The 114095-nt window shown below is 35.9% G+C and carries 112 protein-coding genes, 9 tRNA genes and 3 pseudogenes (2 of these 124 cut by a window edge); 56 read left to right on the forward strand and 68 right to left on the reverse strand.

Annotated features, from left to right (window positions below; translation table 11 throughout):
• On the reverse strand, positions 1 to 347 hold the 5' portion of the coding sequence (locus tag CINF_RS01805; protein ID WP_179975530.1) for a type II secretion system protein. The gene continues 154 nt to the left of window position 1, outside the view; 347 of the gene's 501 nt are visible here — the first part of the coding sequence; the start codon lies at positions 345 to 347; its stop codon lies off the left edge, out of view.
• A 2470-nt stretch (positions 348 to 2817) separates the two neighbouring features.
• On the opposite strand from CINF_RS01805, the gene prpB reads away from it, so the two are divergent.
• The 7 genes and pseudogenes from prpB (at position 2818) to CINF_RS01840 (ending at position 10033) form a co-directional block, all read left to right on the forward strand.
• Positions 2818 to 3687, forward strand: coding sequence for a methylisocitrate lyase (gene prpB, locus CINF_RS01810; protein ID WP_179975531.1), 870 nt, complete (start codon positions 2818 to 2820; stop codon positions 3685 to 3687).
• 11 nt (positions 3688 to 3698) lie between these two features.
• Positions 3699 to 4829 carry a citrate/2-methylcitrate synthase gene (locus tag CINF_RS01815; protein ID WP_178697057.1) on the forward strand — a complete coding sequence of 377 codons (1131 nt, stop codon included), beginning with the start codon at positions 3699 to 3701 and terminating at the stop codon, positions 4827 to 4829.
• 46 nt (positions 4830 to 4875) lie between these two features.
• A complete protein-coding gene (gene prpD, locus CINF_RS01820) occupies positions 4876 to 6330 on the forward strand; it encodes a 2-methylcitrate dehydratase (protein ID WP_179975532.1) in 1455 nt (484 codons plus the stop codon).
• A gap of 264 nt (positions 6331 to 6594) precedes the next feature.
• Positions 6595 to 7788 (forward strand): N-acetyl sugar amidotransferase, encoded by a 1194-nt coding sequence (locus tag CINF_RS01825; protein WP_179975533.1) that lies wholly within the window; start codon positions 6595 to 6597, stop codon positions 7786 to 7788.
• 83 nt (positions 7789 to 7871) lie between these two features.
• Positions 7872 to 8750 carry a zinc transporter ZupT gene (zupT, locus tag CINF_RS01830; protein WP_179975534.1) on the forward strand — a complete coding sequence of 293 codons (879 nt, stop codon included), beginning with the start codon at positions 7872 to 7874 and terminating at the stop codon, positions 8748 to 8750.
• 140 nt (positions 8751 to 8890) lie between these two features.
• A pseudogene (locus tag CINF_RS01835) lies at positions 8891 to 9785 on the forward strand (SLAC1 anion channel family protein).
• A 56-nt stretch (positions 9786 to 9841) separates the two neighbouring features.
• On the forward strand, positions 9842 to 10033 hold the full coding sequence (locus CINF_RS01840; protein WP_240156143.1) for a YgaP family membrane protein: 192 nt from the start codon (positions 9842 to 9844) through the stop codon (positions 10031 to 10033).
• 40 nt (positions 10034 to 10073) lie between these two features.
• Here CINF_RS01840 and CINF_RS01845 read toward each other — a convergent pair whose 3' ends face one another.
• Genes CINF_RS01845 through CINF_RS01870 form a run of 6 tightly spaced genes read right to left on the reverse strand, consistent with a single transcriptional unit; the run spans position 10074 to position 13752 of the window.
• On the reverse strand, positions 10074 to 10379 hold the full coding sequence (locus CINF_RS01845) for a hypothetical protein (protein WP_178697227.1): 306 nt from the start codon (positions 10377 to 10379) through the stop codon (positions 10074 to 10076).
• A 10-nt stretch (positions 10380 to 10389) separates the two neighbouring features.
• Complete coding sequence (locus CINF_RS01850) at positions 10390 to 10563, reverse strand: hypothetical protein (RefSeq protein WP_178697228.1); 174 nt, start codon at positions 10561 to 10563, stop codon at positions 10390 to 10392.
• A complete protein-coding gene (gene rsmG, locus CINF_RS01855) occupies positions 10557 to 11117 on the reverse strand; it encodes a 16S rRNA (guanine(527)-N(7))-methyltransferase RsmG (protein WP_179975535.1) in 561 nt (186 codons plus the stop codon). Before rsmG ends, CINF_RS01850 begins: the two co-directional genes overlap by 7 nt.
• Positions 11118 to 11124: 7 nt before the next feature.
• On the reverse strand, positions 11125 to 11715 hold the full coding sequence (gene ribA / locus CINF_RS01860) for a GTP cyclohydrolase II (RefSeq protein ID WP_178697250.1): 591 nt from the start codon (positions 11713 to 11715) through the stop codon (positions 11125 to 11127).
• A gap of 26 nt (positions 11716 to 11741) precedes the next feature.
• Positions 11742 to 12770: an alanine racemase gene (locus tag CINF_RS01865; protein WP_179975536.1), complete on the reverse strand. Its 1029-nt coding sequence runs from the start codon at positions 12768 to 12770 to the stop codon at positions 11742 to 11744.
• A gap of 28 nt (positions 12771 to 12798) precedes the next feature.
• Positions 12799 to 13752 (reverse strand): L,D-transpeptidase family protein, encoded by a 954-nt coding sequence (locus CINF_RS01870; protein WP_240156144.1) that lies wholly within the window; start codon positions 13750 to 13752, stop codon positions 12799 to 12801.
• Between the two features lie 126 nt (positions 13753 to 13878).
• Here CINF_RS01870 and CINF_RS01875 point away from each other — a divergent pair, with 126 nt between their 5' ends.
• A complete protein-coding gene (locus CINF_RS01875) occupies positions 13879 to 14325 on the forward strand; it encodes a copper chaperone PCu(A)C (RefSeq protein ID WP_178697232.1) in 447 nt (148 codons plus the stop codon).
• 15 nt (positions 14326 to 14340) lie between these two features.
• Positions 14341 to 16230, forward strand: a complete 1890-nt coding sequence (locus tag CINF_RS01880) for a hypothetical protein (RefSeq protein ID WP_179975538.1) — start codon at positions 14341 to 14343, stop codon at positions 16228 to 16230.
• A 45-nt stretch (positions 16231 to 16275) separates the two neighbouring features.
• Here CINF_RS01880 and CINF_RS01885 read toward each other — a convergent pair whose 3' ends face one another.
• The 4 genes from CINF_RS01885 to CINF_RS01900 form a co-directional block, all read right to left on the reverse strand.
• Positions 16276 to 17058, reverse strand: coding sequence for a phosphatidylserine decarboxylase (locus CINF_RS01885; protein WP_179975539.1), 783 nt, complete (start codon positions 17056 to 17058; stop codon positions 16276 to 16278).
• Positions 17059 to 17192: 134 nt separating this feature from the next.
• Positions 17193 to 19853, reverse strand: a complete 2661-nt coding sequence (gene infB, locus CINF_RS01890) for a translation initiation factor IF-2 (protein WP_179975540.1) — start codon at positions 19851 to 19853, stop codon at positions 17193 to 17195.
• A complete protein-coding gene (locus CINF_RS01895) occupies positions 19846 to 20085 on the reverse strand; it encodes a YlxR family protein (RefSeq protein ID WP_178697236.1) in 240 nt (79 codons plus the stop codon). Before CINF_RS01895 ends, infB begins: the two co-directional genes overlap by 8 nt.
• Before the next feature lie 97 nt (positions 20086 to 20182).
• A complete protein-coding gene (locus tag CINF_RS01900; RefSeq protein WP_179975541.1) occupies positions 20183 to 20806 on the reverse strand; it encodes a hypothetical protein in 624 nt (207 codons plus the stop codon).
• 208 nt (positions 20807 to 21014) lie between these two features.
• On the opposite strand from CINF_RS01900, the gene CINF_RS01905 reads away from it, so the two are divergent.
• The 3 genes from CINF_RS01905 to CINF_RS01915 are packed head-to-tail and all read left to right on the forward strand — an operon-like array spanning position 21015 to position 23719.
• Entirely contained in the window at positions 21015 to 21524 is a 510-nt protein-coding gene (locus CINF_RS01905) for a Rieske 2Fe-2S domain-containing protein (protein WP_179975542.1), read from the forward strand.
• A 9-nt stretch (positions 21525 to 21533) separates the two neighbouring features.
• Positions 21534 to 22805 (forward strand): cytochrome b, encoded by a 1272-nt coding sequence (locus CINF_RS01910; protein WP_178697239.1) that lies wholly within the window; start codon positions 21534 to 21536, stop codon positions 22803 to 22805.
• On the forward strand, positions 22802 to 23719 hold the full coding sequence (locus CINF_RS01915) for a c-type cytochrome (protein WP_179975543.1): 918 nt from the start codon (positions 22802 to 22804) through the stop codon (positions 23717 to 23719). The genes CINF_RS01910 and CINF_RS01915 overlap by 4 nt, the downstream gene beginning before the upstream one ends.
• A 146-nt stretch (positions 23720 to 23865) precedes the next feature.
• Here CINF_RS01915 and thiS read toward each other — a convergent pair whose 3' ends face one another.
• Positions 23866 to 24063, reverse strand: a complete 198-nt coding sequence (gene thiS, locus CINF_RS01920) for a sulfur carrier protein ThiS (protein WP_178697241.1) — start codon at positions 24061 to 24063, stop codon at positions 23866 to 23868.
• Between the two features lie 71 nt (positions 24064 to 24134).
• On the opposite strand from thiS, the gene dut reads away from it, so the two are divergent.
• From dut to CINF_RS01950, 6 genes are all read left to right on the forward strand, one after another.
• Positions 24135 to 24833 (forward strand): dUTPase, encoded by a 699-nt coding sequence (gene dut / locus CINF_RS01925; RefSeq protein ID WP_179975544.1) that lies wholly within the window; start codon positions 24135 to 24137, stop codon positions 24831 to 24833.
• Complete coding sequence (locus tag CINF_RS01930) at positions 24833 to 25627, forward strand: EI24 domain-containing protein (protein WP_179975545.1); 795 nt, start codon at positions 24833 to 24835, stop codon at positions 25625 to 25627. Before dut ends, CINF_RS01930 begins: the two co-directional genes overlap by 1 nt.
• Positions 25624 to 27432 (forward strand): Na/Pi cotransporter family protein, encoded by a 1809-nt coding sequence (locus tag CINF_RS01935; protein WP_179975546.1) that lies wholly within the window; start codon positions 25624 to 25626, stop codon positions 27430 to 27432. Before CINF_RS01930 ends, CINF_RS01935 begins: the two co-directional genes overlap by 4 nt.
• 85 nt (positions 27433 to 27517) lie before the next feature.
• The gene (locus CINF_RS01940; protein WP_179975547.1) at positions 27518 to 29011 is read left to right on the forward strand and encodes an MBOAT family O-acyltransferase; all 1494 of its coding nucleotides are present in this window, start codon (positions 27518 to 27520) and stop codon (positions 29009 to 29011) included.
• Positions 29012 to 29018: 7 nt separating this feature from the next.
• Entirely contained in the window at positions 29019 to 30047 is a 1029-nt protein-coding gene (locus tag CINF_RS01945) for a hypothetical protein (RefSeq protein WP_179975548.1), read from the forward strand.
• The gene (locus tag CINF_RS01950) at positions 30044 to 30589 is read left to right on the forward strand and encodes a hypothetical protein (protein ID WP_179975549.1); all 546 of its coding nucleotides are present in this window, start codon (positions 30044 to 30046) and stop codon (positions 30587 to 30589) included. The genes CINF_RS01945 and CINF_RS01950 overlap by 4 nt, the downstream gene beginning before the upstream one ends.
• A 161-nt stretch (positions 30590 to 30750) precedes the next feature.
• On the opposite strand, the gene rlmN is transcribed toward CINF_RS01950, so the two are convergent.
• From rlmN to CINF_RS01975, 5 genes are read right to left on the reverse strand one after another with little or no spacing between them, the layout of a single operon-like run.
• Complete coding sequence (gene rlmN / locus CINF_RS01955; protein ID WP_179975550.1) at positions 30751 to 31827, reverse strand: dual-specificity RNA methyltransferase RlmN; 1077 nt, start codon at positions 31825 to 31827, stop codon at positions 30751 to 30753.
• On the reverse strand, positions 31805 to 32350 hold the full coding sequence (locus tag CINF_RS01960) for a nucleoside phosphorylase-I family protein (protein WP_179975551.1): 546 nt from the start codon (positions 32348 to 32350) through the stop codon (positions 31805 to 31807). Before CINF_RS01960 ends, rlmN begins: the two co-directional genes overlap by 23 nt.
• Entirely contained in the window at positions 32347 to 33102 is a 756-nt protein-coding gene (gene hisF, locus CINF_RS01965) for an imidazole glycerol phosphate synthase subunit HisF (protein ID WP_179975552.1), read from the reverse strand. The genes CINF_RS01960 and hisF overlap by 4 nt, the downstream gene beginning before the upstream one ends.
• Before the next feature lie 43 nt (positions 33103 to 33145).
• Complete coding sequence (locus tag CINF_RS01970) at positions 33146 to 33313, reverse strand: hypothetical protein (protein WP_179975553.1); 168 nt, start codon at positions 33311 to 33313, stop codon at positions 33146 to 33148.
• Positions 33310 to 33927 carry a carbonic anhydrase gene (locus tag CINF_RS01975; RefSeq protein ID WP_179975554.1) on the reverse strand — a complete coding sequence of 206 codons (618 nt, stop codon included), beginning with the start codon at positions 33925 to 33927 and terminating at the stop codon, positions 33310 to 33312. The genes CINF_RS01970 and CINF_RS01975 overlap by 4 nt, the downstream gene beginning before the upstream one ends.
• A 143-nt stretch (positions 33928 to 34070) precedes the next feature.
• Between CINF_RS01975 and CINF_RS01980 the strand changes: the two genes are divergently transcribed.
• The 5 genes from CINF_RS01980 (at position 34071) to hemJ (ending at position 38318) form a co-directional block, all read left to right on the forward strand.
• On the forward strand, positions 34071 to 34235 hold the full coding sequence (locus tag CINF_RS01980) for a hypothetical protein (protein ID WP_178696559.1): 165 nt from the start codon (positions 34071 to 34073) through the stop codon (positions 34233 to 34235).
• Positions 34236 to 34425: 190 nt separating this feature from the next.
• Positions 34426 to 36087, forward strand: a complete 1662-nt coding sequence (locus CINF_RS01985) for an SLC13 family permease (protein WP_179975555.1) — start codon at positions 34426 to 34428, stop codon at positions 36085 to 36087.
• 153 nt (positions 36088 to 36240) lie between these two features.
• A complete protein-coding gene (locus tag CINF_RS01990; RefSeq protein WP_179975556.1) occupies positions 36241 to 37374 on the forward strand; it encodes a PilZ domain-containing protein in 1134 nt (377 codons plus the stop codon).
• Positions 37375 to 37383: 9 nt separating this feature from the next.
• Positions 37384 to 37821, forward strand: coding sequence for a signal peptidase II (lspA, locus tag CINF_RS01995; protein WP_178696556.1), 438 nt, complete (start codon positions 37384 to 37386; stop codon positions 37819 to 37821).
• A gap of 50 nt (positions 37822 to 37871) precedes the next feature.
• Positions 37872 to 38318 carry a protoporphyrinogen oxidase HemJ gene (hemJ, locus tag CINF_RS02000; protein ID WP_179975557.1) on the forward strand — a complete coding sequence of 149 codons (447 nt, stop codon included), beginning with the start codon at positions 37872 to 37874 and terminating at the stop codon, positions 38316 to 38318.
• Between the two features lie 54 nt (positions 38319 to 38372).
• Here hemJ and CINF_RS02005 read toward each other — a convergent pair whose 3' ends face one another.
• Positions 38373 to 39539 (reverse strand): tetrahydrodipicolinate N-succinyltransferase N-terminal domain-containing protein, encoded by a 1167-nt coding sequence (locus CINF_RS02005; RefSeq protein WP_179975558.1) that lies wholly within the window; start codon positions 39537 to 39539, stop codon positions 38373 to 38375.
• Positions 39540 to 39646: 107 nt separating this feature from the next.
• Here CINF_RS02005 and CINF_RS02010 point away from each other — a divergent pair, with 107 nt between their 5' ends.
• The 8 genes from CINF_RS02010 (at position 39647) to CINF_RS02045 (ending at position 43322) form a co-directional block, all read left to right on the forward strand.
• Positions 39647 to 40387, forward strand: a complete 741-nt coding sequence (locus CINF_RS02010; protein ID WP_179975559.1) for a sulfite exporter TauE/SafE family protein — start codon at positions 39647 to 39649, stop codon at positions 40385 to 40387.
• Positions 40388 to 40472: 85 nt separating this feature from the next.
• Positions 40473 to 41888 (forward strand): NAD(P)H-hydrate dehydratase, encoded by a 1416-nt coding sequence (locus CINF_RS02015; protein ID WP_179975560.1) that lies wholly within the window; start codon positions 40473 to 40475, stop codon positions 41886 to 41888.
• Complete coding sequence (gene purN / locus CINF_RS02020) at positions 41885 to 42457, forward strand: phosphoribosylglycinamide formyltransferase (RefSeq protein ID WP_179975561.1); 573 nt, start codon at positions 41885 to 41887, stop codon at positions 42455 to 42457. Before CINF_RS02015 ends, purN begins: the two co-directional genes overlap by 4 nt.
• A 421-nt stretch (positions 42458 to 42878) precedes the next feature.
• A tRNA-Pro gene (locus tag CINF_RS02025) sits at positions 42879 to 42956 on the forward strand.
• Positions 42957 to 42958: 2 nt separating this feature from the next.
• A tRNA-His gene (locus tag CINF_RS02030) sits at positions 42959 to 43035 on the forward strand.
• Positions 43036 to 43041: 6 nt separating this feature from the next.
• A tRNA-Arg gene (locus CINF_RS02035) sits at positions 43042 to 43118 on the forward strand.
• 33 nt (positions 43119 to 43151) lie between these two features.
• Positions 43152 to 43228 (forward strand) — tRNA-Arg (locus CINF_RS02040).
• A 9-nt stretch (positions 43229 to 43237) separates the two neighbouring features.
• Positions 43238 to 43322: transfer RNA gene (locus tag CINF_RS02045), tRNA-Leu, on the forward strand.
• Between the two features lie 362 nt (positions 43323 to 43684).
• On the opposite strand, the gene CINF_RS02050 is transcribed toward CINF_RS02045, so the two are convergent.
• From CINF_RS02050 to CINF_RS02115, 14 genes and pseudogenes are all read right to left on the reverse strand, one after another.
• Positions 43685 to 45076: an anaerobic C4-dicarboxylate transporter gene (locus CINF_RS02050; RefSeq protein WP_179975562.1), complete on the reverse strand. Its 1392-nt coding sequence runs from the start codon at positions 45074 to 45076 to the stop codon at positions 43685 to 43687.
• A gap of 138 nt (positions 45077 to 45214) precedes the next feature.
• The gene (locus tag CINF_RS02055) at positions 45215 to 45640 is read right to left on the reverse strand and encodes a type II secretion system protein (protein WP_179975563.1); all 426 of its coding nucleotides are present in this window, start codon (positions 45638 to 45640) and stop codon (positions 45215 to 45217) included.
• A 529-nt stretch (positions 45641 to 46169) separates the two neighbouring features.
• Positions 46170 to 46634, reverse strand: a complete 465-nt coding sequence (locus CINF_RS02060; RefSeq protein ID WP_420808762.1) for a type II secretion system protein — start codon at positions 46632 to 46634, stop codon at positions 46170 to 46172.
• 198 nt (positions 46635 to 46832) lie between these two features.
• Positions 46833 to 47153, reverse strand: coding sequence for a hypothetical protein (locus tag CINF_RS02065; protein ID WP_179975564.1), 321 nt, complete (start codon positions 47151 to 47153; stop codon positions 46833 to 46835).
• Between the two features lie 525 nt (positions 47154 to 47678).
• Positions 47679 to 50132, reverse strand: coding sequence for a tetratricopeptide repeat protein (locus CINF_RS02070; RefSeq protein ID WP_179975565.1), 2454 nt, complete (start codon positions 50130 to 50132; stop codon positions 47679 to 47681).
• 46 nt (positions 50133 to 50178) lie between these two features.
• Positions 50179 to 51327: a glutamine-hydrolyzing carbamoyl-phosphate synthase small subunit gene (gene carA, locus CINF_RS02075; protein WP_179975566.1), complete on the reverse strand. Its 1149-nt coding sequence runs from the start codon at positions 51325 to 51327 to the stop codon at positions 50179 to 50181.
• A 51-nt stretch (positions 51328 to 51378) separates the two neighbouring features.
• Positions 51379 to 51930: a DUF507 family protein gene (locus CINF_RS02080; protein WP_179975567.1), complete on the reverse strand. Its 552-nt coding sequence runs from the start codon at positions 51928 to 51930 to the stop codon at positions 51379 to 51381.
• A gap of 149 nt (positions 51931 to 52079) precedes the next feature.
• Positions 52080 to 53939, reverse strand: a complete 1860-nt coding sequence (flgK, locus tag CINF_RS02085) for a flagellar hook-associated protein FlgK (protein WP_179975568.1) — start codon at positions 53937 to 53939, stop codon at positions 52080 to 52082.
• Between the two features lie 10 nt (positions 53940 to 53949).
• On the reverse strand, positions 53950 to 54396 hold the full coding sequence (locus CINF_RS02090; RefSeq protein WP_178696571.1) for a flagellar export chaperone FlgN: 447 nt from the start codon (positions 54394 to 54396) through the stop codon (positions 53950 to 53952).
• A 62-nt stretch (positions 54397 to 54458) separates the two neighbouring features.
• Positions 54459 to 54659, reverse strand: a complete 201-nt coding sequence (locus CINF_RS09050; protein WP_178696572.1) for a flagellar biosynthesis anti-sigma factor FlgM — start codon at positions 54657 to 54659, stop codon at positions 54459 to 54461.
• Between the two features lie 45 nt (positions 54660 to 54704).
• A pseudogene (locus CINF_RS02100) lies at positions 54705 to 54914 on the reverse strand (rod-binding protein); the annotation flags it as partial.
• Between the two features lie 287 nt (positions 54915 to 55201).
• Complete coding sequence (locus tag CINF_RS02105; RefSeq protein ID WP_179975569.1) at positions 55202 to 56251, reverse strand: flagellar basal body P-ring protein FlgI; 1050 nt, start codon at positions 56249 to 56251, stop codon at positions 55202 to 55204.
• A gap of 144 nt (positions 56252 to 56395) precedes the next feature.
• Positions 56396 to 56860, reverse strand: coding sequence for a hypothetical protein (locus CINF_RS02110; RefSeq protein ID WP_179975570.1), 465 nt, complete (start codon positions 56858 to 56860; stop codon positions 56396 to 56398).
• 3 nt (positions 56861 to 56863) lie between these two features.
• Complete coding sequence (locus CINF_RS02115) at positions 56864 to 57520, reverse strand: uroporphyrinogen-III synthase (RefSeq protein ID WP_179975571.1); 657 nt, start codon at positions 57518 to 57520, stop codon at positions 56864 to 56866.
• Positions 57521 to 57607: 87 nt separating this feature from the next.
• Here CINF_RS02115 and CINF_RS02120 point away from each other — a divergent pair, with 87 nt between their 5' ends.
• Both CINF_RS02120 and CINF_RS02125 read left to right on the forward strand, forming a co-directional pair.
• On the forward strand, positions 57608 to 58303 hold the full coding sequence (locus CINF_RS02120) for an SIMPL domain-containing protein (protein ID WP_179975572.1): 696 nt from the start codon (positions 57608 to 57610) through the stop codon (positions 58301 to 58303).
• Positions 58300 to 59436: a putative transporter gene (locus CINF_RS02125; RefSeq protein ID WP_179975573.1), complete on the forward strand. Its 1137-nt coding sequence runs from the start codon at positions 58300 to 58302 to the stop codon at positions 59434 to 59436. The genes CINF_RS02120 and CINF_RS02125 overlap by 4 nt, the downstream gene beginning before the upstream one ends.
• A gap of 502 nt (positions 59437 to 59938) precedes the next feature.
• Here the strand turns inward: CINF_RS02125 and CINF_RS02130 are convergent.
• From CINF_RS02130 to nrfD, 4 genes and pseudogenes are all read right to left on the reverse strand, one after another.
• A complete protein-coding gene (locus CINF_RS02130; protein WP_179975574.1) occupies positions 59939 to 60928 on the reverse strand; it encodes an ABC transporter ATP-binding protein in 990 nt (329 codons plus the stop codon).
• Positions 60929 to 62506 (reverse strand): ABC transporter permease, encoded by a 1578-nt coding sequence (locus CINF_RS02135; protein ID WP_179975575.1) that lies wholly within the window; start codon positions 62504 to 62506, stop codon positions 60929 to 60931.
• A gap of 41 nt (positions 62507 to 62547) precedes the next feature.
• A complete protein-coding gene (locus CINF_RS02140) occupies positions 62548 to 63558 on the reverse strand; it encodes a Fe(3+) ABC transporter substrate-binding protein (protein ID WP_179975576.1) in 1011 nt (336 codons plus the stop codon).
• A gap of 157 nt (positions 63559 to 63715) precedes the next feature.
• Positions 63716 to 64105: pseudogene (gene nrfD, locus CINF_RS02145) on the reverse strand (NrfD/PsrC family molybdoenzyme membrane anchor subunit); the annotation flags it as partial.
• Positions 64106 to 64185: 80 nt separating this feature from the next.
• Between nrfD and CINF_RS02150 the strand changes: the two are divergent.
• Positions 64186 to 64347: a hypothetical protein gene (locus CINF_RS02150; protein ID WP_179975577.1), complete on the forward strand. Its 162-nt coding sequence runs from the start codon at positions 64186 to 64188 to the stop codon at positions 64345 to 64347.
• A 55-nt stretch (positions 64348 to 64402) separates the two neighbouring features.
• Here the strand turns inward: CINF_RS02150 and pseH are convergent, their stop codons facing one another.
• The gene (pseH, locus tag CINF_RS02155; RefSeq protein ID WP_179975578.1) at positions 64403 to 64858 is read right to left on the reverse strand and encodes a UDP-4-amino-4,6-dideoxy-N-acetyl-beta-L-altrosamine N-acetyltransferase; all 456 of its coding nucleotides are present in this window, start codon (positions 64856 to 64858) and stop codon (positions 64403 to 64405) included.
• A gap of 21 nt (positions 64859 to 64879) precedes the next feature.
• Positions 64880 to 65875 (reverse strand): UDP-N-acetylglucosamine 4,6-dehydratase (inverting), encoded by a 996-nt coding sequence (gene pseB / locus CINF_RS02160; protein ID WP_179975579.1) that lies wholly within the window; start codon positions 65873 to 65875, stop codon positions 64880 to 64882.
• A gap of 108 nt (positions 65876 to 65983) precedes the next feature.
• Between pseB and CINF_RS02165 the strand changes: the two genes are divergently transcribed.
• The 6 genes from CINF_RS02165 to CINF_RS02190 all read left to right on the forward strand — a co-directional run bounded on the left by CINF_RS02165 (position 65984) and on the right by CINF_RS02190 (position 69891).
• Positions 65984 to 66280 (forward strand): hypothetical protein, encoded by a 297-nt coding sequence (locus CINF_RS02165; protein WP_179975580.1) that lies wholly within the window; start codon positions 65984 to 65986, stop codon positions 66278 to 66280.
• The gene (locus CINF_RS02170; RefSeq protein WP_179975581.1) at positions 66270 to 66878 is read left to right on the forward strand and encodes an RsmD family RNA methyltransferase; all 609 of its coding nucleotides are present in this window, start codon (positions 66270 to 66272) and stop codon (positions 66876 to 66878) included. The genes CINF_RS02165 and CINF_RS02170 overlap by 11 nt, the downstream gene beginning before the upstream one ends.
• A 61-nt stretch (positions 66879 to 66939) precedes the next feature.
• The gene (locus tag CINF_RS02175; protein WP_179975582.1) at positions 66940 to 67338 is read left to right on the forward strand and encodes a flagellar protein FlaG; all 399 of its coding nucleotides are present in this window, start codon (positions 66940 to 66942) and stop codon (positions 67336 to 67338) included.
• 16 nt (positions 67339 to 67354) lie between these two features.
• Positions 67355 to 69238: a flagellar filament capping protein FliD gene (gene fliD / locus CINF_RS02180; protein WP_179975583.1), complete on the forward strand. Its 1884-nt coding sequence runs from the start codon at positions 67355 to 67357 to the stop codon at positions 69236 to 69238.
• Between the two features lie 12 nt (positions 69239 to 69250).
• The gene (gene fliS / locus CINF_RS02185) at positions 69251 to 69652 is read left to right on the forward strand and encodes a flagellar export chaperone FliS (RefSeq protein WP_178696588.1); all 402 of its coding nucleotides are present in this window, start codon (positions 69251 to 69253) and stop codon (positions 69650 to 69652) included.
• Between the two features lie 23 nt (positions 69653 to 69675).
• Positions 69676 to 69891, forward strand: a complete 216-nt coding sequence (locus tag CINF_RS02190; protein WP_178696589.1) for a hypothetical protein — start codon at positions 69676 to 69678, stop codon at positions 69889 to 69891.
• A 159-nt stretch (positions 69892 to 70050) separates the two neighbouring features.
• Here the strand turns inward: CINF_RS02190 and CINF_RS02195 are convergent.
• The 4 genes from CINF_RS02195 to CINF_RS02210 all read right to left on the reverse strand — a co-directional run bounded on the left by CINF_RS02195 (position 70051) and on the right by CINF_RS02210 (position 70458).
• Positions 70051 to 70127, reverse strand: a tRNA-Glu gene (locus CINF_RS02195).
• A 47-nt stretch (positions 70128 to 70174) separates the two neighbouring features.
• Positions 70175 to 70251 (reverse strand) — tRNA-Asp (locus CINF_RS02200).
• A gap of 6 nt (positions 70252 to 70257) precedes the next feature.
• Positions 70258 to 70333 (reverse strand) — tRNA-Val (locus CINF_RS02205).
• A 49-nt stretch (positions 70334 to 70382) separates the two neighbouring features.
• A tRNA-Lys gene (locus CINF_RS02210) sits at positions 70383 to 70458 on the reverse strand.
• 87 nt (positions 70459 to 70545) lie between these two features.
• Between CINF_RS02210 and CINF_RS02215 the strand changes: the two genes are divergently transcribed.
• Entirely contained in the window at positions 70546 to 71856 is a 1311-nt protein-coding gene (locus CINF_RS02215; protein WP_179975584.1) for a M20/M25/M40 family metallo-hydrolase, read from the forward strand.
• Positions 71857 to 72227: 371 nt separating this feature from the next.
• Here CINF_RS02215 and selA read toward each other — a convergent pair whose 3' ends face one another.
• Positions 72228 to 73568, reverse strand: a complete 1341-nt coding sequence (gene selA / locus CINF_RS02220) for an L-seryl-tRNA(Sec) selenium transferase (protein WP_179975585.1) — start codon at positions 73566 to 73568, stop codon at positions 72228 to 72230.
• A gap of 99 nt (positions 73569 to 73667) precedes the next feature.
• On the opposite strand from selA, the gene CINF_RS02225 reads away from it, so the two are divergent.
• A complete protein-coding gene (locus CINF_RS02225; protein WP_179975586.1) occupies positions 73668 to 75446 on the forward strand; it encodes a 4Fe-4S binding protein in 1779 nt (592 codons plus the stop codon).
• A gap of 8 nt (positions 75447 to 75454) precedes the next feature.
• Here the strand turns inward: CINF_RS02225 and CINF_RS02230 are convergent, their stop codons facing one another.
• The 7 genes from CINF_RS02230 to CINF_RS02260 form a co-directional block, all read right to left on the reverse strand.
• Entirely contained in the window at positions 75455 to 76042 is a 588-nt protein-coding gene (locus tag CINF_RS02230) for a manganese efflux pump MntP (protein WP_179975587.1), read from the reverse strand.
• 19 nt (positions 76043 to 76061) lie between these two features.
• Positions 76062 to 77909, reverse strand: a complete 1848-nt coding sequence (selB, locus tag CINF_RS02235; RefSeq protein WP_179975588.1) for a selenocysteine-specific translation elongation factor — start codon at positions 77907 to 77909, stop codon at positions 76062 to 76064.
• Between the two features lie 16 nt (positions 77910 to 77925).
• Entirely contained in the window at positions 77926 to 78819 is an 894-nt protein-coding gene (locus CINF_RS02240) for a 1-aminocyclopropane-1-carboxylate deaminase (RefSeq protein ID WP_179975589.1), read from the reverse strand.
• The gene (locus CINF_RS02245; protein ID WP_178696596.1) at positions 78803 to 79681 is read right to left on the reverse strand and encodes an OmpA family protein; all 879 of its coding nucleotides are present in this window, start codon (positions 79679 to 79681) and stop codon (positions 78803 to 78805) included. Before CINF_RS02245 ends, CINF_RS02240 begins: the two co-directional genes overlap by 17 nt.
• 14 nt (positions 79682 to 79695) lie before the next feature.
• Positions 79696 to 80778 (reverse strand): MotA/TolQ/ExbB proton channel family protein, encoded by a 1083-nt coding sequence (locus CINF_RS02250; protein ID WP_178696597.1) that lies wholly within the window; start codon positions 80776 to 80778, stop codon positions 79696 to 79698.
• A 167-nt stretch (positions 80779 to 80945) separates the two neighbouring features.
• A complete protein-coding gene (fbaA, locus tag CINF_RS02255) occupies positions 80946 to 82028 on the reverse strand; it encodes a class II fructose-bisphosphate aldolase (RefSeq protein WP_178696598.1) in 1083 nt (360 codons plus the stop codon).
• Positions 82028 to 82822 carry a peptidylprolyl isomerase gene (locus CINF_RS02260; RefSeq protein ID WP_179975590.1) on the reverse strand — a complete coding sequence of 265 codons (795 nt, stop codon included), beginning with the start codon at positions 82820 to 82822 and terminating at the stop codon, positions 82028 to 82030. The genes fbaA and CINF_RS02260 overlap by 1 nt, the downstream gene beginning before the upstream one ends.
• Before the next feature lie 99 nt (positions 82823 to 82921).
• On the opposite strand from CINF_RS02260, the gene CINF_RS02265 reads away from it, so the two are divergent.
• From CINF_RS02265 to CINF_RS02285, 5 genes are read left to right on the forward strand one after another with little or no spacing between them, the layout of a single operon-like run.
• On the forward strand, positions 82922 to 84043 hold the full coding sequence (locus tag CINF_RS02265) for a Y-family DNA polymerase (protein ID WP_179975591.1): 1122 nt from the start codon (positions 82922 to 82924) through the stop codon (positions 84041 to 84043).
• A gap of 8 nt (positions 84044 to 84051) precedes the next feature.
• Positions 84052 to 84675, forward strand: coding sequence for an endonuclease III (nth, locus tag CINF_RS02270; protein WP_179975592.1), 624 nt, complete (start codon positions 84052 to 84054; stop codon positions 84673 to 84675).
• Positions 84676 to 84708: 33 nt separating this feature from the next.
• The gene (gene kdsA, locus CINF_RS02275; protein ID WP_179975593.1) at positions 84709 to 85518 is read left to right on the forward strand and encodes a 3-deoxy-8-phosphooctulonate synthase; all 810 of its coding nucleotides are present in this window, start codon (positions 84709 to 84711) and stop codon (positions 85516 to 85518) included.
• Positions 85519 to 85526: 8 nt separating this feature from the next.
• Positions 85527 to 85865 (forward strand): DMT family transporter, encoded by a 339-nt coding sequence (locus tag CINF_RS02280; RefSeq protein WP_179975594.1) that lies wholly within the window; start codon positions 85527 to 85529, stop codon positions 85863 to 85865.
• Complete coding sequence (locus CINF_RS02285; protein WP_179975595.1) at positions 85862 to 86185, forward strand: DMT family transporter; 324 nt, start codon at positions 85862 to 85864, stop codon at positions 86183 to 86185. The genes CINF_RS02280 and CINF_RS02285 overlap by 4 nt, the downstream gene beginning before the upstream one ends.
• A gap of 59 nt (positions 86186 to 86244) precedes the next feature.
• On the opposite strand, the gene CINF_RS02290 is transcribed toward CINF_RS02285, so the two are convergent.
• A complete protein-coding gene (locus tag CINF_RS02290; RefSeq protein WP_179975596.1) occupies positions 86245 to 87201 on the reverse strand; it encodes a tetratricopeptide repeat protein in 957 nt (318 codons plus the stop codon).
• Between the two features lie 58 nt (positions 87202 to 87259).
• Positions 87260 to 87748 (reverse strand): tetratricopeptide repeat protein, encoded by a 489-nt coding sequence (locus tag CINF_RS02295; RefSeq protein WP_179975597.1) that lies wholly within the window; start codon positions 87746 to 87748, stop codon positions 87260 to 87262.
• A gap of 235 nt (positions 87749 to 87983) precedes the next feature.
• On the opposite strand from CINF_RS02295, the gene CINF_RS02300 reads away from it, so the two are divergent.
• Together CINF_RS02300 and truA are read left to right on the forward strand one after the other, a co-directional pair.
• On the forward strand, positions 87984 to 89006 hold the full coding sequence (locus CINF_RS02300) for an LptF/LptG family permease (RefSeq protein ID WP_338025061.1): 1023 nt from the start codon (positions 87984 to 87986) through the stop codon (positions 89004 to 89006).
• On the forward strand, positions 89006 to 89758 hold the full coding sequence (gene truA, locus CINF_RS02305) for a tRNA pseudouridine(38-40) synthase TruA (protein WP_179975598.1): 753 nt from the start codon (positions 89006 to 89008) through the stop codon (positions 89756 to 89758). The genes CINF_RS02300 and truA overlap by 1 nt, the downstream gene beginning before the upstream one ends.
• Positions 89759 to 89802: 44 nt before the next feature.
• Here truA and CINF_RS02310 read toward each other — a convergent pair whose 3' ends face one another.
• The 6 genes from CINF_RS02310 to CINF_RS02335 all read right to left on the reverse strand — a co-directional run bounded on the left by CINF_RS02310 (position 89803) and on the right by CINF_RS02335 (position 94414).
• On the reverse strand, positions 89803 to 90576 hold the full coding sequence (locus tag CINF_RS02310; RefSeq protein WP_179975599.1) for a TSUP family transporter: 774 nt from the start codon (positions 90574 to 90576) through the stop codon (positions 89803 to 89805).
• Positions 90577 to 90614: 38 nt separating this feature from the next.
• Complete coding sequence (cuyB, locus tag CINF_RS02315) at positions 90615 to 91301, reverse strand: cysteate racemase (protein ID WP_179975600.1); 687 nt, start codon at positions 91299 to 91301, stop codon at positions 90615 to 90617.
• Positions 91302 to 91359: 58 nt separating this feature from the next.
• Entirely contained in the window at positions 91360 to 92712 is a 1353-nt protein-coding gene (locus tag CINF_RS02320; protein ID WP_179975601.1) for an anaerobic C4-dicarboxylate transporter, read from the reverse strand.
• A 309-nt stretch (positions 92713 to 93021) separates the two neighbouring features.
• Positions 93022 to 93297 (reverse strand): type II toxin-antitoxin system RelE family toxin, encoded by a 276-nt coding sequence (locus CINF_RS02325; protein WP_179975921.1) that lies wholly within the window; start codon positions 93295 to 93297, stop codon positions 93022 to 93024.
• Positions 93290 to 93598 carry a hypothetical protein gene (locus CINF_RS02330; RefSeq protein WP_179975602.1) on the reverse strand — a complete coding sequence of 103 codons (309 nt, stop codon included), beginning with the start codon at positions 93596 to 93598 and terminating at the stop codon, positions 93290 to 93292. Before CINF_RS02330 ends, CINF_RS02325 begins: the two co-directional genes overlap by 8 nt.
• 72 nt (positions 93599 to 93670) lie before the next feature.
• The gene (locus CINF_RS02335) at positions 93671 to 94414 is read right to left on the reverse strand and encodes a DUF4198 domain-containing protein (RefSeq protein ID WP_179975603.1); all 744 of its coding nucleotides are present in this window, start codon (positions 94412 to 94414) and stop codon (positions 93671 to 93673) included.
• Between the two features lie 83 nt (positions 94415 to 94497).
• Here CINF_RS02335 and CINF_RS02340 point away from each other — a divergent pair, with 83 nt between their 5' ends.
• The gene (locus tag CINF_RS02340) at positions 94498 to 96978 is read left to right on the forward strand and encodes an HD domain-containing protein (protein WP_179975604.1); all 2481 of its coding nucleotides are present in this window, start codon (positions 94498 to 94500) and stop codon (positions 96976 to 96978) included.
• A 9-nt stretch (positions 96979 to 96987) separates the two neighbouring features.
• Positions 96988 to 98859: a glutamine--fructose-6-phosphate transaminase (isomerizing) gene (glmS, locus tag CINF_RS02345; protein WP_179975605.1), complete on the forward strand. Its 1872-nt coding sequence runs from the start codon at positions 96988 to 96990 to the stop codon at positions 98857 to 98859.
• Positions 98860 to 99105: 246 nt separating this feature from the next.
• Here the strand turns inward: glmS and ychF are convergent, their stop codons facing one another.
• The 8 genes from ychF to folD all read right to left on the reverse strand — a co-directional run bounded on the left by ychF (position 99106) and on the right by folD (position 105530).
• Positions 99106 to 100212, reverse strand: a complete 1107-nt coding sequence (gene ychF / locus CINF_RS02350; RefSeq protein WP_179975606.1) for a redox-regulated ATPase YchF — start codon at positions 100210 to 100212, stop codon at positions 99106 to 99108.
• Positions 100209 to 101744 (reverse strand): leucyl aminopeptidase, encoded by a 1536-nt coding sequence (locus CINF_RS02355; RefSeq protein WP_179975607.1) that lies wholly within the window; start codon positions 101742 to 101744, stop codon positions 100209 to 100211. The genes ychF and CINF_RS02355 overlap by 4 nt, the downstream gene beginning before the upstream one ends.
• Positions 101725 to 102339, reverse strand: coding sequence for a DedA family protein (locus CINF_RS02360; protein ID WP_178696617.1), 615 nt, complete (start codon positions 102337 to 102339; stop codon positions 101725 to 101727). Before CINF_RS02360 ends, CINF_RS02355 begins: the two co-directional genes overlap by 20 nt.
• Positions 102340 to 102352: 13 nt before the next feature.
• Positions 102353 to 102886, reverse strand: coding sequence for an adenine phosphoribosyltransferase (gene apt / locus CINF_RS02365; RefSeq protein ID WP_178696618.1), 534 nt, complete (start codon positions 102884 to 102886; stop codon positions 102353 to 102355).
• Positions 102887 to 102899: 13 nt separating this feature from the next.
• The gene (locus CINF_RS02370; RefSeq protein WP_178696619.1) at positions 102900 to 103232 is read right to left on the reverse strand and encodes a hypothetical protein; all 333 of its coding nucleotides are present in this window, start codon (positions 103230 to 103232) and stop codon (positions 102900 to 102902) included.
• A gap of 55 nt (positions 103233 to 103287) precedes the next feature.
• On the reverse strand, positions 103288 to 103716 hold the full coding sequence (rpiB, locus tag CINF_RS02375; RefSeq protein WP_178696620.1) for a ribose 5-phosphate isomerase B: 429 nt from the start codon (positions 103714 to 103716) through the stop codon (positions 103288 to 103290).
• Between the two features lie 82 nt (positions 103717 to 103798).
• The gene (gene lepB / locus CINF_RS02380; RefSeq protein WP_179975608.1) at positions 103799 to 104686 is read right to left on the reverse strand and encodes a signal peptidase I; all 888 of its coding nucleotides are present in this window, start codon (positions 104684 to 104686) and stop codon (positions 103799 to 103801) included.
• Entirely contained in the window at positions 104676 to 105530 is an 855-nt protein-coding gene (gene folD / locus CINF_RS02385) for a bifunctional methylenetetrahydrofolate dehydrogenase/methenyltetrahydrofolate cyclohydrolase FolD (protein WP_179975609.1), read from the reverse strand. Before folD ends, lepB begins: the two co-directional genes overlap by 11 nt.
• 75 nt (positions 105531 to 105605) lie before the next feature.
• Between folD and CINF_RS02390 the strand changes: the two genes are divergently transcribed.
• Positions 105606 to 105995, forward strand: a complete 390-nt coding sequence (locus CINF_RS02390) for a c-type cytochrome (protein ID WP_178696623.1) — start codon at positions 105606 to 105608, stop codon at positions 105993 to 105995.
• Positions 105992 to 107266 (forward strand): glutamate-1-semialdehyde 2,1-aminomutase, encoded by a 1275-nt coding sequence (gene hemL / locus CINF_RS02395; RefSeq protein ID WP_178696624.1) that lies wholly within the window; start codon positions 105992 to 105994, stop codon positions 107264 to 107266. Before CINF_RS02390 ends, hemL begins: the two co-directional genes overlap by 4 nt.
• Positions 107267 to 107424: 158 nt before the next feature.
• Here hemL and CINF_RS02400 read toward each other — a convergent pair whose 3' ends face one another.
• Together CINF_RS02400 and CINF_RS02405 are read right to left on the reverse strand one after the other, a co-directional pair.
• A complete protein-coding gene (locus CINF_RS02400; RefSeq protein ID WP_240156146.1) occupies positions 107425 to 107721 on the reverse strand; it encodes a type II toxin-antitoxin system RelE family toxin in 297 nt (98 codons plus the stop codon).
• Complete coding sequence (locus tag CINF_RS02405; protein ID WP_179975610.1) at positions 107711 to 108034, reverse strand: hypothetical protein; 324 nt, start codon at positions 108032 to 108034, stop codon at positions 107711 to 107713. The genes CINF_RS02400 and CINF_RS02405 overlap by 11 nt, the downstream gene beginning before the upstream one ends.
• Before the next feature lie 159 nt (positions 108035 to 108193).
• On the opposite strand from CINF_RS02405, the gene CINF_RS02410 reads away from it, so the two are divergent.
• The 3 genes from CINF_RS02410 to CINF_RS02420 form a co-directional block, all read left to right on the forward strand.
• On the forward strand, positions 108194 to 108688 hold the full coding sequence (locus tag CINF_RS02410) for a hypothetical protein (RefSeq protein ID WP_179975611.1): 495 nt from the start codon (positions 108194 to 108196) through the stop codon (positions 108686 to 108688).
• Complete coding sequence (mrdA, locus tag CINF_RS02415; protein ID WP_179975612.1) at positions 108685 to 110511, forward strand: penicillin-binding protein 2; 1827 nt, start codon at positions 108685 to 108687, stop codon at positions 110509 to 110511. Before CINF_RS02410 ends, mrdA begins: the two co-directional genes overlap by 4 nt.
• 181 nt (positions 110512 to 110692) lie before the next feature.
• Positions 110693 to 114095, forward strand: the 5' portion of a protein-coding gene (locus tag CINF_RS02420) for a hypothetical protein (RefSeq protein ID WP_179975613.1). 1415 nt of this gene lie beyond the right edge of the window; 3403 of the gene's 4818 nt are visible here — the first part of the coding sequence; the start codon lies at positions 110693 to 110695; its stop codon lies beyond the right edge, outside the window.

Raw genomic sequence — 114095 nt, forward strand, 5'->3', positions numbered from 1 at the left:
ATATTAGCATCACCTGATGTAGTACCATCTGTAGCCGTTACTTTTAAACATTTTACATTTTTAACTTTTATGTAACCTGTTAAACTTGATACTTCATCAAGCGCGTTTGTCATGTCGCTTAGTGTAGCTGTTGTTCTAGTGCTTCCTGTGCTGGCTTTCTTTTTGAAATCGCCTTGCGCTGTGTAATAAGCTGCTATATCACCAACAGCAGTGGTAAGATTCGTTGCTGCTTTGGCCATTTCTGCATCATCTCTGGTAGCTGCTAGTCTTGGGATCGCTACAGACGCCAAAACACCTAAAATTACGATAACAAATATTAACTCAATCATCGTAAAACCTTTTCTCATCGAAAACTCCTTGTGTTGAAATCCTAAGCAAACGCTAGCCCTATGATTGAGATTTTTGGAGTAAGCCACCGTCTGCTTAGTGCCTGCTTCAAGCAAGCGCAAGAATTATAGGGGGGGTTAAACTAAGCTTAAATTACATAAAGTTTTTTAAAAAAAATTTCAATTTTTTAAAAAATTTTAATAAATTTCTTTAAAAATTTGGTAAATGTTTTATAAATTTTAATGTTTTTTTGCTTTATAAAATCTCTAAATTTTATAAATTCTTTAAAAATTTTGTGATTTTGCATTTTTTAAATTCTCTAAATTCTTTAAATTTTAAGTGCTTGGCTTTTTTTAAATTCTCTAAATTCTTTTAAAAATTTGGCGCAGATTGGGTTGGTTTTGGGTTTGGTTTGTGGGTTCGCGGTGAGAATAAAGGGCGTGGCGTTTGGCTATTGCGTGGCACAAATGGCTAGCGCGGAGTAGGCGCGCGCGTTGTGGGTGGGATTTGGAGTGGGTTAAAAATTGTGGTGGGTTTTATAATGGCGTGGCGGTTTGGCGCGTGGTGGTTGCGCGGTTGAGAGCTAGGCGGGTGCGGGGCGTGTGGCTAAGAATGTGGCGGGCGGGCAAAAATTCAATTTTAAAATTTGGTTTTAGTGAATAAAAATGTGTGTGGCGCGTGGGTTAAAATTTGGCGGATTTTTTGAATGAAATTTTAAAATTTTATTTTGGCTGATAATTTGGCGGGCGCGGGGCGGTTGCGCGGTTGAGAGCTAGGCGGGCGCGGTTTGTTTTTAAACAACGGCGCGGGGCGCAGATTTAAAATTTGGCGGATTTGTTGAATGAAATTTTAAAATTTGTTTTGCGATTGTGGCTGAGAATTTGGCTAGCTGTGCGCGCGCACGCGGGTTTGATAAAGGCGGGGCGAATTTGGGGTTTTTGGCGCGTGAGTTTGTGGGTGTTTTGAATGAATTTAAAATTTTAAAATTTGTTGGATTGTAGCTAAGAATTTGGCGGGCGTGTTGGATAACGGCGTGGCAAATTTGGGTTTTTTGGCGGGCGGGCAAAAATTCAAGTTTAAAATTTGGGCGGTTTGGCGGATAAAAATGTGTGTGGTGCGTGGTTAAAATTTGGCGGGTTTATTGAATGAAATTTTAAAATTTTATTTTGGCTGGGAATTTGCGGGTGCGCGGGTTTGTGATGTTTTGAATAAATTTAAAATTTTAAAATTTCATTTTGGCTAAGAATTTGGCGCGAAATTTTAATGGCGTGGCGGTTTGATTGGCGGGTGCGTGGCGCGTGGCTGAGAGTTTTGGTGCGGGGCTAAGAATTTGGTGCGGGTTTAAGGGTTGGCGGTTTGGCTAGCTGTGTGCGCGCACGCGGGTTTTATAATGGCGGGGCGAATTTTGATTTTTGGCGTGTGGGTTAAAAATTGAATTTTAAAATTTGGGCGTTTGGCAGATAAAAATTTGCGTGGCACTGGTTACTTTAAATAACGGCGTGGCATTAAAGGCAAAGGGCGTTAAAAGCGTTACATTAAAATAAATTTTAAAATTTGGGCGGTTTGGGCGCGCGTAAGAGCGTGGTGGGCGGTTTGGGCGTGTGGCTGAGAATTTGGCGTGGGTTTTATGAAAGGCGTGGCGAATTTGGCTTTTTGGTGCATTGAATTAAATTGAAATTTTAAAATTTTATTTTGGCTAGGAATTTGGTGCGTGAGCAAAATTAAATTTTAAAATTTTGGCGTTTTTGTGGGCGAATTAAAAGCTAAATTTTAAAATTTAGTTTTGGCTGAGAATTTGGCTGGCTGGTTCAAAATAAAATTTTAAAATTTGGGCGGTTTGGTGGATAAAAATATGCGGGGTGCGTGGTTAAAATTTTATTTTGGTTAAGAGCTTGGCGCGTTTGGTTTTGGTGTGTTTAAATTAAAATTTTAAAATTTGCTTTTTGGCTAAGAATTTGGCGCGAAATTTTAATGGCGTGGCTCGTGGTTCGCGGGATTTGTTTTTAAATAATAGTTGGTTTGTGGGTTTTAATAAAATTAAAATTTTAAAATTTGGTTTTTGGCTGAAAATTTGGCTGGCTGGTTCAAAATAAAAGTTTAAAATTTGAGCGGTTTGGCGGATGAAAAATGCCGAGCGCGTGGTTAAAATTTGGGTTTTGCGAGCGAATTAAAAGCAAAAATTTTAATGTAAATAATCTTTCTTAAAAGCTTAATTAATTTTATCTTAAAACTAAAAATTAAGCAAAAATTTTAAGGCTTTAATTAATTTTGCCCTTAAATTAAAAATTAAGCTAAATTTCTAATTTAAATAATCTTTCTTAAAAGCTTTATTTAATTTTGCCCTTAAAGTTAAAATTAAGCAAAATGTTACAAAAAGAAACGAATTTTAAAATTTTCAAAATTTTTTGTTACCTTTTTACAACTTTGCTTTAAAAAATCTCTAAAATGCCGCCAAGCAAAAAGCTTAAAATTACAAAATAAGGAGCAAAAATGCAAAGTGCTGGTGCAAAATTTAGACAAGCCGTTAAAGATAACCATCCCTTGCAAGTCTTAGGCGTGATAAACGCTTATAGCGCGATTCAAGCGCAAAAAAGTGGAGCAAAAGCTCTGTATTTAAGTGGGGCTGGCGTGGCAAATGCTAGTATTGGTTTGCCAGATCTTGGTATGACAAATCTTGAAGATGTTTGTATTGATGTGCGCAGAATAACCGCTGCTAGCGATTTACCACTGCTTGTAGATGCTGATACTGGCTGGGGTGGGGCGTTTAATATAGCTAGGACGATTAAAGAGCTAATTAGAGCCGGCGCTGGGGCTTGCCATATAGAAGATCAAGTAGCCCAAAAGCGTTGCGGACACCGCCCTAATAAAGAATTAGTCAGCAAAAATGAAATGTGCGATCGCATTAAGGCTGCTGTTGATGGGAGAATTTGCTCTGATTTTGTGATTATGGCGCGCACTGATGCGCACGCTAGCGAGGGGCAAGCAGCAGCGATTGAAAGGGCTATGGCGTATGTTGAAGCTGGTGCGGATATGATTTTTGCTGAGGCTATTCACAGCCTTGATGAATATAAGCAATTTAGCCAAAATATCAAAGTACCTGTGCTAGCAAATATTACAGAATTTGGCAAAACGCCGTATTTTATGACAGATGAGTTAAAACAAGCTGGCATTAGCTTGGTGCTTTATCCGCTTTCAGCATTTAGGGCGATGAATAAAGCAGCGCTTGATGTGTTTAAAGATATCATCGCAAATGGCTCGCAAAAAGCTAGCATTGAGAAAATGCAAACCAGAGATGAGCTTTATCAAATGCTTGGCTATCACGATTTTGAGCGTAAATTAGACGCATTATTCAGTAAATAAAAGGAGAAAAAATGAGTGAAAATATCGCAAAAACTAAACAAGGCGGTTTGGCTGGAATAATAGCTGGCGAGAGTAAAATTTGTACTTGCGGGCTTGGCAATGGTTTAAATTATTATGGCTATGATATTAAGGATTTGGCGGCAAATTGCGAGTTTGAAGAGGTTGCGTATTTGTTAAATCGTGGTGAATTGCCAAATGAGCGCGAATTGATTGATTTTCGCCGTGTGATAAAAGCTCAACGCGGATTAAGCAAAGAGCTAAAAGATTTAATTCGCGCTGTGCCAAAATCTGCTAATCCTATGAATTTAATGCAATTAGTAGTTTCAGCTCTGGGCGCGCTTGAACCTGAAAAGGATAATTTTAGCAATCAAAATGAAAAAATCGCGCGCTTGCTTGGGGTTTTGCCGTCTGCGCTTTGTTATTGGTATCACTGGGTAAGTTATGGCGAAGAAATAGAGTTTAATACTGATTATGAAAGCATCGCTGGATATTTTTTAAGCAACCTTAGACAAAAAGAACCAAAAGAAGATTATATTAAGGCATTAAATTGCTCGTTGATTTTATATGCTGAGCATGAGTTTAACGCTTCTACTTTTACAGCAAGGGTTTGTGCTTCTACTAGATCAGATATTTTTAGTGCCGTAGCTGCTGCGATTGGTTCGCTTCGTGGGCCACTTCATGGTGGAGCAAATGAAGCTGCTATGCATTTAATAGAAAGCTTTGATAGCGTAGAAGATGCGATAATTGGCGTAAATAATATGTTAGAGCGTAAAGAGCTTTTGATGGGCTTTGGACATAGAGTTTATGGGGTAGGCGGCGATCCACGCAATGCTATTATAAAAGAATGGAGTCGCAAGCTAGGTGGGGATACGGATTTATTTAAAGTAAGTGAAGCTATTGAAATGGTAATGAAAGACAAAAAACCAAATTTACCGCCAAATGCTGATTTTTACAGCGCTTCGTGCTATCATTTTATGGGCATACCAACTGATCTTTTCACGCCGATTTTTGTTTTAAGTCGTGTAAGTGGCTGGACAGCGCACATTAAAGAACAACGCGCAAATAACAAACTAATCCGCCCAAATAGTCTATACATAGGCCCAGAGCCACGAGAGTTTGTGCCAATGGGTGAAAGAAAATAAAATTTTAAACGCCAAATTTTAAAATTTACAACTAAAAGGGGATAAAATGAGTAATGATATGGGGATTTTAGAGGCTAAACGCCCTGATTTTGACGAGCTTTTAACCAAGATCGCGCGCTATGCTAGCGATTTTGAGATTAAATCAGATTTAGCTTATGAGACGGCAAAGTATTGCTTGATGGATACTATCGGCACGGGGCTTTTGGCGCTGAATTTTCCAGCTTGCACTAAGCTTTTAGGGCCAGTAGTAGAAGGGGCTGAGTTTAGGCCACTTGGAGCAAAAATCCCAGGCACTAGCTATCAATTAGAGCCTGAAAGGGCTGCTTTTAATGTCGGCGCGATGGTGCGCTGGCTGGATTTTAACGATACTTGGCTAGCGGCTGAATGGGGACATCCAAGCGATAATTTAGGCGCGATTTGGGCGGTTTGTGATTATATGAGCCGTAAAAATATCTCACAAGGCAAAAAGCCACTAAGTATCAAAGATGCGCTAACTGCGATGATAAAAGCGCACGAAATTCAAGGCGTTTTGGCACTAGAAAATTGCTTTAATAAAGTAGGGCTTGATCATGTGCTTTTAGTAAGAATTGCTAGCACGGCAGTAGCTTGTAAGCTTTTAGGTGGCAGTTTTGAAGAGATTAGAAATGCTCTTTCTCACGCCTTTATAGATGGTGGCGCGCTTCGGGCTTATCGCCACGCACCAAATACAGGATCAAGAAAAAGCTGGGCAGCTGGCGATGCGAGCAGTCGTGGCGTAAATCTAGCCTTAAAAGCATTAAGTGGTGAAATGGGCTATCCAAGCGCACTAAGCGCGAAATTTTGGGGCTTTGAAGATGTTAAGATGCGCGGAGCTAAGCTTAGCATACCACAAGAGTTTTCAAGCTATGTGATGGAAAATGTTTTATTTAAAATTAGCTTCCCGGCTGAGTTTCACGCTCAAACAGCAGTAGAATGCGCGCTAAAACTCCACGATGAGGTTAAAGACCGCTTAGATGATGTAGAAAAAATCATCATCACCACACAAGAAAGTGGCCATAGAATCATAAACAAAACAGGCGAGCTAGCAAATCCAGCTGATCGTGATCATTGCATTCAGTATATGGTGGCTGTGCCGTTAATTTTTGGGCGTTTGCGTGCTGAGGATTATGAAGATAGCGTGGCAAAAGATCCTAGAATAGACGCTTTGCGCGCAAAAATGAGCGTAGAAGTAGATGATCGCTACACAAAAGAATATTTACAAAGTGATAAACGCTCAATCGCAAATGCCGTTCAAATTTTCTATAAAGATGGCTCAAAAAGCCAAAAGGTTGAGGTTGAGTATCCAATAGGCCATAAACGCCGCAGAAGCGAAGGAATTCCGCTTTTGATTAAAAAATTTGAGAGCAACCTTGCTGGGCGCCTAAGTCCAAAAAAATGCGAGCTTATAAATAAATTATTTGCTGATCAAAAAACGCTTGAAAATACGGCGTTTAATGAGTTTAGTGATTTATTTGCTTTATAAATTTTAATTTAGCGCGGATTTTGCTTGATTTTTTATAAAATCTTAGCAAAACGCGCTATAATCTCGGCTTTATTAAAATTTTAAGCCGTTATTCTTATAACTTTCAAATTTTTCTTAAAATTTTAAAATTTCAAACGATTTAGCAAGCCATTTAAGGCTAAAATTAAATATTTTTTAAGGATTAAAAATGCGTAAAATTTGTCTTAACGCTGAAAATAAAAAGCTTGGCCAAAATGCTTTAAACAACGGGGGGGGGGGTAGAAAATGCTTTATTGTAAAAAATGCCTACAACCTAACACAAGACCTAGTATTGTTTTTGATGATGGAATTTGTGGTGCTTGCTTGTGGGAGCAAGAAAGGCAAAAAATTGATTGGAGCGCAAGAGCAAAAGAGCTTGAAAATATAGCAGATAATGCAAAATGCAAGGCAAAGGGCGCGTATGATTGCGTGGTGGGCGTTTCTGGTGGTAAGGATTCTACCTTTCAAGCTTTGTATGCAAGAGATGTTTTAGGTTTAAGAACCTTATGCGTAAATGCCGAGCCTGTCGATATAACCCCAATTGGCAAGCATAATATTGAAAATTTAAAAAAGCACGGCTTTGATGTTATATCAATTAACCCAAACAAGCAGCTTACCTTAAAACTAATGAAGCATGATTTTTTAACTTATGGCAACCCTATAAAATGCACAGAATACACGCTTTATGCATCAGCTTATATAATTGCTGATAAGTTTGATATACCATTAATCATTCAAGGCGAAAATGCAGGACTTACCCTAGGGGTTGGCATAAATAAAAAGAGATTTGATGAGCTAATTTCAAGCACTGGCGGGGATTGCTTAGATATAATAAACGCTAATACCGTAAAAGATGATCCTTTGGCTATTTATCAAAAAAACGGCCTAAGTCAAAAAGACTTATTTTTATATAAAATTCCATTAGAATCAATAATCCAAAAAGGCATTCGTGGCGTGTGGTTAAATTATTACGCCAAGCAATGGTCCCAGCCAGCAAATGCAAAATTTGCGATAGATAAAGGCATTCAAATATATCCAAAAAACACAAATCCTTACGACATAGGCACTTATAGAAGGTTTTTTCAGCTAGATGCTTATACGGTGATTTTTAATCAATATTTAAAATATATAAAATTTGGCTTTGGGCAGTGTAGCGATCATGTGTGTTATGATATTAGAGAGGGTTTGATCACGCGAGATGAGGGCAAGTTTTTGATTAAAGAACTTGATGGTAAATATGGTGAGTTTTATCTTGAAAAAATGGCGAGTTATCTTGATATGGACGCAAAAACAATGCTTGAATATGCACAAAAATTTAGAGGCGATATGTTTGAAAAAGACAAAAATGGCAAATGGCAGTTAAAAAATCCTATTTGGGAGCAAGAGCCAATTCAAGGCAAATACAGCATAAAAGACATTATGCAACGCTTAGGCATTTAAAATTTTAATTTATTTTATCGCGCAAAATCACTTTAAAATTTTATATTTTTGGTTAAAATAGCCAAAAAAGCTAAGGATTATTTGTGCAAATAAGCTTTGAGAGTGTAAGCGTGGCGTTTTTGCTGGCTTTGCTAGCTGGTGCTTCTACTAGTATTGGTGCGCTAATTGCGTTTTTCTCGCATGACAACAATTCTAAAATTTTATCGGCCGGGCTTGGATTTTCAGCTGGGGCGATGGTTTATATTTCATTTATGGAGCTTTTGCCTGAGGCTATAAATGATTTTAAAAAGCACTTCATTTATGGCGATTTAATCGCGCTTGGCGTGTTTTTTTTGTCTATGTTTTTGTGTATTTTTATAGATAAAATCGTGCCAAAAGATGTAAATCCACATGAGATAGAAAACGCTAGGAATTACGATGAATTAAAATTTACAGATGAGCCAAAAGCAAATTTTAATCCCGCCCAGCCCAAAACAGCAAAAACTATCACAAAGCACCATAAAAATAGGCTTAAACGCACGGGCATTTTCACAGCTTTGGCTATTGGGATTCATAATTTTCCAGAAGGTTTTGCTACTTTTGCTAGCGGGCTTGAAAGTATTGGGTTTGGCTTAATGATAGCACTTGCTGTGGCAATTCATAATATCCCTGAGGGCATTGCTGTTAGCTTGCCGATTTATCATGCTACTGGCAATAAACGCAAGGCTTTTATTTTTACGATGTTATCGGGGCTGGCTGAGCCGCTTGGCGCGCTTGTTGGGGCGTTGGTTTTATTGCCGTTTTTTGGTGCGTTAGGGCTTGGGATTAGTTTTGCTTTTGTTGCTGGGGTAATGATTTTTATTAGCTTAGATGAGCTTTTTCCTGTTGCTAAAACTTATGCTAGCGGGCATGAATGCTTGTATGGGTTAATTGCTGGTATGGCGATAATGGCACTTAGTTTAAAGCTTTTGAGCGTGGCTTAAATTTTAATTTAGCCTTGCTTTATTTAGCGTGATTTTATTACAGATATTTTTATATAAAAAGCTTATTATGCGCCCTTAAATTTAAGGGGCGAAAAATGAATAAAATTTCAAATTTTCCAATAATGTTTTATGCCGTAGTTATGGGACTTGGCGGGCTTTGTGTGGCTTATGAGAGCTTAAATAAATTGCTTAAACTTAGCCAAAGCGTTGGTTTTGTTTTAAATGCTTTTACTAGCTTGGTATTTGCTTTTATTAGCTTTATTTATATAATTAAGATTATGAAATTTCCAAATGAAGTAAGGGCTGAGCTAAATCATCCAATAAAAATTAATTTTTTTGCTGCTTTTGCTATTTCGCTTTTGCTTTTGGCTATTGTTTTTAAAAATAACGCAAGCGCGCATTTTGGGCTATTTTATACAGGGCTTGTAGCACAAACTTTTATGAGTTTTTATGTTGTGGCTAGCTGGATAAATCGCAACCTTGAAATCAAGCATTCAAATCCTGCGTGGTTTATACCTATTGTGGGAAATTTATTAGTAATTACTACCGCACAAGGCAAGGATTCTTATTTGTGGTTTTATTTTAGTTTTGCTTTATTTTTTTATATCGTGCTTTTTAGTATTATTTTTTACCGCATTTTATTTTGTGATCAATTACCGGCTAAGTTTATGCCGACTTTGTTTATTTTTATAGCTCCGCCATCTATGGCTTTTATTGATTATATCAAGCTTACGGGAAATTTCAATGAGTTTAGTATGTTTTTTTTTGAGTTTGGCGATTTTCTTTGGAATTTTAGTGCTTTTTATGTATAAAAATTTCTTAAAATTAAAATTTTTTCTATCTTGGTGGGCTTTTACCTTTCCTACGGCAGCACTTTGTATAGCCTTGATAAAAGCTTATGAATTAACAGAGCATAAGGGCTTTTTGTGGGGCGGTTTGGCTGCGTTTATTGGGCTTTGTGCTTTGATTATCATCGTGGCATTTTATACAATTAAAAGCATTAAAAATAACGATATCTGCGTAGCAGAGCAATAAAAATGGTAATGCGCGGTATGCTTTTTTGGCGCGTTTAATTTGATAAAGGATAAAATATGAGTAAAAAATGTATGTTTTGGGATAAAACTATTCGTTTAATTTTAGGCTCTGGCTTTATATTTTTGTTTGGCTTTGTTTGTCAAAGCTGGTGGTGGTTAGTTGGAGCGTGGTTTATATTAACGGCGGTTTATGGCTGCCCGCTATATCGCTTTTTGCCTTGTTGTAAAGCAAAATGCGAGATAAAATAAAATATTTAAGGCTTTTGGCTAAATGCAAAAGCCTTAAAGCTTATAAAATATTTTTATAAATAACCGCATCTATTCTAGCTGTGATTGCTTTTAGTAATTCATCATCATTGCTTATTAAAAGTGCTATTTTGCTATCAAATAAATAATCATTTGCAAGCTCTTGTAAGCTTTTTGCAAGATCTAAACTCTCGCAGGCTAAAAAATTTATGCCATTTGCGTTTGCAATTACTGCTTGGATTTCATTTTTTATTAGTATGAATTGGCTTTTTTGTTCTAAGCTTTGCTTGCTAAAATCACAAATTTTTGGGCGTTTAAATGCTACAAGCTCGTGTCCTATGATTATCATTGCTATCCTTTTAATCTTTATTACAATCTTGGCAAAGGCCATTTTTCATGCTCTTAGGGCTTATGAAAGTACCACATTTTTTGCATTCAACTAATTCTATGTTTTCATTTTTATTTTTTTTGCTTTTAAACAAAAACCAAACCAGCCCTATTATTAGCACTAAAATTAGTAATTTTGCTAGCATAAAACCCCTTTTAAAAATGCGTAATTTCTAGTGTTTTGATTTATTATTTTTATTTGTTTGATTTTGCTTTTAAGCGCGCTTAGTTCGTTATTTACGCTAGTGCCTTTATATAATAAAAATAAAGTTTGCTCATCATAAAAGCCTTTTGAAATTTCAAGTAAATTTATTATTTTAAAAGCAGCGCGCGAGCAGATTAGATCGGCTCTAAAAGCTGTGTGGTTTTGGATTTTTTGACATTTTATGTTTATATTTTTTAAATCCAGCGCGCTTTTAATTAGCATTAAAAAACTTGCCTTTTTTTGCGCTGGTTCAAATAAAAAAAACTCACAATCTTTTAAATAAAGCGCTAAAAATATCGCCGGCAAGCCAGCCCCTGAGCCTATATCTATGGCTATTTTTAGCTCGCTTGGATTTAAAAAATTTAGCGCGTAGATGCTGTCATTTATGGCTAGGCTTAAATCATCATAAGCGCTTAGATTATGAATGGCATTAAATCTAGCAAAAAGCCTTTTATATTCGCTAATTTTTACATCAAAATCTTGTGGGGCTTGCATTTTATACCTAATCTAATAAATGCCCCATTTGCTCTTTTTTTATGCGCAAATAGTTTTTATCGTATTTGTTGGCTTTGATTTGTATGGGAATGCGCGCGATGATATGTGCGGATTTTAAGGCGTTTAGCTTGGCTGGGTTATTTGTGATTAGTTTTATATTTTTAATGCCAAAATTTTTTAAAATAAAATCTGCTATTTCGTAGCTTCGCTCATCAGCGCCAAATCCTAGTTGGTGATTTGCCTGGATTGTATCAGCGCCTTGATCTTGAAGTTCATAAGCGTTGATTTTGTTAAAAAGCCCTATATTTCGCCCTTCTTGGCGCAAATAAATCAGCAATCCGCCATTTTGTGCTATAAAATTTAGCGCATATACAAGCTGCTCGCCACAATCACACTTTAAAGAGCCAAAGCCATCGCCCGTAAGGCATTCTGAATGTATTCGCACATTTATATTTTCGTTATTTTCTATGCGTTTTGCTAAATCTGTGCTAAAAATCGCCGCGTGTTCTTTAATGGCATTATTTATAAGCTCTTTATAAACGCAAATTTTAAAATTTCCAAAGCGGGTTGGTAGATTTGCTGTTTTTGAAATTTCTATATTTTTTGGATTAAAATTTGGCTTTGTCATTCAACCACCACGCGTTTAATATGCGGCATTAGCTTAACTAAAATTTCATAATTTATAGTATTAAAATGCCTTGCAAAAATATTTGCATCATCAAATACGCAGATTTGCTCGCCGCTATCAGCGCAACTAAAACTATCCATACTCATCTTGCCAAGCATCACCGCGCCATTTGCTAGCTTTAACTCCCCGCGCCCATCATAGCGCAAAAGTCCATCGCCATAGCCTAAATCATAAGTAGCAATTGGCATATCATCATTTGCGCTAAATGCGCCACCATAGCCCACGCTTTGACCTTTTTTAAGCACGCGCGCGCTCAAACGCTTAGCCCAAAGGCTTAAAACCGGTTTTAATTTTAAGCTGTCATTAAATTGCCCATAGCCAAACTGAGCTATGCCGATGCGCGCGTATTCGTCTTTAAAATCGCCTTTTTGTATGCGCTCGCAAGCTGCTGAATTAGCCGAGCTAAACACTAAATTTTTAAAATTAAAATTTTGGCAAAGCATTAAAAACTCAGCCTTACATTCTAAAAACATCTGCCTTTGGACATTAAAATTTGCGCTTAAAATATCAGCACTGCTATAATGAGTATAAGCTCCGCAAATGTTTATATTTCGTTCTTTGGCGATTTTTAAGGCTTGGGGTAATTGATCTTTTAAAATCCCGTGGCGATGCATTAAGGTATCGATGCTAATATGCGCGCGAACGCCAGGTTTTATGATATTTAAAGCGTTTATATCGTTTATGGCGTAAATAAACTTAGCATTTTCATCTTCATAACCATCAACCAAATGCGATAAAATCAATATTTCATCAAAAAATTGACTTATTGTTTTAGCTTCATCTAAGGTTCGCGTGATGGCTCTTTTTATGCCAAACTCGCTAGCAAGTGGTGCAATTTGCGCTATTCCATGCCCATAGGCATTATCTTTTAAAACGATAAAAACGCGCTCTTTTGCGCCGATTTTATTTGTGATTTGGCTTAGGTTATGAAAATAAGCTGATTTGCTAAGTTTGATTAAAGACAAAATTTTATCCTTTATTAGCTTTGGTGGGTTATTTTTCTGTTAAAATTTTAATTTTATCGGCATTTAATCTTAAATATAAGATTTTTTTGCCCTTAAATTTATGGCTTTTTGCTTTGTAATTTTCATTAAAACTTACCCTAAAAATCTCGCCTTTATCGCTACTTGGATAAGGCGTTATGCTAAAATCTGTAAAAGTAATGGATTTTTGTTCTTTTTTAGCAAAAATGGCTCGTTTTTTCTTTGCGAAGGCTTTGTAATTTTGCCCATTATAAAATTTAAAATTTTTATCATAAAAGCTTAAATACGCCTTTATGTCGTTATTTTGCCAGGCTTTTTGCCAGGCAAAAATCTCAGCCAAAATGCTAGCAATTTGTGCTTTATTAGCATTTGGCGCGCCTTTTTGGCTAATTATTACCACGCCAGCGTTATCATTTACTATTTTTTCATATTCAAATAATCTATCATTTTCTAATGCCACGCAGCCGCGAGTTTTTAGCGTATCTGTGCGCTCGCCATTCATTGGATAGCCGTGTATCCATATACCACTACCCGTGCGCTTGCGTAAAATATCATATAAATTAGGATAATTTAGTGAAAATGCCACAGGCCCAAGGTAAGGATCGCTAGGTTTAAAATGGCGCGTGATGATGTATGCGCCAACTGGGGTTTTAAGATCGCCCTCTTTTAATTTTTCGCCCATAAGCCCTGTGATTACTTGATTTGAGAATTTGCTTGTAAGCACGCCGTTATCGTAGTAAAAAAGCTCTAAGCTTTTGGCTGTTTTATCAATAAAAGTGATTAAAATCGCCTTATCATAATAGCCAAATTTTAAATCCTTGCCATTTAAAATTTGCTCCCAGTGTTGTTTGCTTTGTAGGCTTGAAATTTGCGCGCTTTCATCGCTTTTGGTGGAATTTTGCTCTGGGTTTTTAGCTTGCATAAAGCTTAGGGTAAAAACCAGCGCAAATATCAATATTTTCATCATTTTAGCTCTATTTTTAAAATTATAAAGGCGCAATTATAGCTAAGATTTATGATATTAAGTCAAATTTTATGCCTTTTTATATAAAATTGCGCATTTTTTTAATGAAATTTTAAAGGATATGCTATGAATAAAAAAATTTTTTTAGGACTTGGATGCGCTTTATTTAGCTTAAATGCCGCAAATGTAGAAATTAGCGAAGCTTACGCAAGAGCCTCAGTGCCAAACAACAAAAACTCAGCCATATTTTTAAAGATCAAAAATAAAGCAAACACCGATATAAGCATCATCGCAGCTAATAATGACAATAGCAGCTACACAGAGCTTCATACCCACAAACACGAAAATGGTATGATGAAAATGGTAAAAGTAGATAAGCTTTTAATACCTGCCAATTCAAGCTTAGAGCTAAAACCAGGTAGCGATCATATAATGCTTTTTGATCTAAAAGAGCCACTAAAAGCTGGCACTAGCGTAAAATTGGAATTAAAATTTGACGATGGCGATAGTAAGATGATAGAAAATATCATTGTAAAAGAGCTAAAACCTATGAAAAAAATGAATAATAAATAAGATTTTAGGTGCAAAATGTTTAAAAATAAAAACGAACTTTTTAATTTTTTTCACAATTTAAAAGAAGAACCAAATTTTAAAAAAATAAATTTTACTAAAACAGACTTAGAAAATTTAAGAGATGATATTTATGATTTAATCTTAAAAGCTGGTGATTTAGCACCAAGAGAATGTTTGTTGTTATTTGAGTTTTATGCTAAGGCAAAATTAAGCCCAAAAAAAGAGCTAGATATTTATATCCAAACCGCTAATAAGTATTTAGCCTCAATGCAATCAGCAGATGAAAAGCTGCTTTTTGCCGAGCTAAAAGCTGTGTGCTTGATGCTAAATAGCGATGAAAAAGCACTTTTAGAATACGCAAAAATCATAAGCACATTACAATTTAGCCAATTAAGCAAGGTTGAGGAATTTATTGATTTTTTTAATGGCTTGTTTAAGGATATTGGGTTTAGAGAGTTTTATAAAATTTGTAAGCATTTGTTTAATCCAAAAACATTTTTAAGTCTTAGTGCCACCGAGCAAAAAACCATTCTTACAAATACAATGGCGTATTATTTAAGCTTTGATAAAATCAAAATAAAAGCCGATTTTGCGCGTATTTATGAGCTGATGATAGTGTTATTTAATGCCTTTGTAAAAGATAAAAATCTTGATATGGCTTTGTATATTTGCGCTTTTATGTTAGAGTATTTTACGGACGATAAAGAGCGCGTAAATGCTGAGGTAATGCAAGCCATACAAAATCTTGCGTATAATTATGCCAAAAATGAAAACCTGCCAAAACCGCACAGCAATAAACACGAAAAAATCCGTGTAGGTTTTATGCGCGGTAGAGTTAGCTTTGATTTAGCTTATAAGATAGAATATTCTATGCTTAAAGCCTTATTAGAAGATAAAAATATAAATGAAAAATGCGAGTTTTATTTTTATAGTTTTCAAATGCCGCAACTTGGCGATGATAATCCTGTATTGATGGTGGATTTGATATCGCTTGGCATTGATTTTAAAGCGCCAGCTGCTGGTATGCACGCGCTAAATAAATTTTTATTTGATAGTTTAGAAAAGGCTAAGATTATTAGAGATGAGATTATTGCTGATGAGATCGATGTTTTAATAGATCTAAGTGGCTTTAATGAAATAGCTAATTTTATATTTAGCACACGAACGGCTAAAAAGCAGGTTTATTTCGCACATAAAAACGCACAATACGATATAAAAAATATCGATGAGCGCGCTAGTTTTTGCGATGATTTATCAAATGATAAATTTCATTTTGAAAAATTAAGCGTGCCTATGGATATAGCCAAATTTTATAATCCGCCAGTAGATGAAAATTTAATTCAAAGCATTAAGCAAATGTATCCAAAAGATGCTTTTATTTTTGGCGGGGATTTGGCTAGTAGTGATGATGAGCGTTATTTGCGTTGCGTGGCGCAAATTTTAAAAGATAACAAAAACTCAATTTTTATATCTTATGGCACTAATTCTAAAAGCGTTCAAAATAAGCTTAAAAAATTTGGTATGAGCAAGCGCGTGTATTTTCCTGGTGATGTTGATACGCATTTATATGGGCATATTATTGATTTGTGGCTTGGGGATTTTAGGCTAAATTTTAAAAATGAAAAATTAAACGAATATATGAGTAAATCAAAGCCTGTGTTGTATTATTTTGAGCCTAAAATTTTAAAAAGTCAAGATGAAAATATTAAGGCCTTTATGCAAAAATTACAAGAGCTTGATTTTCTAGCCCTTAGCGAACAAGACTACATACAAAAGGCAAACGAACTAGCAAAAAGCCCAAAAATGCTAGCAACGCTTGGTAAAAATTGCGCTAATTTCATAACCCAAACAAACAAAAATGCACAAGAAAGCTTGATTAAAGAATTTAATAAAATAATATTTTAAAATTTGAGTTAATTTATCGCTGATTTGTTTTTAATGAGCTAAATTTTATTTAAAATCAGCGATATTTTGCGCGTATTTTATGCTTTGATCTTCTTGGATTTTGAGATTTAAAAACCCATCTTGTGCGATTATTACGATGGTTGAGCCTAATTCAAACTTGCCAATATGCTCGCCTTTTTGGTAGCTTATATCATTTAGTTTATAGCTTGCTAGGCCTTGCTTGGCGTTTGTTTGGATTTGTGGGAGTTTATCGATGCTGATTTTACCGACATTTAGCGCGCCTACAAATACTAGCCAAAAGATTTTATCCTTACTTTTACATTCTAAAACCACGCGTTCATTTTTAGCATAAAGATTTTTTACTTTTTTTAAAAGGGCTTTTGATACGCTCCAAAGTGCGCCTGGCATATACTTAGCGCCCAAAAGCTCAAAATCACAAGGTGCGTGAAAATGATGATAATCTCGCGGACTAAGATAAATGCCAACATAATCAAAACCATCGTTTAATTCATTTTCATTAAGCCCTAGAAGCTCACTTACATTATAATCGCAGTTTTTTATGCTAAAAGCTTGATTGTGTGCGCCTTTGCCTGCGTAAAAGATTTTGCCATCACTTGGGCTAATAAAACCTTCATCAAGCTTGCGAGGTTGATTTAACGAGCGCGTAAAAAGCGCATTCAAGCTATCATAATTGCTTGCTGGCAAAAACTCACTTAAATCTATCTTAAAATAATTCACATAGCTTTTGTTTATGAAATTTTGAATTGCTCTTGGGAATTTTTTAGCGCAAAGCACGCCAAAATAATGAGAAATGGCATTTTGTAGCATTTAGAACCTTATAAAATTATTTTATGCTATTGTGCGTTAAATTTTAATGATTAAAATTTTAAAACAGCCTTGAAATTTTAAAATTTCAAGGCGTTTAAAATTTGTATAATTGCGCGTTTTAGATGATTTTTAATTTATGAAAGCACTGCTTGTGAGCTTATTTCTTTATAGCTTTCTATATAATCGCCCTCGCGCATATCGTTATAGCCTTCGATGCCAACCCCACACTCATAGCCCTTAGCGACTTCGCGTACATCATCTTTAAAGCGTTTTAGCGAGCTTACATTGCCCTCAAAAATCACCACGCCATCGCGGATCACACGGATTTTAGCGCCTCTATTTATCGTGCCATCAGTTACCATACAACCTGCGATTTGGCCTATTTTTGGCACATTGATTACTTGTTTTATTACTGCTTGGCCTAGTTCTTCTTGTGTGATTACAGGGCTCATCAAGCCACCTAAAAGCGCTTTAACATCATCAAGCAAATTATAAATAACGCTATATGTTTTAATCTCCACGCCTCGTTCTTTGGCTAGCTCTTTTACCTCGCCAGTTGGGCGTATGTTAAAGCCTAAAACCACGCAATTTTCGCTAGCACTAGCAAGGGCGATGTCGCTTTGGCTGATACCGCCTACGCCTTGATGAATCACATCTACTTTAATTTCATCATTTCTAAGCTTTTCTAGGCTTGCGCGAATTGCTTCAAGCGAGCCTTGCACATCGGCTTTGATGATTACAGGCAGGCTTTTTAGCGCACCTTCGGCGATTTTTGCGCTTAATTCTTCTAGGCTTACTTTGGTTGATTTGCTTAATTCTTTTTGGCGCAAATATTCATGGCGTTTAGCAGCATAATCTCTGGCTTCTTTGTCGCTATTTACGCTTATTAAGGTTTGGCCAGCATCTGGAACCTCGCTAAGACCTATTATAACGCCACATTCGCCAGGTCCTATGGCTTTAAGAGGCTTGCCCAAATCATCATTTAATGCTCTGATTTTGCCGTGCGCTACGCCAGCTACTATTATATCGCCTACTTTTAATGTGCCGTTTTGAACTATTACGGTTGCTACTGGGCCGCGACCTTTTTGAAGTGAGCTTTCTATTATGGTAGCTTTGGCAAGCTTGTTCGCATCGGCTTTAAGCTCTAAAAGCTCAGCTTGTAAAAGCACGATTTCAAGTAATTCATCTATGCCTGCGCCGGTTTTTGCTGAAATACTAGCAAACTCATACTCCCCGCCCCAATCTCTTGTAAGCACGCCTAAATCAGCAAGGCCGGTTTTTACTAAATCTGGATTTGCATTTTCTTTATCCATTTTATTTATAGCGATGATTATAGGCACATTCGCGGCTTTTGCGTGAGCGATGGCTTCTTTTGTTTGTGGTTTTACTCCATCATCAGCAGCTACTACGATAATGGCGATATCAGTAGCATTTGCGCCGCGTGCGCGCATAGCGCTAAAAGCTTCATGCCCTGGGGTATCAATAAAAGTGATCTTGCGCCCATTTTTTTCTACCATATATGCGCCTACATGCTGAGTTATACCGCCTGCTTCACCGCTTGCTACGCGAGAATTACGGATATAATCAAGCAAGCTAGTTTTACCATGATCTACATGTCCCATTATAGTAACTACTGGCACGCGCTCGCTTAGCGTGCTTTGATTGGTATTTGTGTTTTCATCATAGGCTTTTACATAATCAATTTGCGCGCTTTCATCGATAATATCAACCTCCACGCCAAATTCCTCAGCTAAAATTTCAATCTCATCTTTATCCAAAAAATCATTTTTTGTGGTCATTTTGCCAAGTCCAAAAAGCTTGCTCATCACCTCGCCAACGCTTTTTTTAATCTTATCGGCAAACTCATAAAGGCGCACATCGCTAGGGATTTGTATGCTAGTTACTGTGTCATTATCTGCGCTTTTGATGGTTTTTTTGTGCTTTTTGCGGCCGCTGCGAGCTATGCTGCCTTCGTAATTAAAGTTTGTATTTTGTGAAGTTTTATAAACATTTACTTGTTTTTTTGTGCTTTGGCGCTCTACTTCTATTGGTTTAAGGGTTAAATCTGGTAAAACCACCACATTTTCATCATCTATTACTATATCAGCACCAAAATTTCCCATAAAATCAAGTCTTTGAGAATTTTCTTTTTTGCTAGTTTGTGGGATTTGCTTTTTTTCTTTTTTCTTTTTATGGATTATTTCATCTGTATTTAATGAAAACATAGATTCAAGGCGTTTGCTTTGCTCTTGTAATGGGCTTTGTATGCTTGGTTTTTGCTCTGGGTTTTGTTTTTTTCTTACTATCATTAAGCCACGGCGTCTTGGTGCGTTTTGGTTTGGCTGGGTTTGCTCGCTTACTTGGGTTTGCTCGCTTACTTTGGTTTCTTCTTTGATTTGTGGGGTTATTGTGCTTAAATTTTGACTTGGATTTAAAATTTCTGGGTTTGGCTGGCTTGGTTTTTGGCTTTTTTTAGCTGTGCTTTTTGTGGCGGTGTTACTAGCCTTATCTTCATTTTTTGCTTTTGTTTTTTGAGCAGATGGCTTTTTGGCTTTTTCTTTATTTTCATCTTTTTTTGGTTTAGTTTCGGCTTTTTTGCTAGATCTTCTATCTAAGATAAGCTTTGGTATCTGCCCGCTTGTTATATAATCATAAATTGCTCCGGCATCTTCTACGCTTACTTTTGAAGTGGCGTTTTTTACGCTTATATCAAGTTCGAGGGCCTTTGCGACTATATCTTTGGCTTCATATCCTAAATCTGCCGCGATATCGCTTAGTTTTACCGTGTTAGACATATTTTAAAATCTCCTTTAAGCTTGCAAAGCTTATTTTAAGCCGTGAAAGTATTTTGCTTAATTTTTTCTCATCTTTTGTGGCTATGCAATCATCACAAAGATAAAATGAACGCATATTTTTAGGATTTGAGACTAATTTGCTATCAACGCAAGCAAAGCGCTTTAAAAGGTGCTGATAATCTCTTTTTTTGCATGCTATACACATTCTAATAGCTTTGTGGAATTTACGCATTTTTAGCCTTAAAAGCTGGCATTATAGCGGATTTATAAAAAAAAGAGCATAAATTTAAAAATTTTATTTAATTTTTGCTAACTTTTTTAAAATTTTATTACACATTATAAATAGTTTTATTTTTTAATTCTAAATTTTTAAATGCAAATAATTCTAAAATGCTTGAAATTACCACAAAAATAGAGCCAAAAAAGAAAAACAAAGTAAAAATGCCAAGAGCTAAAAAGCTAAATGAAAGCATAAAAAGCTTGCTATTTGTGATTTTGCTTAAAATTTTATAAAGATTAAAATTGTAATATAAGCTAAAAATCGCACTAATTGCAGCCAAAATCAGCAAAATAGAACCTATTATAGTGCTAGCTTGGGTGATATTTTGAGCATAAAATAATCCTCCAAGCAAATAAATATCAAAGCCAAAGCAAAGCCCAAAAAGTGCAAAAATGCTCGATAAAATCATAGTTATAAGCCCTGAAATAAAATTATGTAAAAGTGCTTCATTTGGGTTTTGTTTAGCAAGAATAAAAATAAAAGCAAATTTTAAAACACAAAACAAGCCAAAAAAACTAAGGGCAAAAACCACGCTATCATCATCCATAATAAGTTTATAAAGCATAGGATTTTTAACGAAAATAAGCGCGCACCAAGCAAGAGATGGCAAAAGCGCGATTATCAAGCAAAACTCAAAAAACGGGATTAAAATTTTAGTGTGTTTAAAACTCATAATCTATCCTTTAAATTTTAAAATTTGGCGTATGTTTTCATTTTATTGTTAATAGAATGTTAAAAATTATTGATTTGCACTCAATTTTTATTTAAAATTTTATTTTTTTGATGGTGATTTTATATAAAATTTAGCACTATATTTAAAAAAGATTTCAAATTTAAAATGATATAATCCGCATTTTTAAAATTTTAATGAAAGGACGAAAATGGCTGTAGAACAAAAAAGACGCGATTTTATCGGGTTAAGTTTTGGTGCGGTTGCAGCTGTGGGCGGTGTTTTTATGCTAGCTGGTATGAAAAAATCTTGGGATCCGTTGCCTAGTGTAAAGGCAGCAGGTTTTACCACCGTGGATCTTAGCCCTATGCAAGAAGGTGTGCTCCATCAAGTAGAATGGCGCAAAAAGCCGATTTTTATAATTAAAAAATCAGCAGATATGAAAGCAAATGATAGTCGTGATGTGATAATAGACGGAGCGCGCTATATGCTTAGTATAGGCTTATGCACGCATTTGGGCTGTATTCCTAGCTGGCGCCCGAGTCAAAAGCAGTTTGTGTGTGCTTGTCATGGCGGTGTGTTTGATGAAAGTGGAGTAAATCTTTTTGGCCCGCCACCTCGTCCGCTTGATATCCCACCATTTAGAATAGACGGCACTAAACTCGTCCTTGGCGAAACTGGCCCTGAGTATGATAAGCTTGTAAATCAAGCAAAAGCGTAAGGGGGAGAAATGGCACATATTACAAAGGCTACGAGCGTAAAAGATTGGTTTGATCAAAGAATTGCGATTACAAAGCTATGGAATGTTTTAGCAGGGCAATACTGGATACCAAAAAACATAAGCTTTTTATGGGCTATGGGTGTTATTTTAACAGTGCTATTTACCGTGCTTTTTATTACTGGTTTAATGCTTGTGATGTATTATAAGCCTGATGCAAATTTGGCTTTTGATAGTGTAAATTATACTATTATGCAAGAGGTTGAGTATGGTTGGCTATGGCGACATTTACACGCTGTGGCAGCGTCTGTGATTTTTTTAATTATTTATATTCACGCTTTTGTGGGAATTTATTATGGTTCTTATAAAAAAGGGCGCGAGATGATATGGATTAGTGGAATGTTGCTTTTTCTTATTTTCTCAGCTGAGGCATTTAGTGGATATATGCTACCTTGGGGGCAAATGAGCTACTGGGCGGCTATGGTTATTACTAATCTTTTTGGCGGTGTGCCTGTGATTGGTCCGGCCTTGGTAGAGTGGATTAGGGGCGATTTTGCCGTAAGTGATCCTACTCTTACTAGATTTTTTATGTTGCATGTTTGTTTGCTGCCTATTGTGATTATTATGACCATAGTTTTGCACTTTTATGCCCTTCGCGTTCCACATGTCAATAACCTAGAAGGCGAAGAAATAGATTTTGAATTAGAAGCGCAAAAATATTTACAAGGACAAACAAAAGAAAGCAAAGTTATACCATTTTGGCCTGCGTTTTTAAGCAAGGACTTTATGTATGTAAGCTTTTTTATGATTTTCTTTATGTATTTGGTGTGTTTTCATTTTGGTTTTGCTATGGATCCTATAAATTTTGATCCAGCAAACCCTAGCAAAACGCCTACTCATATTTATCCTGAATGGTATTTTTTGTGGCAGTATGAAATTTTACGCGGCTTTTTCTTTGATATTCCGCTAGGCTTTATGACGCTAAAAGCAGCAGATATTGGCTCGCTAGCAATGGCTTTTGCTGGAATTTCACTGATTTTTATGCCGTTATATGATAGAAGCGATGTAGTAGCACCAGCTCATAAGCGCCCTGGCTTTTTTATCTGGTTTTGGCTTTTGGTGATTGATCTTATTGTGCTTACTATTTATGGGAAATTGCCACCTGAGGGCATAAATAATTATATTGGCTTTGTGGCATCGCTTGGATTCTTGCTATTGCTTTTAGTGGTTTTACCGCTTGTTAGTATTGCTGAGCGCAAAAAAGCTAGTGGAGGCGCAAAATGAAAGAACTAACCGCATTTATTATAGTAGTTGCTGTAACGGCTCTTATTTATATAGGTGTTGAGCCTTATGCGCATTCTGTGATGAATCCACATGTAGAGCCTGCGCAATTTAATTTTGTCAAAGCAGATGATGAAATGAAAGATGAGAGCATTAAGAACTTTTGGAGTGAGGTTAATGCTATTGATTTAAGTAAGGGTGATGCAGCGCGTGGTGCTGAGATAATCCAAATGGCAGGCTGTACTGGTTGCCACGGTATTAAAAAAGCTGGCATCGATAACCCTATGGACCCTAAAACATCAGTAAGCGGATTAAGCGTAGCGCCTGCTGATTTGAGTAATATCGCTTATCTTTATGATGAAAAATTTCTAGCTGGATTGATTAAAGATCCTGCCAAGGCTATGAAATTAACGCATAAATTTAATGATGAAAATCCATTTGAAATGCCGGCGTTTTTTGGCGCGGGTGGCGATTTAAATGAAGAAATTGCCGATATAGTGGCGTATTTAAAAAGCATCGCGCCAAAAACTATGAGCGATGATGCGGTATTTAAAGAAGCTTGCGTGCGCTGCCATGATATGAAATATGCAAAAATGTATCCTGCTGGTAATAAAAAAGAAATAAGCAAATATTTAGGCACTACACCGCCTGATTTGTCTATGTATATTCGCAGCCGTAGCACGCAGTATTTAAATGATTTTATTAACGATCCGCAAAAAATGCTTGCTGGGACAGCTATGCCACGCGTGGGACTAAAACAAAGCACGCAAAAACAAGTGCTTAGCTTTATGAGTGCTACTGGCGATAGTAAAAAAGAAGAGCGCGAAAGTTTAGGATATTATTTGATGGGATATTTTTTGATTCTTGCGATATTTGCTACGCTGTGGAAACGCAAAATTTGGGAAAAATTACATTAAAATTTCAGCTTTAAGCGCTTTGGTTTAGGCAAATTTTACTTGCTTGCTAAATTAGCAAGCAAGTTTATTTTAAGTTAAGCATTTTATTTTTTAATTAAAATTTTAAAATTTATAATCTTAAATTTTAAAATTTACAATCTCAAATTTTAACCACCAGCGACAAAACTAACCACTTCAAAACGCATATTATTTTGTAGTTTAAACTCCGGCCATTTTGAGCGTGAAATGATGATTTTATCGCATTCAACGGCGATTTTATCTAAATTAAATCCTTGCGTTTTTAAAAGTTCATTTAGTGTTAGTGCTGTTGTGGTAATGGGCGCTGAATTGATGAATACTTGCATTTTTGTCCTTTTTTAGCCTAATTTTAGCGCAATTTTTGTATAATCGGCCATTTTTTTTATAAAGTGATAAAATGAAAAATAAAGCTATGTTACTTAAAATGCTACAAATGCAGCAACGATTAAATGATGAAACTAACGGCATCGGCTGGGAGAATGGATTAAGCAAAGAAGGCAAGCTGATAAATTGGCGGCGTTGTATTTATATGGAGTGTGCGGAGTTAATTGATAGTTTTGCGTGGAAGCATTGGAAAAACATCACTACGCAAGTAAATACGCAAAATGTAGCCATTGAGATTACAGATATTTGGCATTTTGTGATGAGTTTGATTTTAGAAGCAAATAAAGCAAGGCAAAGCCTAGATGCCCTAACTGATGAAATAGCCGCAAACAGAGCATTTTTGGAGTTTTGTAAGGAAGCTTATAATATAAACGCTTATAATCAATATGAGATTATGAATGAAATTGAACTTTTAATTCATCAAACGAGTATCCCAAGCATTGATTTTGCCGTGCTTTTAAGTAATTTTTTTGCCTTGGCGTTAAAATGCGGTGTAAATTTAAAAACGCTTTTTAATAATTACATAGGCAAAAATGTCTTAAATAAATTTCGCCAAGATCACGGCTATAAAGATGGTAGCTATAAAAAAATATGGGCTGGGCGCGAGGATAATGAAATATTAAGCGAATTGCTTATAAATATGCTTAAAAAGCCAAATTTTGAAATTGATGAAATTTATTTGGCCTTAGAGCAAGCTTATAAAAACGCTTAATGAAAGATGAAATTTTGAATACTTTAAAGGATTTTAAGGCTATAAAAACCTCCACAGAAGCTAAAAAAGATGATATAAAGGGCGTTTTAAGAGTTTTAAGACTTAGCTTTAATGATTTTTTTACTAAAAAAATGCTTGCTTTGTCAATCTTGCCTTTTTTGTTTTCATCTGCTTTGTTTTTGACCTTATTGTCGTATTTTGCAAATAACGCACAAAGCAGCGTTTCGCAATGGCTTTTGGGTTTTGGTTTTGTGGCAAATTCTGCTTTTTTAAGCGGGCTGGTTGAAAATATTTTAAATTATGTTTTTTTGCTTAGTTTTTATGTTTTTGGCATTTTTTTTGCTCTTGTGCTATCTGCTTTTTTTTCTAGTGTGCTGGCTGGGTTTTTTACGCCGATTATTAGCAAAGATATAAACGCAAAATATTATAAAAAGGATATTTTAAAAAGCGTAGGTGCTATTAGTTTGATTAAAATTTACGCCCTTGTGCTTTTAAAATTTGTTTTGTTGTTGCTATGTGCTTTGTGTGTGTTTTTTGTGCCGGTGCTTAATTTAATAGCCTTTAATATGGCGTTTTTTTATCTTTTTTATAAATTTATGTTTATAGATGTAAGTTCTGCTTGTGCTAATGAAGATGAGTTTTACGCTCTTATTAGCAGTGGTAGCACCTTTTGGTTTAAGCTAATAGCTTTTGGCTTTTATTTGTTGTGTTTGGTGCCTTTTTTGGGTTTGTTTTTACAGCTGTATTTTGTGTCTGTTTTTTCGCATTTAATTTTTATAAGGTTACAAAAGTGAAAAGCATATTATTTTACTTGTTTTTGTTAGCTCTTTGTGCGACTATGTATTTTAGTGGTAAAGTTACGCCTATTATATATGGTGTTTGTATATTTTTATATGCTATGAGCGTGCTTAATTCTAGTTTTAAGCTAATTACTGGTATAGATGTTTTTCTTAAAAAAATGACAAAAACGCGTTTTAGTGCCTTTGCTTTTGGTTTTGGGACTTGCACTTTGATGCAATCAAGCGGGCTAGTTAGCGTGTTAGCAATTTCATTTTTAAGCGCTGGGCTTATTAGTTTAGTAGCTGGGCTTGCGATAATTTTTGGCGCAAATTTAGGCTGTTTAACTGGTGGCTGGCTAGTAGCAGCTGTGGGCTTAAAAATAGACATAGCCGTGTATGCTACGCCGATGATAATTGTTGGGCTATTTTGTTCTACTTCAAGCACAAAAGGCTTAAAGGGTTTTGGGCTATTTTTATTTAGTATAGGCTTGCTTTTTATGGGTATTCACTATATGAAAAGCGGTTTTGATGATATTAAAAAAACAATAGATTTAAGTCAATATGCTATGAGTGGCGTTGCTGGTTTATTGGTGTATTTTTTGATTGGTATAATCATCACAATGATAATGCAAAGCTCACACGCTACAATAACCCTAGCCATCACAGCCTTAAGTGCTACACAAATTAGCTATGAAAACTCAGTAGCCATTGTAATAGGCTCAAATGTAGGCTCTACCATAATGGCGATAATTGGCGGAATAAGCGCAAATATCGAAGGTCGCAAGCTAACAGTAGCGCATGTGATTTTTAACTTCACCACGGCGATTTTAATGCTTATTTGTGTGAATTTCTTTTTATGGCTTACTGATTATACTGCTGTTTTGATGAATATAGATAGTAATGATTACACAATGAAATTAGCGATATTTAATAGCTATTTTCAAATCCTTGGTGTGTTGATATTTTATCCTTTAACTAGCGTGATGGCAAAAATGCTAAATAAATACATAGTCGCCAAAAAAGAACGCTCAAAAATCTCAACTGCCATTTATCTAACAGACGAAGCATTAAAATTTAGCGATTCAGCTTTAAATGTGCTAGTAAAAGAGCTAGGCCATTTGTATGATAATGCTAGCTCAATCATCGCAAAATCCATCTCAATCTCAAAATCCGATATCAACAGTACCCAGCCAATAGGCGAGGTAATAGCACAACGAAACCGTGCTATGGATATAAATTTTGATGAACTTTATAATAACCGCTTTAAAGCAATTTATAATGAAATTATAGAATACGATATAGAAGCCACGCAAAATGCCAAACCAGAAGATGTAAATAAATTTATGGATATTAGGCGTTTAGCGCTTATCTTGGCTGAAACTTTAAAAGACATTAAAAACTCTCAGCCAAATTTTTATCGCTTTATAAACAGCCAAAACAAAGACGCAAAAGAAGCTTATGATAAATTGCGTGTTAAAATTTTATTTGGTTTGCGAGCAGTTTATGAGGCGATAAATGCTCCGCTTGATGAAAATGGAGATTTTGATACAGACGAAAAACTAAAATCCTTAGATCAATTAACCCAAATGCTAGAATATGAAGAATTACACCTTGATGTTTTATTGCGCGATAAACGCATTTCAGGTAGCATTGCTACTTCTTTAATGAATGATACTGCTCTTGTTAGATCAAGTGTGAAATTATTAAAAGAGGTTGTGGTGGTGCTTAAAAAATACCAAACGCCAGCAATTAAGCTAATAGATGAAGTTGGTCCAAGCAAGCAAACAAAAGCTAACCAAGAAAAACCAGCGAAAAATTAAATCTAATTTATCTAGTAATTAAAATTTGCTAGATAAATTTTAAAATTTAGCAAATTTATGGCGTAATAATTTAAGGTTAAACTAAATGCTTTTTAATTCTTTTGAGTTTATATTTGTTTTTTTGCCTATAATTTTTATTTTATATTTTGGCTTGGCTAAGCTTAGATTAATTAAGCTTGCAACGGCTGTTTTAACCATAGCTTCTATTGTTTTTTATGGATATTGGAATTTTATTTATGTGCCTTTGATTGTGGCTTCATTTACTTTTAATTTTTTCATCGGTCAAAGGCTGTGCGAGCAGGTTAAAAACTCACAAAAAAAACATAAAAGCTTGCTTGCTTTTGGCATAATTTCTAATATCGCGCTTTTGTGTTATTATAAATATACTGATTTTTTTATAGAAAATTTTAATGGGATTTTTGGCGCTGATGTGCCGCTAATGCATATAGTTTTGCCACTTGGGATTAGCTTTTTTACCTTTACGCAGATTGCATTTTTGGTGGATTGCTGGCGTGGTTTTGTAAGAGAAAAAAGCTTTATAAATTATGCTTTATTCGTTACTTATTTTCCGCATTTACTAGCTGGTCCTATAATCCATCATGCTGAAATGATGCCACAATTTGCAAATCTACGCCGTAAAAAAATTCACTACAAAAACATAAGCATAGGCCTTTTTTTATTTTCTATGGGTTTGTTTAAAAAAGTTTGCGTGGCGGATTTTTTTGCGCATTTTGCTAATTACGGCTTTGATAGCGCTAGTAATTTAAGCCTGCTTGATGCTTGGGTAAGCTCGCTTTCATATACTTTTGAACTATATTTTGATTTTAGCGGATATACTGATATGGCAATAGGAATATCATATATGTTTAATATAGTTTTGCCTCTAAATTTTAATTCTCCATATAAAGCTACAAATATAGGTGATTTTTGGCATAGATGGCATATGACGCTTTCGCGCTTTTTAAGGGATTATATTTATATACCACTAGGCGGTAATCGCGTGGGCGAGGCTAGGCTTTATGTTAATTTATTTTTGGTGTTTTTAATAGGCGGTATTTGGCATGGAGCTGGCTGGACCTTTGTGATTTGGGGTTGTATGCATGGCATTGGCATTGTTATAGCGCGTTTTTATAGCTTGCATTTTGGCAAAATGAATAAAATTTTAGCTTGGTTTATTACATTTAATTTTGTAAATATCGCTTGGGTATTTTTTAGAGCTAATGATATAAATAGCGCATTTAAGGTGCTTGGCGCGATGTTTAGCTTAGAAAATGGATTTAGTTTAAGCACTGATTTTATAGCTAAAATCAATGATAGCCTTAGTATTTTGGTGTATTTTATAAATAATAAATTAGTTAGTGCTAGTGGAGTGTATAATTTTATTTGGGTGCATAGTTTTATTTTTGCTTTATTTTTTATAATTTTTTTAGCGGTTTTACTAGCTAAAAACTCGCAAGAGCTAGTGCTAAAAGCAGGTTTTAGCAAAAAAACTATGCTTTGGATTTGGATTATGCTAGCCCTTGTGTTTTTATCTAGTAGAGATGCTGGCGTAAGTGCGTTTTTGTATTTTAATTTTTAGGATAATAATGAAAAAATATAAAAAATTTGTTCTAAATTTTATTTTAATTGGGTTTATTTTGGCGATTTTATTGCCTTTGTATTTTATGGGGATTGGATATTTAGCGGGGCTGGATTATTTTGATGAGCTTTATGCAAATAAAATAATTACGCTAGAAAATAGCAAGGATAAAAATAGAATTTTAATCGATGCAGGCTCAGGCACGAGATTTAGCATAAATGCCCGCGATATAGAAAAAGAGCTTGGGATTTTTACCATAAACTTAGGCGATTATGCAGGCGTGCCACTTGAATACAAAATCCCTAGATTAGCAAAAACCGCGCACAAAGGCGATTTAATTATTCTGCCGCTTGAATATAAATATTATTTAAATGATTTTACCACAAAGCCTGTGGTTGAAAGCTTATTAAGCGGGCATTATAATACTTATTTTTCTTATTTTTCTTTATTTGAAAAAATCAAAATAGCTTATTCTTTTTCTTTAATAGACAACGCCCAAAGCTTTAAAAAAGCCAAAAAAAATCTAAAAATGCTAATGAAAGATGAAAATTTTAGTTTGAAAAAAGCTAATTTAACCAGCATTGATGATTTAATAAAAACTAGGGGAGATTTTGATTATGATGAAAAAAATTTCCCACCCGGAGCTGATGTGAAAATCCCTTGCTTACAATATCTTTTTAAAAATGATTTTAAGGGCAAAATCGATGAAAAATTTATAAAAAATTTAAAAGATTTACAAACTTTAAGCCAAAAAACCGGCGCAAAGGTGGTTTTTACTTATCCTAATGTAAATGGTAAAGGTTGTTATGATTTTAGCCTTGATGGCGGGGCTGAGTTTAAAGAGTTTTTAGATGATATTAAAATTTTAGTTAGAAGCTATGGCTTTGATTTTATAGGCGATTATAAAGATAGCTATTTTGACGATCCAGATAAATATATGCTTGATACGCAATATCACTTAAATAAAGCAGGCAGGGCGTTGCGCTCAGCCCAGCTTGCAAAAAGCATTAAAATTTACCTTAAAGGACAAAAATGACTTATATGAATGATTACTCAAAGGAAATTTTTAAAGATCCAATTACTCTTAGAAGAAAGTTGGCTTTATTTTTAGGCACGCCAGAAAATGTAGAAACTTACGCGCAAGCTTGTGAGAAATTTTTTGCTAAAAGCGGTGGAGTTGGCATTGTATTTGGTGCTACTTGGTCGTGGTGGGGATTTTTTATGGGCTGGCTTTGGGCGCTTTATAGAAAGCAATACATCTTTGCCCTTGTGATATTTTTTCTAAATCTAATGCCAATAGTTGGATTTGCGATTATGATAGTTTGTGGGATTTGTGCTAAATATCTCGTTTGTAAGAGTTTTGTGGAGTCGCTAAATATGCAAAATGACGCCTTTTTAGTTTCAAATGGCGGGCGTAATATTTGGGTGATTTGGCTAGCGGTGATTGTTTGTTTGATTATCTTGCTAAGTGTGATTTTGGGTTTTATATTTATGTCAGCTGATGAAATGCTAAGAATAATTTTTGATAGCAAAGAGCAGGGCACATTTATGATAAATGCTAAATTTTATGAAATTTAAAAATTATTTTAGCTTGTTTTAAAATTTTAAAATTTAGCCTGTTTTAATTTAAAATTTCACAATACAGCCCAGAATACGCGCTAATCATTTATAAAAATTAGCCCGCATTAAAAAAACAAATAGCAACAAAAACGCGATATTTTAGAGTTTAAAATTTTAATTTAGGATTTTTCATTTTGCGCTTTTAACTGACCGCAAGCTGCGCTAATATCAAGCCCTTTGCTTTGTCTAATCGTGCAAGTTAGCCCCTTTGCTTGTAAAAAATCCCTAAAATCTTGCGCGTTTTTTAGGCTAGGGCGCCTAAACTCGCTGCCTTCGTGCGGATTAAAAAGTATTAAATTAACCTTTGCTTTAATGCCATTTAATAATCCCAAAAGTGCCTTAGCATCGCAAATGCGGTCATTTACGCCACCAAGTAGTAAGTACTCAAACATCACGCGCTTTCGCATATCTATTGGAAACTCGCGCACAGCTTGCATAATAGCTGCGATATTGTAGGCTTTATTGATTGGCATTAGGCTTTGTCTTAGTTCATCATTTACAGCATGAAGTGAAATGGCCAAAAGCACGCCCAAATCAAGCTCACCTAGCTTTTTAATCTGGCTTGCAAGCCCGCTAGTGCTGATGGTTTGGCGTCTAGGGCTAATTGCAAGAGCGTCATTGTGTTTTAAAATTTCTATGGCTTTTGTTAGATTTTCTAAATTATCCAAAGGCTCACCCATACCCATATATACGATATTTACGCGCCGTTCATACGCGATGGCATTTTCGCGTTTGATTTTTAAAATTTGCCCTACAATCTCACCAGCACTTAAATTTCTTACAAAGCCACCTTTTGCCGTGTAGCAAAACGCACAGCCCATTTTACAGCCTACTTGCGAGCTAACGCAAATGGTGTAGCGTTTGTGGCGCATAAGCTTGCCATTTTCATCAATAATCTCATCTTTCATCGGCAAAAGCACGCTTTCAATGCATTTGCCATCTTTTAATTTAAAAAGATATTTTTTCGAGCCATCATTGCTTTGCTGGCATTTTACAGGCTCTACGCTATCGATGTAAAAGGTGTTTTGTAAATTATTTTTTAACGCGTTGTTTAGATTTGTCATCGCGCTAAAATCATTCACGCCTTTTTTATAAATCCATTCAAATACTTGCTTAGCGCGAAATTTTGGCTCTTTTAGCTCGTTAATAAAATAATTTTCAAGCTCATTTAAGCTAAAATCTAAAATATTTTTCATTTTCTTGCTCTAAATAATTTTTTAAAATTTCTATGGCTTTTGCGTGATTTGCCAAAAACTGCTCGTGCGCGTTATTTTCGCAATAATTACTAGCGCAAAACACGCCCTCGCATTCTAAATTAAAAGCCTTTGCGACCTCGCACACAGCGTAGAATTCCATATTTTCAGCCACTAAGTTTATTTGACTAAATTTTTTAGCTATATTTAAATCTTTGCATATAAAATTTGATGAGTTTATGGTGGAATTTTGCTGATTTTGTGCGGAGATTATGGGCGAATAAGACAGGTTTAAGAGTGCTGAAATTTCAATATTTGTGGCGTTTTGGCTCTTAATTATGCTAAAAAGTTCTTTGCTTTTATCATAAAGTCCGCAAGTGCCGATAAATACAAGCTTTTGTGGCAAGTGCTTTTGCGTGGCTAAAAATTTGCTTAAATTTATACTAGCATTTATCAATCCTATGCCACAATTAAAGGCATTTTCAAAGCTCTCAGCCCCGCCAGCACACACATAAAGCACGCTCATAAACGCACGCTCACGCCATTTTGGCTTAGATAATTTTTTAAATCTTTGATTTTTATTTGTTTGTAGTGAAAGATACTAGCAGCTAGTGCGGCATCTGCACCATTTTTAAAAGCATCTAAAATATGCTCCATTTTGCCAGCTCCGCCACTTGCGATTACTGGAATTTTTAGCATTTGTGATATTTTTTTAGTGATTTTTAAATCAAAACCAGCCTTTGTGCCATCAGCGTCCATTGAGGTTAATAAAATTTCGCCAGCACCTAAATTAGCCACCATTTGCGCCCATTTACAAGCATCAAGACCAGTATCAGTGCGCCCGCCGTGAATGAAAACATTGTATTTTTCATCTGCGCTTGCTTTTACATCTATTGCAACCACTATGCATTGTGAGCCAAATTTTGCCGCTGCTTGTGTGATTAGCTTTGGGTTTTTGATGGCGGCTGAGTTTAGGCTGATTTTATCACAGCCAGCATTTAAAAGGCGCGAAATATCATCTAAGCTAGCTATGCCACCACCAACTGTGAGCGGTATAAACAACTCTTTGGCTACATTTTCAACTATATCTAAAATAGTTTTGCGCTCTTCAAAACTTGCTGTAATATCTAAAAAACATAACTCATCAGCACCTTCTTCATTGTAGCGTTTTGCTACTTCTACTGGATCGCCAGCGTCTTTTAACTCTATAAAATTTGTGCCTTTTACCACGCGGCCATTTTTTATATCCAAGCAAGGAATAATGCGTTTTGCAAACATTTTCTACTTTCAAATAGCACAAAAATTATTAAATTTTAAAATTTTAAAAATCTTCTTCTTCATCGCTACCATCATTGTATTCGTAATCGTCATCATCATAATTATTGCTTTTATGGCCATCGTCCCAGCTGCTATAATCATCATCATAGCCTTCATCAAAGCCGTCTTTTTCTTCTTCAAAACCTTCAAAATCATCATCAAAATTTCTCATTTTCTCCCCTTATTTAATAAAATAAACTCTTCATTTTCATAGCTATAAACTTCACCAGTTTGAATTATATAATGCCAGCCATAAATGCGTAAAAGCCCGTTTTTTTCGCGTTCATTGACTTGCGGATAAGTGCGGATATTTTCCATACTTTGAAGCACACATAGCCTCTCAGTTAGCCAGCCACGCTCATCAGCTGATGAATTAGAGTTTAAAATTTCGTTCTTTACTTCATTTAACTGCTCCAACCAGCGCGCAACTGATGGCATATTTTGTAATTTTTTATCATCATAAATCGCCGCACAGCCATTACAATCACTATGCCCGCAAATAACGATATTTTCAACTTTAAGCGACATTATCGCATAAACAATAGCCGAAGTGCTTGCTAAATATTCATCTTTTAAGCGGTATTTTGGGACGATATTTGCGATATTTCTTACCACAAAAAGCTCGCCCGGCAAGGTGCTAGTAATTAAGCTTGGCACCACGCGCGAATCAGAACAGCCTATAAAAAGCGTGTGCGGATTTTGGCTTTTGCTTAGGTTTTTAAAAAGCTCTTTATACTCGCTAAAACCAGAATGCATAAACTTTATCGCACCTTCAATAATCGACATTTAATCCCCTATTTGCTACAAAAATGCGAAATTATAGCAAGATAAATAAATAAAATTTCAAAATTTCGCTAAAAATTTTTTGTGATTTTCTTACTAAAAAAAATAAATTTTAACTTTATACTTACAAATTTTAAGGGGTAAAAATGAATGAGCAAAATCCAAGACGGCGTTTTTTTAAAGCAGCTTGTGTTCTTGGCGCAAGCACTTTTTTAACGCCAAAACCGCAATTAAACGCAAGGCAAAATTTAAAGCCACAAAGTTTATGGAGCGATGGAGTTAAAAAAGCAAATGAAGCATTAAAAAAATAGCCAGTATTTAGGCAAATTTTAAAAGATTGAAGGTGAAATTTTAAGTTAAAAGCAAGCTAAAAAATATTTTTTTAAAAATGTTACGATTTTACACAAATTTAAAATTTTGTTTTATAAATTTTCACTTTTTATTACATAATGATTTAAAAATCAGCTACAATCGCTCAATTTATCCAAAAAAGGGGAGAATATGCAACAACATACTTCGCCTGTGGATTCTAAGACAAACTTAGTGCAAATCTACGGGCTAATTTTTGGTGTTTTGGGGGCGATTTTAACTTATTATTTAATGCCCTCAAATGCCGGTGAAATCGCTCAAGCAGCAGCTGGTGCTAAAAAGCTAAATACAGATGGGCTAGCGATTGTGGCTGCTGTGTCTGTGCTAATGGGCATTTGGTGGATGACTGAAGCCATTGCTTTGCCAGCAACTGCGTTATTGCCGATGGTGTTATTTCCGCTACTTGGCGTGGATGCTTTTAAAAGCGCGGTTGGGCCATATGCTAGTGATACGATTTTTTTATTTATGGGCGGATTCGTGCTTGCTCTTGCTATGCAAAAATGGAATTTACACATAAGAATCGCCCTTGGTATCGTGCTTTTAGTAGGGACTAGTCCTAGGCGTTTGGTGGCTGGGTTTATGATAGCTACTGGCTTTGTATCTATGTGGGTTAGCAATACAGCAACGGCTGTGATGATGTTGCCAGTTGGATTAAGCGTGCTTTATTTGGTGGCTAAACTTACCGGCAAGCAAATTCCACAATCAGCCAGCGTGGATTCTCAAACTATCCTTGAAGATAGCGCCGTAACCCAAAGCGTCCAAGGTGGCGTGATAAATACAGCATTACATGGCGGCGATGATATGGTTCAAGAAGTAAAAGATAAAACTTCTGCTTACACTTCAAATTTTGGAATTTCACTAATGCTTGGCATTGCTTATGCAGCTAGCCTTGGTTCGCTTGGGACTTTAATTGGCACTCCACCAAATGCGATTTTAGTCGGCAATATGAAAGAAATGGGCGTAGATATTGGCTTTGGGCAATGGATGATAATGGGCGTGCCACTTAGTATTGTAATGCTTGGGGCGTGCTGGGCTTTATTAGTTTATGTGCTTTTTCCACCTGAAATAAATGAAATACCAGGCGGGCGCGAAGTTATTAAAAAAGAATTACAAAAACTTGGAGCATTTAGCACAGGCGAGAAATTAGTCGCTGTGATTTTTGTGCTGGCTGCTTTTAGCTGGGTGTTTTTGGGCGTTATTTTAAAATATTATGGCATTAAAATAGCTAGTTTGGACTCAATAATTGCGATGAGCGTGGCAATCTCTCTTTTTATAATACCAGCAAATAAAAGTGGCGAGCGTTTGATTGATTGGGCTACGGCTAAGCATTTGCCTTGGGATATATTATTGCTTTTTGGCGGTGGTTTGGCACTTTCAGCTCAGTTTAGCAAAACTGGTCTTTCATTGTGGATAGGCGAGCAAGTAAGTGCGCTAAGTTCGATGCCGATGATAGTGATTGTGCTTGCGGTTACTACTCTTGTAATTTTCTTAACAGAAATAACCTCAAATACCGCCACAGCCGCAGCTTTTATACCGGTGATTATTGGCGTTGCTACTGGGCTTGGATACACAGAGCATAATGTTTTATTATTTACAATTCCTGTGGCACTAGCAGCTACTTGCGCTTTTATGCTGCCTGTGGCTACTCCGCCAAATGCCATTGCTTATGGCTCTGGGTATATGAAAATTTCACATATGGTAAAAGCAGGATTTTGGCTAAATTTAATTAGCATAGCTTTGATTACGCTTGTTGTGATGACAATAGGCGCAAGTGTGTTTAATCTATCGTATTAAAATTTTAAAATTTAATCGCCGTTTTTAGTTGAAAATATAAAAAACGGCGAAATTTTAAATAGTAAAATTTCAAACTCAAAATTTTACAAGCAAAATTTTATTGTATTATTTGGCTAAATTTTGCTACAATCATGGATTTTTCAAGGACACAATATGAAATATGAAGGCTATGTTCAACTACACAATTGCTATGATTTATTTCCTAGGCTTGAAAAGGATTTTGTAGAATTTGCTAAGGTTGCCCTAGAAGTAGAAGAAAAGCATGTAGATCCTTATGAGCTTGAAGATGCGATGAAACTTGTATTTCATAATATCATCAAGGGCGTAAGCGATAAAACGCTGGTTATAGATGTGCTTTTAAAATGCTTTAATGATAATGATATGTTGGCGAAATTTATTACCACAGCTGCGATGTTGCGTTTGGTTAATCACTTTGCTCGTATGATAAATGAAGAACGCCCTGAAATGATGCATAATATAGTAAATATGACAAATGCGGTTCAGGCTTTTGGCGTGGAATTTGGCTTTATTAAAGAAGATGAGATTATAAGAAAAGAAATTATAGAAGATGAAAAGCCATTAGCAAATACCATAACCTTAGATGGCGGATTAAATTTATACGGCGATATGTTTGCTGAGCTTAAAAAAGCTAAGAACAAAAATGCAAATGTAGTGTTTTTAAATCTTTATAAAGGCGTGCCGATAAAAAGCAAAAGCAAGATTATTAAAATCGAAAAAAACGGCGTTACTTTTAGTATTAGCCCTTTACAACTTGAAGCTATTAAAAAAGAAGGCTATGCTTATATAATCCAAGATAAAAATATCACCGCAGGCATTCAAGCTAAAATCGCTAATATCAACCTAGCAGCGCGCACCATAACGCTTGATGATTTTTCTCGTAGCACAAAAAATTACGCCCTAATGCGCCGTTATCCGCGTGTCCATCCTAATAGAGCAATTTCAGCAAAACTTTTTGGCCCTGAAAATACAATGATTACCGGTAAAATCTATGATATTAGCGAAGGCGGTATAGGCGTAGTTAGCACGCAAGAATCCACTTGGTCAAACGGCGAAGAATTAAAAGCTACTTTTAGCTTAGATATGGGCGGATCTAGGATGGATATTACGCTTTTTGTGGTTTTGGTGGTGGCTTTGAATTATCAAGGTGCGATGAGGTATTGTTGTAAGGTGGCAAAACCACAACCAATGGTTCAAAACATAACGAAATTTTGTGATATGCGCATTAGACAAACCATCGAAGAATTATGCAATAATGCTCAAAATTAAGGCTAGTTAATGCGCGCTGATTTATTAAAATTTTTTATTGCTTTTTTTATAGTTTTATTAATTGATCAAGCTATTAAATGGCTTTTTTTACACGGATTTGCTTATCAAGGTTCTTGGTTTGATTTAAAATTAGTTTATAATAAAGGCGTGGCGTTTTCGTGGTTTGCCTTTTTAGGCGAATATCTTAAAATCATACAAACCGCACTTGTTTTTCTTATTTTTGGTTATTTATTAGGCCAAAAGCAAATGCTAGCACGCTTTAAGATCGAACTTGGCATAATTTTAGGCGCTGGGGTATCAAATGTGATCGACAGATACATACATACAGGCGTGGTGGATTATTTTTACTGGCATAAAGGTTTTAGCTTTGCTGTGTTTAATTTTGCCGATGTAATGATAAATCTAGGCATCGCATTTATTATTTTACGCTTAATTTTTAAAAAATAATAATTTAAAATTTTAAAATTTAATAATTTTTACCACACAAAAGGACAATTATGGATTATTTTTGGCTTTATTTTTGGCTTAAATTTATACATTATCTAGCCTTTATTTCGTGGATGGCGATGCTTTTTTATTTACCGCGGCTTTTTGTTTATCATGCTGAAAACTTAAATAATGCGGATTTTGTAAAGGTTGTAAAAATCCAAGAGCGCAAGCTATATAATGGCATAGGCTGGATTGCGATGGGAGCGAGTATAGCTAGTGGTTTGGCTATATTTTTTATTTATAAACCAGAGCTTATTCAAATGGGATATTTTCATATTAAATTGCTTTGTGCTGTGCTTTTGGTGGCTTATCATTTTAGTTTAGGATATTATTTAAGGCTTTTTGCCAAAGATCAATGCCAAAAAAGCGGTAAATTTTTTAGAGCTTATAATGAAATCCCAACTCTTATCATGGCGGTTATAGTTTATGCGATGATAGTAAATGCAAACTCGTAAATTTTAATTATTTATTTAAAGCGATGATTATGAAATCATCGCTAAAAGCAAATTTTAATGTAAGTTTTCGTTTAATTTTACAGCCTTAATGCTTAGAGCGCAAATTATTTGTCCGCTTTGGCTATCTTGGCGCAAATGTAAGCCATTTAGCCCTGCAAGCTCGCGCCCTTTGTAAATCGTGGCGTTAAAATTAAAATTTGGATTGATTTTGGCAAGTTTTTGTCTGTTTTCTTCGCTGATGAAAATTTTTGTCCCTTCAAGCACGGCTACACCAGCATCTACAATACAATCATCGCCTAATGGTATGCCAGTTACGCTATTTGCGCCTAGCAAGCAACGCTCGCCTATGCTGATAGGATTGCCATTTGTCCCGCTAAGCACGCCTAAAATGCTAGCACCTCCGCCTATATCGCTACCTTCGCCAACTCTTACGCTGCTTGAAATGCGCCCTTCTACCATTACGCTACCAAGAGTGCCTGAATTAAAATTTATATAACTAGCACCAGGCATCACCACCGTGCCGCTAGCTATATGCGCGCCTAATCTAACCTTGGCGCTATCAAGTATGCGCGTGGTATCGCTACTTGGCACAATATGCGATAAAAAGCGCGGGAATTTGTCGATGAATGCGATGTTTGGGTATTTGCCACGCATTTTTAGCTCTATTTCGTTTTTGCGTAAATATTCTAATTCATAAGGCCTGCCATGCTCGTCCCAGGCGAGATTTGGTAAAATTTTAAATGCTCCATCAAGGTTTATCTCTCTTGGTTTTACAAAATTTTTTGATAGCAAATAAAGCTTTAAATACACGCTTTCAATGCTTTGTGGCGCGCTATCATCAAATAAAAACACAACCTTAAAAATAGCCTTTTTATGCTCTTTAATCTCATCAAGCGCAACTTTTAACGCGCGCACATTTGCGTGTTTATCAAGCTCATCAAATAGCGATTCAAAAGGATGTAAGGCATCTTTTAATATATTTTTATCAAGCAAAGCCACCACTTCACTTTGACTAAAATCAAAACTTACTCCATTTTTCATTAGCGCATTTATTATCACGCCAGCGCTTACAAAACTGCTCTTATAATTTATCACGCCAAAATTAGCACAAAGCGTCTTGCCATCATCGTTTGGCGTAATTCTTGCTATGCTAAAAGCTAGCGGATCGCGCCAAGTGCTTAGCGCTTTTATATCCTTGGCTATTTCGTTAAAATCTTTCATTTTATCCCCTTTTTTGGCAAAATTTTGGCATATTTTAGCATAAAAATTAAATTTCAATCTTTTTTAGCTACAATGGGCGCTTTTTATTTTAAAATTTGGATTTTATTATGCTTTTTTTACCATTTATAGGTGTTTTGACTGGTTTGATTTCTGGCTTTTTTGGCATAGGTGGCGGCACTGTGCTAGTGCCTATATTGCTTGCGCTTGGTTATGATATTAAAATGGCAATTGGCATTAGCGTTATGCAAATGTTTATTGCTGCGCTTTTTGGGAGCTATTTTAATTACAAAAGACAAAAATTTGAGCTAAAAACCGCACTTTCTCTTGGCTTTGGCGCGCTAATTGGTGGTTCATTTAGTGGGGTTATAGTTTCAAATGTGCCTGAAATTTATCTTAAATTATTGCTGATTTTTACGATTTTTTTAGCGCTTTTACGGCTAATTTTTTCACAAACAAACAAGCAAAACAGCCAAAAAGAGCTACATTTAGCCTTGCTTTTTATTCTCGGGGCTGTTATTGGGGCTGTGGCTATATCAATAGGCATGGGAGGTTCTGTGTTTTTGATGCCGATTTTGGTAGGATTTTTAGGCGTGGATATTAAAAAAGCCGTGTCTTTGGGTTTATTTTTTGTGATTTTTAGCTCTTTTGGTGGCTTGCTTAGTCTTGGGTTTGGGGGTTTTATTGATTATGAGGCTGGCTTGCTTTTAAGTTTTGGCGCGCTTTTTGGCGTGTATCTTGGCACGCTAGCTCATCATAAAATAGACAAAACCACGCAAAAATGGAGCTTAGTAGCACTTAATATAAGTATGCTTGCTTTGCTAGTTTATAATCTTATTGCTTATAAATAATGCTCTAAATTTTAAAATTTGCTAAATTAAAATTTTTATTTTCCATCGCACTTTTTGGTATAATTTGCCATCTTAAAGGGCAAAAATGAAAAAAATATTTTTAAGCAGCCAAGAACTTGATAAAAGCGCGGTTAATGCGGGTTTGGCTGAGCTGGTTTTACAAGAAAATGCCGCTCGCGCCGTGGCTGATGAAATTAAAAAAAGATTAAAATTTGGCTCAAAAATTGCATTTTTATGTGGCAGCGGAAATAACGCAGCTGACGCTATTGCTTGTGCTAGAATGCTTAGCGGGGATTATGAATGCGTGATTTTTTTGCTTTTTGATAGATTAAATCAAAACGCCTCAACTCAGCTTAAAATTGCCAAAAATTATGGCATAAGCGTGCTTGAAAAAGCAAATTTTAATCAAAACTATAAAGAAAATTTTATAAATTTTAATTGTATTGTTGATGGTATTTTTGGCTCTGGGTTTAATAGGGATTTGGGAGAAGAACTTTGTCAAATAATTAGCGCCGTTAATGAAATAGACGCATTTAAGATAGCTGTTGATGTACCTAGTGGCTTGGATATGAGCGCAAATCCCTCACCGCTGTGTTTTAGGGCGGATCTTTGCGTAAGTATGGGCGCGCTAAAACTCGCACTTTATGGCGATATGGCTAAGGATTTTGTGGGCGAGATCGTGCTTGCAAATCTTGGATTAAGCGAGCAAAATTTTATCAAAACAGCTAGCCAGGGCGATTATTTGCTTGAATTTGCTGATATGTGCTTGCCAAATAGAACGCAAAAAAATGTAAATAAGGGCGATTTTGGGCATGCTTTTGTCGTGCGCGGGCAGATGAGCGGGGCGTGCTTGCTTGCAAGTTTAGCGACGCTAAATATGGGCGCTGGCAAGGTTAGCATTTACAATTTTGATGCCACAATGCTAGCTAATTGCGATGCGCAAATTATGCAAAAATCAAGCTTTGAAGGGGCTAGTGCCGTAGCGTGCGGTATGGGACTTGGCGATGTAACTTTTAATTTTAATGAAATTTTAAGTTTGCCTTGCGTGATTGATGCGGATATGTTTGGGCGCGCGGAGATTTTAAGCTTTGCTAAGAGCCAAAAATGCGTTTTAACACCGCATTTAAAGGAATTTGTAAGTTTGTTAAAATTTACTGGTTTTGGCCAAATTGACATAAAACAAGCGCAACAAGAAAAATTTGCTCTTGCAAGAGAGTTTAGCTTAAAATTTGCTAGCACGCTGGTTTTAAAGGGCGCAAATACCATCATCGCGCAAAATGGCCGGCTTTATATCTGCGCTCTTGGCACTCAAAAGCTAGCAGTTGGTGGCAGTGGCGATGCCCTAGCTGGCATTATTTTAGCACTTTTGGCTCAAAATTATACTAGCTTAAATGCTGCCATCACAGGCGTTTTAGCTCATGCCAAAACAGCCTTAAACTACGATGGCAACGACTTTTCATTTAGCCCAAATGATATTATAAAAGGATTAAAAAAACTATGAAAACAAAAAAAATTGCCGTGCTTTTTAGCTCAAATGGTTCAAATTTAGAAGCAATTATTAAAAAATTACACAATAAACGCTTCAATGGAACAAAAATTAAAATTTCGCTTTTAATTTGTAATAATAAAAACGCTTTTGGTATAGTAAGAGCGCGTAAATATGGGCTTGAAACCACGATTATTAGCCACGAAGATTTTACTTGTAGGCAAGAGTTTGATAAGGTTTTAGTAGAAAAAATAAAAAGCGCAAATGTAGATTTAGTCGTGCTTGCTGGCTTTATGAGAATATTAACGCCGGTATTTTGTGATAATGTGCGCGCCATAAACTTACACCCTAGCATTTTGCCATTATTTAAAGGCGCAAATGCCATTAAAGAAAGTTTTCAAAGCGATATGCAAATAGGCGGAGTTAGCGTTCATTGGGTAAGTAGCGAGCTAGATAGCGGTAAAATCATCGCTCAACGCAGTTTTAAGCGCAAAAATCGCGATTTTAAAGCTTGGGAGAAAAAAATCCATGCCATTGAGCATAAAATTTTGCCAAAAACCATCATAAAATTGCTTTGTAAATAATTTTGGGGCTGATGTGAGCGCAATTTATATAAAATTTAGTATAAATTGTGGCTTTTGGTAAGTTTTAAAATTTAAGCTAAATTATTTTAGGGCTATTTTAATTTGGCTGGTTTTGCTAGCTAGAAAATGCCTAAAAGATAGTTTGCGTGGTGCTTTGAGCTATTTTAATAATGAGCAAATTTTAATTTTTCTTGCTTTTGCTAGATAAATACAAGCAAATAAAATTATAATCTAAAATCTTTTTGTAGTAAATTAAAATTAGATTAAGTTTAAATTTAAGTTTTGCTAAATTTAAAATTTGCTTGAAATAGCTTTGTGGATTTGTTATAAAATCAAGTTATTTTTATATTTTAAATTATTTTTAAGATTACTTTGCTACAATTTCGCTCTTTTTTAACATTTTAGCAGCGGAACTCGTTTTCGGGGCGTAGCGCAGTCTGGTTAGCGCATCTGGTTTGGGACCAGAGGGCCGAAGGTTCGAATCCTTTCGCCCCGACCATGGTGAGTGTAGCTCAGTCGGTTAGAGCATCAGATTGTGGTCCTGAGGGTCGTGGGTTCGATCCCCACTACTCACCCCACTTTTTGCGCTCGTAGCTCAACTGGATAGAGCGACAGACTTCGGATCTGTAGGTTGTGGGTTCGACTCCTACCTGGCGCACCATTTTGTGCGACGAAGTTTAGCAGCGTTTTTTAAGCGCTCATAGCTCAGCTGGATAGAGCAACGGCCTTCTAAGCCGTAGGCCAGAGGTTCGAATCCTCTTGGGCGTACCATTTATTTATGCGGACGTGGTGAAATTGGCAGACACGCTAGACTTAGGATCTAGTGCCGCAAGGTGTGGAGGTTCAAGTCCTCTCGTCCGCACCACCACTTTTTTCAAATGCCATATTTATCGATATTTCAAGGTTTTAAGCTTTCTTACCTGATGAGCTATATCATAACAACATTAGTTATTCGTTTTTATAATTTAATTTTGTGGTCAGTATAACAGGTATTGCGGGTAGGGCAATGCCAAAATACAAAATTATAGCTTTGTCAAATTACAAAAATCAAGCAAAAAAAATCAATCAAAAAATCAAGCAAAAAAATCGTATAATCAGCTAGGTTTAATAAATGTTATAAAAACTCACAAAATATTTAAAATTTCTTGCGCTGTAAATTGCTGTAAATTTAGGTTAAGTTTGGCTCGCAAATCCTAGGATTTGCGAGAAGTTTAAAAGAATGAAATTTTAAATATAACCTGCCACGAGTGCTAAAACATAACCCGCCACGCAAGAAGTAGAAACGCCAATAAGCCCTGGGATAATAAAGCTGTGATTTATAACGAATTTACCAATATGCGTTGTGCCTGAGCGGTCAAATTGTATGGTCGCAAGGTCGCTTGGGTAAGTCGGCAAAATGTAGTATCCATAGCAAGCAGCCGAAAACGCCACAATAATGCCAGGTTCTACGCCAATGCCAAGTGCTAGTGGCACAAATGCCGCTAGTGCCGCCGCTTGCGAATTAACAAATTTTGAAATCAAAAGTAGCATAATCGCATAAGTCCAAGGGAGTTCTTTTACTACATCGCCTAGTGCGGTTTTAAGCATTGGAGTATGCACGGCAAACATCGAATCAGCCATCCACGATATACCAAACACCGCCACCATCGCTATCATACCTGATTTAAAAATAGCGTTATTGCCTATGTCGCTAACCTTTACCTTTGTAAAAATCACCAGCGCAGAGCCAGCCATAAGCATAAACATTTGGATCACAGCAACCATACTCATTGGCTTCATCACTCCCTTACCATTATCAAAAGCAGGGCGTAAATCGCTAAAAATTCCTAAAATCGCCACCAAGGCAATCGCACCCAAAAATATCCACATAGCAGTCCATTGAATTGTCGGCAACTCCACGCCCAAAAGCGTTTTATTTTCGCCATAAACATATTCTTTAAATTTTGGATCTTTGAGTTTTTCTTGGAATATGGGGTCTTTATCTAAATCTTTGCCTCTAAACCATGAAAAAATCCCAACGCAAAGCACGCCAAAAGCACCACTTGGAATGGTGATTTTTAGCAAATCCACATACCCATCAAAGCCTTGTATATGCGTAACATTTGGGGCTAAAAGCATAGCTGTGAGGCTAACTACTGCTACGCTTACAGGCGAGCAAATAATCCCCATTTGCGATGAAATAGACGAGGCTGCCATAGGGCGCTCTGGGCGAATGCCGTTTTTGATGGCTATATCATAAATAATAGGCATCATCGTATAAACCACATGCCCCGTGCCGCAAAGTATGGTAAGAAACCAAGTAACAAAAGGTGCAAGTATAGTCAAAAACTTTGGATTTCGCCTTAAAATGCGCTCAGCAATTTGTAGCATCACATCAAGCCCGCCACTTGAAAGCAAAGTAGCACTTGCTACAACCACGCATAAAATCGTAAAAATCACATCAATTGCTGGCTTACCAGGTTTTACATGAAAAAGAAAAGTCAGCACAAAAATGCCAATTCCGCCAAGCAAGCCAAGCGCGATACCGCCTTTTTTTGCCCCATAAAAAAGGCAAATCAAAACGATAATTAGCTGTATAGCAAACTGCTTGCCATCGCTTAAAGAGGTTAAAAACTCCATAAATTCTCCTTTAAGAATTATTGTGATTTTATTGCAAAAACGAGATAAAATTGTATTTTTATTTTTCTTAATTTTTATTAAAATTTTTAATGAATTGCGATGAGATATTAAAATTTAAGCAAGATTTTATTTTACCAGCTACCAAGCCACTTGCAAATCTTCTATTTTGATTTTGCAATTAGCCACATTATCTTTGCAGAGATTTTTTATTTTTTTTGAGTCTTTGAGTGCTACGCAAAGCGCGTTTTTATCGTCTATGCTTACATTAAATTCTCTTGCGTTTTTATCTGGCACGCTTATAGAAACGCATGAAATATTTTTATTTGCAAAGATATGGCCGTTTTCATCGACAGCTTCTGTCATTGCGTGTAAATTATCGTTAAACTCGCCATTTACGATGTAATAAGTGGCTATGTCAGTTACTGCGGTGCTAAGATCGCTTGCTGCTTTTATAACTTCGGCATCATCTTTAATCGCTGAGAATTTTGAAACTGCCACAGACGCAAGAATGCTTAAAATTAATATCATAAACGAAAATTCAACCACACTAAAAGCTTTTTTCATTTTTATTCTCTTAAAATTATCTTTATTTTAAAATTTAAAACGCAAGGATAATGTTTTTTTCATAAAAACAAGCTTAAAATTAACAAATTTTTATTTACGATTTAATAAAAAAAATTTTTTTTAATATAAAGTTTCTTTAAATATAAATTTTATATTTTTTAAATAATTAACTTTATATTTAAAAAAAATTATAAAATTTTTGAAATTTTAACGATTTTTGACATTTTAAAATTTATTTGGATTTTTAAAATTTTAAAAATTTGCTTTTTTTATTTTAAATTCTGCACGGGTTTTTTTAAAAATTTTAATTATTTTTTTTGCGATTTAAATTCTGTGCGGGTTTTGAAAAATATTTTTGAAATTTTAAGATTAAAAGATTTTTTGAAAATTAGAATTTAAAGAATAAAAATAAAAAAACCCCTTGAAATTTTTAGAATTTCAAGGGGTGATTAAGCTTAAAATTTATTTTAAAATTAACGCTAAAAATAAATTAGCGCGAATTAAGCTTTAAATTAGCTTAGGCGTTAGCTTAGAATTGTATGCCACCTGAGCCACCGATTTGGATCTCGCAAGTATCTGGAGCCTCTGCATTGGTATTAGTGGTAGTATCAACTTTACACATCGTTAAAATTCCTGGAAATTTTGCTAGTTGTTTACATACAGGGTCTTGGCTTTTATTGAAAGTTAAGGTAAGATTAACTGCACCACTTTTTTGTTGTGTTGCAGTGTCAGGTAATTTTACAGTTACGCAAGTCTTGTTACCTTTTACATTAAGCTTACCACTTTTATCTAGCGCATTTGTAATCTTGGTAAAATCATTTGGTGTACTAAATTTACCTTTCGCCGTATAATACGCCGTAATATCACTCACCGCAGTGGTAAGATTTGTCGCCGCCTTTGCCACCTCTGCATCATCTCTTGTAGCTGCTAGTCTTGGTATCGCTACTGACGCCAAAACACCTAAAATTACGATAACAAATATTAACTCAATCATCGTAAAACCTTTTCTCATCGAAAACTCCTTGTGTTGAAATCCTAAGCAAACGCTAGCCCTATGATTGAGATTTTTGGAGTAAGCCACCGTCTGCTTAGTGCCTGCTTCAAGCAAGCACAAGAATTATAGGGGGGGGTTAAACTAAGCTTAAATTACATAAAGTTTTTTTAAAAAAAAATTTCAATTTTTTTAAAAATTTTAATAAATTTCTTTAAAATTTGGTAAATGTTTTATAAATTTTAATGTTTTTTGCTTTATAAAATCTCTAAATTTTATAAAATCTTTAAAATTTTGTGATTTTGCATTTTGAAATTCTCTAAATTCTTTAAATTTTCTAAATTTCATTGTGTTTTGTGGCTGTGGGTCGCATTTTGGGAGCGTGTGAATTAAAGGCGTGGCGGAGTTGTGTGGGTAGGCGGGTTTTTGTGCGTGCGGTGAGATTAAAAGGTGGAGCGGTTTGGGGCGTTGCGAGTGCGGATTTTTCTTAAATAATGGCGTGGCGCGCGTAGCTAAGAGCATTGCGGGTGTGGGGCTGAGAGTTTGCGGGCGCGTGGTTTGCTTTTAAAAAAATGGCGGGCGCTGGGTTAAAATTTGGCAGATTTGTTGAATGAAATTTTAAAATTTTATTTTGGCTAAGAGTTTAAAGGGCGGGATTTTTGTGTGTTGAAGTAAATTGAAATTTTAAAATTTATTTTTTTTGGATTGTGGCTGAGAGTTTGGCGTGAAATTTTAATGGCTGGGCGGTTTGATTAGCGGGCGTGCGTGCGCGTGGCTGAGAGTTTGCGGGCGTGATTGGTTTGGTGCGTTGAATAAAATTGAAATTTTAAAGTTTGTTTTGTGGCTAAGAATGTGGCGGACGAGTTTCATAAAAGAGTGGTAAAATTTGGTTTTTGGCGTGGGTTAAAAATAAATTTTAAAATTTGGGCGTTTGGCGGATAAAAATTTGCGTGGCACGAGTTTAAAATTTGGCGGATTTATGAATTAAATTTTTAAAATTTAGCGGATTTATAAATTAAATTTTAAAAAATGAAATTTTAAAATTTGCTAAAAATCGTTTTTTAAGAGCTGGGATTGTTGCTTACAAAGCTCTTGCCACGGGGAGGCGGTTTTTAGATTTAGGCATTGTGCGATAGTGTTTTGGGCATACTCGCGCGCTCCATCTTTTAGCTGTAAATCGGCTAGGGTGTATAATGCGCGCGCTTTGTCGGCATCTTTTAAATTAAGCTCAATCAGCCTAGCACTTGCTACCATCGCTTCTTTGTATAAATTTTGGTTTTTTAAGCTATCGATGTAGATAAAATCAATTTGTGGACTAAAAGTGTCGATTTTTAATCTGGCTTGGGCTTGTAGTGCCATTTTGGCGTATTTTATCGCGCTTGTGTGAAAATTATTTGCGCTAGCATAAGTAGCTGCTGCATCGCACATTTGAATATACATAAAATCCGTGCCTTTAAGCTTTGTGATTTCATCTATGCTAGTTAGGGCAAGATCTAATTTATCAAGGCGCAAAAGGCTAAAAAAGCGGTAAAATATCGCCTTGCTAGGATCTGAGTATTCAAGGCGTCTGGCTTCATAAATAGCGTCATTTGCGGCTTTTAGCGCGTCATTGTAAAGGCCAAGATTAAATAAAGCCTGACTTGCATTGCTTAGCCACTCTACGCGCGTGCGCAAATCCCCACTTTCTATGCCAGCACTTGTAAGCTCTAAGGCCTCTTTATATCGCGCTCTTTGAATGTAGCAAGCAAATAATTTATATTTATCTTTTATATCGCTTGCTATACTAAACTCATCAATTAAAAGCATAAGGCGCGCGCAAGCTTTATGCGTGTTAGCGTCATTTGCTAGCGCGATCGCTGAGTTTTGTAAGATAATAAAGCTTTTGGTATCATTAGCCTCTCTTATTTCATCTCTAAGGTTTAAAACGCTCTTATAATCGCCATCATTAAAGCTTAAACTAGCACTTTCTAAAAGCGCGCGTTTGCCTATTTGAGAGCCTTTGTATTTTTGCATTAGCTGGGCGTAGGATTTTTGAAGCTTGTCTTTGTTTTGGTTTTTATTAATATCAAAAAATAACCTATCCATAGCAGTATCAATAAGGCTGAGGTATTGGCTATTTGGGAATTCTTTTTGATATTTTTTTAAATAAAAAAAGATTTTTTGCTTGGTTTTGTCATCTGCTGGACTTAGGGCTAAATTTCTTAAAGCAAGCTCGTAAATTTCATCTTTAATATCGCTATTTTTTAAGATAAGCTCGTAAATTTTAAGTGCGTTTTCAAATAATTTAGCTTCTTTAAAGCTTTGGGCTAAGTTGATTGAGGCGTCTTGCTGCGTGGCTAGAAAGCTAGGATTGGCAGTTAAAATTTTATCTAAATACATACTCGCGCGCTCTAATCTATTTAATCTTAGCTCGGTTGCGGCTAGTTGCATTGCGGCCTGGCTGGCTATTTGGATATCATTAGTAGCATAAAGCACATCTTCATAAAGCAAAATCGCATCATCTAAGCGCGTTGTATTTGCCAAAAAATCAGCATAAGCTAGCAGGGCTTTTTGCGTCCAAGGCGAGCTTTCATGCTCTGTTTTTAATAAATCTATCATATATTCGGCATTGCCCAAGCTATCATTATCTAAATAGCCTTTCATTAGCATATAAAGCACCTCAGGATATGCCTTATCGCTGGCGAAATTTTTCACCCAAATGTTAGCTTGTTTTATGATCTCATCGCTTCTTGAAATTTTCATTTTTTCAAGCTCTTCACTAGCTTCTGCGTTATTTTTCATAGCATCTAATGAGCGCAAATAATGAAGCATAAACTCACCCAAAAACACGCTATTTGGATAATTTTTAATCGCAAGCATACTCGCTTTTAGCGTGTCTATGTAGTTTTGTGCTTCGTAGAGTTTTTTGATATTGATGTAGTCGTTGATATCATCTTCTTTGCCTATGCTTAGGGGTTCTTTATTAAAATCAAGCGCGCCTATATAAGGCAAGGTAAGATTAGGAAAAATTATAGGGAAATCAAGCTCAGGGCGCGTTTTAGAAAGCGATTGGCTGATGTTTTCATTTAAAATAACGGTGTAATGGCGGGATTTTAGCCCTTGGCCTTGCTTGGTATCATTGCTAGAATACAAATGCCCATCTATGCTAAAAATGCGAGATAAAATTTTTGGTTTTATTATCACCCAGTAGCCGTCTTTTTCGCTTTTAAATTCTAAATCCATAAATGGTAATTTTTGGCTTTGAGGTTTGTTGCTAAAATCACCGCTAATAAAGCAAAAATATTGCCTGTTTATGTGTGTGTCGGCTCCATCGTGGCGAGTATCTGGCGGGTAGAAATTATCGCCGATTTTAACCTTACAAGAAAAGGGCGCGCTGTTTTCAAGGTGGATTACATAATAATCATTGCCATTTGTTTTGCCATTATTTAGCGTAAGGCTAAAAGCGCAAAGTTCAAAGGAAAAAAATATGAAAAAATATAATAAAAAACACTTTTTATTCATCTTTGCCTTGCTTTTGAAATTTTAAAATTTTAAATCTTAGCCTAAATTATTCAACATTTTGATTTTGCGTTTTATCACTTAAAATTTCTAAAAATTCTTTAAATAAATACTCGCTCTCGTGCGGGCCAGCACTACTTTCAGGGTGATATTGCACCGAAAAAATCGGCGCATCTTTATAGCGCACGCCCTCAATCGTGCCATCAAAAAGATTGCGATGGGTGATCGTGGCGATTTCGGCGATGAATTCTGGGACATTGTAATTGTGGTTTTGGCTAGTGATTTCTACTGTGTTTGTTTGTAGGTTTTGGACTGGATGATTGCTACCGTGCTGGCCAAATTTTAATTTATAAGTTTCGTAGCCAAAGGCATTTGAGAGCAGTTGATGGCCTAAGCAAATCCCAAACATAGGCACCTTTGCTTCAATTAGCTTTTTAATCTGCTCGATTTCATCTTTTAGCGTGCGCGGATCGCCTGGGCCATTGCTTAAAAAAACGCCTTGGATATTGCCTGTGTTAAATGCGTCTATTAGCACGCTAGCTTGGACACTACTTGGATACACCTCCACATCAAGGCCTACTGAGCTTAATTCATTTAAGATATTGCGCTTTACGCCATAATCTATAACGGCTACTTTTTTGCCGATTTTTACAGGGTTTGAGTAAGAATTGCTCTCAAAATCCCAAATGCCACTATCGTGTGAGTATTGCATTTTGGTTGTAACTTGCTCTACTAGATCGATTTCTTCGATTCTTGCTGAGTTTTCAAGCACCTTTGCTAGTTCGCTTTTTGTGCTAATTTGTGTGGAGATGACAGCGCGCAAAACGCCTTTTTCTCGTATCATTTTGGTTAAGGCTCTTGTGTTTATGTCGTGGATAATTATTTTATTTTGTGCGCTTACAAACTCGCTTAAAGTGCTTTTAGAGCGGTAATTTGAGCTAAACTCATTAAGACGGCGCACAAAAAGCCCGCAAGCGTGGATTTTAAAGCTTTCCATATCATCGTTATTACAACCTACTATGCCTATTTCAGGTGCGGTAAAAACTATAAACTGCCCAGCATAGCTTGGATCTGTGATGATTTCTTGATAACCGCTCATTGAGGTGTTAAAGACCATTTCGCCGCTGATGGTTCCGCCTTTGCCACTGGCTTTGGCTTGTAAAAATACGCCATTTTCTAGGTAAATATACGCTTTCATAATAATCCTTAATTTTAACTAAGATTTAAAATTTCAATTTAATAGCCCAAGCTAAATAATGCCTCGTTTTTTTAATTGCTCTTCATATGCTTTATGATAGGCTATTTCATATTCATCGCTACCTACAACTAGCTTTTTTTCTCTTTTTTCTAATTCATCAAATGCGGCATCTTCTGCTTGGCTAAATCCTTTTAGATATCCTTCAATGGCTGAATATATCACATTTTTAACCTTATTCTCGCTTACTTTATAATCGATTAAATCTTTTTGCCAGATTTGATTTAAAATTTCGTGTGAGATACGCGAATATCTATCATCATGCTCTAAAATAAAATCACTATCGCGCGCTAGGCGTTTTTTAATAAGCCAAAACATATTGCGCCTATCTACTTGCATAAACTCTATATCGTTTTCGTTTTCGTTTAAAATTTGCTCTACTTTTGCTTCTAGTGCGCGCTCGCTAGCTATATCGGCTAATAAAATTTCTTGTGCGAGCTGTGCAACTTGCTCTAAACCACTTTTAAAACTAACAAAACCGCATTTGTGAAGTTCTATGGAGATTTTTCGCGCGATGTATTGCGCGTGTGGCTCTTTAATTCGCATTTTTAGTCCCTTAATTTTTGGGCGCGATTATAGCTAGTTATTGTTAAAACTAGCTTTTATGGTGAAATTTTAAGTTAAAAGAATAATAAATTTTAAAAAGCAGCTAGCAAAATAAATTAAAATTTTATTTGCTAGCGTTTTAGCGTGGGTTATTGTTTTAATTCAAGCAAGGTAGAAAGCATTTTTTCAACTGTGGTGATTACCTTTGCAGCAGCACCATAGCTGCTTTGATAGCGCATTAAATTGCTTAATTCTTCATTCATATTAACCCCGCTTATGCTTTGCCACTGGGCATTTACGGTGGTGTTTATTGCTGTGTTTGTGGCGTTTTGGGTCATTGTGCTTTGTGTATCGCTTGCCATTTGTGTGGTTATATAGCGGTAATAACCGCTGATAGTTTCATCTCTATCGCCACCTGTGCGACTATTAAATGGGAGTTTGACATTTTGTAAGTTTATCATGGCATTTGCCATAGAATTATCGCCTGGCTGAGGACTTTTGCCGCCATGAAGTAATGCTGGATCTGCTTGGATTGCTTCATTTACTCTAATGTTGCTAGCATTTTGTCCGTCTAAAAATTTGCTTAATCCCAAAGTGCCTGCGAAATTCGTGCCATTATCTTCGATGGCTATATAAAAACCGGTTGGGTTTTTCTCAGTTGGTTTAAAGCTGAGATTGCCAGTTTGTGTATGCTCGTCCCAGGTATAAACTGCTTTGAAATAATCATCTATGTCGTTATTAAAATTTTGATCGTTGTTATCGTCTAAATTTTTATTAAAATCTTGGACGATAGAATTACCGCGCGTGATGTCATTTAGCGTTGTTGAGGCGTTTATGCTTATTTTGCGCTCTGCTACTACATTGCCTTGGGTGTTGTAAATTTTAACCGTAATATCGCCATCTTTTATGCCATTATCGTAGTTTTGTAAGGTTGTGTTAGCTTTTGCATCTTTTAGATAATCAGACACCATTTCTTTAACCGCGCCACTTGCATAAACGCTGTTGGTTTGTGTTATAAAGGTTTTGGCAAAGGCATCAAGGTTATCTTGGTAAGTGGTTAAAATTCCATCGCGCATTTTTCCATCGCTTGTCATATATCGTCCGCGCAAATCAAGCATACCAGCGATTTTACCGCCTGTAAATTTTGATGAAATATCTATGCGCGTTTCATCGTTTAATTCATAAAATAATGTAGAATACCCGCGCTCGCTGTGCGTGGTATCCATTTTGATTTCGTGAAAATTTTCACCCTCAACTAAGGTTATGCCATTTATGCTTAGGGTGTAGTTTTTACCCATATCATAGATTGTGGCATCATCAAAACTGCTGTTGCTTGATACATCTTGTTTGAAAGAGTTTATGTTTGTGAGTTTGCTAAGGCGCAATTCAAGCGCATCGCGTTTATCGCGTAAATCGTTTGAGTTTATTCTTGTGTTTATTTCGGTGCGTTGGAGTTGCTTGTTGATATCAGCGATTTGCCTTGCTATATCATTTACTTCATTTACGGCTAAGATTAGCTGGTCATTTACGCTATCGCGGATTTTATTTAGGGTTTCATAAGAGTCGTTGATATTGCCCATTAGAACATTTGCTGAATCAATTAGCACGGTTTTTTGCGCTGCTTCGTTTGGGTGAGAGGCGTAGTTATTCCACATAGCAAAATATTTTTTGATATTTTCTAAGATACCACTATCTGCTAGATCTGGGAATTTTTGATTTACTTCTTGTAAGACTTGCTCTTTATAGCTTGTGTATTCAAGATTGCTATAAGATGAAGTAAGTCGCCCAAAAACGAACTCATCATGAACGCGCACGATTTGTTGAACCATAGTCCCGCGCCCTATATCGCCACCTTTTGTGTGAAATGCTTCATTAGCAACTTGAACAACTCTTTGGCGCGTGTAATACTCACTATCTGCGTTGGTTATGTTTTGGCCTGTGGTTTGGATTTGTATTTGGGCGGCATTTAAGCCAGAAACGCCTGTATATAATGCATCAAAAATTCCCATCTTATCTCCCTTAAACCCTAGCTTTAAAAATTTCTTCGCTTTCTTGATTTAGCGGTGTTTTGGATTTGGCAGCATAGAGGCTATTTATGCTTTTGCCTAGCATTTTGCCAAGTAGTGAATCAAAAAATTCCTTTACCACCACTAAATTTTTGGCATATTCAAAATTTACACTTTTTAGCTCAATTAGCGTGGCGCGAAGTTTTTGTAAGCTATCTTTGCTATCTTGTGATAATAAATCCGAAAGATTTTGATTTGGATTATTTGTGGCTAGCTCTAAAAGCTGGGCATCTAAATCTTTTTTGATATTTTCAAACTCACTTAAAAGTTTTGTTTTTTGCTCGCTGTGAGGGCCTACTTCATCGTGCTTTGCTTTTTTGATATTTTCTATATCTTGATTTGTTATATCAATAATCTTGCGAAGTGTTAGAATGCAATCATTTAGGTATTTATCGATCATTTTAGCTCCCTTTGTTTAGTTTAAAATTAGCGCACACGCTAGGCACTAAACAGCGAGCTAAATTAAATCAGCTCATCTGCTATCTTAGCTGCTAATGCGCCTAAATCTATTTTATAATCGCCATTTTCTATATCTTTGGTGATTTTATTTATTTTATCTTGGCTTGCATCTTGTGCTTTTATTTGTGCTTGCTTTATGTTTTTGGTGCTATCTTTGCTGCTTAGGGCAGTAAAGGTGGCATTTTGGCTTACGCTTGTTAGCATTTTTCGTCCTTGAAAATTTGCAGGCATATCGGCACATAATTTTTTTTATTTAGCTCTTTGTAATAAAAAATCATAAAGCAAGTTGCTAAAACCAAAACCACCACTTAATGCTTGCGACATTGTGTCGTTATACATTGAGTTATAGATTTGATCGCTTGCGTCCTTGCCAAAGAGCGGATTTTGCGTGCTTATGGCTATATCAAGGATGGTTTTTATAAAAAAGGCTTCAAAAGCGTCTGTTTGTTCTTTTAATGCCTTTTTATCAATGCTTGATGCGCTATTTGAGTTATTAGCAATTTGTGTTCCATTTTGTGCTTTGAGATTTTGAATTTGTTTTTCGTTTTGGCTTATTTTAGTGGCTAAAATATCGCCAAACTCGCTATTTGCTAGCAAACTCGCATTAGTTTGTGATGGCATAGTTTCATTTGCGTTTTTAATCATAGTGCTTAATTTTTCGCTTGTTTTTAACTTAGCCATTTGTGCGTTTTCAAAGGCATTTAGCGCAAGTGCGGTGTTTAGATTTGCGTTCATTGTTTTCTTTCTTAAATTACTTCTATTTGTGCGTTAATAGCCCCAGCACGGCGCAAATTTTCAATAATTGCTATCATATCGCTTGGGCTAATGCCTAATTTATTTAATGCGCGCGTTACATTTGCTAGCGTGGTGTAAGAATTATCCACATTTAGCGTATTTTTGGCCACATCTATGCTAGTGCCAAAGCCTAAATCCATAGTATTTGGCGCAGGATTTTTTTCATCAAAAGGCACATAAGAGTTTGGCTCAATTTTTAGCGTAATGCCTTTATGCGAGATTACAGCGCTATCTACTCTTATCTGGCCGCCACTTACTAAGGTGCCTGTGCGTTCATCGATTATTATTTTGGCATCTGCTTGATGGTCGATTTCAAGATTTAGCACCATTGCTAAAAACTCCACCATACTAAGCTGGGCTGGTTTTTTGATGTTTAATGTGCGCGGATCAATTGCTATGGCTGAATTATCAAAGCGGGCATTGATCGCATCTTGTAGCTTTTTAGCCACAGCGAAATTTGATGATTTTAGGCTAAGGCTAGCATCTGTTTTGCTTGCTATATCATAGGCTACTTCGCGCTCTACTAATGCTCCGCGCAAAATCGTAGCCACTGTTGGGTGATTGCCGCCTTTTTTAGCTGAGCCACCAAGGGTTAAATTGCCTTGTGCTAGCGCGTATATTTCACCATCTACGCCTTTTAATGCGGTTAATAAAAGCGTTCCGCCCATTAAATTTTTTGCATCGCCTATTGAGCTGATTGTTATATCTAGCTCATCGCCTTGTCTTGCAAATGCTGGCAGGCGCGCTGTTACCATGACAGCAGCGGTATTTTTGCTTTTTATATCTTCTGGGTTTATTTGAACATTTACCGTTTTTAGCATATTTGAAAGCGATTGTATTGTAAATTCGCTATTTGAGCCATCGCCAGTGCCATTTAAACCAACTACTAAACCATAGCCTATTAATTGGTTTTCTCTTACGCCTATAACGCTTGCTAAATCTTTGATTTGTGCGCTATTTGCGCTGATTAAAATAAGTAAAAATAATACAAAACTACGCATATTTATCCTTAAAATTTTAAGGTTTTAAGCAAAGTTTATTCCTTTTTTGTTTTTGCTTTAAAATTTGCGTAAAAAGCGGTGATTTTGTGTTATAAGGATTAAACGCAAGAGCTAGCATTTAGTGCTAATTCTTGCTTAATTTAATTAAGAAATTTTATTTGTTGCTTTTAGCAATACCGCGCTTAGCTCGCTTGCGCTATCAAGCATACGCGAGATTAGCTCGTAATTACACGCTATAAAGGCAAATTTTAATTTTGTGTTTTGGCTTAGTTGTTTGTATTCATCAAGTTCATCTAAGGCTTTTGCATCGGCACCACTATTTTTAATGCTTTCTTGCATCTCTTGGCTTGTTGGAAATTCATCGCTAATTAAAAAATGCTCGATATTTGATAGCATTGTGTTTGCGTTTTGAAGTAAAGAACTGATTTGGCTAATGCCATTTTTTACCTCATTTATTAAAGCTAGGCCATTATCATCTAGTTTTGCGATATTTGCGCTTTTAACCACGCTATTTAATCCGCCCAAATCATTTAAGCATTGATTGATTTGCTCGCTAATTTGCACTCTAGCTGAGGCGATAAACGCGCTATCATTAAACATTCTTACCATTTTTTATCCTTTTGTGAGTTGTTGTTTTGCTAAATTTAAACATTCTTTTATTGTTTGATTTTTAGCGATTTTTGGCTTACAAATAAAATTTAAAGCCGCTGCTGTCGTGGCGCCAATAGCTATTGCTTCATAGCTAGTATCCCAAGAAAAATGCGTTAAAAATGCCTTTACATTTAGCGGACTTGTAAAAATCAAAACTGAATTTTTTGGCGGTGCTTTAAGGGCGTTTATTTCAGTTTTTATGATATTTTCATAGGCTATTTGCGTGTGTAAATCTACGCCGTTTTGGCATAAAATTTCATCTAATTTGCTAGCTCTTTTACTAGCGCAAATATAAAGTGCCTTTTTATCCTTTAAAAAGGGCAAAATTTCTAACCCAAAGGCATTGCCTAGTGAGTTTTTAGCGGTATAAATATCGCTAAATCCATAGCGCTTAGCAGAGCTTGCGCTATTTTTGCCGATGGCAAAGACTTGCATTTTAACATTTGGGCTTATGTGATTAAAACGCAGGGCTTTTATAGCGTTTTTGCTAGTTAAAATCAGCGCGTCATAGGCATTTAAATCAAGCTTAAAGGGCATAAATTTTATCTTGCAAAGGGATAAATTTTCTACATTTTTATCGTTGATTTTGGTATTTGAACATAAATAAATTTTGCTCATTTTGGCTCCAAAGTTTTAATTATAGCTATTTAATGCTAAAAAATAGCAATTTTTGCTACAATTTGCCAAAAATTTTAAGGATAAGACATGCAAAATAAAAATAATTTTTACTTTCTTGGGATTTGTTTGGTTATAGCCTCTATCGTTATTTCGCTTGGATTTTCTAGTATTAATCCAAAAGAAGCAAGCGTTAGCGTGCGTGGGCTTGCACAGCGCGAGGTTAATGCTGATTTGGCCGTGTGGCAGCTTAGTTTTGGCTTAGGCGATAATAACTTAGAAAATTTACAAAAATCCATAAAAGAAAAAAGCGAGATTGTAAGCTTGTATTTAAAAGATAAAGGTTTAAATGAGCGTGATTTTAGCGTACTTTCGCCCTCAATTACTAATAATTTGTTAGATCCATATATAAACCAAGAAAAAATGCAATATATTTATATTGCTAAGCTTAATTTTTTGATAAGAACAGATAAAATAAGTGCTGTTAAAAAAGCAAATGAGGGCTTATTAGAGCTTGTGGATAAGGGCATTGCCATAAAGCAAGATTATGAAAATAAAATAAATTATGAATTTACTAAATTAAACGATATAAAGCCTGAAATGATAGCACTTGCTACAAAAAACGCAAGAAAAGCAGCCGAGCAATTTGCTAAGGATTCAAATAGCAATTTAGGCAAGATTAAACACGCCACGCAAGGGCTTTTTAGCATTGAAAATGCGGCCACAGGGCTTGAAGAGCGCAAAATCGTGCGCGTGGTTACGCAAATACAATATTTATTAAAATGATTTCATCGTTTTTTGCTAGTAGAAAATGGACGTTATGGGCATATGGCGGGCTTTTAGTGCTTGTGCTTTCGCTTGTGGTTCAAACTAGCTTGAATGTGGCTATAAATAATTGGTATAAAAGTTTTTATGATTTGGCTCAAAATGCTAGCGATTATAGCGAGTTTAAAGAGCTAAATGCTTGCCAAGACAGGTTTTTAGAGCAAAATAATAAGCAAAATTTTAATAAACACACTCAAAATTTTAATCAAACTTCATCACAAAATTTTAATAACAAAAGCCCTGCTAGCCAAAACCCTTGTCAAGAGCTAAAAAACAACGCCATAAACATTAAAATTTCAGCCTTTTGGCAAGAAATTAAAACCTTTTTATTCATTGCTATGCCTTATGTGATTATTTACGCTTTGAGCGTGTTTTTTGCTAGTCATTGGTGTTTTAGATGGCGCGAGGCTATGACTTTTGCGTATTTTAATAAGTGGAAGGCTTGTAAAAGCGATATTGAGGGTTCTAGCCAACGCTTGCAAGAAGATATTTATCGCTTTGCTAAAATTACTGAGGATTTAGGGCTAAAAACTTTGCGGGCGATAATGACGCTAATTGCTTTTATACCCGTGCTTTGGGGGCTTAGCAATGGAGTGGATTTGCCTTTTTTTAAAGATATTCCTGGCGCGCTTGTTTGGGTGGCGTTGATTGTTAGTGTTGGCGGGTTGATAATTTCGTGGTTTGTGGGCATAAAACTGCCAAAACTTGAATACAACATACAAAAAAGCGAAGCAGCTTTTAGAAAAGAGCTGGTGTTTGCAGAAGATAATAAGCAAAATTATGCAAGTTTGCCAAGTATGATTGAGCTATTTAGTGGGGTGAAATTTAGTTTTTATCGCTTATTTTTGCATTATGGTTATTTTAATATTTGGCTTATTTCGTTTTCGCAGCTTATGGTGATTGTGCCTTTTGTGATAATGGGTGTTGGGCTATTTACGGGAGTTATCACGCTTGGGATTTTAATCCAAGTTAGCAATGCGTTTTCGCAAGTTAGGGAGAGTTTTTCTGTGTTTATTGAGAATTGGACGCTAATAACTGAGCTAAGAAGCATTCACAAACGCCTTAAAGAATTTGAACAAAGCATTAAATGGTAATAAAGGCCAAATTTTAAAATTTTAAAATTTGGCTTAATGGTAAAAAGTGTTGATAAAAATTGCTAAAATACCCCTTAAATTCATCATTTAAGAGGCTTGAAAAATATGAACAAAAAATGTCTAAATTGCGGTAGTTTTTTAATTAAAAAAGATGGTAAAATTCTAGTAATCATTAAAGATATAAATGCAAAAATTGCTCAAAGAAAATAACATCTGTATGAAAACGCTTCAAAATTACATAAAAGCATAAATGATAATGGCCTAGAAGCAGAATTCACTCATTTAAAGACTAAGCTTAGAGTTCATAGCGGGTTAAAGTTAGAAAATAAAATGAAATTTATTTCTAATTATTTTAGATTAAAAAATGATGAAAGATGAGATAAAAGTGTTGAGCTTTATCAACACTTTTTATCATTAAGCCAAAATTGAGATTTGGTGATATTTTGGCGCGAATCTTATGGCTAAATATTGCAAACCACCAAAATATTTGCGAATCTAAAATCTAAAAAGCTAATGTTATTTTGCCTAATTTAAGCGGATAGGGCAGTTGCAAGGAAAAATTTAGCGATTCTATGCGCACGATGATTTCATAATAATCTCCATAAAAGATATTTTCCACTACTTCGGCTTGAATCGTGCGTAAATCTTGCGAATCCGCACTCTGCAAATCCACTATTTGCAACTCTTTTGGGCGAATCATTCCATTTTTGGATTCAAGCCATTTGCGAAACATTGCATTTTTTACATTCGCAATCGCACTTGATTCAATGATATTTACCGCACCCAAAAACTCCGCACTTTTAGCATTTTTTGGCATTTCATACAATGACTTTGGAGTGCCTATATCAATAATTCTGCCTTGCTCTATAAGCGCAATTTTATCAGCGAGATAAAAAGCATCTTCGCGTTCGTGGGTAACCAAAATCGCACTTAAACCATATTTGCGTAAAATCTGCTTTATATCGCTTCGCATACGCACACTCATTGCGTGGTTTAGGTTTGAAAATGGCTCATCAAAAAGTATCATTTTTGGTCGTGGGGCAAGCGAACGCGCTAATGCCACGCGCTGTTGCTGTCCGCCACTAATCTCGTGTGGATAGCGATTGTCTAGCGATTCAAGTCCAAGCATTGTGATTAGCTCATCATATCGCTGTTGTTGCTCTATTTTTGACAAATGCGCTATGCCAAATAAAATATTTTCTTTTACGCTAAAATGTGGAAAAAGCGCGTAGTCTTGAAATACAATGCCTACATTGCGCTCTTTTGGCGGAGCAAAGGTGTGTGAATCTGCTACTTTTTTATCATAAAGCCAAATTTCGCCACAATCTATGCCAAAAAATCCTGCAATCGCGCTTAAAAGCGTGCTTTTACCACAGCCACTTTCGCCCAAAATCGCTACAATTTCGCCTTCTTTGACTTCTAGGTTTATGTCTTTTAGGGCGGTAATTTTGCCAAAGGATTTGCAGATATTGTTGATACTCAAAGCATTCATTTATGGATTCCTAAATTTATATAAAAAGTGCATAAGAAGCGTTGGAATTAGCGCAAAAAGCACGATTAGTAAGCTAGGTAAAGCGGCGTCATAGATTTGCTCATTGTCGCTATATCCAAAGGCGGCTGCTGCCAAAGTTTGATAGCCCGAACTTGCCAAAATCGTAGAGATGGGCAACTCTTTTAAAATGTCTATTGCCACAATCACAAAGGCGAGTGCTAGGCTAGTGCGGATTAGCGGAAAGTGGATTTTTGTAAAAATGCAAAACGGCGTGGCTTTGAGATTTAATGCCACAAAGTCAAAATTTCGCGGGATTTTGGTAAATCCACCTTGAATCGCAAATATACCCGATGCCAAAAATCGCACCAAATAGCCAAAAAATAGCAATGCAAATCCCCCGCCAAGCGCGTAAGCGATATGCAATGGATTTAAGATATAAACATTTATAAATCCCAAAAATAGCAAGATTCCAATCGCTACAACCGCACCGGGTATTGCATATCCAAGACTTGCAAGTGCTAAAATCGCCTTTGCCGCTTTACCACCGCCAATACGCACCACAAAGCAAAGAAAATACGCGATTAAAACGATTGTAAATGAGCTACTAACTGACATTATTAGACTATAAATCATTGCGCTTGTAAATTTTGGAAAGGTTTGGGCTATATCATAAAGCCCCCAATACAAAAGCCACGCAAATGGCACAATAAAGGCAAAAAATAGCACCGCAAAGCACCACAAAAATGTAGCCATATTTTTAAAACCGCGCAATTTTTGTCTAGGCGTAGAACTAAATGCATTTTGTGCATAAGAACGTGATTTGCGTTGATAGGATTCGGCTACTACGATTATAAATACAAAAATTATCATAACCGCCGATAGCGCAACGCCACTGCTTTTATCTCCACCGCCAAGCCAAGTACGAAAAATCCCAGCACTAAATGAATCCACGCCAAAATACGACACAAGCCCATATTCACTTAGCGTCTCCATTAGCACAAGCAAACTTGCCCCAACAATGCTAACGCGACAAAATGGCAAAATAACTTTCCAAAAAATTCGCATTGATGAGCCGCTCAAACTTTGTGCGCTTAAGATGATATTGCCTAGATTGTTTGAAAAATGATTTTTTACAAAAAAGTAAATGTAAGGATAAAGCGAAAAAGACAAAATCAAAATCGCACCAAAAATATTCATAATATCAATGCGCGAATCTATCCCAAATAGCGTTGGTATAAAGCCCTCAAATTCGCATAGATTCACCCACGCAAATCCCATAATATACGCAGGAATCGCAAGTGGCAAAATAAGGGCGACTTCAAAGATTTTGCGTCCAAAAAAGTCATAAAATGCGATTAAATACGCACTTGTAATACCTAAAATCAAAGTGCAAATTAGCACCCCAAAAAGCAAAATCACGCTACCCAAAATATAACGCGGTAGCACGAATCTACTCAAATGATTAAGCGTATCCAAATCAATGAATGGCAAATGAAAAATAACTACAAAAATCGGCACAAGCACGAATCCTGCGAGAATTAGCGCAGGAAAAATCCACTTAAAATTTAGATTTTTCACTAGATTCGCACCCATTTAAAATTTCATCAAAATGCTCAAAACTACTTCCAGCCCACTTCATCAAAGATTTTTAATGCTTCTTTGGCGTTTTTGTAGTAACTCTCAAAGTCTGGCTCTTGCACTTTAAATTCGCCCCAGCTTTTTAAGAGCGCATTTGGCTCAACGCTAGGATTGATAGGATATTCAAAATTGCCATCAGTTAGCATTTTTTGCGCTTCAGGGGATAGCAAAAACTCTACTAATTTGATTGCATTTGCTTTATTTGGTGCGTTTTTAAGCGCACCCACGCCACTTACATTGATATGCGTTCCGCGCCCATTTTGATTTGGAAAGATGATATACACAGATTCGCCTGCTTTTTTATCATTTGCGTTTTTGGAATTTATCAAATGCCCCAAATAATAGCTATTTGAAATCGCCACATCTCCCTCTTTTGCATAAACTGCGCGAATCTGGTCTCTATCTGCGCCTTTTGGAGTTCGCGCCATATTATCTACGATACCTTGCGCCCACGCCTTTGCTTTGTCTCTACCAAGCGTTTCAATCATCTGCGATAAAAGCGAAATATTATACACTGCGCTTGAACTTCGCACAAGAATCTTGCCCTTCCATTTTTTATCCGTCAAATCCTCATAAGTGCTAATACTGCCTTTTGGGACGCGCTCTTTTGAAGCAATGATAATCCTAGCGCGTTTGGTTATGGCAAACCATTCGTTGTTTTTACCACGCCACGCCTTTGGCGAAAGTTTCTCAATCTCATTGCTACTTACGCCTTGAAAAAGCCCAGCTATGCGCACTTGCTCTAAATTGCCCGCGTCTGCTGTGATAAAAATATCCGCTTTGCTGTTTTTGCCCTCAGATTCGAGCCTTTGGGCGAGTTCGTTTGCCTTTGCTTGAATCACATTTACCTTAATGCCCGTTTTATCCGTGAACACCTTGAAAATGCCCTTATCCGTGTCATAATGCCTATGTGAATAGACATTGACTTCATTTGCCCCAAAAAGTGCTGTGGCAAATACCGCGCTAAATACGATGGTTTTTAATGATTTCACATTTTGTCCTTTCGATTTTTAAAATTTTGAAAGCGTAATTTTAATCAATCAAAACTTAAATGAGAATAAAAATTATTTTGATTTATTACAAAAGAAAAAGTGAGAGTTTGGAGCGAAAATTTTAGATTTAGCGATATTTTGGCACGAATCTTATTATCCCACTTGCCAAAAAGAGTATCGGCAAAATAGGGCTATTAAAAAGCGGATAGGTTTGAATGGCTGAAAGCAAAAAACCCGTATAAACGCCCACACCAGCGGCAAGCACAAAGATAAATCTTCCAAGCCACAAGGATTTGCTTTCTAAAAAGTCCAAAATTTCAGCGCATTTTTTAATGAGCGCACCAAAAAAGCCATTTTCAAGCGTGCTTCTAAAACGCAAAATCGCATAAAGAGCGCACAAAGGCGTGTATAAAAGCAGCAAAATCACCCCAAGCGACATTACAGAACTTGCGTTGTAGTGGATAAAAAGCTGATAAAAGCTCAAAGGCTTTGTCAAATCAAAAACAAGTATCAGCAAGCCCACGACAATAGCCACAGGCGCGATAAGATGGTTTTACTAAAAGTAATTTACAAAAATATAAATGCAAAAATTGCTCTAAGTATTCTTGCCAAAGAAAATAATATCTGTTGAAAACTCTCCAAAATTACATAAAAAGCATAAATGATAATGGCTTAGAAGCAGAATTCACTCATTTACAGACTAAGCTTAGAGTTCATAGCGGGTTAAAGTTAGAAAATAAAATGAAATTTATTTCTAATTATTTTAGATTAAAAAATGATGAAAGATGAGACAAAAGTGTTGAGCTTTATCAACACTTTTTACCATTAAGCCAAAATTTTAAAATTAAATATCTTTGCTAAGCAACACGCTCTCATCATCATCGCTATTTTCAAGCACTTTAAAATCAAAATGCGCATAAAGAGCTAGGGCTTTTGCGTTATTTTTTAGCACATGAGAGTGCAGATTTTTTAGCTTTAATTCATTTTTGGCATAATCTAATGAATTTTGCATTAAAAGATTGCCCACGCCGGTTAATTGCGGATTTTTAAAAAATCCAAACTCGGCTGAGTTATTTTTAACATTTATAAAATAAATAACGCCTATAAAATCCTTGCCTTTTTTTAGCATAAAATAGCGTTTATCATCTTGGTTTTTTAGGTAATTTATGAAATTTTTATGCGCTTCGTAATTTGGAGCGGCACGCGTTAGAAAGCTTGCTATTTGGGGGTTTGAGCGAGCTATGAATGTAGCTAGGATCTCATCGCTATTAAGATTTGTAAAATTTTTAAGTTCTATCATTTGTTATCCTAAATTAAAATTTTAATCACAATGTTTTATCATTTCTAAAATACCTTTTTCATCGAGCCAAAGCGTGTTTTTATCGGAGCTGTATTCAAACTCATCTTGGATTTTTTGTCCTTTTTCGTTGATGGCATTTACGCTAAAATCCATAACAGAAGCAAAACTAATGCTTGGGGTTATTACATAATGATCGCTAAATTCATAAGTGTGAATGGCATCATCTTTGCCTATCATCACCTCGTGTAATTTTTCGCCAGGTCTTATGCCGATGATGTTTATTTCTAGCTTTGGTGCCATCGCGCGCGCTAAATCTAGCATTTTCATTGATGGAATTTTAGGGATAAATAGCTCTCCGCCTTGCATTCTAGTAAAATTTTTAAGCACAAAACGCACGCCTTGTTCTAAGGTTATCCAAAAGCGCGTCATTCTCTCATCTGTGATTGGCAAAGATTTTACGCCTTTTTGTATTAGGTTTTTAAATAACGGCACCACTGAGCCACGAGAACCTACTACATTGCCATAGCGCACCACGCTAAAACGCGTTTTATGCGTGCCACGGATATTGTTTGCTGCTACAAAAAGCTTGTCGCTTGCAAGTTTTGTAGCGCCGTATAAATTTATGGGATTACACGCTTTATCTGTGCTTAGAGCGATTACTTTTTGCACATTGGCATTAAAAGCAGTATCTATTACATTTTGTGCGCCGTGGATATTTGTTTTAATACACTCCATTGGGTTGTATTCAGCTATTGGCACATGCTTCATAGCAGCTGCATGTATTACAAAATCCACGCCATCCATCGCAGTTTGTAAGCGAGCTTTATCGCGCACATCGCCTATGAAATACCGCATACAACTAGCATTAAAATGCTGTGCCATTTCGTATTGTTTTAGCTCATCGCGCGAATATATAATGATTTTATTTGGTTTGTAATCTTGTAAGAGAATTTGTGTGTATTTTTTGCCAAAGCTACCGGTGCCACCAGTGATTAATATATTTTTGCCATTAAACATTTTTGTCCTTTGGGTGTATTATAGCAGGCTTTTATTTAAAATTTTGCCGATTTTTAAGCCTGCTTGGCTAAAATATCGCCCAAAATCAAGCAAAATCAAGGAAAATGCGTGAAAATTTATTTAGATTGTGAGTGTTTGTTGCTTTTATTTTGTTTAAATAATTTTTTAAAGCCTTTTTTAGTTAGCAAAGATGAGGCCGATTTTATCGTTAGCGATCGTAAAATTTCAAGCGATGATAAGCCTGTTTTTACCTTGGGAATTGATTTAAAGCTACCTTTTACTCAAACGCAACTTTTAAAAGCTTTAAATGATTTTAAAAACGAAAATGCGCTTGAAATAGCCTTAGATGAGCTTTTAAATAACTTTAAAAAAGATTTAATAAAGCTATTAAAATATGCAAAATAAACATTTTATTTTGATTACTAGCGGGATTTTAAAGGGGCGCAAAATTAGCGTTTTAAGCTCGCAAATCACGCGTAGCACAAAGGCGCGAGTAGCAGATAGCTTTTTTAATAGCGTGCGCCAAATTTTAAAAAATAGCGTTTTTATCGAGCTTTTTGGCGGCAGCGGGCTTATGGCCATTAGGGCTATTAGCGAGGGCGCAAATACCGCGCACGCCATAGAATGCGATAAATCAAGCTTTGAGGTATTAAATGAAAATATTAATAAAACTAACCAAGCCTTAGAGCAAATTTTAAAATTTCAAAATTTTAAAATTTTAAACGCGCATTTTGGCGATACTTTTATCCTAACGCCTAAAATTGTCGCTAATAATGAAAATATCATACTTTATGCCGATCCGCCTTTTGACATTAGGCAAGGTTTTATTAAAATTTATGATGCTTGCCAAAGGCTTTTAGCAAGCTTGCCAAAAGATAAAATCAAGCTAATTTGCATAGAGCATTTAAGTGCGGCTAAATTACCTGAAAATATCGGCGAATTCGCTCTTATAAAGCAAAAAGCTTTTGGCAATAGCACTTTGAGTTATTATAAAATTTTATAAATAAATTAAAAAAATTTTAAAATTGCCGATATGCAACACACTAACTTTTAAAGGATTTACAATGGAAATTTTCAAAGTCGCTTCGCAGCAAATCCAAAACCAAACCATTGCGCAAGATAGCCAAAGCGCGCGCGCGCGCCCAGTAGAGCAAACGCAAATAGAAGCCAACGCAACCCAGCGTAACCACGAATTAAGCAAAACCCAAAACGCACAAGATGGCGAAGACAAAAAAACCTTAAATGAAAAGGTAAAAGAAGCAGTAGAGCAATTAAATAAAAATATGGTTGAGCTAAATACAAATATTCGTTTTGGTTATGATGATAAAGTAAATACCATGTATGTAAGCGTTTTAGAAGCAGATTCAGGTAATGTGATTCGCCAATTTCCTAGCGAAAAAGTGCTAAGAATGCGCGAGTTTTTTAAAGAAGCAATCGGTATGCTTTTTGACGAGAGTAAATAAATATAAAGGATAAAAAATGGCAGTTTCTAGTGTATCAGTATCAGAGCCAACCATCAAAAACTACACCGGCACCGGCTCAACCATTAAAAAAACAAATGTTGATATTACAGGCACTTATTTAAAACAAGAAACAATAGACACGCTAAAACAATACGATGAAGAATCGCAAATCAAACCACTTACTACGCGCATAGCCACAAATGCCTTGCAACAACAAGATCTAACAGCCATTACCACGCTAATTAGCCAGTTTAAAACTAGCTATGCTGATATAGCTAGCGAAACATCATTTTTAAAACGCAAAACAAGCATAGCTGGCTCAAACTCAGTAAGCGCAAATATAGAAGATGGCGTAGCAGAACAAACAATTAGAATGAGCGTAATGCAACTAGCCCAAAGCGATTCATACCAAACCAAGGGCTTTTCTAGCAGGTCTGATGTAGTTTTTTCAAATCTTAGTAGCGATACTAAATTTTCTTTACAAGTAGGCGATAAAAGCTACGATATCACGGTAAATAACAAAACCACCCTAGATGAATTATCGCAAAAAATCACCGATGCAACAGATGGCAAGATATCGGTTAAAATTTTAAATGTAGGCGGCACAAATCCTTATAGCATGGTATTTCAAACAAAAGACACAGGCAAGGATAACGCTATAAAATTTAAAATGGAAGGGAATGTAAGTGACAATAGTTTATTTAAAGATTTAGGCTTTGATACGACAACGCCAGACGATAAAGGCGTTTTCACGCTTAAAGCTGGCACTGGCACAAATGCTGGCAAAAAGCTAGCAAATGCGCAAGATGCGGAATTTACCTTTAATGGCGTTAATATGACGCGCTCTAAAAATACTATCGATGATATCATCACAGGCGCAACTTTCACGCTAAATAATGTAGATGATAAAACAACATCAGGCGAGTATAAAGATACGGTAATTAGCATATCAAAAGACACCGCAAGCCTGGTAAAAACTATGCAAAGTATGGTTCAAGCCTATAACACCCTTAAAACAAACCTTGATACCGCCACTAGCTACGATAGCGAGTCAAAAGCCGCCGGCTCACTAAATGGACTAAGCGAGATTACAAGCATTAAAAGGCAAATAAATAGTATCATCACAAATACCGATAAAAACGGCAAAAGCTTAATGGATTTTGGTTTTAGCTTTACTGATAAAGGCGTGTTAAGCTTAGATACAAAAGCGCTAGAATCAGCAATTAGCGATGATTATGAAAATTTTAAGAAATTTTTTAGTAGCAATACTACATATGAAAATGCCGTGTTTTATAGTAGCGGATCTATAACTAGTGGCACTAATGCTTGGACAGGCAAGATCAAAATCAATGATAAAGAATTTGATCTAGCTGAGATTGATAAAAGTATTACTGGCAATGCAACTAGCACTAATCCAAGCACGCAAAATACCGATAAAACAAAACAAGCAGCAGAGCTAGTAAAGCAAATAAATGATGCTAAAATCGGCGTTACTGCTTCATTAGATGATGATGGTAAATTAGTGCTAAAAGGCGTAAATGATAAAACGCTAAAAATAGAAGCAGGCGATGGTGGCGATGCTGCTCTAAAAGCCTTGGGGCTTAGCGCGGGCTCAAAAACAGGCGTAAAAAGCGTAAATGAAGGCTTTTTTGCAAAAATGAACTCACTAATGGATAGCCTAATAAACTCTAAAAACGGCTCTCTTACAAATTTTGCAACCGAGCTAAAAGATAAAAACAAGCTTTTAGCCAAACAAAAAGAGCGCACGCAAAATAGCATTGATAAAAAATACGAGCAAATGACAACGACATTTATTGCTTATGCAAGCGCGATAGCTAAAATGACAAACTCATTTTCAGCCCTGCAAAGCATGATAGATGCACAAAGTAAAAAAGATTAGCTAAGGATAAAAATGCAAAATAACGCATATCAAGCATATAATGCAAGCAATATCAGCGTAGAATCTCCGCAAAAGTTAGTTTTGATGCTTTATGAGGGAGTTTTGCGCTTTATTTCGCGCGCAAAAAAGGCCATAATCGAAAATAACATACAAGATAAGGTGCTTTACATCAACAAAACTAGCGCGATATTTATGGAGCTTTCAAACTCGCTAGATATGAGTCAGGGCGATGTTTCTTATTATTTAAAGGGTTTGTATGGGCGAGAAATAGCGCGCTTGATAGAAGCAAATATAAAAAACGATCCAAAATTGCTAGATGAGGTGGTAAATGTTACGCGTGAGCTGATTGCTGCGTGGAATGATGTAACAAAGCCAGATGAAGCGCAAAAAAACGCAATTAGCCAAGGCGCGTGAGCGTTAAATTAAAGGTAGGCAAAATGTGGTTAGATGATTTAAAGATCGCCGTTACAGCAAATGACATAACAAAAATAGAGCATTTATGCGATAAAATTCCAAATGATTTAAGCATAAATGATGCGATTTGCGCTCAAAATTTACTAAGCCAAGCTAAGCTTTATTGCTCGCAGCAAATGGACGATATCAGCGCCGAACTAGAAAAACTCCGTAAAATCCGCAAATTTAACGAAAATTAAAATTTTAAAATTTCATAAGATTAGCGCGCTGTTTTAGCGCGCATTTATCACGCATTTACACTGCGCTTTGTATCGCATTTTTACATTATGCCATTATACTGCGCCAAATTTTAATTAAACAATATGTTTAAATTTTAGTATTTTTAAATTTTAATACTCTGGCGACCCCTGCAAGATTTGAACTTGCGTTTTCGCACAGAGAATGCGATGTCCTGGGCCGACTAGACGAAAGGGTCAAAATTTTAAAACTGCTAGCAATAAATGTGAAATTTTAAATAAGAAATGGCGCGGCGAACGGGGCTCGAACCCGTGACCTCCGACGTGACAGGCCGATATTCTAACCAGCTGAACTACCGCCGCGCAAAATGGTGGTCGCTATAAGACTCGAACTTATGACATCCACCTTGTAAGGGTGGCGCTCTACCAACTGAGCTAAGCGACCAAAAGCATCTAACTAAATCAGTCAAGACGCCAAAGCGTAAAAACGCAAGTGGTGTCCTGCGTTGGATTCGAACCAACGGCCCCCTCCTTAAAAGGGAGATGCTCTACCTACTGAGCTAGCAAGACATTTTAAAAATGAGCCGAAATTGTAACCAAAAAAAATTTTAAAGTCAAGTTTTTTGTGTATAATTTTAAAATTTTTTGGAGCGAGTTATGGATGTAATTAAACTTTTTAATGAAATATGCGGTATTTCGCATTGTTCTTTTAATACGCAAAAACTTGCGGATTATTTGTTAAATTATGCTAAATCTTGTGGATTTAGCGTAAAAATCGATGATTTTGGCAATATTCACGCTATAAAAGGCAGGCCAAAAATCTGCTTGCAAGCCCATTATGATATGGTTTGCGTGGGTTTAGCCCCTGAGATTAAGGTTCAAAATGATGGGCTTTATTTAAGCGCGTTGCATTCAAGCCTTGGCGCTGATAATGGCATAGGCGTGGCAATTTGTATGAAAATGATGGCAGAGTTTGAAAACTTAGAAGTGCTTTTTACAAATGATGAAGAGGTTGGTATGCTTGGAGCTGCTGGCTTTGATGGGCAATTAAAGAGTGAATTTTTGCTTAATTTAGATAGCGAGTGCGATGATGAAATCATCACTAGTTGCGCTGGTGGCGTGCTAATTGGGCTTAGTGCTAAAAGCGCACTAAAACAAAGCTTTGGGCGCATTTATGAAATTAGCGTGGCTAATTTGCCGGGTGGGCATAGCGGTGTTGAAATTTACAAAAATATCCCAAATGCTATAAAAATTTTAGCTGAGTTTTTAGAGCAAAATAAATGCGAAATCATAAGCTTTGATGGTGGCGAGCGGACAAACTCAATTCCAGCAAATGCGCGCGCTGTGGTGCTTTGTGATGAATTGCTTGATCAAAAAATACAAAATAAAGCAGATTTTATTAGCGTTAAACAAATCAAGCCAAATTTTAAAAATCAAAGTTTAGAAAAAAGTGCTGAAATTTTAAGCTTTTTAACTGCTTTAAAGCACGGCATTTACGAGCTTGGCACTGAGCTTAGCACGCCAAAATCTAGTGCTAATTTAGCCGTAATCTCTACTAAAAATGATGGCGATTTACGCGCGCTAGATATTGAAATTTACGCGCGCGCCATGGATAATGAAAGCCTTGAAAAAATCAAAAATACAATTAGCAAACAAGCCTTAAATGCTGGTTTTAGAGTGGTTTATAGCGAGCAAAGCGCGCCTTGGGTAAGCGCAGGTGATGATTTTGCCAAAAAGGTGCTAGAAATTTTAAAAAAATACCGCCCAAATGCCAAAATTACGAGCATTCACGCAGGCCTTGAATGCGGGATTTTGTGCGCGAAGGCTTTAAAATTTGGCAAAACTTTACAGGTTTGTTCGATTGGCCCAAATATCATCTCACCTCACAGCACGCACGAAAAATGCGAAATAGCAAGCATTGATCGCATACAAAAGGTAGTGCGCCAAGTGCTAAATGCGTTTAGCTAGCATTTATTTGGCGCGATTGCTGGCTAAACTGCGCGATAAACTTGCTAATTTTAACGCCAAATTTTAAAATTTACGCGCAAATTTTAAATAAATTAGATTTTATATAGTCAATTTAAATGCAAATAGATTTTAAAATTTTAAGTTATAAAGCGTAAGAAAAATTAAAATTTAAAAGTATTTTAAGCCAGCGCACAAACGTAAAAATATTTTAAGCCAGCGCACAAGCGCATTAGCCAACGCCAAAATTTTAAAATTTAAAATTTAAAAATTAAAATTTAAAAATTAAAATTTAAAAATTAAAATTTAAAAATTAAAATTTAAAAATTAAAATTTAAAATTTAAAACCCGCCGTTAGTATTTTAAACCAAATTTTAAGCCAAAATTTCATTTAAAGCTAGATTAAGCGCGCTTATATCATCATCTAAAAGCGCTCTTAAATCCAGCAAAAAGCATTCATTTTCTATGCGCCCGATGATATTTTTTGCCCTAAATTGCGTCTGTAAGCTTTTGGCATTGCCGCTAAGTTGTAAGGCTATGCTTGGAATTTGCTTATTTGGCAAGCTCCCGCCACCTACAAAAGTGCTGGTTTTGATGATTTTAGCGCGCTTTTTGGCATTTTCATTTAGCCCAGAAATTAGCGCATTTGCTAAGCTTTCAAGTTCATTTAAGCTTTTATTTATTAATTTTTGCGTGGTGATTAGGTGATTTTCGTTTTTTAAATACGCCATTACGCTTTGACAAAGCAAGCTAAGCGTGATTTTATCGGCGCGAAGCATTCGCAAAAGCTGATTAGAGCGCAAACGGGCGATTAGGTTTTTGTTGGCTAAAATTATGCCAGCTTGAACCGAGCCAAAAAGCTTATCCCCGCTAAAACTCAATAAATCAACCCCGCTAAATAAAAGCTTTGTAGCGCTGGCTTGAATGCGCTCTAAGCCCCAACTTAACGGCGCATAAGAGCCAGAGCCCAAATCATAATAACTTAAAATTTCGTGCTTTTTGCCAAGATTTGCAAGCTCATTTATGCTGACTTCGCTACTAAAACCTTGTATTTGAAAATTTGAGCGATGCACTTTTAAGAGCATTTTGGTATTTTCATTTATGGCATTTTCATAATCGCTTAGGCGCGTTTTGTTTGTGGTGCCAATTTCATTTAAAATAGCCCCGCTTGCGTTCATCACCTCAGGGATTCTAAATCCACCGCCAATTTCTACTAATTCACCGCGACTGACAATTACTTGCGCGTTTTTTGCAAAGGTATTTAGCACCAAAAATACAGCCGCGGCGTTATTATTTACTATTAGCGCATCTTCACAGCCAAAAAGCGCGCTAAGTAACGCCCCACTATAATCATAGCGGTTTGATCTGCTGCCAGTTTGTAGGTCGTATTCTAAATTACTATACCCGCAAATAACGCTTTTAGCGCGCTCATAAATGTTTTCATCTACTACGCTACGGCCTAAGTTTGTGTGTAAAACAATCCCGCTTGCATTGATTACTCTTTGTAGGCTTTTGCGTTTAAAATTTTCGTATTCGCTAGTGATTTTGGCGATAATTTGCTCTTTATTTAGCGCACTTTTTTCTTGGATTAAAAGCTCTCTTTGCTCGTTTATAATATCTCTTGCAATGCGCGTTATAACAGGCTTTGGCGCATTGTTGAAGCATTGTAAGTTGATGATTTTATCAATTTGTGGTAATGATGAAAAATCTGCCATTTTTACCCTTTATTTAGCTAAAAAGCGTAATTTTAGCATAAAAATTAACTTAAAATTTTAAATATAAGTTTATAATTAGGGCTTTTTAAAAGGTTGAAAATGCAAGAATGCGGATTTATTGATGAAAATTATCAAATACCATTGGGCGATGAAATTATAATCTGCCAAAACCCCTGTGATGATGAGTTTATCGTAGCAAACTCAATTAAGCTAAAAGCGCAAGTTTATGCGCCTGAGATAAACTTTTATCTTAAAAATTCCCTAGATAGCGCACTTGAAAAAGCAAAAAGCATAAGCGCGTTATATGAAGCTAGAATTATAGGCTTTGATGAAAGCAAGCAAAGCGAGCGTGAAAAAATAATTGAAAATAAAATTTTAATCGTTGCCAATGATGATATAAGCGTGCTTAAAGAGCTTTTAATACAAAATGATTTTAAGGTGATAAGCTTAAAAAATGATGAAATTAAAGCCTTGTATGGCGAGGTTGGCTCTTTAATAGCTCTAATAGAGCAAAATGGCGATAAATACGAGCTAGAATGCGATTTTGCCTTAATTAAAAATGGCAGAGAGGATATGCTAATTCAAAGTGGCTCTTTGGAGATTGAAGCCCTAAATAATGATGAAATATTAAGCTTTTTGCGTAAAAATTACCCAACATATCATTATAAAATTAATTTGATTTATGATGAGAGTATTTGCCAGTATCATCAAAGGCGTGAGCAAATTTGCTCAGCTTGTGCAAATGTTTGCCCTAGCGTTGCCATACTTAAAAATGACGAGCAAAAAGAGCTGGTTTTTAATCAAATAGATTGTATAGATTGTGGGCTTTGTGTGGGTGTTTGCCCTAGCGGTGCTTTAAGCCTTGCTAATATGCCTACAAGCGCGCTAAGTGGCATCGCAAGGCTTTATAAGGATAAAATTATTTTGCTTTTAAATGAAATTTTAATAGATGAAAATTTTAGCGCGAAATTTCGCCCATTTTGGCAAGAACTTGGCAAAATCGAGCCATTTAACGCTAAAAGCTCTTATGGGCTAAAAAAAGAGCCACTCGGCGATCATTTAACAGATATTGCCTTAAAAAGCGGGGTTTTGCCACTTGCTTTAAATACTGGCGCCTTAGATTATGTGCATTATTTGATTTTAGCTCAAAATAGCGGAGCTCAAATTGTGCTTTATGAGCCAAATATCAGCCAAATTTCACTTAGCAATATCAAAATAATAAATGAAATTTATCAAAAAATTTTTGGCGAGGACGCGGTTTTAATCGCCACAAATAAACGCGAATTAGAACAAAACTTAAACAAAGCGCATAAAATTAAGGACTCAATGCTACTTGTTGATGATTATGATATGCCAAAGCGCGAGATTTTTGCTTCAAGGCTAGCAAAAATTATAAAAAACAATGATTTTGGGCAAATTAATAGCGATGAAATAGTGCGCTATGCTAGCATAAGCATAGATGAAAATATTTGCACGCTGTGTAGTGCTTGCGTTGGCGCGTGTAATGTAAATGCGTTAATTGCCGATAGTAGCGATAATAGCATTAAGTTTAACGCAAGTTTATGCACGGCTTGTGGGTATTGTATAGCTAGCTGCGCTGAAAGTGGCGCAATAGCGATGAAACGCGGTAAAATCGCGCTAAATCCTAGCTTTTTTAATTATAAAATTTTAGCAAAAGACGAATTGTTTAAATGCGTAGAATGTGGCAAGGAATTTGCCACTAAAAAGGCTGTGGAGAAGATTATAGGCTTAATGAGCGCGCAATTTAGCGGTGATGAGTTTAAGCTAAAAAGCCTAAGATGTTGTGCTGATTGTAAGGCAAAGCTAATGCTCCAAGCCCAAATAAACGCAAGCAAAGATGGCAATTTTTACGAATAATTAAGTCATTAATTTAATAAATGCTCTATTAAAATTTTAATGCCCAAACTTATTAAAATCACGCCGCCAACTAGCTCAGCCTTTTGGCCTAATTTTGTGCCAAAGGGGCTGTTTTGGCTTAGTAAATTTCCCAGTTTCAAGCCAAAAGCACAAAGCAAAAAGGTTATAAGGCCAATTATTAGGATTGCTTGGTATATATTTAGCCCGCGAAATTCCACAAAGCCAAAACTTACTCCAACAGCCAAGGCATCAATGCTAGTAGCAAGTGCGAGTGCTAGCATTTGTTTAAAATGAAGTTGCGCGCTAGTGTTTTTGCAACTATCATTTTCAAAGCTTTCTTTAATCATTTTTGCGCCCACAAACGCTAATAAAACAAAGGCTATCCAATGATCAATTTCTTTTATAAAATTTGTAAAACTCGCCACAAAAAAATAACCCAAAGCAGGCATTAAGGCTTGAAATCCGCCAAAATACGCAGCAACTACGAAAAAATGTTTAATTTTTAGATTTTTGATGGCAAAGCCTTTACAGATTGAAACCGCAAAAGCATCCATCGCCAAGGCAAAACCTAAAATCACTAAATCAAAAATTCCCATAAATTTCTTTCTTTGCTGATTAAATTTTAAATACTCTATCCGTGCCGTTTTTTGTGATATTTTCATCTTTATCTAAGGCTTCAAGGTAGGCTATTGTGTATTTTCTGCTTAAATTTAAGGTTTTTTTGGCTGTGTTGATATTTACAAAACCATCTTTTTTAATTAGCTCTTTTAATTTTTCTAGCGCGTTATTTAGGTGCTTGGCGCTGATAAATAAATTATGAGCTAGCCTAATTACTATTTTTTTAGCGCATAATTTTTTTAGAGCATTATCGCCACTTGTGCGGTCAATTTCTAAATAATCATAAATATTATAAGGGGCTTGTGGCATTAGGGCTTGCTTGTCTAAAATGCTTAATATTTCATCTTCTACGCGTTTTTTAAGCTTGCTAAAATCAACGCCTTTTTTGGTATAAACTCCATCATTTTTGCTTAAAAACTCACTCATTTCATCAATGCAAAGCTGAGCTAAAAACGCGCTAGCCCAAGGCAGTTTTAGGGCTATTGAAGTGGCTGAAAATATGGCAAATTCGTTTTTTTGTAATAAAAATTTAATATATGCTTTAATATGCTCTTTTGCGCTGATATCATAAACATTAAGCGCGTTTTCATCTATTAGCGCATTACCCAGCTTTTTGGCGATATTTAGGGCATTTTCGTGGCTAAGATTAAATCTTTGCTCGCTAGAAATTAGCCCAAATCCGTTTTTATGCGCGCTTTTTAAAATACCAAAGGCTTTTAGAAAATTTTTATTCTCCAAGGCTTGTAAAAGCTCGGTTTTAACGCTCTTTTTTAAGGGTTCGCTAATAGGATTTAGCACCCTGCCACCAGCTCTTACTCTCCCAAGACTAAGCAAAATAAAAGGCTCATTAAAGCTCGCAAATACAGCATTTTTAAGCTTTATCGTGGCATAAAATTTGTTTTCTTTATCTTTTGGCTTAGGTTTTGTTTCATCGCAACTAGCATTTAAAATTAAAATTTTAGCATTTACTTGCTTTGTGCCAATGCAAAAAAGTAAATTTTCATTATGCCTAATTTGGCCAAAAACCACGCAATCAAGTTCTTTAAATGCCCTAAAATAGCCCTTTTTGCTGATAAAATCGCCTTTTGTTATATCTTTAAACTCGCAGCCACTTAAATTTAGCGCTAAACGCTCGCAAGCACAAGCACTTTGGACTAAAACCCCGTGCGTTTGTAAGCTTTTTATGCTTAGTTCTTTTTGCTTGTCGTAATTAAAAAGCTTCTCGCCCTTTTTTAATGTGCCAGAAATTATGCTCCCAGTTGCGATTACGCCTATGCCTTTTAAGATAAAAGCTCTATCTACATAATAGCGTAAAACGCCGTTTATATCGCGCTCTTTGGCTTTTAGGGTAAAAAGATAATTTTTAAGATCTTTAATGCTTTTTTCATCTTTAATGCTTATAAAAAAACTTTTTAAAATATTTAAGTTTTCGTAATTTTTTAAAAACTCTTGTGCGCTTTTAAGCACAAATAAGGCGCGCTCGTGGCTGATTAAATCGCATTTTGTAATAGCAAGAATTAGTGAGTTTATGCCTAAATAATTTAGCACTTTAATATGCTCGATGCTTTGGGGCATCAAGCCATCATCGCCTGCTATTACCACTAAGCCAACATCTATGCTAAATGCCCCGCTAATCATAGTTTTAAGCAAATTCTCATGGCCTGGAACATCAATAAATGAAATATTTTGCTCGCCATTTTTTAGGTTAGAAAAACTTAAATCAATAGTAATAGCGCGTTCTTTTTCTTCTTTGGTGCTATCGCCATTAAAGCCGTTTAATGCTTGAATTAGCGCGGTTTTGCCATGATCTATATGCCCAGCTGTTGCTACTAATAAATTTGCCATTTTGATCCTTAAAGAGCTAAATTTTAATTGTTAGATGCTTGAATTTTCGCTCATATCTTGCTTTTTGTGATTGTAAGCCGCTAAGGCCGCCTTGATGGATGTATAAAATTTCATTTTTAAAGCTTTTTAAATTTTCTAGCATCGTAAGCCAGCCAAGCGGATCATAAATTAGCTCAAATTCTATGCCGGTTTGTTCTTTTAATTCGCGCCAAATATTATAAAATTCAAGCCTCAAATCCCCAAAATAACATTTAAGTGCTGGCTTTAAAATTTTAATTCTTGCTTGCGCGTTTAAGCTTTGAATTTGGCTGTTTAAATAATTTTCATCGCCCACGCAAGGCGTGGTAAATACATCACATTGTGCCAAATTCTTAGCTAAATACACACAAGCCGTGCCAGTCCCGCTTGGCAAAAATATATCAAATTTTATGCCACTTTCTTGCATAAAATTTTTTATTTGCTCAGCTTGGGTTTTAAAGCCTTGCTCTGCGTATTTACAGGCTATGCCCTCTGGGATAAAAAGTGTTTTTGGGTTTTGGGAGTTTTTTAAAGCAAAAAAATATTCTTTATAATCGCTTCTAGCTATGATTTGTGCGCCATTTGCTAAGGCTATGGCGTAATTTGCGCTAGGATTTTGTTGTAAAAATTGGCTAAGGTGCTTTGTTAGATAAATAAATTTTAAATCTTTTTTCTTTGCAAAAATGCTAAGCGCGCTCATAGCGTTGCTTTGCGAGCTGCCATAGCTATAAAGCGTGCTAAAATTTTTTAAATTAGCATTTAAAAAGTATTCTAATTTTCTAGCCTTATTGCCGTTAATTTCATCATCAAGCAAATCATCTCTAAGCACGAAAAAATCACGCTCTTTAAAACGGATTTTTTGAAATTTTGGTAGGTTATTTTGTGCTAGCATTTGATGGATTTAAATTTTCTATAAAAGAAATTTCAATTCGCCTTGAAAGATTTTCATCTATTTTGCCGTTTTTATAAAATGGCTCTGTATTTGCGCGCCCGCTGGCTAGGCTGAGTTTAGCCAAAAGCGCATCATTATAAAAAGAATTGGCAAAAAGCAGTAATTCTAAGGCTTGTGCTTGGCTTAATTTTAAGTTTGCGGTGTAGGATTTTTTTAGATCCGTGTGGCTTGTGATGATGATGTGCTTGATGTGTGGGGCAATTTCATCGCTTAAAAGCACATCAAAATACAAGCTTAAAATTTGCTCTAAATTAGCTTTTGCGCTTTGTTTTATTTGGGCGTTTTTTTCAAAGATTAAATCGCTGTTTAAATAAAGCGTGCCGTTTTGCGTGTTTATTTGGGCTTGATTGTTTAGTAAAATTTTTAATTTAGCTATGATTTTTAGCCTTAGGGCGTTTGGATTTTTGCTTGGTTTTGGAGCTGGTTCTTGCTGTTTTAAATTTGCTTTTTTTTGTTCGTTATTTGTGATTTTATTTATTTCTTCTACGCTTTGTTTGGCGTTTTGAAGGCTTTTATTTAAAATTTTTTGCAAATATGCTAGGCCAACGCTTTTGTCTTTGCTGTTTTGTAGCGTGCTTAGGGTTTTATCTATGGCTATTTCGCGCTCACTTAGTTTTAGTTTGAGTTCGTTTATATCTTTTATTTTATTTTCTAAAATGCCTTTGCTTTTGTTTAAGTCTTGCGCGATTATATTGTATTTTGCGAGCATACTAGTTAAAATCAGAGTGATTATAAAAAACAATCCGCCAATTACATTAGCATAACTTAGCCAAAAGCTAGGATATTCATTTTTATTGCCCATTGTTTTACCTAGGTTTATTTTGCTTGCTCGTTATTTAGGCCGGCTTGGTTATTAATGCTAGTTACCAAGGTATTTACCGCGCGCTCAAAACGCGTAAGTTTTTCATCGCTTAGGGTGTGGAGCTTGGCGTAATTATCAGCAAATCCTATTTGCATGCTTTCAAAATTTTTATTAAATGTATTAAGAGCGTTTAAAATATCAGTATAGACGCGCAAAATATCTTTTTGCTCTTTTTGGCTTTTTGATAGGCTAGATAGCGTTTGCTTGATATGCTCGCTGCTGAGGGTGATGGCGTTTTCTTCGTTTTCTAATAGATTTGTAAAATTTAAAAACTTTTGCTCTACTAATTTATCTAATTGGCTAAAAAATTCTTTATTACTTACATAGCCAAAAATCGTGCTAATTTTTGAAAAGCTAGAAATGCCTTCTTGCATAAAGCGTTCTTGTAATTCTTCTTTGCTCCAAAAAAAGTTTTTTGTAACTAGTTTTTGGCGATTTACTAGTTTTTTAAATCTCGTTATTCCAAAGCGTTCAAAAAATATCCACCAAAGGGCTAAGATCGTGCCATAAATTGCCACATAAAACGCAGAACTAATGCTAGTAATTAAAGCTAGCACATTTTCATCAAAACTAGCATCAAGTGGGGCTAGCGATATAGCAATGCAAATAAAAGTCCCCAAAACCCCAAGCAGTGAAAACACGCCAGCACCGACATTTGCGATATTTTCATTGCGGATAAATTTTGAATAATCCTTAATAAACTCATCAAAATTTGCGTTTGATTTAGTATCTTTGCCTATGGTTAGCAAACTTTTTAAAATGAAAGATTTTAGTTCTTTTTTAAAATCATCTTTTTGACATTCAAAAACAAAACAGCCATATTCTGCGCTGTGAATTGTAAAAAGCAAGGCAATAATAAGCATAAATGTGCTTAAAATAATAGCATTTATGCCAATATTTAATTCTATAAATCCAAAATAACTTAATAAATACGCCACATAAACAAGCACTGGCAAAATAATTATTTTTGTATAAACAGCGATTTTATTTCTTTTATCGCTTTCTGGTAAAGCAAAATCAAATTGATTTTTATCCATTGTGTTACCTTAAAATGCCCTTACAAAGGGCTAAAATATATGAAAGCAAAAGCGGCTTTATATTTTACGCTTGCTAATAAATTTTAATTAGTAAGTAAAATTTTGCGCAAAATTTTATAGCCTTATGCCAAAAGTTAAAATTTTAACTTTTAGCATTAAGATATAAATTAATTTCGCCCTATGCAATTAAGATTTTCAAAGGCTATTTCAAGGCGTTTGCTTAGGTTTTCTTCGCCTGCTCTTAGCCATTTTCTAGGGTCGTAGTATTTTTTGTTTGGCTTGTCATCGCCACTAGGATTGCCAATTTGTGCTTGTAGATAGTCGTGATTGCTAGCTTCATACTCTCTAACGCCGTCCCAAAAGGCCCATTGCGTGTCTGTGTCTATATTCATCTTAACCACGCCGTAATTTATAGCTGCTTTTATATCGCTAATATCTGAGCCGCTACCGCCGTGGAATACAAAATTTACAGGCTTATGGGATTTTGTAGCAAATTTATTTACTATGTATTCTTGGCTATTTTTTAAAATTTCAGGGCGCAAGATTACATTGCCTGGCTTATAAACCCCATGCACATTGCCAAAGCTAGCAGCTATGCTAAATAGCGGGCTAATTTCGCCTAATTCTTTATATGCTTTTGCTACATCTTCTGGTTGGGTGTAAAGCTTGGCGTTATCGATATTTGTATTATCTACGCCATCTTCTTCGCCGCCTGTTACGCCTAATTCAATTTCAAGGCAAATATCAAGAGAACTTAAAATTTTAAGATATTTTTTGCAAGTTTTTAGATTTTCGTCTAAGCTTTCTTCGCTTAAATCTAGCATATGAGAGCTAAAAAGTGGCTTGCCGATGTTGTTTCTTGTGTCTTTGTTTGCTTGAATTAGCGTATCAATCCAAGGCAAAAGCTTTTTTGCGGCATGATCTGTGTGTAAAATAACTGGCACGCCATAATGCTCAGATAGCAAATGCGCGTGCTGTGCTGCTGCTATGGCGCCTATGGCATCGCCGATGCCTATTTCATTTGTGCCATTGATGCCCTTGCCAGCATAAAAGCTAGCTCCGCCATTGCTTAGCTGAATGATCACTGGCGAATTAACCTTTTTAGCCGTTTCTAGCACGGCATTTAGGCTATTTGAGCCTACTATATTAACAGCTGGGATTGCAAAACCTTCTTCTTTTGCGTATTCGTAGATTGCGTTTGCTTGCGTGCCTGTTAGCACGCCAGCAGGGACTAAACTTAACGCACCCATTATTTATACTCTATTTTGGCGTTTTTGCGTAGATCTTCTACTTTTTTTTGCATTTGAACTTGTAATTTTTGAGTTTTTAAGGTGTTGATTATATCGTCTTTTACGCGGTTGAAAGTAAGCGTGCTTTGTGCGCGCTCATCTTCTTTTAAGATTATATGAAAGCCAAAGTTAGTTTGAACTGGTGCTTTGCTAATTTCGCCTTTTTTCATAGCAAAGGCAGCATCGGCAAATTCTGGCACCATTTGGCTTTTAGGGAAAAAGCCAAGCTCGCCGCCATTTGCGCCTGATGCTTTATCGATTGATTTAGTGCTGGCAAGTTCGCTAAATTTTTTATTTAAAGCTTCACCTTTTAGGCCTTTTAATTCTTTTAAAATTGCCTCAGCTTCTGCTTTGCTAGCTACTAAAATATGCTTAGCGCGAACTTGTGCTGGGATTATTGTCTTATCTTTATTTTTATTGTAAAAATCTTTTGCTTCGCTATCGCTTATTTTAATGGCGTCAAATTGTTGTTTTTCCCATACTTGAATGGCTAGATTTTCTTCGCCTTGTTTTGCTGCTAATTTATACTCAGGGCTATCTTGAACCTTTGCTTTTTTAGCTTCTTCTAGCAATAACTGGCGCACGATTACTCTATCTATCATAGCTTTTTTTGCCTCGGCTGGCAGGCTTTGAATTTGGCTTGCGCTACTGCCAAAAATACTATCATCTATTTTTTCGCCATTTACCACAGCTACAACAGCAGCATTTAAGCTAATACTAGCTGCTAAACTTAAAGCTAAGATTGATTTTTTCATATTTTTATCCTTTGTAAGTAAAATGTGGTCGCCGATTATAGCACAAATTATTAAAAGATTTTAAAATTTTTAAGCTATAATCGCCAAAAAAGAGAAATTATGTTTTTGCATATTGATTTGGATTGCTTTTTTGTTTCTGCTGCTATTAGTGTAAATCCTAGCCTTAAAAATAAACCAGTGGCCGTAATTAGCGGTAATTGCTATGATATTTTTGGCGATTTTTTAAAGCCTGGGATTATTTTAAGTGCTAATTATGAGGCGCGCGCTTTTGGGGTAAAATGTGCTATGCCTGTTTATATTGGCAAAAATCTTTGCCCTGGTTTAATTACGATAAATACGGATTTTGCGCTATATAAAAAGCTTTCAAATGCGCTTTATAATTTATTATATGCTTACACAAATGAGATAGAAAAATACAGCATTGATGAATATTTTATGGATTTAAATGGTAGCGGGCTTGAAAATAATGCTTTAAAATTTGCTAAAAATTTACAAGATGAGGTGGCTTTGAGGCTGAATTTGCCGTGTTCATTAGGGCTTAGCAAAAGCAAATATTATGCTAAATTAGCCACAGATTTAGCAAAGCCAAAAGGCGTGATGATGATTGAGAGTTTAGATGAGGTTGGAGATATTGATATATCGTGTTTTTGTGGCATTGGCAAAAGTAATCAAAATTTCTTAAAAGCACGCGGTATTCATACTTTAAGCGATGCCTTACAAGCTAGGGCGCATTTTATGAAATTAGGCAAAAATGGCATGAAGCTTTATGCTCAAATTAGTGGCGAAAATCTAGGCAAAATAAATAAGCAAAAAGAGCAAAAAAGCCTATGCGTGGCGCGAAGTTTTAAGGCTCAAAATGATAGGGTAGAGCTTAAAAGACGCTTAAAAATTTTATGCAAGCATTTAAGTTTTGAGCTATTTAAAAAAGATTTAAATCCCTTACAAATAGAGCTTAAAATACGATATAAAGGCCTTGGCTTAAAAAGCTTTACTCAAAATTTGGCCGAGCAAGCAACTAGCTGGCTAATCCAAGCAAGCATTTTAGAGCTTTTTAGTCAAAATGATTGTGGCGCTGGGCTAAGCGTGGATTATTTGAGCGTGGGCGCAAGTCATTTTGGCTTAAATCAAAATTTATTTGTAGAGCAAGCTAATATAAAAAGAAAAGCGCTTGATTCTAGCTTAAATAAACTCCGTTTAAAATACGGCCAAAACATCATCTAAGGACAAAAATGCAAAGCAAGAAAAATGTAAAAATCATTAAAGAGCGTTTATTGGGGCGTTATAGTGATGCTAGAAGTGAATTAAAATTTGCGAATAATTATGAGCTATTAGTGTGTGTAATGCTCTCAGCACAATGCACCGATAAGCGCGTAAATATCATCACCCCAGCACTTTTTCAAGCCTACCCAAATATCCAAAAACTAGCAAGCGCAAACCTTACAAGCCTAAAAATGTTAATTCAAAGCTGCTCGTTTTATAACAACAAAGCTCAAAATTTAATAAAAATGGCAAAAGCCGTGTGTGAGCGTTATAATGGGCAAATCCCGCTAAATGAGAACGAGCTAAAAACGCTAGCTGGTGTTGGGCTAAAAACGGCGCATGTGGTGATGATTGAAGCTTGTGGTGCTAATGTGATGGCAGTTGATACGCATGTTTTTCGCGTAGCAAAACGCCTTGATTTAAGTCAGGCAGCTAGCCCAGAGCTTGTAGATAAAGAGCTTTGCGCGCTTTTTAAGGATAATTTAAATAAGCTTCATCAAGCCTTGATAATGTTTGGCAGATACACTTGTAAGGCGGTAAAACCAAAATGCGATGAATGTTTTTTGGCTGAGTTTTGTAAGTTTAGGATTTGAAATTTTAAATTAAATTATTTTGAAAGGATTTTTATGATTTTAATTGCTGGACCTTGCGTGATTGAAAGCAGGGAAAACATTATGCAAACGGCATCGCGCCTAGAAAAATATTCTAAAATGCCTGGCGTGGAGTTTTATTTTAAGGCTAGTTTTGATAAGGCTAATCGCACGAGTATTTCGAGTTTTCGCGGTTTGGGCATAGATGAGGGACTTAAAATTTTAAGTGAGGTAAAAAAGGAATTTGCTTATAAAATTTTAACCGATATACACGAAAGCCATCAAGCAGCGGTGGTTGCTAGCGTAGCAGATATTTTACAAATCCCAGCATTTTTATGCCGTCAAACAGATTTGCTAGTATCAGCTGCTAAAACAAAGGCAAAAATCAATATAAAAAAAGGGCAATTTTTAGCCCCGCAAGCCATGAAGCATAGCGTAAAAAAGGTGCTTGAAACCAGGGGCGTAAAGGCTGAGCCAAATAAAGAGCTAAGCGCGCAAAATGGCGTGTTTTTATGCGAGCGTGGTGCTAGTTTTGGGTATTGTAATTTAGTCGTTGATATGCGCTCGCTTGCGATTATGCGTGAGTTTGCGCCAGTGATTTTTGATGCAACTCACAGCGTGCAAATGCCAGCGGGTGAAAATACCATAAGTAGCGGTCAAGCGCATTTTGTGCCACTTTTAGCAAGGGCTGCTGCAGCTGCTGGGGTAGATGGGTTTTTTTATGAAACGCATATAAATCCAAGCCAGGCACTAAGTGATGGGGCAAATATGCTAAACTTAGAGCAACTTGAAGCAAGTTTGAATGAAGTTTTTGCCATTAAAAAAGCATTAAATTTTAATGATTAGGCAAATTTATGGTTTTGAGTAAAGAAAATAAGGGCTTTTTGATAGTTTTTATAGCTAGTCTTTTGGATTTGACTTGGCTTTATGGGTTAAAATATGCTCAAAGCACGCTTACTTACGCGCTAACCATAGGCGCGATATGCGCAAATTTTATAGTTTTAACTAAGGCGTTTAAGTATTTGCCTACAAGTGTGGCTTATGTCGTTTTTGTGGGCTTTGCCACGCTTTTGGTGGTGCTTTTGGATTTAGCCTTGCTTTATAAAGATGGGCAAGATTTAGCATTTGCTAGGGTGTTTTTTATTTTCACGCTTTTAATTGGCGTAATAGGCATAAAAGGCGCGCAAAAATGACATTTTTGGCTTTAATAATTGCTGGATTTAGCGAAGTGGCTGGGGTTTATTTTATGGGGCGATTTAATAGCGCGCGAAATTTTAAACTCAAAATCGCTACTTTTAGCGGTATGGTCGCTACTTTTGGTTTTTCTTTATTGCTTTTGCGTTTTAGTATGAGTGAGTTTTCAATGAGTAGCGCTTATGCTATTTGGACTGGGATTGGTTGCGTTGGTGCCGTGCTTTTAGGGCTTTTTCAAGGCGAAAAAATGAGCTTTAAAAAGCTTGTGTATTTGGGGCTGATAATTTTTAGCGTTGTGGGTTTAAAATTTCAAATGTAGAGCAGGGCAAATGGGGTCTTGCGCCCATTTGCTTAGCCATTATAAAATTTTAATTTAGCTTATTGATTTAGGGTTTTATAAGCCTCGCAAGCATTTTGAGCGCCTAAATCGCAAGCCTTGCTAAAATATTTTTTGGCCATTGCTAAATCTTGGCCAAGGCCAAGGCCATCTCTATATAAAATCCCTACATCAATACAACCCAGGGCGTCCCCGCCATCGCAGCCTTTTTCAAAAAACTCTTTTGCTTTTTGATAATCTTTTTTTACGCCTTGTTCGTTATTGTATAAAAGCCCGATATTCGTGCAAGCCCCAGCAACTCCGCCATCGCAAGCTTTTTGGTAATACTCTCTTGCTTTTTGATAATCTTTTGTTATGCCTTGACCTTCATTATAAAACATACCAAGATTAAAGCAAGCTCTAGCGTCTTTGCTATCGCAGGCTTTTTGCCATAGCTCTTTTGCTTTTTCATAATTTTTTGCGTTATATGCTTTTATTCCCTCATTAAAATCACTAGTTTGGTTTAGCTGTTTGCTAAGCTCGCAGCCTTCTTTAAAGCCTAAATCGCAAGCCTTGCTAAAATATTTTTTGGCCATTGCTAAATCTTGGCTTAGGCCTAATGCGTTAGCATACATAGCTCCAAGATAATAACAACCCTTAGCTTCTTTGCCATCGCAGGCTTTTTGGTAATACTCTCTTGCTTTTTGATAATCTTTTTTTACGCCTTGGCCATTTATATATATAACACCAAGATCAACGCAAGAAAAGACATTTCCGCCATCGCAGGCTTTTTCGTGGAGCTGTATTGCTTTTTGATAATCTTGCTTTATGCCCTCTCCTTCATAATACATTCCCCCAAGAAGTCCGCAAGATCTAATGTCTTTATTATCGCAGGCTTTTTCAAAAAGCTCTTTTGCTTTTTGGTAATCTTTTGCTTTATATGCGTTTATTCCATCAACATAATCATTAGCCAAAAGCCCAGTAGCTAAAACTAACACCCCAAAAATGAATTTTTTCATTTTTTATCCTTTTATTAAAATTTTAAATTACACTAAAATTTAATCTAATATTTTATGCTTAATAATACTCACAAGCATTTTGAAAGCCAAAATAACAAGCTTTGTTAAATAATGTTTTAGTTTGTTGTGAGTTTTGTTTTACGCCTTGGCCTTTTTTATATAAAAGTCCAAGATTATAGCAAGCCAAAGCATCGTTGCCATCGCAGGCTTTTTGTAAAAACTCCCTAGCTTTTTGATAATTTTGCTCTACGCCTTGACCAGCAATATAGCAATTACCAAGATTAGCACAGCCAATAATTTCTTTATAATCGCAGGCTTTTTGCCATAATTTGCTAGCTTTTTGATAATTTTGCTCTACGCCTTGACCTTTTGCGTATAAAAGTCCAAGATTAAGGCAGGCCTTAGCGTCTTTATCATCGCAGGCTTTTTCAAAAAGCTCTTTTGCTTTTTGGTAATCTTTTGCTTTATATGCGTTTAATCCATCAACATAATCACTAGCCAAAAGCCCAGCAACTAAACTCAATGCCACAAAAATAAGTTTTTTCATTTTTGCTCTTTTGTTTTGTGAAATTTTAAAATTTTAAAATAAAGTAAAATTTTAACTAGCGTTGCATTAAAGTTTATTTAAAAAGCCTTTTATAATTAAGCAACATAAATTCAAGCATAACTCTAAGGCGTTAAATGTAAATATCACGGCGTTTTTTGAATAAAATTTTAAGCAAAATTTTGAATAAATTTTAATATATTTTGGCTATAATCAGCGATTTTATTTGGGATTTATGATGATTTCTAGGGTTAATCAATACTTTTTTTATAGCTTCTTAAACTCTTTTATTTCATTATTTGCCACGCTTTTTTTGGTAGTTTCGATTGTATTTTTTATACAAATTGCGCGCATTACTAGCTATATTGAGATTAGCCTTGGCGAACTTTTTAGACTTTATAGCTATTTATTACCGCAAATTTTATTATTTACAGCACCTATTGCTTTTTTTATCGGTGTGGCGGTTAGTTTTTATCGCCTTAGTAAAGAAAATGAAAGCACGGTGATTTTTACCCTAGGGCAAAGTCCTGATAATGTGGGGAGATTTTTTGTTTTACTTGGCGGGATTTTATCTGTTTTAATGCTATTAAATGCGCTAATTTTAATGCCATATGCACAACACTTAAATAAAACCTTCATCGAATACAAAAAAACAAAATTTAGCCTAAATATCCGTCCTGGCGAGTTTGGACAGCGTTTTGGCGAATGGCTAGTTTTTGCTAATGAGCAAGATAAAGAAGAGTTTTCATATAAAAATATCGTTCTTTATAATCCAAATCCGCTTAATGAAAGATTAATCACAGCCCAAAGCGGCGAGCTAATAAATGAAAATAGCGCGCTAGCTTTAAAGCTAGAAAATGGGCGTTTGTATGATATTAGCTTACAAAAATGGCAAATAGGCGAGTTTAAGGATATGACAATCCGTTCAAGCATAGCCAGCACGCGTTTTGGGGCGTTTAATTTACTTGAATACTGGAAAGAAGCATTAAGCAACCAAAAGCGTGCGCGAGATTTTAGTATTTATACGCTAGTTGCGCTTTTTCCGCTTGCTTGCGTGCTTTTTGCCCTTAGTTTTGGGTTAATTACGCAACGCTACGAAAATGGCATATTGTATTTTGGTAGCTTTGGCGTTTTGCTTGCGTATTTTGCGCTCATTATGATACTAGCTAAAAAACCAAGCATTGCGATAATATTGATTTTTACGCTCTTTTTTAGTATTTCATTTATCACTTTTAAGCATAAAATTTTAAGCAAATACTAATGAAAATAGCTCTAATTTACGCATATAATGGCGCTGGTTTTAGTGGCTCGCAAGCTCAGCCACACAAAAATACTATTGAAAATGCGCTAAATGCCACGCTTGCGCGACTTGGGATTTTTGAGCCTGTTATTTCAAGCTCGCGCACAGATAAGGGAGTGCATGCGCTAATGCAAGTTAGCACCACGCATTGTGGCGATTTTTGGAGCCAAGAAAAGCTAAAAGAGCAAATCTCTCGCCATTTACCGCCTAAAATCACCCTAAAAGCTGTGCGCATCGTAGATGAAAGCTTTCATCCGCGTTTTAGCGCGCAAGCAAGAACTTATCGCTACATCTTAGCCCATAGCGATAAAAACGCCTTTTTGGCCGATTTTGTGTATTATTTTAAACAAATCAATAACGCTAAATTAAAACAAGCTCTTAAAATCTTTTGCGGAGAGCATGATTTTAGCGGGTTTTATAAGCTTGGCTCAAATGAAAAATCCAGCATTAGATGCGTGTATTTTGCTAGCTCGCGCTTTTTTAAAACTAGTTTGGGAGATTTTACGCTAATTAGTATAAAAGCCAATGGTTTTTTACGCTCGCAAGTGCGTCTAATGCTAGCAAATGCGCTACAAGCAAGCAGCGATGAAAATGCGATGAATGCGTTAAAAGATAGATTTTTAAATCAAAATTTAAAGGCAAAAATCCCTACTAAAATTCCAGCTCCCGCTCAGGGTTTGTATTTAACAAAAATTTTTTATTCTAAATTGTAATTAGTTTTAAAATGAAATTTTAATTAATCAGCTAGCCTAAAAGCTTAATAAAGGCTTTTAATGCCGTCATAGAGTAGTTTGAGCGTGGTTGCTGCTACTACGCATAAAAATATTATTCTAACAAAGCCGGCTTCTTTTTTTATCACCATATGCGCGCCCAAATACCCGCCGATTAGCTGTCCTGCGCCCATTACAAAGCCTAGGATCCAAAGCACTTGCCCGCCAGCTATAAATACGCTAAGAGAAACGATATTTGAGGTAAAATTTAAAGCCTTCGTATGAGCTACGGCGCGTTTTGTTTCAAGTGCTATTAAAGCAAGCATCGCAAAAGTCCAAAAACTACCAGCACCAGGGCCAAAAAATCCATCATAAAAGCCCAAAATTAGCCCAAAAACAATATAAAATGCGTTTTCTTTCATCAAGGCTTTTTTTGCTTGTGTTTTAAAATTTGAGCCAAAAAGCGTGTAAATAAAAATGCCAACTAAAAGCACAGGGATTAAAAAACGCAAAAAGCTAGGATCAATGGCTAAAACGCTTAAAGTCCCAAGTATTGCACCTAGTAGCGTAAAAAATATGCCAATGGCGATTTTTCGCCACTCCACATAGCCTTTGCGCGCGAAGTTAAAAGTCGCTGAGAGCGTGCCAAAACAGCCTTGAAGTTTATTTGTGCCAAGGGCTAAATGCTCAGGCAAACCAACTGCTAAAAGAGCAGGCAAGGCAATTAGCCCGCCACCACCTGCAACAGCATCGATAAAGCCAGCAAATACCGCCACGCCAAAAAGCAAAGCATAAACCCACAAGGCTAATTCGCTCTCCATTTTTTGCCTTTAAATGTTAAAATTTTAATGCTTTAAAGCTAAGCGCGCTCTAATGCATAATCAACGCCAACCTTTGCTAATTCAAGCGTGGCATCGACAAAATTATATTTAGCGTCCAAATAATCCAAAAATAATGGTATTTCAGTACAAGCTGCTATATAAACATCAGCTTTAATTTCTTTTAAGGTTTGGTTAAAAAGTGGCACGAATTCTTTTGTTTTGCCAGCTTTTACCCCATCATAAATGCAAGACATTATTTTTGCTTGTATTTCATCGCTAAAAGCCACGCTATTTAATCCGTTAGCCTCTAAAATCGCATCATAAACCCTAGCTTTTTTGGTGCCGCTTGTAGCAATTACTGCTATATCCTTAGCGCCGCTAAAATCGCGTTTGATTGCATTTAGGGCGGCTTTTGCAATGTGTAAAATTTTAACGCCTGCGCTTTTTTGTATATCATCTGCAAAAAAATGCGCTGTATTACAAGCCATTAGCATAGCCTCGCAACCAGCGTTTTTTAATAACTTTGCGCTTTGAATTAGCTTTGGCAATGGATTTTGGCCTTGCCCTAAGATAAAGGCTGTGCGATCTTCAATTTGTGCGAAGCTGTCTATTACTATATGCAAATGATCTTGATCTTTGCTTGCTGGGGTTAGATTTATGATTTTTTGATATAAGTCTAAGGTGGCTTGTGGTCCCATTCCACCGATGATTCCTAATTGTTTCATGGTATGTCCTTAGAAATAATTGTGGGTGCTTGCCTAAATATTTAGGCAAGCATAAAATTTAGATTAAAATAGGTGCTAGTATAAATCCTAAGATTACAGAAACGGCTACCATTATAGTGCCAGGGATAAAAAATGAGTGGTTAAATACCCAAGTACCGCCTTTTGTAGTGCCAGTATCATCCATAGCGATAGCGCCTAAGGTAGTAGGGTAAGTAGGCAACACAAATAGCCCTGAAACAGCAGCAAAGCTAGCCACTAAAATCCAAACGCCATCAGCATTTTCAGGTGAAGTCATACCCATAGCTAGTGCCACAGCTGGCATCATTACCTTTGTAGTAGCAGCTTGTGAGTATAATAAGCAGCTTATGCAATATAGCGCAATTGCTAGCAAGTAAGGATAATCTCTAACAACGCTTGAAGCTACTTCTTTAATCGCATCAAGGTGTCCATTTACAAAAGTAGTACCAAGCCAAGCGATACCGATAATGCAAATGCAAGCTGTCATACCGCTTTGGAAAGTGCTAGTTGAGAGTAATTTGCCAGTATCAACCTTGCAAAACACTACTATCATAAAGCCTATGGTAAGCATAAAGCTAATAATAGCATTATCGCGAGCTAATGGCACGCTATCTTTTGGTATTAGGCCAACGCTTGGAGAAATCGCAAGAGCATAAAGCACAACCGCAACCACACCAATAGCAAAAATAACCACAGAACGCAAAGCATAAGGTGGCAATTCTTCATAATGAGCTTCTTTTATTTCTTTTACCAAGCCAGCAGCTAGTCTTGCTTTATAAGTTTCATCTGTGTCTAATCTTACATTATAAACAACATTTACAAATAAAGCTGTTAAAAGCACAGCTACAAAAGTAGTGCTAATGCAAATAAATAAAAGCATAGGATAGCTTACGCCAAGAGGCTCACAAACGCCTGTCATCGCAACAAAAGCAGCTGAAATAGGGCTGGCTGTGATGGCTACTTGACTTGCTACCACGCTAAGTGATAACGGAGCCGATGGCTTGATGTTTTGTCCTTTTGCAACCTCTACTATTACAGGGATTACAGCAAAGGCTGTGTGGCCTGTACCAGCTAAAATAGTAAGCAAATAAGTAACAACCGGAGCTAAGAAATTCACATGCTTTGGATTTGCGCGTAAGATTTTTGAAGCGACTTGCACCAAATAATCAAGCCCCCCAGCAACTTGCATTGCTGTGATAGCTGAAATAACAGACGCGATGATTAAGATTACATCTATTGGGATGTAAGTCATCTTTGTCTCCATACCTAGTGCTACTGTAAGCACGATAACGCCAAGGCCGCCGGCATAACCAACGCCCATGCCACCTAGCTTTACGCCTAGATAGATACCAGCGAACAATACAGCAATCTGTAAGACTAGCATTATATCCATGACTACTCCTTAAAATAAACTTAGCTTGTAAAAGCTTCGTTTAAATTATATTATATTAAGTTATTAAAACTTGCTTAAAATGATAAAAATTTATTGAAATTTTCGTGATTTTGATTAAAATTTAAAAAAATTATATATTTTTTAATAAATAATTTTTAAATTATAATACTTCTAAATAACACAATAAAATAAGCTAAGAATGAATAAAAAAAATATAAATTTTTAATCTAGCTTTAAAATTAAAAGCCATTTTAAAGTTAAGGCTAGATTAAATAATTTTAATAAAATTTATATTTGATATTTTGCCGTTTATTTTTTGTAGGTATTTTCTCGCATTGAAATTTCTATAATTTCTATTATTAAAATTTCATCTTGTTTTATACCAATAACGCGATAATTGCCTACACGCCAACGCCAATAATTTTTAAAGGCTTCAAGTTTAGTAACACTTTTTATCACAAAAGGATTTTCTATTTTTTCAAGCTCTTGTAAAAATGTGCGTATTTTCAAAGCACCAATCTTATCGCCTTTTTCAATTTTTTTTAGCTCTTTATCTGCTGTGTGTTTTAGGATAATTTCATATATTTAAGCCCATTTCTGCTCTTACTTCTGCTCTTATTTGGTCTTGTTCGGCTTGTGGCAATTTTTCAAAGTATGCATTTATTTTCTTTATTGATGGTGCTTGTGCTAGAGTGTAGCTTTTTGGCTCATTTAGGCTCTTTTTAAGTTTTGTTTTTAAAAACTTAATTAGCTCTGTTGTGTGTTTAATTTTTTCGTTTAAGTCTTGTTTGATTTTTTGCTTTTTATTTTCTGCGTTTATTAGCGCGTTTAAAAGCTGTTTTTTATTCATATTTGAATATTTATCATAATCTATCGCTGCTGGCATTTTCTCCCCTTTATTAAAATTTCACATTTATTAAAATTTCACAAAAAAGCCTCGCTTTTAAGCTGGTGTAGTTTATTTTTGGTAGTCTTTTGTTTCTACCCAGATTATCGCGCCAAGCTCTACATCGTAAGTTTTGCCGTCTTTTTTGATTTTTTCATCATCGCTTAATAAAGCGCAAAAGCCCCACCAGCCAGCAAGCGGCATAGTAAAGCTAAACTCACCGCGTTTGTTTGTTTTGATTTCTTGTGTTATGTGATCTTCGCTTGGAGCTTTTAAGCCTTTATCGTTTAGGTATTCAACCTCAACTATCACATCTGCGGCCGGCTTGCCCTTATACATTACCACGCCACTAAAATTATTGCCCGCATATAGCCCAAAAGGCCTAGTTAGCGGGATAATCTCAGCCTTTAACCCTACGCTTTGATCCCAGCCATCGCCTGCGCCATAAGCATCTACTACGCTTTTTGCTGTGTGGTGGATGAAAATTTGTTCATTTGGTTCAAAATACGGCTCTAAATCCACATAAAAAATATGCACCGCAGGCTCTTTTATATTGTAATTAGCGTTATAAAATCGCATATTGTTTTGTTTTTGTTCTTTTAGGGTTTTTAGCATATCGCTTTTTTTGCCATTTATTAGCACGCCAGCACTTTTTGGCAGTGGTATATCCATTAAAGTGCCCTCAAATGGATGAGCGAATTTATAAGTTAGTGAAATTTTATCGCTATCAGTGCTAGAAGTTGATGGAATAACCATACCAAAATGCGCATAAGCCATACTTGCAAAAAGCATAGCGCCAAAAGCTAGTTTTTTCATATTTTCTCCTTAAAAAAGGCTAGATTATAAAAAATATTCTCTTAAAAGCGCATAAAAGCACGATTTTTAGCTATAATCCGCGAATGCTTAAAAAATCAAAATTTAATGAAAATCTTATTTTTCCAGATTCTAGTGGCTTAAATGAAGGCTTAAAAAAAGCCCTTGAAAAGCTTAACGGGCGCGGTTTTGGCGCATTTTTTAGCCACGAAATAGACAAAATAGTAAAAAATGTCTTTGCTAAACTTAAAGAAGATTATTTTGCTGAGTTTGCCTTAAATGATGATGATGTGCCACTTTGTGCGCTTGGGCTTAGTAATTATGGCTTAAATGAAATCGGCTATAATTGCGAGCTGCAAATATTGCTATTATATAAGGATTTGCGCGGATTTAACGCTAGGGATTTAGCAGTAGCTTATGAAGAAAGATTAAAAGCTAAAAGTCCAAATTTTAAAATTCAAATCCAAGAAATCAGCACCGCATTTAATAATTTCAAAGATGATATGCAAGCCAAAAGCAATATAGCAAGCTTGCGCTATATTTGTGCGTCTAAAATTTTATATAAGCAAGCAAAAGAAATTTTTAATGCGCTAAAAGCATATAAAAAAGACGAGTTTATTAGCTATCATTTAAATGCGCTTAAACCTTATGATGATGTGCTTTTGCTTAGTCAAAAACCAGATTTAAAAAGCGGTTATGGCGGATTTTTTGATTATGAGCGGGCTTTAATGCTACTTAGCCTAGATGGCAAAGCAAGCACAAATGCCCTAAAATATATCAGCGAAAAAGAATATAGCGAGCTGGTTTTAGCAAGTGAGTTTTTAAGCTCTTTGATGAGCGCATTAAGGCTTAGCGGCGGTAATGACAGCATCGATGCTAGATTTTTAGCCCCAGCTGCAAAACTGCTAAAAATAAAAGAAAAACGAGATTTAGACACGCAAATTTTATTAGTAGCCAAAACCCTAACCGCTATGCAAAAAATCGCCGTGTATTCACGCTATTTATTGCGTGTGGCTTTTTATAGGTATTTTAGTAGCAATCTTAGTTTTAAGCAGTTAAGAGCTAGTAAAAGAGCAGGGCATTTTTATTTAATAAACGAAACAATTTATACGCCACTTCATGCTAAAAGCCCTGATTTATTAAATATTTTAGAGCATATTAGCACCTTGCCTGATTTGGCTTTTAAGTTTCATATAGAAAGCATTTTATACATTAAAAACGCCCAAGCTAGCAAAACAAGTCTAGAAAATGCCATACCGATATTTAAAAAGCTATTTTTTAGAAAAAACGCTTTTTGGATTTTAAAGGCTTTATTAGATGGCGAACAGCTTTTTAGCATGGTTAAACCTATGGAGCATACGCGCCATTTAGCACAATTTAATAATTATAAATATAGCGTAGATGAATATAGTTTGGTTTGCGTTTATGAGCTTGAAAATATAACTGATGGCTATTTTGCTAAGCTTTTTGAGAGCCTAAGTGAGCAAAATAAGGCACTTTTAAAATTAACAGCCCTAATGCATGAAGTCGCAAAAGGCCAAAGCAGCGATGATAGCAAGCACGCAATAATGGGAGCAAATATATTTAGGGCTTATATGAATAAGCTAGATTTTAATGGTTCGTGTGTGAATTTGGGCGTGAATTTGGTTAAAAATCATTCACTAATGAATAAGGCCATAAATGAAGGCATCAACGCTCAAAGCGTGCTTAGTTTAATTTCTCACATAGAGGGCAAAACAGCACTTAAAATGCTATGTGTGCTAACTTATGCCATCATCAAAACCCAAAACGACAGCACGCATATTGGTATTAAAATTTCAAGCCTTAAAGATTTATACGAAAAAGCCCTTGCTAGCTTTAAAAATACCGACCATAGCGTGCTTGGCTCAGCTAGACTGCGCGCTAAAAAAGAAATTTTAATTAAAAAACAAGACGAGTTTGTAAGCTATGATAAAAGCACGCAAGATAAAATTTTATCCATAAAATCAACCTTGCTTTTTATTTTTTATCCTGCAAGCGAAATTTTAAAAATAGCATCTTGGGCGATTTGCTGCGCTAATATCGATTTGAAGGTTAAAAGCGATGATGGATTTTGTGCTGAATTGATAGTAAGAAGAGGGTGGAATTTAACTCTTGTATTAAGCGAGCTAGCTAGGTATGATTTAGCTTATATGGAGGCTTTTGAGCTTTTTGATAATAAATTTTTTATTAAATTAAAATACACAAAACAAGTAAGCCAAAACGAGCTTAAAAGCTTGCATTCAAAGCTAATAGGCGCACTTTGTGATAAAAACGAAGCAAAAATCAAGGCTGTTAAAATTTTAGAAAACGAGCTAAAAATAAATGCGAGTTATTTAGAAAACATCGCTAAAATCGGCATAAACGCAAAAGACGCACAAGGCTTTATGGCTTTTGTTTTAAGCATTTTGGATAAATGCGATTTTAAATTAAGCGATGCGCGCATTCAAACAATCAAAAATCGCACTCGCAATGTGTTTTTAATCCATAAAGATAAGGATTTTGATAAAAAAATAGCTCAGTTTAAAGAGTATTTGATCAACGAATAAAGGGCAAGAATGTGTGGGATAATAGGCTATATCGGCAAAAATGAAAAAAAAAGCATTATATTAAACGGCTTAAAAGAGTTAGAGTATCGTGGCTATGATAGTGCTGGCTTTGGAGTGATTGAGCATAATGCTAATGAGGCGCAAATTTCATATTTTAAAGCCACTGGCAAACTAGAAAATTTAAGGCTAAAATGCGCTGATTTTACAAGCACTGGCTTAGGCGCAGCCATAGGACACACAAGATGGGCAACGCACGGCAAACCAAATGAAATAAACGCCCATCCGCATTTTGGCAAATATAGCTTTGTTATTCACAATGGCATAATAGAAAATTACAAAGAGCTAAAAGACGAGCTAAGCGCGCAAGGCGTTAGCTTTCTTAGCCAAACAGATAGCGAGGTGATAGTGCATTTATTTGAGCATTATAATAAAAGCGCAACTTCGCCCTTACAAGCTTATAAAATGACTATTTCAAGGCTTCGCGGTGCTTTTGCTACCTTGCTAATTACAAAAGATGCGCCAAATTCTATATTTTTTGCCAAAAATGCTGCGCCACTTTTGATTTGTAAAGATAGCCAAAATATTTATTTTGCAAGCTCAGATGCGCCGCTAATTGGCTCATGTGATGAGGGTGCTTATTTAGATGATGGGGTTTATGGCGTGGCTTTTTACGAGCAAGATGCGCAAATTAAAGCCTTTAACGCAAAAGGCGAGCAAATAAACTTAAACTACACAAACTTGCCAAAAGACAAAGGCTACGCGCAAAAAGGCGGTTATCGCTTTTTTATGGAAAAAGAAATTTTTGAACAAAGCGAGGTTGTAAATGAATGCTTAATGGGGCGTTTAAATGGAGAAAAAATTAACTTAGATATCGATGAAAGCGTGCTTTTAGGCATTGATGAGGTTGTGCTTTGTGCTTGCGGGACTAGCTATCATGCAGCGCTGGTGGCTAGTTATTTGTTTGAGAGAATTGCAAAAATTAGAGCAAAAGTAGAAATAGCAAGCGAGTTTCGTTATAAAAACCCCTTTTTAAATCCAAACTCGCTTTTTATAGCAATCTCACAAAGTGGCGAAACAGCCGATACTCTCCAAGCCCTAAAAATCGCCAAAGATGCAAGGCTTAAAACCTTGGCTATTTGTAATGTGGATAATTCAAGCATAGTGCGCCTTTCACAAGAAGTGCTTTTAACGCGCGCAGGCATTGAAAAGGGCGTAGCAAGCACAAAGGCATTTGCTACGCAAATAATTTGCTTGTGGTTGCTTGCCTTGCGCCTTGGCGAATTAAAAGAGCAAAACTTAGCCTTAGAAAATCAAAATTTAAATAATGCTGATTTTAGCGCGCAAGATAGCATAAAAGCGCACAAAAACGCCCTAAGCCAAGTGCCGATGATTTTAGCCAATAAACAAGCCTTACAAGAAAAAATTCGCCGTCTTTGTAAGCATTATTTACACGGGCATGGATTTTTCTTTATCGGGCGCGATATTTTTTATCCGCTAGCGCTTGAAGGCGCGCTAAAATTAAAAGAAATTAGCTACCTTCACGCCGAAGGCTATGCAGCGGGCGAGATGAAGCACGGCCCAATCGCGCTTGCTGATGAAAGGCTTTATACTATTGCACTTTTGCCAGCAAATTTATTATATGAAAAAACAAAATCCAATGTAGAAGAATTAGCTGCAAGGGACGCTTTTATCACGGCTATTTCGCCATTTGAGATTGATATAGCTGATGATTATATAGCTAGTTTTGCCCATAATCATTATATGTGTGAGTTTTTTGAAATGATGATTGCGTTACAGCTTTTTGCGCTTGAAATTTCAATAAAACTAGGCAATGATGTAGATATGCCAAGAAACTTAGCAAAAAGCGTAACCGTAGAATAAAGCGTGTTATCGGCGGGTTAAATTTTGCTAATTCTATTTGCTTAAATTTTAAAATTTTGCTGATTTTATTTGCTTAAATTTTGAAATTTTAAAATTTTAAAATTTCAAAAGAGTTTTTATAATTTTTTTTTGCTAAATGGTTAAAATTTGCGCGTTCAATTTGCGCGTTTAATTTGCGCGTTTAAAATTTGCCAAAAGGGCTAAATTAAATTTTTATTTAGCCCAGCTTAAATCTAAATATTAAATTTAAACATTAAATCTAAAATGCATTATATCGCCATCTGCGACCACATAATCCTTGCCCTCTAAGCGCATTTTGCCAGCCTCTTTGGCCTTAGCCTCGCCTCCACAAGCTATAAAATCATCATAGCTAATCACCTCAGCCCTAATAAAGCCTTTTTCAAAATCATTATGTATCACGCTAGCTGCTTTTGGTGCTTTAAAGCCTTTGCTAATCGTCCATGAGCGCACTTCTTGGACACCTGCTGTGAAGTAGCTAATTAAGCCAAGTTTTTCAAAAGCGGTTTTGATTATAAGCTCTAAGCCACTTTGCTCGCAGCCAAGCTCATTAAGCATTTGATGAGCCTCTTCTTCATCAAGTGCTACTAATTCTTCTTCAAGCTTAGCGCATAATTTAATAAAAGGCGCATTTTGGCTGTTTGCGTATTCTTTTAAGGCCTTAGAATACGCATTATCCGCGCTTAGCCCAGCTTCATCTACATTTGCGCCATAGATTATTTGCTTTGCGCTTAAAAGCCTTAATTCTTTATTTAAACTAGCAAAAATTTCATTATCGATTTTATTAAACAAGCTTGCTTTTTCTCCGTTATTTAGGTGAGCTAAAAGCTCATTTGCTAGCTCTAATTGCGCTTTTGCGTTTTTATTCGTGCCACTTTTAGCCTCTTTGCTTAGCTTTTCGATTTTTTTGCTTAGTTGTTCAATATCTGCTAAGATTAGCTCGGTTTCTATTGTTTGGACATCGCGCAAGGGATCGATGGAATTTTCTACATGCGTTATATTTTCTTCATCAAAGCAACGCACGATATGTAAAAGCAGTGCGCTTTCTCTCACATTTGCTAAAAATTTATTACCAAGCCCTTCGCCCTTACTAGCTCCGCGCACAAGCCCTGCGATATCGACAAATTCAATCTGCGAATGCATTATGCGCTGTGGATTTACGATTTTAGCAAGCTCATTTAATCTAAAATCTGGCACTTCAACTATTGCGTGATTTGGCTCGATAGTACAAAATGGATAATTAGCTGCTTGGGCGTTTTGGGCTTTTGTTAGGGCGTTAAAGGTCGTGGATTTGCCTACATTTGGCAAGCCTAAAATTCCTACTGCTAAACTCATTTTATAGCCTTTTTATTAGGTGATTTTTTAGCGATTTTTTGTTTTAGTGGCGAAATAACAATATCCTTGCCATCTTGTATTAAATTATCAAGTCCCAAAAAATAATGCACCAAGGCTCGCACGCCAGCCCCGCTAGCACCAGAGGGATTTACGCCCCAAGCTTTATTTACATAAGCAGGCCCTGCTATATCAAGGTGAAGCCACCTGTCTTTGTATTCATCTTTTATAAATTTATCTAAAAATAATCCAGCCGTAAGCGAGCCACCATAGCGCGTGTTTGCAGCATTGCTAATATCGGCAATATCAGATTTTAAAAGCTCTCTTAAATGCTCGTTAAATTCCAAAATACTAAAAAACTCGCCACTTGCCTTGCTTAATTTATAAAACTCGCTTTGTAAATCATAATTATTGCCTAAAATCCCGCTGGTGTATTCTCCAAGCCCTACCACGCAAGCACCTGTAAGCGTTGCTATATCTATAATTAAATCAGGTTTTATATTTTCTTGCGCCCAGCTAAGCGCATCAGCTAGCACCAAGCGACCCTCAGCGTCTGTATTTTTAATCTCTATGCTAAGTTTTGAATGCGAAATAAGCACATCATCAGGTTTATAAGCTTTGGAGCCTATGGCATTTTCTACTGCGCCTAGGACTGCGTGAATTTCAAATGGTAATTTTAAAAGTGCTGCTGCGCGAATGGCATTTAGCGCAGCTATGGCTCCGCTTTTATCAGCTTTCATCGTTAGCATATAATCGCTTGGTTTTAGGCTAAGTCCGCCAGTATCATAAGTAACGCCCTTGCCGACAATTACGATTTTTAAGGCATTGCTTGCGCCTTTATAGCTTAGATGAATTAAGCGTGGCGGATTTGGGCTAGCTTGCCCTACGGCTAGTAGCGCGCCCATTTTTTGTTTTTGTAATTCTTTTTCATCTAAAATTTCACATTTAATGCTTGGTATTTGCTCGCTTAAATCCATAGCATCTTTTGCCATGCGTTTTGGCGTGTAATTTTGCGGGGTTTCATTTACCATATCGCGCGCTGTATTTGTGGCTTGGGCTATGATTGTGCCGTATTCTAAGCCTAAAAGTGCTTTTTTATTTTTTGGTTTTTGTTTGGTGTAGCTTTGGGTTGAGATGATTAGTTCTTTAATATTTTGCTCTTTTTTTTCGCTTTTGTATTTTTGGTAGCTATAAAGCCCTAAAATCGCGCCCTCGCTAAGAGCTAAAAAGCTCATTTTATCAGCATCATCTCTAAAATAACTAGCCATTTTCACGCTAGAAATTTTAAACGCGCTAATAGCTCTTAACCCGCTAGCTACTCCATCGCGCAAAGAACTAAGGCTTAAATCCTTAATGCCCACATACACGCGCTTTTGCTCGTTTAAGCTCAGCACGCCACTGCCTTTATAATCATAAAAGCTAAACTCATTTTGATCTTTTATAAACTCATTGTTTAAATTTTTATCCACTATAAAAATTAATTCATAATCAGCCTTAATCTGGCTTAGTTTTTTTTCACTTAGTGTGATTTTCATTTTTTCTTAGCTCCCTTCTTTCAAGTATAGTTTTTTCTAATTTTTTAAAGCCATATACAAATGTGCCTAAAATCAATACAAGCAACGGCACGCCGATATACCAATGTTGCTCTATTAAATGTATAAATTCCCAAATCTCCTCGCCAAAATACCACGCTAATATTATAGTAATCCCAGCCCAAATCCAAGCACTAATAAGATTTATAAAAGCAAATTTGGCTGAGCTATACCTTGTAATGCCTATGCTCATTGGTATAACCGTGCGAAAGCCATATAAGTAGCGTTGCACAAAAATCACTGGCCAGCCGTATTTTTCAAGCAATAAATGCGCTATGGCAAATTTTCGCCTTTGTGAGCGCAATTTTTTTTGTATGTATTTTTTATTATAACGCCCGATATAAAAATAAATTTGATCCCCCACAAAACCGCCAAGGCCAGCTACAAAAATAATCAAATAAAGATTCACATCGCCCTTATGCGCTAAAATCCCAGCCAAAATCAAAGCCAGCTCACCTTCTAAAATACACCAGCCAAAAATAATTAAATAAAAATAATCTTTATATTGATATAAAAGATTTTCAAAAAAACTCTCCAAAATTTCACCTTTATCATAAACTTAAAACGCTATAAATTTTACACTCTTTGCTTAATGCTTTTGTCCCGCCAAGGCCTACTAAATCAATAATAAAACAAGCCTCAACTAATTGCGCATTTAGCTGTTTGATTAGCTTTGTGCTAGCTATTGCCGTGCCACCAGTAGCTATTAAATCATCAATCAAAAGCACACGCGGATTTTTAATATCTCTAAAAGCATCTATGTGCATTTCAATTTTTGCCGTGCCGTATTCGAGCGCGTAGTGCTGTGAGATTGTGGTATAGGGGAGTTTGCCAGCTTTTCTTATAGGCACAAAACCTTTTTTAAGCTCACTTGCAAGTGCTGCGCCAAAAATAAATCCGCGACTTTCAATGCCTGCTATAAAATCAATATTTTGCTTTTCATAACGCTCTTTTAAATGCAAAATCAGTTCATTAAACATATCCTTATCATTTAAAAGCGTGGTTATATCGTAAAATAGCACGCCATCTTGTGGAAAATTTGGTATTTGGCGGATTGAGTTTAGTAATTTTGTTTGAAAATCCATTTTTATCCTTTTTTTATAATAGAGCTTCTATTTTGCCCTCAAGCTCTTTAATTCTTTGATTTAATTTATCATTTTCTAAGCGGTATTGAGAATTTCTTGTGCGCAGTCCTGTTACATCGCTTTTGATTTTATTTAGTTCATCTGTTAATATATCGATATTGCCAAGGCTTCTTTGGAGCTGGACTTGTAATTTACGAATAACTATTTCGGTATCATCAAGATTAGTTTTCATATAATCTCGCATCGTGCGTTCTTTATTAAGCAAAGTTTTATAATAAAACGCCATCACCCCAAGATAAATAACTAAACATATTAAAAAAGTATATAATATAAAATCTATTGTCATTTATATCCTTATTAAATGATATTTTATTACCTAGCATTTTGCTAAATTTTAAAATTTAACTAAATTTTAAAATGCGCCTTTCGTGCCTGCCGCCTTCAAACTCTGTGCTAAAAAATGTTTTTATAATATCTTGTATTACGGCATTGCCAAGCATTCGCCCACCAAAAGCTAGCACATTTGCGTTATTGTGCGCTCTTGCTAATCTTGCGCTAGTTTGATCGTGGCAAAGCGCGCATCTAATGTGTTTATGGCGATTTGCGGCCATTGAAATGCCTATGCCAGTGCCACAAGCTACAATCCCAAAAGCATTCAAATCAGTTTTTAAATGCTCGCTCAAAATCAGCGCAAAATCAGGGTAATCCACACTTTGGCTAGCATTATTCGTGCCTAAATCCACATAACTTATGCCCAAATCATCAAGTACTTGTTTTGCATATTCTTTAACGCAAAACCCCCCATGATCGCTAGCTAGAAATACTTTCATCGATTTTTATCCTTTAAAAATTTTAAATTAAAAGTTTAAAACTACCTAAATTAAAATTTTAAAATTTAAGTAAATTTTTATGTTAATCCCTGGCGCTTTTGGCGTATTTTGGATCATTTTCTAAGCTATCAACGAATCTACCCACGCGCTCCCAGCGCACCTTATAATCTTTATCCCAGCTAAAATACACAAACCACGGCTTACCAACTATATATTTATACTCCACCGCACCCCAAAAACGGCTATCATTGCTGTTTTCGCGGTTATCTCCCACCATAAAAAACTCATCATCTTTAACCTTAAAATAAAAGGCATTAAAGCTAGCATCATCTATTATTTGAAGTGCTGGCAATTCATCTACATAAATAGGATCCATAGCAAATTGCCCTTTTGATTTTGCAAGCATTGCGATGGTAAAAATATCTAATTTTTGTCCGCCAAAATTATCTTTTCTTTCATTTAAATCATAATGAATGCCAGCATTTTTGTAAGGTTCTTTGATAAAAAGCTTGCCATTTAGCCTTACTAAATCATTTTGATCATAATTTTTTTTCATATATTCATCGCCCTCGCTTGCCCTTAAATACATAGTATTTGGGGAAAAAATCACTTCATCGCCAGATTTTGCAAACATTCTTTTTACATAATAAATTTTAGGTTCTAATGGATAGCGAAACACCACTATATCGCCACGCTTTGGACGCTCGCCTTGCCATAAATGCCCATCTTTGTCAAAATCAAAAGCTACGGGAATTTCAAGCCAAGGAATACGCGGAATACTCATACCATAGCTAAATTTTTTCACAAACAAAAAATCGCCTATCAAAAGTGAGTTTTTCATAGAGCCACTTGGTATAACAAAGGCTTGGGCTACAAAAAATATAAAAAATAAAACAATTATTATAGTGCCAGTCCAGCTAGCACTAAATTTATTAAAGGCACTAAAAGCTTTTATGATTTTATCTTTCATTTAATTTACGCTCTTTTGCTGATTTTAGGGTATTTGATAGTAGCATTGCAATAGTCATAGGGCCTACTCCACCTGGCACTGGCGTGATAAAATCGCATTTATCTTTTAAATTTTCAAAATCACAATCCCCAACTAATTTGCCATTTTCAAGGCGATTTATACCTACATCGATGATTATTGCGCCTTCTTTTACCATTTCTGGCTTTATAAAATTTGCCTTGCCAATAGCTGCTATTATTAAGTCAGCATTTTTGCTTAAATCTGCTAAATTTTTGGTTTTTGAGTGTGCTATGGTTACGGTAGCACCAGCATTTAATAAAAGTGCTGCCATAGGCTTGCCTACTATATTGCTGCGCCCGATCACAAGGGCATTTAAGCCTTGCGGGTTGATATTGTATTGTTTTAAAAGCTCCATTATGCCAAGTGGAGTACAAGGCACAAAGCCATTTAATCCGCTAACTAGCGCGCCCATATTTTGAGCGCAAAATCCATCTACATCTTTTTTTGGGTCTATTTTGCGTAAAATTTCATTTGTGTTTATGTGCTTTGGTAATGGCAACTGAACTAAAATCCCATCTATGCTATCATCAGCATTTAGCACATCGATTAGGCTAATTAATTCTTGCTCTGTTGTATTCGCGCTTAATTTATGCATTACAGAACCCATTTGGCACGCCAAACAAGCCTTTTGCTTACTTGCTACATAGGTTTGGCTTGCTGGATCATCGCCTACTAAAATTACCGCCAAAGTCGGCGTAATGCCCTTTTGTTTTAGTTTTATAACTTCATTTTTGATTTCGTCTTTTATTTTTTGGCTTGTGGCTTTACCATCAATTAAAGTCATTTGGCGTCCTTTTTATGCGTTTTTAATTAAAAAATGCGTATGATAGCAAAATTTTTTTAAGCACAAGTTGAATAAATGGCTAATTTTTCTTATATTTTTTTATGCGCATTAATTTTTTGCTGTTTTGGCTTTTTAAATGCTGAGGATTTTATATCTAAAAGTGAATACGCTAGAATGCTTTTTGCTAATCCGCGTGGCATAGGGTGCGATAAATGCCACGGCGAAAAAGGCGATGGCAAGGTGATTTCAATATATAAAATTTACGATAAAGCCACATCAAAGCTACAAAGCAAAAAGCTAGTTGCCCCAAGAATCAATAATTTAGAATACGAAATTTTTTACAAAGCAGTAAAAAACTCATCAGTAGAAAAAACAAAAAATATGATGCCACGATATTTTTTAACAGATAATGAAATTTTAACTCTCTATGATTATCTTCAATCACTCAATAAGGACAAAAAATGACTAACGAAAAAGCTTTTAGCAAAGCCAAAGATTACATAAGCGGTGGCGTTAATTCGCCTGTGCGCGCTTTTAAAAGCGTAAAGGGTTCGCCTGTATTTATTGAGCGGGCAAAAGATGAGTTTTTATACGATATCCAAGGGCAAAAATACATTGATTTTGTGCTAAGCTGGGGGCCGATGATTTTAGGGCATGCTGATAAAGATGTGGTAAATGCAGTTATCAAAACAGCTCGCAAAGGGCTAAGCTTTGGCGCGCCTTGCACGCTTGAGACGCAACTAGCTAAGTTAATTTTAAGCAAATTTAGCTGGCTTGATAAAATTCGCTTTTGCGCTAGTGGCACAGAAGCTACAATGAGTGCTATTCGCCTAGCCAGAGCTTATAGCAAAAAAGATGATATTATAAAATTTGAAGGTTGCTACCACGGCCATAGCGATAGTTTGCTGGTTAAAGCTGGTAGCGGGGCTACTACTTTTGGCACTTCAAGCTCAGATGGCGTGCCAAATGATTTTATCAAACACACGCATTTAGCCACTTATAACGACATTCACAGCGTAGAGCGTTGCTTTGCTAAAAGCAATCAAATAGGTGCTGTGATAATAGAGCCAATCGCTGGTAATATGGGGCTTGTCCCAGCGCATTTGACCTTTTTAGTGCGCCTTAGGGATTTATGCCGTGCAAATGGCGCGGTGCTGATTTTTGATGAGGTTATGAGCGGATTTAGAGCTAGCCTTACGGGCAGTTATAAGTTTAATAAAGTAAAAGCTGATATAGTAACATTTGGCAAGGTTATAGGTGGGGGTATGAATGTGGCCGCATTTGCTGGAAGCGATGAAATAATGAGCTTAATCAGCCCGCAAGGTGGCGTCTATCAAGCAGGCACGCTAAATGGCAATCCAGTAGCCATGGCAGCAGGCATTGCCACGCTAAGCAAGCTTTATGCCACGCCACATATTTACGAAAAACTAAACGACAAGGCAAAAGCTATTTTAAAAGCCATACAAAATAGCGCAAAGAAAAAAGGCATCGCCATTCAAACCGCCCATCGCGGCTCGATGTTTGGCTTTTTCTTTAATGAAAATAAGATCCAAAACTACGCCGATGCCCTAAAAAGCGACACCAAAATGTATGCGAAATTTCATAATCAAATGCTAAAACGAGGCGTTTATCTTGCGCCTAGTCAGTTTGAAACTAGCTTTATTTGCACAAAAATGGGCAAAAACAGCCTAGAAAAAGTCATAGAGGCCATAGAAAACAGCTTTAAGGCACTTTAAAATTTGCTATTTTTTGAAATTTTAAAATTTTGGCAAATTTTAAAATTTTGCCAAATTTTAAAATCTAAGCAAATTTTAAAATTTCGGCAAGTTTAAAATTTAAAAACTTTAAAACTTAAAATTTTAATAATTTTTAAAATTTATGCTTGAAATATTACTCATTTTAAATTTTTATAAGTGCTTTCATCTCGCTTTGAAATTTTAATTATTTCAATAATTTTAAATTCGCCATCTACAATTTTAGCAACTATTCTATAATCACCTAAACGCCAGCGCCAACGATTATCTGCAAATCCCGTAAGTCGTTTTGCGTTTGGTAGCTTACAAGGATTATCACTTGTTGATAATTTTTCATTTAAAAAAATTACAATTTTAGAATGTTCGCTAGGCGTAGATTTTTCTAATTTATTCAAAAATTTTAAAACTTGTTTTGTAAGCTGTATTTCATAGTGCATCGCCATAATCCCTATTTATTTCATCATCTACTTCTTGCCTTAATTTTGCCTGTTCTGCGCTTGTAAGAGAATTTAAATATTTATTTGCTTTTTCAATATGCCCTGAATTTTTTAGAGATATAAATTCTATTTTTGGCTTATCAATTCGTTCTTTTAATTTCGCTTTCAAAAATGAAATTAAATCGCTATTAGCTTTAATTTTTTTTTGTAAATCAGCTTTCATTTTAATTTCTTTTTTTTCTGCGTTTAGTAGAGAAGTTAAAAGCTGTCTTTCTGTCATATTTGAATATTTTTCATAATTAATAGCAATCATTTTGCCCTCCTTTTTTGATTGATTAGCTTAATGTGAGCTTGCGAAATTATAGCATAAATTTTAAGCATTTTTTTACTTTTTTTTCATAAAAATTTTAGCATTTTTTCTTGCTTTTTTATTATTTTTTGCTATAATTTTTGTTATTTTTAAAGGGCAAAAATGCAATTAAACGAGGCTAAAAATAGTATTTTTACGCCATTTTATTTATTTAGTGCCATAAGCGTAGTGCTTTATGAAATGCTAAGCACCGCTTTTATTTATTTGCCACCACTAATAGGCGTATTTTTTAGCTATTTGATACTTTCTAAAAGTGATGCCCAGCGCAGTTTAAGCGGCCTTGCTGGGTATTGGTATTTGGCTTTTGCATTTTTGCTTTTTGCTGAGCAATTAAATGGCTTTACTTTTTTAAGTTCTGTGGTTGTGTTTTTTGTGTTTTATTATATTATGCACGATTGGTTGATTATAAATGTAAGAAATCAATTTTTTATGTTTGTGATGTTTAATTTTAGTGCATATTTTGGTATGTTTTTTATTAGTAATTTATTTTTGTATATTGTGGATTCCCAGCTTTTGAGCTATTCTCATTTTCTTTTGTATTATGCTTTGATTGAGAGCATTTTTAGCTTTTGGTTTTTCAAAAAGGTTAGATTATGAGAATGTATTTAGCTTATGGCATTTTTGCTTGTGTGTGGTTGCTTTTATTAATAAGAGTTTATTATTTAAGCGTTAAATCAAATGAATATTACGAGCAAATCGCTCAAAATAACGCCATCAAAACAGAGCAAATCGCCCCAAATCGTGGCCAAATTTTAGACCGCAATGGCGATCCTATGGCCGTAAATAATCTTGGCTTTGCCATTTTATTAAAACCACATATTAAAAAAGAAAACGACATTAAAAAAGAGTTAGCCTTTCTTGGCGAAATTTTTACCGATTTAAACCAAACCAAGCTTTTTAGAGAATACAAACGCTTAGATTCTCCCTATAATCAAGATTATGTGCCTATTGTTGATTTTATGGAGTATGAAAGAGTTTTGCCTTATTACACGCTTTTAAGTATGCAATCATCATTACAAGTAAATCCTACCATTAAAAGGCTTTACCCTGAGGGCAATTTAGCAAGCCATGTAATAGGCTATGTCGGGCGCGCTAATGTAGAAGATATCCAAAACGAGCCACTTACAAAGCTTACAAACTACATCGGCCGCACAGGCATTGAAAAATATTACAACGATGAACTCCAAGGCCAAAAAGGCCAAAGGCGCATTAAAGTAACCGCGCTAAACCAAGAAATAGAAGTCTTAGAGCAGGTTTATCCTACAAGCAAGGATATAACCTTATCAATCGATTTACGCTTACAAAGATCCCTAAAATACGCCTTTGGCAACGAGCGCGCCGGTGCTATTATAGTAATGGACGCTAAAAATGGCGAAATTTTAGCAGCTGCTAGTTTCCCAGAATACGATTTAAACGCTTTTGTTACAGGCATTAGCCAAAAAGAATGGAACGAGCTTATAAACCACAACGACCACCCCTTTACAAATAAACTAGTAAATGCGCTCTATCCGCCAGCTAGCACGGTTAAAATGACTATGGCAATGGCCTTTTTTGATAGCGGAATTTACGAGCCAGAAAGCAAAATTTTATGCGATTCTTATTTTGCTTTGGGCGATAGGCGTTTTCGCAACTGGACAGATAGATTTAGAGAAAATATGAGCGTAATTGAAGCTTTGAAAACTAGTTGCGATACTTACTTTTACCGCGGAGCTTACAATGTCGGCATAGAAAAAATTTCGCCTATTTTAGAGCTTTTTGGCTTTGGGCGTAAAACGGGCGTGGATTTGCCAAATGAATACATCGGCGTAGCACCAAGCATTGCTTGGAAACGCAGGCATTCTAGCACCCCTTGGGTTCAAGGCGATACTATGAATACCTCGATTGGTCAGGGAAATTTCTTAGCCACGCCTTTACAAATTGCTAAAAACACAGCCATTTTTGCCACAGGCTATGAGCTAACCCCGCATTTTGCCATTAAAATTGACGGCAAGCCATTAACTTGGGATAAAAAAGAAATTTTAAACAAAAAGCAAAAAGCTTATTTACAATCCATAAGAGATGGAATGATAGCCACAGCCAATGAAATAGGCGGCACAGCCTTTTACCCGCTTAGAACAGCTGGCATAAGACTAGCTGCAAAAACTGGCACAGCCCAAATCGTAGGCATTAGCCAAAGCCAAGCCAAGCGCATAAAAGAAGAAGAAATGGAGTATTTAAACCGCTCTCACGCTTGGATTACAACCTATGGGCCAATCGAAAACCCACAATACATCGTAAGCGTGCTAGTAGAGCATGGCGCGCACGGCGGCTCAACCAGCGGGCCAATAGCCGCAAGGGTTTATAACAAACTAATCGAGCTTGGCTACATAGATAAAAGCTACCTAAAACCTAGCTATAAAAGAAAATGGAATATTCATTAAAATTTTAATTTTGCCTAGTTTTGTGGCTTTAAAATTTCATTTAAAATTTTAATTTTGCTTAGCTTTTATGGCTTAATATTTAAAATTTTAATTTAAATTATATTTTTGCGTTTTTTTTTTTTTCTTTTATTTGATTTTTGTGCTATAATGCTAGCATTTACACTACAAAAAGGAGGAAAGCATGAAAAGCTTTTTAAAAGCCGGTTTTGCACTTTTAGCTTTGCAGAGTTTGGCTTTTGGCGCTGGCGGACTGTTAGTCAATAAGGCAAAAACTGATTGGACGCCCCAAGAAAATGGCAAAGTAACAATGACAAGAATTCCAGTAGATGGTGGCGATAGACCTGCCATCTCATTTACCACTAATGGCAACAAAGATGGCGAAAACTACATTATGGATGTGGTAAGTGATGGTGGCCTAGGACACGGCGGAACTAGACCAGCAGGTCAAAACAATGCCCAACAATACACCTTTGCCTTTCATAACCCTAAGCAAGTTAATGACGAAAGCAAGGTGGGTTATTTAGAGGTGATCGTGGATTTAAGCAGTGCTAAATCTATCCCAGCCTCTATAACCAAAAAAGATGAAACAATAAAAAATAATATCAATGCTGATAAAGTAACATCACCAGAGGTTTATGGACAATACAAAGATAATGGCATTGGCTTTTATATGTATAGCAAAAAGCACGCTAGCAATGAATATCAAGATGGCACAAATTTTGGTAAATGCAAAAACGAGATTAGAGATAATAAGCTAAACTCCACTGCCAAGCAGTTTAAAATAGTAATCCCTGATAATTTTTGCGAAAAAAATGGTAAGTGTAAAAATAACAACTACGCAACCTTAATCTTTGCAACAGACACTTTTTATAGAGGTTGCAAAAAAGAGGCAAAAGACGCAAATAGTTTTAATGATAGCAAAAGCAACTTTTTTGGCATTAGATTGTCTGTAAAGCATAGCACGGAAAAATACGCAGGCTCTTCGCTTGTTTTAAATAATATGAGTTATAGCTCTGGGCTTAAATCAGGCTCAGGGACTTATAATCTGCCTACTTTAATAATAGGGCGCGAAGATGAATTGCCAGGATTTTGTACGCAAGGTATGAAAGATGCTAACAAAGAAGCAAAAAAAGCAGGTAGAGCCGAACCTTATGAGTGTGATACAATGGTGGATTGCTACGCACACTGCAAAGAAAAATGTGATGGTTTTACCAAAGAAAATGAATGCGAAACATGCTTGAGGGGCACTTGTAATTTCAACGACGCAATAACTCAGGGATGGAAACCAAGACGCGATAAAAAGCAACTTCTTTGGGCAGCTTGCGGCTCTGCTGATGATGTAAAACAAGAAATAGATTGTAGAAAACCTGGTGCTAATTGCAATAATAGGATTAAAAGAAGTGAAACATTAATGATATCTACGGCAGATAATAGTCACTGGTTTAAGAATCGTAGAAATAATAGAGATGATGTAAGATTAACAACCTATGTATATCCTAAAAATTCACCATATCCTCAATCCTTTAATGATGATGTAACGAATACATTGGGTTTATATAAATGCGATAGCGATAGTGTTAAACGGGGTGATTGGAATGATCCTTGGAATTGGAGCCATTTTCAATGTGTCAATGAAATAACTTGGGCGGGTAATGGTGTGTATTACAGCACGGATGATAATACATACAATAGATATGCATGGGGCGGTCAAGGTGTTGGTAATTATCCACAATGGGCATATGCTGAGCCAAAAAAGCTTTTTGTATTTGATGGAACTACTACAAGTAGCTTTGACTTTGAGGGAAAATGTTGGAAAGACTTTGTGTGGAATAGCACTATATATTCTGGCGGATATTTATTTAGAAGAGAGCAAGTAATTCAAGGAAGAGTTGGAGACCAAGATGTAGGTCGCAGAGATGATTGTTCGATGAATACTACTTGGAGCCCTGCTTATGTAGATGAGAGAACATACAAATACCATGTAAAAGCACCTAAAATTTTTACTATATCTTTAAGGGATTTTGAAAAAAAATCTAATCTAAGAATACTAGATAAAAATAAAGTAAGCAACTTAGTAAAGAGTAAGAGCGCAAGAGAGCTTGCCGAAGAGGTTTTTAAAGAAGCAGACTATAAAGATGCCGATCATCAAAATTTACCTGCCTTTGAAGCTAAGTTTAGAATAGTAAGTGCTGGCACAGCAAATGAGGCACCAAAAAAATTTTATTTTAAAAAAAATATGAATTGCTGGATTTTAAAACCGAATGGCGAGAGAACCGATAAGCCACTTGGTAATTCTATCCAACAACGCGGTCGTGGCAGAGTAATAGTAAAAATTGAAGGCACTGATGATGAGCCAACCTTTACTATAAAATCCGCAGATTTTAGCTCTGATTTAAAGGGATTAAGAATTCAATGCCAATTAGATTTTAGCGATTATACAAATGTAAAAGAACACGGCTCTAAATATAGAAATCAACCATTTAAATATGCTGGTTTATATAAGCATTTTGCTTATAACATACAGCTAGCAAGCCTAAAAATTTTAAACACAGAGGGTGCTCATTATAATGATTTAGCACTTAGCACAAGATGCGATTTTGCAACATACTGGGATGCATTCCCTGGCAATGTGCTTGAAGGATCACCAATACTCTATAATAAAAATGATCGGTTTGAGGGTGGCAAATATATAGCTAGAAAGCCTTTTTTAGGTCATGAAAGCAAAAGACCAGAGGGTGATGGAACTGCTGGCGATGCAGCACAAGGCCCAAATGTAAGCTCTAAAACTCGCCACTTCCGCTTTGATGCTAGGCCGTTATTTTACGCAGCTAATCCGGTAGATGATAAAAACAAACTCTACGCAGGCTACAAATACCCTGAGGATAAAACCAAAGAAAGAGCCCTAAACCCAGAAGAAGATTTGAAATATCTAAGCGATAAAACGGCAAATGATAAGCTAATAGAAAAACACGCTATTTTCTTTCCTAAAAGTTATAGTGGCAATGTATCAGCACTTGATATAGATGCAAAAGACGCCGAGGGCAAACCAATTAAAGGCTTTACTAGTAGTTTAACAGGGGTTATAGCAAGCATTTACGCAAGAGATGATGAGCTAGAATTTAAACAGCTCCCAAGCATATACTCAACAAACAACAAAAACAACGCCGGCACTACACAAAAGCTCTATAACCAAATAGAAAACTGCTTTAATGATAATATCTGCCAAGCTGTATGGGCGGATTTAAAACCTAAGCAAAATAATACTTTGACTTTTACAGCTAATGCCTTTGTGTATTCAGATATCGTAAATGGCGATAAATACCTAGCCTATAATAACTATGGCAAAACTCTTTTACGCCTTGGAGATAGCGAGCAAACCACCTTTTCACAAAATAACAAAACCACACATAGCGATGACCCTGAGCCATTATGTGATGTGGGCGAAGCAAAATCTACATGCGATAAAAACGATCAAAATTGCCAAAAATTTAGAGCAAATGGCGGACTTTATGGATGTGATACCATAGTGGTAAATAACTCAAAAGCGTATAATCTACAAAATATGCCAGCAGATTTTGAAAGAA

Origin of the sequence: Candidatus Campylobacter infans, assembly GCF_013416015.1 — a bacterium.
Lineage (GTDB): Bacteria > Campylobacterota > Campylobacteria > Campylobacterales > Campylobacteraceae > Campylobacter > Campylobacter infans.

What these genes read in the sequence shown, in the direction of transcription:
- prpB (WP_179975531.1), top strand. Translation starts at nt 2,818, where the DNA reads ATGCAAAGTGCTGGTGCAAAATTTAGACAAGCCGTTAAAGATAACCAT.
- CINF_RS01815 (WP_178697057.1), top strand. Translation starts at nt 3,699, where the DNA reads ATGAGTGAAAATATCGCAAAAACTAAACAAGGCGGTTTGGCTGGAATA.
- prpD (WP_179975532.1), top strand. Translation starts at nt 4,876, where the DNA reads ATGAGTAATGATATGGGGATTTTAGAGGCTAAACGCCCTGATTTTGAC.
- CINF_RS01825 (WP_179975533.1), top strand. Translation starts at nt 6,595, where the DNA reads ATGCTTTATTGTAAAAAATGCCTACAACCTAACACAAGACCTAGTATT.
- CINF_RS01840 (WP_240156143.1), top strand. Translation starts at nt 9,842, where the DNA reads ATGAGTAAAAAATGTATGTTTTGGGATAAAACTATTCGTTTAATTTTA.
- CINF_RS01845 (WP_178697227.1), bottom strand. Translation starts at nt 10,379, where the DNA reads ATGATAATCATAGGACACGAGCTTGTAGCATTTAAACGCCCAAAAATT.
- CINF_RS01850 (WP_178697228.1), bottom strand. Translation starts at nt 10,563, where the DNA reads ATGCTAGCAAAATTACTAATTTTAGTGCTAATAATAGGGCTGGTTTGG.
- rsmG (WP_179975535.1), bottom strand. Translation starts at nt 11,117, where the DNA reads ATGCAAGCCCCACAAGATTTTGATGTAAAAATTAGCGAATATAAAAGG.
- CINF_RS01870 (WP_240156144.1), bottom strand. Translation starts at nt 13,752, where the DNA reads ATGAAAATATTGATATTTGCGCTGGTTTTTACCCTAAGCTTTATGCAA.
- CINF_RS01875 (WP_178697232.1), top strand. Translation starts at nt 13,879, where the DNA reads ATGAATAAAAAAATTTTTTTAGGACTTGGATGCGCTTTATTTAGCTTA.
- CINF_RS01880 (WP_179975538.1), top strand. Translation starts at nt 14,341, where the DNA reads ATGTTTAAAAATAAAAACGAACTTTTTAATTTTTTTCACAATTTAAAA.
- CINF_RS01885 (WP_179975539.1), bottom strand. Translation starts at nt 17,058, where the DNA reads ATGCTACAAAATGCCATTTCTCATTATTTTGGCGTGCTTTGCGCTAAA.
- infB (WP_179975540.1), bottom strand. Translation starts at nt 19,853, where the DNA reads ATGTCTAACACGGTAAAACTAAGCGATATCGCGGCAGATTTAGGATAT.
- CINF_RS01895 (WP_178697236.1), bottom strand. Translation starts at nt 20,085, where the DNA reads ATGCGTAAATTCCACAAAGCTATTAGAATGTGTATAGCATGCAAAAAA.
- CINF_RS01900 (WP_179975541.1), bottom strand. Translation starts at nt 20,806, where the DNA reads ATGAGTTTTAAACACACTAAAATTTTAATCCCGTTTTTTGAGTTTTGC.
- CINF_RS01905 (WP_179975542.1), top strand. Translation starts at nt 21,015, where the DNA reads ATGGCTGTAGAACAAAAAAGACGCGATTTTATCGGGTTAAGTTTTGGT.
- CINF_RS01910 (WP_178697239.1), top strand. Translation starts at nt 21,534, where the DNA reads ATGGCACATATTACAAAGGCTACGAGCGTAAAAGATTGGTTTGATCAA.
- CINF_RS01915 (WP_179975543.1), top strand. Translation starts at nt 22,802, where the DNA reads ATGAAAGAACTAACCGCATTTATTATAGTAGTTGCTGTAACGGCTCTT.
- thiS (WP_178697241.1), bottom strand. Translation starts at nt 24,063, where the DNA reads ATGCAAGTATTCATCAATTCAGCGCCCATTACCACAACAGCACTAACA.
- dut (WP_179975544.1), top strand. Translation starts at nt 24,135, where the DNA reads ATGAAAAATAAAGCTATGTTACTTAAAATGCTACAAATGCAGCAACGA.
- CINF_RS01930 (WP_179975545.1), top strand. Translation starts at nt 24,833, where the DNA reads ATGAAAGATGAAATTTTGAATACTTTAAAGGATTTTAAGGCTATAAAA.
- CINF_RS01940 (WP_179975547.1), top strand. Translation starts at nt 27,518, where the DNA reads ATGCTTTTTAATTCTTTTGAGTTTATATTTGTTTTTTTGCCTATAATT.
- CINF_RS01945 (WP_179975548.1), top strand. Translation starts at nt 29,019, where the DNA reads ATGAAAAAATATAAAAAATTTGTTCTAAATTTTATTTTAATTGGGTTT.
- CINF_RS01950 (WP_179975549.1), top strand. Translation starts at nt 30,044, where the DNA reads ATGACTTATATGAATGATTACTCAAAGGAAATTTTTAAAGATCCAATT.
- rlmN (WP_179975550.1), bottom strand. Translation starts at nt 31,827, where the DNA reads ATGAAAAATATTTTAGATTTTAGCTTAAATGAGCTTGAAAATTATTTT.
- CINF_RS01960 (WP_179975551.1), bottom strand. Translation starts at nt 32,350, where the DNA reads ATGAGCGTGCTTTATGTGTGTGCTGGCGGGGCTGAGAGCTTTGAAAAT.
- hisF (WP_179975552.1), bottom strand. Translation starts at nt 33,102, where the DNA reads ATGTTTGCAAAACGCATTATTCCTTGCTTGGATATAAAAAATGGCCGC.
- CINF_RS01970 (WP_179975553.1), bottom strand. Translation starts at nt 33,313, where the DNA reads ATGAGAAATTTTGATGATGATTTTGAAGGTTTTGAAGAAGAAAAAGAC.
- CINF_RS01975 (WP_179975554.1), bottom strand. Translation starts at nt 33,927, where the DNA reads ATGTCGATTATTGAAGGTGCGATAAAGTTTATGCATTCTGGTTTTAGC.
- CINF_RS01980 (WP_178696559.1), top strand. Translation starts at nt 34,071, where the DNA reads ATGAATGAGCAAAATCCAAGACGGCGTTTTTTTAAAGCAGCTTGTGTT.
- CINF_RS01985 (WP_179975555.1), top strand. Translation starts at nt 34,426, where the DNA reads ATGCAACAACATACTTCGCCTGTGGATTCTAAGACAAACTTAGTGCAA.
- CINF_RS01990 (WP_179975556.1), top strand. Translation starts at nt 36,241, where the DNA reads ATGAAATATGAAGGCTATGTTCAACTACACAATTGCTATGATTTATTT.
- lspA (WP_178696556.1), top strand. Translation starts at nt 37,384, where the DNA reads ATGCGCGCTGATTTATTAAAATTTTTTATTGCTTTTTTTATAGTTTTA.
- hemJ (WP_179975557.1), top strand. Translation starts at nt 37,872, where the DNA reads ATGGATTATTTTTGGCTTTATTTTTGGCTTAAATTTATACATTATCTA.
- CINF_RS02005 (WP_179975558.1), bottom strand. Translation starts at nt 39,539, where the DNA reads ATGAAAGATTTTAACGAAATAGCCAAGGATATAAAAGCGCTAAGCACT.
- CINF_RS02010 (WP_179975559.1), top strand. Translation starts at nt 39,647, where the DNA reads ATGCTTTTTTTACCATTTATAGGTGTTTTGACTGGTTTGATTTCTGGC.
- CINF_RS02015 (WP_179975560.1), top strand. Translation starts at nt 40,473, where the DNA reads ATGAAAAAAATATTTTTAAGCAGCCAAGAACTTGATAAAAGCGCGGTT.
- purN (WP_179975561.1), top strand. Translation starts at nt 41,885, where the DNA reads ATGAAAACAAAAAAAATTGCCGTGCTTTTTAGCTCAAATGGTTCAAAT.
- CINF_RS02050 (WP_179975562.1), bottom strand. Translation starts at nt 45,076, where the DNA reads ATGGAGTTTTTAACCTCTTTAAGCGATGGCAAGCAGTTTGCTATACAG.
- CINF_RS02055 (WP_179975563.1), bottom strand. Translation starts at nt 45,640, where the DNA reads ATGAAAAAAGCTTTTAGTGTGGTTGAATTTTCGTTTATGATATTAATT.
- CINF_RS02060 (WP_420808762.1), bottom strand. Translation starts at nt 46,634, where the DNA reads ATGATTGAGTTAATATTTGTTATCGTAATTTTAGGTGTTTTGGCGTCA.
- CINF_RS02065 (WP_179975564.1), bottom strand. Translation starts at nt 47,153, where the DNA reads ATGCTCTTAGCTACGCGCGCCACGCCATTATTTAAGAAAAATCCGCAC.
- CINF_RS02070 (WP_179975565.1), bottom strand. Translation starts at nt 50,132, where the DNA reads ATGAATAAAAAGTGTTTTTTATTATATTTTTTCATATTTTTTTCCTTT.
- carA (WP_179975566.1), bottom strand. Translation starts at nt 51,327, where the DNA reads ATGAAAGCGTATATTTACCTAGAAAATGGCGTATTTTTACAAGCCAAA.
- CINF_RS02080 (WP_179975567.1), bottom strand. Translation starts at nt 51,930, where the DNA reads ATGCGAATTAAAGAGCCACACGCGCAATACATCGCGCGAAAAATCTCC.
- flgK (WP_179975568.1), bottom strand. Translation starts at nt 53,939, where the DNA reads ATGGGAATTTTTGATGCATTATATACAGGCGTTTCTGGCTTAAATGCC.
- CINF_RS02090 (WP_178696571.1), bottom strand. Translation starts at nt 54,396, where the DNA reads ATGATCGATAAATACCTAAATGATTGCATTCTAACACTTCGCAAGATT.
- CINF_RS09050 (WP_178696572.1), bottom strand. Translation starts at nt 54,659, where the DNA reads ATGCTAACAAGCGTAAGCCAAAATGCCACCTTTACTGCCCTAAGCAGC.
- CINF_RS02105 (WP_179975569.1), bottom strand. Translation starts at nt 56,251, where the DNA reads ATGCGTAGTTTTGTATTATTTTTACTTATTTTAATCAGCGCAAATAGC.
- CINF_RS02110 (WP_179975570.1), bottom strand. Translation starts at nt 56,860, where the DNA reads ATGGTAAGAATGTTTAATGATAGCGCGTTTATCGCCTCAGCTAGAGTG.
- CINF_RS02115 (WP_179975571.1), bottom strand. Translation starts at nt 57,520, where the DNA reads ATGAGCAAAATTTATTTATGTTCAAATACCAAAATCAACGATAAAAAT.
- CINF_RS02120 (WP_179975572.1), top strand. Translation starts at nt 57,608, where the DNA reads ATGCAAAATAAAAATAATTTTTACTTTCTTGGGATTTGTTTGGTTATA.
- CINF_RS02125 (WP_179975573.1), top strand. Translation starts at nt 58,300, where the DNA reads ATGATTTCATCGTTTTTTGCTAGTAGAAAATGGACGTTATGGGCATAT.
- CINF_RS02130 (WP_179975574.1), bottom strand. Translation starts at nt 60,928, where the DNA reads ATGAATGCTTTGAGTATCAACAATATCTGCAAATCCTTTGGCAAAATT.
- pseH (WP_179975578.1), bottom strand. Translation starts at nt 64,858, where the DNA reads ATGATAGAACTTAAAAATTTTACAAATCTTAATAGCGATGAGATCCTA.
- pseB (WP_179975579.1), bottom strand. Translation starts at nt 65,875, where the DNA reads ATGTTTAATGGCAAAAATATATTAATCACTGGTGGCACCGGTAGCTTT.
- CINF_RS02170 (WP_179975581.1), top strand. Translation starts at nt 66,270, where the DNA reads ATGCAAAATAAACATTTTATTTTGATTACTAGCGGGATTTTAAAGGGG.
- CINF_RS02175 (WP_179975582.1), top strand. Translation starts at nt 66,940, where the DNA reads ATGGAAATTTTCAAAGTCGCTTCGCAGCAAATCCAAAACCAAACCATT.
- fliD (WP_179975583.1), top strand. Translation starts at nt 67,355, where the DNA reads ATGGCAGTTTCTAGTGTATCAGTATCAGAGCCAACCATCAAAAACTAC.
- fliS (WP_178696588.1), top strand. Translation starts at nt 69,251, where the DNA reads ATGCAAAATAACGCATATCAAGCATATAATGCAAGCAATATCAGCGTA.
- CINF_RS02190 (WP_178696589.1), top strand. Translation starts at nt 69,676, where the DNA reads ATGTGGTTAGATGATTTAAAGATCGCCGTTACAGCAAATGACATAACA.
- CINF_RS02215 (WP_179975584.1), top strand. Translation starts at nt 70,546, where the DNA reads ATGGATGTAATTAAACTTTTTAATGAAATATGCGGTATTTCGCATTGT.
- selA (WP_179975585.1), bottom strand. Translation starts at nt 73,568, where the DNA reads ATGGCAGATTTTTCATCATTACCACAAATTGATAAAATCATCAACTTA.
- CINF_RS02225 (WP_179975586.1), top strand. Translation starts at nt 73,668, where the DNA reads ATGCAAGAATGCGGATTTATTGATGAAAATTATCAAATACCATTGGGC.
- CINF_RS02230 (WP_179975587.1), bottom strand. Translation starts at nt 76,042, where the DNA reads ATGGGAATTTTTGATTTAGTGATTTTAGGTTTTGCCTTGGCGATGGAT.
- selB (WP_179975588.1), bottom strand. Translation starts at nt 77,909, where the DNA reads ATGGCAAATTTATTAGTAGCAACAGCTGGGCATATAGATCATGGCAAA.
- CINF_RS02240 (WP_179975589.1), bottom strand. Translation starts at nt 78,819, where the DNA reads ATGCTAGCACAAAATAACCTACCAAAATTTCAAAAAATCCGTTTTAAA.
- CINF_RS02245 (WP_178696596.1), bottom strand. Translation starts at nt 79,681, where the DNA reads ATGGGCAATAAAAATGAATATCCTAGCTTTTGGCTAAGTTATGCTAAT.
- CINF_RS02250 (WP_178696597.1), bottom strand. Translation starts at nt 80,778, where the DNA reads ATGGATAAAAATCAATTTGATTTTGCTTTACCAGAAAGCGATAAAAGA.
- fbaA (WP_178696598.1), bottom strand. Translation starts at nt 82,028, where the DNA reads ATGGGTGCGTTAAGTTTAGTCCCTGCTGGCGTGCTAACAGGCACGCAA.
- CINF_RS02260 (WP_179975590.1), bottom strand. Translation starts at nt 82,822, where the DNA reads ATGAAAAAATCAATCTTAGCTTTAAGTTTAGCAGCTAGTATTAGCTTA.
- CINF_RS02265 (WP_179975591.1), top strand. Translation starts at nt 82,922, where the DNA reads ATGTTTTTGCATATTGATTTGGATTGCTTTTTTGTTTCTGCTGCTATT.
- nth (WP_179975592.1), top strand. Translation starts at nt 84,052, where the DNA reads ATGCAAAGCAAGAAAAATGTAAAAATCATTAAAGAGCGTTTATTGGGG.
- kdsA (WP_179975593.1), top strand. Translation starts at nt 84,709, where the DNA reads ATGATTTTAATTGCTGGACCTTGCGTGATTGAAAGCAGGGAAAACATT.
- CINF_RS02280 (WP_179975594.1), top strand. Translation starts at nt 85,527, where the DNA reads ATGGTTTTGAGTAAAGAAAATAAGGGCTTTTTGATAGTTTTTATAGCT.
- CINF_RS02285 (WP_179975595.1), top strand. Translation starts at nt 85,862, where the DNA reads ATGACATTTTTGGCTTTAATAATTGCTGGATTTAGCGAAGTGGCTGGG.
- CINF_RS02290 (WP_179975596.1), bottom strand. Translation starts at nt 87,201, where the DNA reads ATGAAAAAATTCATTTTTGGGGTGTTAGTTTTAGCTACTGGGCTTTTG.
- CINF_RS02295 (WP_179975597.1), bottom strand. Translation starts at nt 87,748, where the DNA reads ATGAAAAAACTTATTTTTGTGGCATTGAGTTTAGTTGCTGGGCTTTTG.
- CINF_RS02300 (WP_338025061.1), top strand. Translation starts at nt 87,984, where the DNA reads ATGATTTCTAGGGTTAATCAATACTTTTTTTATAGCTTCTTAAACTCT.
- truA (WP_179975598.1), top strand. Translation starts at nt 89,006, where the DNA reads ATGAAAATAGCTCTAATTTACGCATATAATGGCGCTGGTTTTAGTGGC.
- CINF_RS02310 (WP_179975599.1), bottom strand. Translation starts at nt 90,576, where the DNA reads ATGGAGAGCGAATTAGCCTTGTGGGTTTATGCTTTGCTTTTTGGCGTG.
- cuyB (WP_179975600.1), bottom strand. Translation starts at nt 91,301, where the DNA reads ATGAAACAATTAGGAATCATCGGTGGAATGGGACCACAAGCCACCTTA.
- CINF_RS02320 (WP_179975601.1), bottom strand. Translation starts at nt 92,712, where the DNA reads ATGGATATAATGCTAGTCTTACAGATTGCTGTATTGTTCGCTGGTATC.
- CINF_RS02330 (WP_179975602.1), bottom strand. Translation starts at nt 93,598, where the DNA reads ATGCCAGCAGCGATAGATTATGATAAATATTCAAATATGAATAAAAAA.
- CINF_RS02335 (WP_179975603.1), bottom strand. Translation starts at nt 94,414, where the DNA reads ATGAAAAAACTAGCTTTTGGCGCTATGCTTTTTGCAAGTATGGCTTAT.
- CINF_RS02340 (WP_179975604.1), top strand. Translation starts at nt 94,498, where the DNA reads ATGCTTAAAAAATCAAAATTTAATGAAAATCTTATTTTTCCAGATTCT.
- glmS (WP_179975605.1), top strand. Translation starts at nt 96,988, where the DNA reads ATGTGTGGGATAATAGGCTATATCGGCAAAAATGAAAAAAAAAGCATT.
- ychF (WP_179975606.1), bottom strand. Translation starts at nt 100,212, where the DNA reads ATGAGTTTAGCAGTAGGAATTTTAGGCTTGCCAAATGTAGGCAAATCC.
- CINF_RS02355 (WP_179975607.1), bottom strand. Translation starts at nt 101,744, where the DNA reads ATGAAAATCACACTAAGTGAAAAAAAACTAAGCCAGATTAAGGCTGAT.
- apt (WP_178696618.1), bottom strand. Translation starts at nt 102,886, where the DNA reads ATGGATTTTCAAACAAAATTACTAAACTCAATCCGCCAAATACCAAAT.
- CINF_RS02370 (WP_178696619.1), bottom strand. Translation starts at nt 103,232, where the DNA reads ATGACAATAGATTTTATATTATATACTTTTTTAATATGTTTAGTTATT.
- rpiB (WP_178696620.1), bottom strand. Translation starts at nt 103,716, where the DNA reads ATGAAAGTATTTCTAGCTAGCGATCATGGGGGGTTTTGCGTTAAAGAA.
- lepB (WP_179975608.1), bottom strand. Translation starts at nt 104,686, where the DNA reads ATGAAAGATAAAATCATAAAAGCTTTTAGTGCCTTTAATAAATTTAGT.
- folD (WP_179975609.1), bottom strand. Translation starts at nt 105,530, where the DNA reads ATGACTTTAATTGATGGTAAAGCCACAAGCCAAAAAATAAAAGACGAA.
- CINF_RS02390 (WP_178696623.1), top strand. Translation starts at nt 105,606, where the DNA reads ATGGCTAATTTTTCTTATATTTTTTTATGCGCATTAATTTTTTGCTGT.
- hemL (WP_178696624.1), top strand. Translation starts at nt 105,992, where the DNA reads ATGACTAACGAAAAAGCTTTTAGCAAAGCCAAAGATTACATAAGCGGT.
- CINF_RS02400 (WP_240156146.1), bottom strand. Translation starts at nt 107,721, where the DNA reads ATGCACTATGAAATACAGCTTACAAAACAAGTTTTAAAATTTTTGAAT.
- CINF_RS02405 (WP_179975610.1), bottom strand. Translation starts at nt 108,034, where the DNA reads ATGATTGCTATTAATTATGAAAAATATTCAAATATGACAGAAAGACAG.
- CINF_RS02410 (WP_179975611.1), top strand. Translation starts at nt 108,194, where the DNA reads ATGCAATTAAACGAGGCTAAAAATAGTATTTTTACGCCATTTTATTTA.
- mrdA (WP_179975612.1), top strand. Translation starts at nt 108,685, where the DNA reads ATGAGAATGTATTTAGCTTATGGCATTTTTGCTTGTGTGTGGTTGCTT.